The sequence below is a fragment of the Proteus columbae genome (assembly GCF_002777965.1).
GTDB lineage: Bacteria > Pseudomonadota > Gammaproteobacteria > Enterobacterales > Enterobacteriaceae > Proteus > Proteus columbae.
The window spans coordinates 57,672-173,014 of sequence record NZ_NGVR01000021.1 but is presented as its reverse complement, the minus strand read 5'-3'; the positions used below and the strand labels follow the sequence as shown (position 1 = coordinate 173,014).

Genomic DNA, 115,343 nt, shown 5'->3' with positions numbered 1-115,343 from the left:
TTTGGTGAAGAAACAACCTCTTGCGTTGACATTTGCTCAGGGTTTTGCGGACGCCACTGATACTCTTCTTTTTTCTTTTTTTCAGGTGCATTAGTTTGACGCTTCGCAACTTGTTGGCGTTTTTCACTCACGGCTGCTAGCCGCTCTAATGCACTAGCAGCCGGCTTAGCCCGATTAGGCGTCGCCGGTTCAGACTTTTTTGGCGGAGTTTGTTGTTCCGTCCCCTTTATTGCCTGCCTTGCTCTTAAAAGTTGTGCCGCGGGGCTATTACCTAATGAAGCACTATTTTCTATTGGTGAAGAAGATTGGTGAGCCATTTGAGGCGAATGAGTCTGCACAGTTTGCGGGGCATGATGTTCAGACATTCTATTCGTAGGCAATGATGCTGAAGGTAAAGTTTGTGCTAATGGCGCAGAAGGTATTTCATCAATCACTGTTTTAGGATGAAAAGCAAGCGCACGTAGCAGAGTCATTTCAACCCCCATGCGTCTATCTGGCGCATAAGCCAGTTCTTTTCGCCCTACTAATAAGGTTTGATAATAGAGTTGCAAATCTTGTGGAGAAACAGATTTAGCCAATAAACGTAGGCGTTCTTGAGTAAATTGCTCTTGAGGATTTTCTTCACTAGGCAATAACTGCAACATTGCAATTTGATGTAGTAATGAAAGTGTTTCAACCAAGAAATTTTCCCAGTCAGTACCTCTTGAAGCGACTTCATTAACCAGCGACATGACCTGTTGACCATCCGCTTTTACCAGTGCTTCAATCAATGCTAAAGGCTGAGCGTCATCAATAGTGCCAAGCATTTGGCTAACCACTTCCGCACTGACGACACCTTCGCCACTTGCGATAGCTTGGTCTGTTAAGCTTAATGCATCTCGCATACTGCCATCAGCGGCACGAGCAATAAGTTGACGCGCTCTTACATCATTTTCAATATGCTCTGCTGATAGCACTTTTTCGAGCTGTGTCGCAATTTGGTCAATATCTAATGCTCGCAGATGGAATTGCAAGCAACGCGATAAAATTGTGACAGGTAGTTTTTGTGGATCAGTTGTCGCTAATAAGAATTTAACGTGCTCTGGTGGTTCTTCTAATGTTTTTAGTAGCGCATTAAAACTATGACGAGAAAGCATGTGAACTTCATCAATCAAGTAAACCTTAAAGCGTCCACGCGCTGGCGCGTACTGCACATTATCCAGCAGTTCACGGGTATCTTCTACCTTAGTACGAGATGCAGCATCGATTTCAATTAAATCGACAAAACGCCCTTGTTCTATTTCAAGGCAATTCGCACATTGACCACAAGGTTTACTCGTAATACCTGTTTCACAATTGAGCCCTTTGGCAAATAATCGGGCAATAGTGGTTTTTCCGACACCTCTGGTGCCAGAAAAAAGATAGGCGTGATGAAGTCGCTGATGATCAAGACCATTAGCTAAAGCAGTCAACACATGACGTTGACCAACAACATCGTTAAAAGTTTGTGGGCGCCACTTACGGGCAAGTACCTGATAGCTCATTGATTCCGCTAAATTTGAACAAGATTTATCTCTATGCTAACACAGGGACGACCTATTGAGCGAGATCTGTAAGAAACAAATGAGATATTGGAGAAAGAACCAGCAGAAATTTAAGGTAAAGATAAGAGGTAACAATTGTGCGGGCAATATACATTTATAAAAATAAAAAAACTTATAAACGATATATAAACACCCGCACTCTTACTTGTGTTTATGATAAGAACTTAATTAGCTCTTCTCTAAACAGTGAAGATATTAATGTCCTGGGAAATCAACCAGAGTAAAGCTGTGAACACCTTGTTTTTCTAAGCGTTCGATACCGCCTAAATCAGGTAAGCAGATAATGAATGCAGCTTCTGTCACTGTACCACCTAAACGGCGGATCAGACGAGCAGTTGCTTCAATGGTGCCACCTGTTGCTAGTAAATCATCAACCATTAATACTTTGTCTTGATCCGTAATGCTATCTTTGTGGATCTCTAAAGTATCTGTGCCGTATTCCAGATCATAAGTTTCACTGAGCGTTTCGCGAGGCAATTTACCTTTTTTACGAACAGGAACAAAACCAACACCTAGGCGTAAAGCGACAGGAGCACCAAATAGGAAACCACGCGCTTCGGTACCCACAACTTTAGTGATACCCTGACCTTGATAGTGTTCTACCAATAAATCAATGGTTGCCTGATATGCAGCAGGATTATCCAATAATGTAGTGATATCACGGAATAATATCCCTTCTTTTGGATAATCAGGAATGGTTTCAATACTGTCTTTAATAAATTGCAGTTGTTGCGCGTTAGCAGTCATAATCAGTGCCATAATAAAAAACGAAACGATAGAATCTATGCAATATGCCGTCAAAATGCAACAGAAAGCCAATTAACAACTCTTTTTTGTTGCTTTAAGTCAATTCATGTTTTTATCAAAACAGGGACAAGAACCAGATGAATAAACCTGATCCTTTAAGCTTATTTAAAAAACAGATAGACAATCTAGCCGAAACAGTGGCGCCAATTGCAAACAAAAAAATTGCAGCACCTTGCTTCGACACGGCACTATTCCACCGCCGAAGTGATTCCCTTGGTGGCTACATGCAACAGATCCGCGATAATTTTATCCAGTTAATCGCTTGTGTTGAGGCACAACGAAGCCAGCAGGTTAAATTTCTGGCCACACAAATCCTACAACAAATTGAAGCATTAACTCGTGAATTATCGACACAAACACTAAGAAAGCAAGAGAACCAGCTTACTCAACGAAAAAAAAGTGTCGATTTATACCAAAAGCTTGCCCAACATCAGGATTATGAGCGCCGATTACAGGCAATGATCCAAGATAGAGAGCTTTCATTAGCGCAGGCACAGAGCTTTATGAAGCAACAAGAGTTACAAAAAGAGATTGCCGCTCTTGAAAATCGCCTTGCGCGCTGCAAAAACGCCCTGTTCTCTATCGAAAAGAGCATTGAGAAACAAGAAGATAAATTTTAAAGGAAGTGATAATGAGTTTAAAAGAAGCGCCAGAGTCTGTTCAATTGGCAGTCGATCTTATCTATTTACTCGAAAGCCATCATATTGATCCTAAAACGGCACTAGAAGCCCTTGAGATTGTGCGCCAAGATTATGAAAAAAAATTAGCGACACAATCTACTCATTCATCCCTTTAATTAAGCAAAAGGCGTATTGGCTTCAGGTGTTGAGCCATCAAGGGGACGTTTTATCTCTTGTACTTCATCACCTTGTTTATTATGCAAATAGACATCAAGTTGGTTAAACGCAATATTGATATTATTTTCATTACATAGCTTATCAATAGCACGGTTAACTTCATCTATTGCAATACTTCTATCACCTAATGTTCTGACATAAAAACGTAAATCATGATTCAGGGTGCTTGCTCCAAACTCCGTAAATAGCACCACGGGTTCTGGCTCAGTCATCACTCTGGCGTTATCTTTAGCGGCCTTCATTAAGATCTCTTTGACCTTATCGAGATCAGAGCCATAAGCAACACCCACTTGAATAATAATACGTGTCACCGTATCAGATAATGTCCAGTTAATAAGCCGTTCAGTGACAAACGCTTTATTTGGAATAATCACTTCTTTGCGATCAAAGTCAGTCACTGTCGTTGCCCTAATACGAATTCGGCTAACTGTACCGGAATAAGTACCAATAGTAACCGTATCGCCAATTCTGACTGGTCTTTCGAACAAAATAATTAAGCCAGACACAAAGTTTGCAAATATTTCTTGTAAACCAAACCCCAAACCAACCGTTAAAGCTGCGGCTAACCATTGCAGTTTTTCCCATGCTACACCTAATATTCCCAGTGATACGATGGTTCCAATAGCAATAATAATGTAGGTTAAAATAGTTGTGATCGCGTAAGAAGCACCTTGTTGCAGTTTTATACGCGATAAAATTAATACCTCTAATAAACCCGGTAAATTTCGCGTCATAAACCAAGAAATTGCCATAATAGAAACAGACAATAATAGATCTGCAACAGTAACTGCCTTAACAACATTACCTAGTTCTGTCGGTAAAGTGTAACTCCAGAGCGTTATTCCATCTAAATAGGTAAAGACCGTAATAAAATCAGACCAAATTCCATAGAAACTGGAAGCAAAGATGATAAATAAGATCATCGTTGTCAGTCTTAATGATTGTTGATTGATTTGATCCATATCCATTGGTGGCTCTTGAATAGGTTCAAGACTGTTATCTTCACCTTCTTTTTTCTCTTTTAACATAGCTTGTCTACGTTCAAGAGCTCGACGATATGCAAGCCTTCTAGCCGCAACGGTTAATCCGCGCAAACTGGCGTGATAAGCAATAAACCACAACATAAGCAGATATAAACTATCAATCCAGCGGTTTGCTAAACGTAACGCTGTATAGTAATAACCAAAAATCACTAAACCCATTAAAATTAAAGGTGAAAATGTTAATAAAGTAATCACAACGGTTCTAACAACATGGTTACCTTTTTCTTGCCACATTTCACGGCAAAATGGCAGAGCGAAGAAGCTAATACCAAATAATGAAATAATCGCAACCAACTGCCCAATAACATCGCCCACCAGCAATAATGGATTATTAATACCATAAGCAGAAAGCAGAATAATAGGCAACATAGGAAGAGAAAGCCGTAATAAACGTTTACGGTTTTGCTGGACTCGTTCTACGGGAATTTTAAAATGTTTTACAGCAACACCATTGTCAGACATTAAGCGATAAGACCATTCGAACATCAGCCAAAATACCGCAAATTGCCAAGCGAAAGACCAGATAAATTCTTGTTGTACATTAAAGCTATTTATTAGCCAATATCCTATCGCTAAGACAAAACAAGACAGAGGTAATGTTTTGAGAAAAACGATCCCCAGTGCGAGTGGTGTATGTAACTGAGAATCTTTATTGAGTTTATTTATATCCCCATTGAGTTTTTCAAACTGAATATCGAGTTTTCTACGTTGCCAAATCAGTATTGAACCGAACAAAATTAACGCAATAAGAACAGGAAGTGATTTCTTAGCCCCGATCAGCAGATTTTCATTTGACCAATTAAGTTTAAAACCTTGAAACTCGGTAACCGCCTGCGCGGGGAATGTTGAAAACCAATTAAGATTAATTGGCTTATTACTGCTTACCCAGAAAATTTGCTGAGCCAATGTGTTTTCGAGTGAACTTACCACACTGCGTAATTGCTGTTGATCCATTTGTAGGTTAATCGAACCTGAGATTTGATTACCTAATTGGTTGTTGAGCTTATCAAGTAATTCTCGTCTAGCGTCAACAAGTAATTCTAATGCATTACGTAACTCTTTTTGTGCATTAGGATCCGTGGCTTCAGGATGAGCGACTTGGTATTCATGCATCAACTGATCAATATACATACTAGGCTGTATTATCTGATCGCGTTGTTTGTTTATTTCAAACTGCTCTAAACGTAAGTCCGCAATTTTATCCGGCAAGTTATTAATGAAAATACCATCAGGCAAGTCAACTTGCTCTTCAAATAAGATACGAGAAAGCAATAAGCTTCCTTTGAGCACATCAATTTGTTCTTTTAAATTTCGTTCAGATTGAATGGCTCTATCTAAACGATTTTTGACCATTAAGCTATGGCGATTTAATTCATTATTATTTTGCGTTGTAACAATCAGCTTATCACTAAGGTATTTATTGATTTCTGTTTGCGCTAAATAAAAAGAATTACTGTTAATTGCCTGATTTTCAAGCCCTGCACTTTGCGCTTCTTTCGCCGTTTCTTCTGAACTATCTAAACGCTTATCACTAATCTCGTCTTGAATTAGTTGAGCATGTTCTTGGGAAAGATCGATGTAAGCAGAACTATAATCACGTTGGAGTTGTAATAGGCTTTGTAACTGCACATTAGATTGTAAGGTGCGCTTTTGATAATTATTCTGTTGTTGAAGATAATATTGCTCTAATTGCAATAATTGTACTGCTGACGGTCGCATTTGTGCTTTGTCTGCACTACTTTTATTCAATAATATTCTTATTTGTTGCAGTCTTTCTGAGTTATTAAATAAAACAGATTGCGCCCTTTCTGGTTGTGTTTGTAACACAATAAGTTCATTACTGTAATTTGCTAAATCGTCTTGAGCTTTTTGTAATGATTGTAAGACAGTCTCTAATTGTGACTCTAACGTTGCTAACGGCAATGCTTCTAGTGACTTTTGATAGTCTTCTGCTTCTTTATTAGCGACTTTTTGTTTTAACTGATTAAGTTGATATTGTGCATTACGCAGTTTCTCAGGTAATTGCTCTACGGTTTTATCATAACTTGCTAATTTTTTTTCTAGCTGTTGAATGTTATCAAGTAATAAAAGAGATTGTTCCAAATCAGCAATCGTTAATTTATCTTCTGCACTTAACTCGCTACGTTTGTTTAATAAATTAAGCTGGTTTTGAATACTTTCTTGGGTGGGTAAATTATTGGGTACCGCAGCTAAAACTGAGGTGATGGAGAAACTCCAAAAAATAAACATAATAATCGTGACGAAGATAGTCGTCATTATTCGATTACTGAACTGAGAAAAAAAAGTTTGAGTACACATGGTTAAGCAACTTGTTCAATTAATATTGAAAAACTGTTTATTAGTATAATCCAATTACTTTAAATTGGCAGTGTAAACAGAACAAGTTGCTTGGGTTGTTTCTCGCCTGAGAAAACGAAATAGTGATCAGAAAGTCAGGATTTTATCAGCATCTAGTGTCCACTGTGCTAAATCGACTAATGTGCCTAATTCTGCACCATCAACAAGTGGTAAATCACTGATACCACGCGTATCTGTACATGTTTTGCATAGTTTAACAGGAACATTTTGCGCCGTTAAAATTTCCAGCATTTGCTGTAAGTTGTAGCCTTCTTTAGGTTGTTGACGAGCTAAAGCCCCAGTCACAGCGTCTGACATTAAAAAAATATTTAATTCAGTTTCTGGATGTTGTTCTTTTAATGTTATTGATAAACGCAGTGCGTTAAATAATGATTCATTGCCATAAGCTGCACCATTAGCAATAACTAATACCTTACTCATAAACATCTTCCTCAAGTTTAATAATAAATTAAGATGACGCCGATATTCTCATATTTGCGCTATGCTTTATCATATCAATAAAGCTATCAACCAAATATTGACTTTCATCTTTGATAGAAAAACTTTCTGGTGAAAATAACCAATTTTCGGCAAGACCTGTCATCATGGCTCTTAACATAATGGCGGCTCTTCTTAAATTAAGGTTTGCAGGAAGCTGTTTTTTTTCAATACAACGAGATAAAGACTGTTCTATTCTAGAGTGATCCGCTGCACACAATTCTCTGCGAATTTCAACAATTGGTGTCATTTCACCGACAAATTCGCATTTATGGAAATATATTTCTAAAAGTGCATTATGTTTAGGATCTTCTACAATTGATGTCAATATGTAAATAAGCAATTCTCTTAATACAAATAGTGGATCATCTGGGTATTTTGTTTGATACTCTATTTCTAAAGATTCTATTTTTAAGTCGGTGAGTTCGCACGCTTCGGTAAATAAATCCACTTTGTTTTTAAAGTGCCAATATATTGCTCCACGGGTAACACCAGCAGCGGCCGCAATATCTGAAAGCGATGTGGCAGAAACGCCTTGCACAGTAAACAGCCTAAGTGCAGCATCAATAATCTGCTGTCTTGTCTCTTGTGCCTGTCGTTTAGTTTTTCGTGCCATTAATCCTCGATTTTGACTGAAGTTAATTTACATACATTCATGTATGTTTGTACTATACATCGCAATCAATCATCAACTTAATTATTTTTATCCCGGGAAACAACGTTTGAATAGAGGTTTTCTTATGCGAAAAAACAGAGGGGTTTTGCCTCTGGCTCTGTTAGTGCTATCAGGCAGCTTGGTTCTTGCTGGATGTGACGACAAAGCTAAACAGTCTGCTGGAGGTCCACCTCCTGCACCGGCTGTCGGTGTTGTGACTTTAGGAGCTGAAGCTCTGACAATCACCACTGATTTACCAGGTCGTACATCAGCCTTCCGTATTGCTGAAGTTCGCCCTCAAGTTGGCGGCATTATTTTAAAACGCAATTATACAGAAGGTAGCTATGTAGAAGCTGGTACATCTTTGTACCAAATCGACCCAGCTATTTTTGAAGCAACTTTAAATAGTGCGCAAGCTGAATTAGCGAAAGCTAAAGCTAATGCTGAAATAGCTCGTCTCACAGTGGAGCGTTATAAGCCTCTACTTGGTACAAACTATGTCAGTAAACAAGATTTTGATACTGCAACGTCTCAGTACGCACAAGCTGTTGCTGCTGTTAAAGCAGGCGAAGCTGCTGTAACGACTGCAAAAATTAATCTTGAATATACAAAAGTAACGGCACCTATTTCAGGTCGTTCAGGTAAATCTACGGTGACTGAAGGCGCACTTGTCGCTCAAGGTCAGCAAGTAGCACTTACCACTGTTCAGCAAATTGATCCGATTTACGTCAACGTGACTCAATCGAGTGAAGATTACCTGAAACTTAAAAATGAAATTGAAAGTGGCGTTATTCGTCAAGAGCAAGGTAAACCTGTTGTTCATTTAACATTGACTAATGGGCAAACTTACGCACAGAAAGGTCATTTAGAGTTTTCTGATGTGACTGTTGATGAAACAACAGGCTCAATTACGATGCGTGCAATCGTACCTAACCCAAATGGGGAATTATTACCAGGTATGTTTGTTCGCACCAAGTTAGAAAATGGTATTCGTCAAAATGCAGTTTTGATCCCACAACAAGCCGTTGTTCGTACAGCTCGTGGTGATGCAACAGCAATGGTTGTTAATAAAGACAATGTTGTTGAAGTTCGTACCATTGAAGTGTCACAAGCTGTTGGTAATAAATGGCTCGTTAATAGTGGTGTTCAGGCTGGTGAGCGCGTTATCGTTTCTGGATTGCAAAAAGCAAAACCAAAAATGACAGTAACGCCTCAAGAAGAGAATTTAGATGCGAAGCCATCACCTGAACAAACTGAGCCAGCTAAGAATCCTCAATAAGGAGTCGGTGATCCATGCCTAAGTTTTTTATAGATAGACCGATATTTGCGTGGGTAATTGCGATAATTACCATGCTCGCAGGTCTTCTGGCACTCATCAAACTGCCTGTTGCCCAGTATCCAACGATTGCACCGCCAGCAATTTCTATCTCTGCGGTTTATCCTGGTGCTGACGCCACCACTGTGCAGAACACCGTTACCCAAGTTATCGAACAGAATATGAATGGTATCGATAACATGGTGTATATGTCTGCAACCAGTGACTCAGCGGGTATGATGAATATCACTCTGACCTTTGAAGCAGGTACTGACCCTGATATCGCGCAAGTACAGGTGCAAAATAAACTGCAACTTGCTATGCCGTTATTACCTCAGGAAGTGCAACAACAAGGGATTAGTGTTGATAAATCCTCAAGTTCATTCTTGATGGTTGCAGGTTTTATCTCTGCTGACGGTTCAATGTCACAAGATGATATTGCAGACTATGTCGGTGCAACGATTAAAGACCCAATAAGCCGTGTTACCGGTGTGGGTGAAACCCAGTTATTTGGTACTCAATACGCGATGCGTATTTGGTTAGATCCCGATAAACTGGTGAAATACAACATGACCACACTTGATGTTATCGGTGCGATTAGAGCACAGAATAACCAAGTGGCAGCAGGTCAATTAGGGGGTACGCCTCCTGTTCCTGGTCAGCGTTTAAACGTATCTATTATTGCTCAAACTCGACTCAATACCGCAGAGCAATTTGGCGATATCCTGATGAAGGTTAACACCGATGGTTCACAGGTTAAGCTAAAAGATCTTGGTATAGTTGAAATGGGTGCTGAAAGCTACAGCACTATTGCTCGCTTTAATGGCCTACCAGCTTCTGGTATCGGTATTAAATTAGCAACAGGCGCTAACGCATTAGATACAGCAACCGCGGTACGTGCAGCATTGGCTGAAATGGAGCCATTCTTCCCAGCGGGATTAGAAGTTGTTTACCCTTACGATACAACGCCATTCGTTAAGATCTCTATTTTCGAAGTGGTAAAAACGCTGGTTGAAGCAATTATGCTGGTATTCGTAGTCATGTATCTGTTCTTACAGAACTTCCGTGCTACGTTAATCCCAACAATTGCAGTACCGGTTGTATTATTAGGAACCTTCGCCATACTTTCGGCATTTGGTTATTCGATAAATACCTTAACGATGTTCGCGATGGTACTTGCCATCGGGCTTCTGGTGGATGACGCCATCGTTGTGGTAGAAAACGTCGAACGTGTAATGCAAGAAGAAGGCTTATCGCCTAAAGAAGCAACACGTAAATCCATGGGACAAATCCAAAGTGCGCTAGTCGGTATCGCCCTAGTACTTTCTGCGGTATTTATTCCAATGGCATTCTTTGGTGGTTCAACAGGTGCAATCTATCGCCAGTTCTCTATCACCATCGTATCAGCAATGGTTCTATCTGTTTTCGTTGCGTTAATTTTAACACCTGCACTTTGTGCAACGATGTTAAAACCTGTACCGAAAGGCAGTCATGGTGTGCAAACTGGGTTCTTTGGTTGGTTTAACCGTACCTTTGAAAAGAGTAGCCATCACTATACTGACAGTGTATCCCGTACACTTCGTGGTACTGGCCGTTACTTATTAATTTACGTTTTATTAGTGGCAGGTATGGCGTTAATGTTTATTCGCTTACCAGCATCGTTCTTACCTGAGGAAGACCAAGGTGTATTACTGACAATGGTTCAGTTGCCTGCGGGTTCAACACAAGAACAAACACAAGACGTACTAGAAAGAGTAAACGACTACTTCAATACTGATGAGAAAGAGCTCGTTAAATCTGTCTTTACCGTAAGTGGCTTCGGCTTCGGTGGTCAAGGCCAAAATATGGGTCTGGTCTTCGTTGTATTGAATGATTGGGATGAACGTAAAGCAGATGAAGACAAAGTTCCAGCGATTGTGGGACGCGCCAATATGGCATTATCCCAAATTAAGGAAGCCTTTGTTTACTCATTTAACATTCCAGCGATTGTTGAGTTAGGCTCTGCGGGTGGTTTCGAATTCGAGTTAGTGGATAAAGCTAACCTCGGTCACGATAAACTCATGGAAGCTCGAAATCAATTACTCGGAATGGCTGCGCAACAACCTCAAATGTTAATGGGCGTGCGTCCTAATGGTCAGGAAGATACTTCACAGTATCGTCTGTATATCGACCTAGAAAAAGCACAAGCTCAAGGTGTTGCAATCAGTGATATCTATTCAACATTAGGTACGATGTTTGGTGGTAGCTATGTAAACGACTTTATCGACCGTGGTCGTGTTAAGAAAGTTTACGTTCAAGCTGAATCACAATTCCGTATGTTGCCACAAGATATCGGTAATCTTTATGTTCGTAACAATGTCGGTCAGATGGTTCCATTCTCATCGTTCATTGATACTAGTAAAGATCCTTGGTTATACGGCTCTCCTCGTTTAGAGCGTTATAACGGTTTACCAGCAGTTCAAATTCAAGGTAGTGCAACACCAGGTCAAAGTAGTGGTGATGCAATGCTTATGATGGAAGATCTCGCAAGTAAACTACCAAGCGGTATCGGTTATGAATGGACAGGAATGTCATATCAAGAACGTTTATCTGGTAACCAAGCGCCTGCGCTGTATACCATTTCCTTGATAGTTGTATTCCTTTGTCTTGCTGCTCTTTATGAAAGCTGGTCAGTACCATTCTCCGTTATGTTAGTCGTTCCACTGGGTGTTATTGGTGCTCTTGCATTAACATCAATGAGAGGCCTTGAAAACGACGTTTACTTTAAGGTTGGGCTCTTAACAACCATTGGGTTATCGGCGAAAAACGCAATCTTGATTGTTGAATTCGCCAAAGACTTGATGGAGAAAGAAGGTAAAGGACTCATAGAAGCAACGTTAGACTCTGTTAGAATGCGTCTACGTCCAATTCTAATGACTTCACTTGCCTTTATGTTAGGGGTTATACCACTAGTATTAAGTAACGGTGCAGGTTCTGGTGCTCAGAACTCAGTAGGTACAGGTGTATTCGGTGGTATGATTGCCGCAACCTCCCTTGCTATCTACTTCGTTCCTATTTTCTTCGTCGTGATCCGTAGACGATTTGCGAAGAAAAATGAAGATTTAGAGCATCCAAATCATTCTCACTAATTTGAATGAATTGGAGTGATAATGCTAAAAGGTCGCGAAAGCGACCTTTTTCTTTATCTATTGATGTATCATTTTAAATGAAAACTTATCTCATTATATTATTTTTAGGAAATATCTCTTTAATCAATAAATTCATTTTATTTTTTTTCTTATATGTGACTTTTTGTCAAAATTAAGCAGTTCTGTTATTTGTAAATAACAACGATAATTATGCTTCATTTACACGCTTAAATATTTAAAATATAATAAAAACAAAGATAATCATTACGTTAAGAGAAATGCTCTTTAATCAGGATTTCTTGATTTTTACGAAAATAGACAAATTTCTGTTGTTCAGATAGTGACTTATGCAATAATAGTGCTATATTAAGCAAAGAAATACTTATTGTATAAATTTTAAACTCATTCGTGTGCAATTGAGTGTTTAGTATTGTCTTTTGATATGCTATTACTTTGTTAGAAATAATAAATATAATTATTAAACTCTTTTAGCATACGAGTAAATATAAACACCCATTTTCAAGTTTATGTTTTTTATTAATCCATTAATGAATTATGTGATGTATCTCGTTAATAAGTTCAACTTTAAGTATTTATCATTATTAATGAATATTTTCTATTAATTCAATTACGATATGCTATGGACGAATATTCACCAGAAAAAGTAGATTTAGCCGAATTGTCGTTTTTGTGCGAAGAGCTATTACAGCAAGCTTTAGGCTCATTAGATAAAGGAAGCACAGTTTGGCACAACGATCTGAGTAGCACAAAAAGCGTTGACCTTAATGTACTAATTGAACACATTATGGACTTTAGTTGGAAATTTAAGATTAAACATCCAGATAAACATGTAATTAATACGCTTATAGAAGAGTACCTTGAAGAGACTTATCGTTTATTTGGTAATACATCAATTTCTTACTCAGATATCAATAATTGGAAAGAGTTAAACCAGTCACTTTTAACTCTCATTGCCCAAAACCCCAAAAGTTATATTAAGTAATTTTAATTATCTTTAGTTTTATTTTAATAATAGAGAAAAGACAACATGACTAAGACAGACTATCTAATGCGTTTAAGAAAATGTACTTCAATCGAAACATTAGAACGTGTGATTGAAAAAAACAAATATGAACTCTCTGATGATGAACTGGAGCTGTTTTATTCAGCAGCAGACCACCGTTTAGCAGAACTCACAATGAATAAGCTATATGATAAAATTCCAGCGTCTGTTTGGAAATTTGTAAGATAATCTAGTTCTATTTAATTGCCTTAGTTTTATTTTTGCTATTTTTATTTTTATAGTAGTAGGGTTATTAGTTCTTAATTTAGATATCGTTTTATTCACGTTTTCTTATCAGTAGAATGATTACACACCATCATGCCGTTGACTTATTACGGCATGACTGCACTGCTTTGCTCAAATATTCCTTTCATTTATAGACACTACTGTAAATTTTCTAATAATAAATTGATACATTAAGCATACTATTTTCTATTCAAGAATACTGACTCTTAAATCCAAGTAAAACAGCGCTCAAAAAACACATATGGAGAGTAAAAATACAAGGGGAAATAAAAATCTTAGAAGATAATAATGATAAGAGATTAGAAATTATGGAAGGCTAAAAATTGGGTGGGGCCTTGCCAGCGACATCCCGGCACACGCGACACTTGCCATGGCTGCTTCCTTCCGGACCTGACCGAGTTAACAAGTTAGCGTTGCGGGAGAACCAACAAGACCCCATAGATTGTCTTATTGCTAAGACGTCACGCATTATGTTTTAAACTGATCCAAATAGCAAGGAAAGCGAGCCTAAGTGATGATTAATTACCCAAATCTGCACTCATTGATTATTCAATTGCCTTTAACGCTCTTTTTGCCTCTCTTAAATTCATCAAAGAGTATTCAATAAGTAGATAAACAATAATCTCATCAATTCTGTTCATTTAACATTAGATTACTATCTAAGATAAAAAGGGAGATTATTTTTTTATCTTCTTAAGATTGTATATAATCAACTTTATAAAAAATAACCAGATCTAATGATACAGGTACACTATGAGTCAAGCATTGAAAGATCTCATCAATTTGATGGCACTTGAAAAAATAGAAGAAGGTCTATTTAGAGGTCAAAGCGAAGATCTAGGATTACCTCAAGTTTTTGGTGGACAAGTTGTAGGACAAGCACTATACGCTGCAAAACAGACAATTGCTGATAACCGCTATATCAACTCATTTCATAGCTACTTTTTACGTCCTGGTGATAGCCATAAGCCAATCGTTTATGATGTGGAATTTATTCGTGATGGCGGTTCATTTAGTACTCGTAGAGTCAGTGCTATTCAGCATGGTAAACCTATTTTTTATATGACGGTTTCTTTTCAAGAATTTGAAGAAGGTTTTGAACATCAAGATATAATGCCTGATGTTCCTTTTCCAAATGAACTTATCTCACAGCATGAGATTTTAAAAAAATTAGCACCTAAATTACCCGAGCCGATTAAATCTTTAGCACTACGAGAAACGCCTTTTGAAGCACGTCCAGTGCAATATTTTAGCCCTTTTGGCTACTCTAAAGCGCCCGCTGAACGTTATGTTTGGTATCGTAGTCGTGGTGAAATGCCATCAGATCCTTTCTTGCATCAATACTTGCTTGGTTATGTTTCTGATTTTGATTTTTTACCAACCGCTCTCCAACCTTATGGTTTAGGCTTTATGGATACAAGTCTACAGGTTGCTACAATTGACCATTCTATGTGGTTTCATCGCCCATTCCGTGTAGATGATTGGTTACTTTATGTAATTGAAAGCCCTTCAGCATCAGGCGGTAGAGGATTTGTTAGAGGTAAATTCTTTAATACAAATGGTCAACTAGTAGCGTCTTCTGTTCAAGAAGGGGTTATTCGCCAAAAACGTACTAAACATTCAAAATAATATCTTGGCATATTCCCCCCTCAAACGAGGGGGAATAGACAATTATTGTTGATAAGCTCTTTCACCATGAGTTGTTAAATCTAATCCATCATGCTCTTCCTCTTCTGAAACACGTAAACCCACCAGCTTATCTGCGATTTTAAAACTTGTATAAGCGACAACACCAGACCAAATCACGGTGATCGCAACACTCATTAATTGAATTAAAACTTGTTTACTAAGTGTCATACCATCGCTATATCCCACTCCCCCTAAAAATGAAGCCGTAAACACCCCTGTTAATAAGCAACCTGCAATACCACAAGTACCGTGAATACCGAAAACATCACAAACATCATCCGCTTTTAACCAGCGCTTTAAAACAACAACGCCCCAAAGTCCGATGATCCCTCCTATAACGCCGATAAATAAAGCCCCCATCACTCCAACCGTGCCAGCAGCAGGTGTAATTGCAACTAATCCTGCAATACAACCAGAACAACTGCCTAACATAGAAGGTTTACCTCTGGTGAGCCATTCTGATGCAGTCCAAGAAAGTACAGCTCCTGCAGTTGCAATTACTGTATTTAGAAATGCTAAAGCCGCAATCGCATTCGCACTACCAGCAGAGCCTGCATTAAAACCAAACCAACCAATATAGAGTACCGCTGTACCTGTAAAGACCATTGGTAAGTTATGAGGTTTAAGCGCTGTATGTTGGCTATCACGTCGCTTACCAAGTAAGTAAGCACCAACAAGAGCCGCAATGGCAGCATTAATATGTACGACAGTTCCCCCAGCAAAATCTAATGCACCATCATCAATTAACCAACCACCTTCTCCCCATACCATATGCGCAATAGGAATATAAGAAAATGTGAACCAAATAACTGTGAAAATAAACAGTGCGGAAAAACGGACTCGCTCACCTAATGCACCAACAATTAATGCAACAGTGATAACAGCAAAAGATCCTTGAAATGCAATATGTACATACTGATTAATTGAACCAGAGAGTGAATCTAGTGATACGTTATTCAAAAAAGTAAGTGACCACCCACCCCAGATTTTATTACCCGCAGTAAATGCCAAACTATAGCCAAACGTAACCCAAAGAATAACAACGACACTGAAGATCATCATCACTTGCGTGATCAAAGAAAGTACGTTTTTCCCTCTCAATAACCCGCCATAAAACAGTGCAATACCAGGTATCGTCATAAAAAAGACCAAAGCAGTGCATATCAACATAAAACCGTTATCAGCTTTATCAACAATCACTGTTTCAGTCGCAAATGCAGATGAAGAAAAGTGTGTAAGCACTAACATTAATAGCAAAGAAAGTAAGCGTTTCATCGAATATCTCCTTTAAAGTGCTTCATCACCAGACTCACCGGTACGAATACGGACTGCCTGCAATAATTCCAAAACAAAAATTTTTCCATCACCTACCTTCCCTGTATCCGTTGCTTGCATAATCACTTGCATAACTGGCTCAAGTTGCTCATCGCAAATAGCGAGTTCTATTTTTACTTTGGGGAGAAAATTAACTTCGTATTCTGCTCCTCTATACAACTCCGCATGTCCTTTTTGTCGCCCATATCCCTTTACTTCACTGATTGTCATTCCCTTTATACCTAACTCAGAGAGTGACTCTCGCACTTCTTCTAATTTAAACGGCTTAATAATGGCGATGATATATTTCATATAAACCTCGTCGATATTTGAAAGAACAAAGCCCATATAGAAAAGCAAAAGACATGCCATTATTTAACCAATTGATATTTAAATAAAAAATAAAATATTAAAATAGTTAAAAAGAAATGGCTCACCGAGTTGGTGCAAAAATATGGCTGCTATTTTGATAAAAGCGAGATAATGGGGAAATCAAAAAGGGCACATACATAAAGATGATGTGCCCTCTAAAGTTATATTTTTTATTTAAGGTTATTATTCTACTTTAACAGGGGTTTGTTCTTGTAAAGATTCTCTGACTTGCTGTAATTGATACATATTATAGTATCGGCCTTTTTGTGAGAGTAACTGAGCATGGTAGCCCTGTTCAACAATTGCACCACGATGAAGCACTACAATTTCATTGGCTTCAACAATAGTGGAAAGTCGATGAGCAATAACAATCAGTGTTGTTTTTTCTCTGACTACTTTTAGCGCCTTTTGTATGGCTTGCTCTGTTCCTGAGTCAATATTTGCTGTTGCCTCATCCAAAATAAGAATACGAGGAGGTATTAATAATACACGCGCCAATGCAAGTAATTGTTTTTGTCCAGCAGATAAACGACTACCTTGCTCACCTAATTCTGTTTGTAGTCCTTCAGGTAAGGCTTTAGCCCATTGATCAAGTTGAACTGTTTCTAATACCTGCCATAAATGTGACTCATCACATTCACGTCCTAACGTAATGTTGTCATGCAGTGAACCCGATAATAAAACGGGATCTTGCTGCACCATTGCAATACCACTACGTAATGTAGTATGAGAATAGGCTTCTAATGGTTGATTATCTAAAGAGATACTCCCTTTTTGCCAAGGATAATTTCCCATTAGCAAACTGGCTAAAGTACTCTTGCCACTTCCTGTATGCCCAACGAATGCGACAAAATGACGAGCAGGAATAGTTAAGTTGATATCTTTTAATACCCATTGCTCATCACGATACGCAAACCAAAGAGAGTTAACATCGATATTACCTTGAGTAATGGAATGTGATGATGAACCATAGTGTTGCAAAGGCGCATCCATCAGTTCAAAAACACGCTCACCAGAGACAACCGCCTGTTGTAAAATCGATTGCTGTGATGTCAATGTGATCAAAGGTTCATTTAATCGGCCTAAATAACTAATAAACGCATAAATAACCCCAACACCAATAACTTCAGTGCCCTGATACCCGAACAACATCAATAAGCCGCACAGAACCAACGCTGAGAGCATACTTAATAAAGGACGTAATAACAGACCATCAAGTTTTAACGCTTTCATACGAGCTTGGTAATGTTGCCAACTGTCATCTGACATTCTTTCACCAAATCGAGCTTGCTGCCTAAATTGCTGAATAACTGACATGCCATTGATAACTTCGTGGAAACCATCATTAATATTGGCAAGAAAATGACGCACATTACGTACAATAGGTGTGCTCAGTCGCTGATAAAGCATCATCACACCAATCACCGCAGGAAATATCATCATTGCAACAAGCGCCATTTGCCATTCTAATAAAAACATAGCTATCAACATTACAACCACTAAAGCAATCGCTCGGAATAATGTTGGTAAAACGTTTACGAACAAATCTTTAATCGTCTCGGTATCATTTGTTACACGAGAAATTAACTGCCCCACAGGCTGATTATCAAAAGCACTTAATGGTTGTTTTAGTGCCGCACTCATTACATCAGTACGTAATTGTTGTACAACTCCAACAGCAGCATGATTAAACACAATGGCCTGATAATAGTGAAGTGTAGCGGCGATCACCTGTAAAAGAATAAAAGCCAACGCTAGGCCTAGTGATGATATTAATTCCACATTATTCGTGGCAACTTTTGCATCAATAAAATAGCCAACAATTAATGGGCCACCCACTTCTGCAACGGCGGCTACCCACAACATAATGACACCCCATGTCATGGGTTTGCGATAGGTTTTACCATAAGTCAAAAGACGCTTTAATGCAGGCAATAGCGCTTTAACGGATTTATTTTTATTCATCGTCATCCAGCGCGGCCTCTAATTGCTGATAATGGTACATATCTTGATACCAACCTGGTATTGAAATTAATTGCTGATGTGTACCTTGCTTTATAATCTCACCTTGTTTTAAAACTAAGATATTCGTAGCACCAACTAATGCAGATAAGCGATGAGCACTGATAATTAATGTTCTATCTTTTCGCCATTGCGATAAGTTTTGCAGAATCTGATATTCAGTTTGTCCATCAACAGCAGATAATGCGTCATCTAATAATAAAATTTCAGCATCCAGTAATAGTGCTCTGGCAATAGAAATACGCTGTTTTTGTCCACCAGATAACATCACACCTTTTTCACCTACCTGTGTTTGATACCCATCAGGTAAACGTAAAATATCCTCGTGAATATTTGCCAATTTCGCAACAGACTCTATTTCTTCTTTTGTCGCATCAGGACGACCTAAGGCAATATTTCCCGCGATTGTATCTGAAAATAAGAAGGGTGTTTGATTAACAACAGCCAATCGTGCTCGCCATTCATCAAGTTTCAATTGATAAATAGGAACTGATTGAAAACAAATTTCGCCTTCGGTGACATCGTAAAGTCGTTGAATGGCACTAAGTAATGTACTTTTACCACTTCCTGTCACACCACAAATACCCAGCATTTCACCGGGTGATAATGTAAAATGAACGTTTTTCAGTGTTTGTGTCGTTTGTTCGGGATATTGGAAACGTTTGATATCAACGGATAATACTCCTCGCCCTTCCTTTGGTGATAATTCACCATCAACCATATCGAGTTTTTCATCCAATAAACTATTAATTCGACTATAAGCAGCACTGCCACGCTCAACAATATTGAACATCCATGCTAAAGCCAGCATTGGCCAGATCATTTGCCCCAAATACATCACAAAGCTGGTTAATTCACCCAATGTCATTCTGCCATTAATAACAAAATAGCTACCACCAGCAACAGCGAGTAAATTAGCAAAACCAATAGCCATAAAAATAGTAGGATCAAATAGCGCATCAATTCTTGCAACACGCATATTTTGTCGTCCAGTTTCTTTTGCCACATCATCAAAACGAGAAGCATGCTGTTGCTCTAGCCCGAATGATTTGATCATGCGAATGCTACTCAAGCTTTCTTGTGCTTGATTATTAAGTGAAGAGAAAAGTGCCTGTGCGGTTTTAAAGCGACTATGTAGTTTATCGCCATATCGCTTAATCAAAATTGCCATGATTGGCATTGGTAATAATGAAATCAGTGTCAGTTCCCAACTTAACTGAATACTCATCATAACAAGCACAGCAAGCCCCATAACCATAGAATCCACTAAGGTCAGTACACCTTCGCCTGCTGCAAAAACCACTTTATCGACATCGTTGGTAGTACGTGCAATTAAATCGCCAGTACGATAACGATGATAAAATGAAGAAGATTGTTGATTAAGTTGCTGATAAATTTGCATCCGCAATTTTACTGCTAATTGATAAGATGCACCAAATAACCAAAGACGCCAAAAATAACGCAAAAGATAAACCGCGAGGGCAATTAATACCATCACGCCAATCCAGTTGATCACTTGGCTAAATGTCAGACTATGGTTATCGACACCATCCACAATGATCCCAACAATCTTTGGAGGGATCACCTGTAATACTGCGATAACCATCAATAAGAAAATGGCACCAACATAACGACGCCATTCACTGAGAAAATACCAACTGAGCTGTGAAAATAGAGCCACGCCTTAAATCCTAAGGTTATACAAAAAATAAAAGTGCCAGTTGGTAAAGATGAACCTTATTCAGGTATCGGCATTGCCGTTGTGTATTTAATTTTTTCCATTGCGAAGTTAGAAGTCACATCAATAAGACCTGGTACGCCATTAACCATACGCTTATAAAATAGGTCGTAACTTTTCATGTCTACTACTTCAACATGCATTAGATAATCACACTCACCCGCCATTCGATAGAATGTCAGTACTTCTGGCATTTGCTTAACAAATGAAACAAACTGTTCGTACCATTCGCTATTATGTTGCTGTGTTCTAATCATAACAATAACTGTTAGACCTAGCCCGATTTTTTCACTATCAAGCAGCGCAACGCGCTTACGAATATACCCTTCATCCTCCAGTCTTTTCAATCGTTTCCAGCAAGGTGTTGAGGTTAGGTTAACCGCCTCAGCCAAAGTATTCAGTGAGAGGCTTGAATCTTCCTGTAATAGCGCTAATAGTTTACGGTCAATCTTATCTAACATAGATACTCCTTCAAAATATGCCCCTACAAAAAATAATGATAACCCGCCCCTTACTATAAGAGTAATCATCTAATGATAAATCGGTAATAAATTGCCATAATATATGTGCTTTTATGCGTACTAATCCTTATAGAAATTCAATATTCAGGAGTATTCTGATGAAAAAAACGGTCGTTGTCTTTAGCGGTGGACAAGATTCGACAACCTGCCTTATTCAAGCGTTGGAAAAGTACGATGAAGTACATTGCATTACATTTAATTATGGGCAACGCCATAAAGAAGAAATTGAGGTAGCACAAAAAGTTAGTCAATTACTGGGAGCAACTGCGCATAAAGTTTTAGATGTAAGTTTACTCAACGAACTCGCCATCAGTAGCTTAACTCGAGACAATATTCCTGTTCCTGATTTTAAAGAAAGTGAAGAAAGTGATATTCCTAGTACCTTCGTACCGGGTAGAAATATCCTTTTCCTTACTTTAGCTGCAATTTACGCTTATCAAATTGGCGCTGAGAGTGTCATCACAGGGGTTTGTGAAACAGATTTCTCTGGGTATCCTGATTGTCGTGATGAATTTGTAAAAGCACTGAATCATGCTGTCAGCTTAGGTATTGCACGCGATATTAAATTTATCACGCCATTAATGTGGCTAGATAAAGCCGAAACGTGGGCTCTTGCTGATTACTATAAAAAGTTAGATTTCGTTCGTCATGAAACTTTAACTTGCTATAACGGTATTCAAGGGGATGGCTGTGGTGAATGTGCGGCTTGTCATTTAAGACAACGCGGATTAAACACCTACTTAGCCGATAAAACACCAATTATGCAGACAATGAAACAGAAAGTGGGTCTTAAATAATCATCGGAATTACCTGACCAATTATCACTGCTACCTGCCATTCTATTCACTTATGCAGTGATAATTCATCAAACATTATCACTGCATTAAATCATCTTAGATTAGCTAGAGAGCATAAAGAGAGCAGTCTCTAATACTCTCTTTATGTATTAGGATGATTGACGTACATATTCAAGCTTCTCTCTTAACTGTTCTGTTAATGTCAGTGCTTTTTTTGTATTGATATCAACAAGAACAAAAGTAATTAATGCATCAGAGATAAGCGCACCATCTTTTTTTCTCACAATTTTTTGAGAAAGTACGCCACTTTTAATTCCCACTTCAGCAACATCACAATCAATAAGTAGCTCATCACCTAAACTTGCAGGTAAGCGATAATTAATATTGATATTAGCAACCACTAGTGCCAAGCCATTACGCTTAAACCAATCAAAATCTAAATGTTGCTCAATCCAATCCCATCGGGCTTGTTCTAAAAATTCAAGGTAACGTGCATTATTCACATGTTCAAAAACATCTAAATGAAAGCCATAAACTTTAATTAATGTACTCATATTAATTTATTACCTCTTGATTATTCTAATAAACTTTTTATAAAGTTTTTTTGCGATACCATAAATATAGCCAAGAAAATAAATTTAGTAATTTCTGATATAGGTTTATCTCGTTTTCTTTTAACAAAAAAATGCTAAGAAAACGTGTTTCTCTTATCAAAACAAAAATCAAAGAGAAACACGGGGATTTTCAATCAATATTCACGTTTCTGCTATCACTTATACTCAATATCGTATAAGAATAAATACCTTAATTAATAACGATAAAATCACGATTTTGATCAACTAACTTCATACCAATTCCAAAAACTTTTTCAAGTTCGTCGATAGTGGTAAAACGCCCTAACTGTTCGCGGTAATCAATAATGGCTTGTGCTTTCGCTTTTCCGATCCCTTTTAATCCCATTAATTCATCTACTGTTGCCGTGTTTAAATTAACTTTACCTTCTGTACTGGCTTTGTTCTCTTTTGCATCACGAGTAGCAGATGAGTGAGTTTCAATAGAAACCGTTGGTGTTGAAGCTGGAATTTCTTCTGCATAAGACAAAGGAGAAAGCCCTAATCCCAAAGCGAGGCAGATAGAAGCCATAAAACCTGACAACATTTTTTTATCCATTTTCATAATCATTATTTCCTTTTATTCAATAATTTTAAATTCAATAGCAAACAGAGATTTCCGAATGCAAAAAAAGAATGCCAATATATTGATAAATCATCAATTGTATAAAAAGAGAACTACGAGAAGGTAGGAAAAATAAAAATGAACAAAAGAAGCATTACAAGAAATTATCGGGCTTGCTCTCAAATATGAATTTTTTAAGAGGCAGCGTTATTTGTTTAAATTACCAAGGACAATAGCCATAAAAAAACCCAGCTTAATGCTGGGTTTTCAATATAATAACTCAAATTTAATTATTGATAATCTTTATCAAAAATTTCAATTTTAGCGTTGTTTTTTAGGTCACGTAACATGAGTTGTAATGCTTCTTCGCCCATCTGAGCACGATAGAGATTAGTCATAAACTCTAGCTGTTCAGATGTTGGTTTGCCATCTGTTACGCTATCTAATTGAATAAGGACGACTTTAGTACCAGGTACATTAGTCATACCATACTCTTTTTTGCCTTCAGCTGGTTTTGGCATAGAGAAAATAGCAGTTTGTACTACATCTGTTGCAGATGAGTGAACAATGCTTTCTTCACTACCAAACGAAATATTAGCCGCTTTCAGTGCTTCTTCGCCTTTGCCTTCTTTCAATGCAGCTAAAAGTTTTTGAGCTTCTGCATTCATTGCTTGTGATGCTTTTTGCTGTTTAACCAGCATAACAACTTGATCGCGCACTTTGTCTAATGGTTGGCTTGCTGAAGGCTTATAACCTTCTACACGCACGATAAATGCACTGTCATTACCTAACGTCACCATGTCTGAATTCATGCCTGTTGGGCCATTTTCATCCACTAATGAACCACCAAAAATTAACTGGGTGAGTTTTTCATTATTTAATGGTGCAGGAACCGTATTTTCATCAAACCAATCAGTGTTAACCACAGTCACGTTACCCGCTTTAGCGGCAGGAGCTAGTGTGTCGTTGTCATTAGATGCAGCTTGGCTCACTTTTTGTTGTAATGCGAAGAAATCATCAATCGCTTTGTTTTCACGCATTTTTGCCAGTAAATCTGTTTTTACTTCATCAAATGGTTTTACAACAGATTGTTTGACATCATCAAGGCGGAAAATTGCATAGCCATTGCTGATTTTAACAGGCTCAGAGATTTGGCCTTTTTCTGTCAAACTTGCATTAGCTAGCTCTGGTAACTCTTGTCCGATAGTTATCCAACCTAAAGAACCATTTTGTTTTTTAGAGAAACTATCAATAGATTTTTCTTTCACTAACGAAACAAAATCAGCGCCCTTTTTCAGCTCATCTTCTGCCGCTTTAGCTGCTGCTTCATCAGCTAATACTAAGATGCTGTACTGTTTCTGTCCTGCTGCCGTGAACTCATCAATATTACTATCGTAGTAAGCCTTCGCTTCTTCATCAGTAATGTTGATATTATTAAAATCTTTTTGAGCATTTAATTGGATATAGCTAATTTTAAATTGCTCTGGCGCGATGAACATTTGGTTATTTTGCTCATAAAACGCTTTCACTTCTTCATCAGATGCCGTTTCTTTTTCAAGGAATGGCTGAATGTCTAATGATGCTAAACGTACATTACGGCTTTGTAGCATTAATCCCGCAAATTCTTTAACTTCGCTATCTAAGGCAAAATCCGTACCTTGGATAGAAAATTTTAATTGCTGATTAATTAGGTTTTGACGAATACCTTCTGCAAAAGCATCCGCATCAATATTATTGCCTTTCAATAAATCGACATATTTTTTATTGTCAAATTTGCCGTCAGTTTGAAAGTAAGGAAGTGCAAAAATAGCATCTCTAATTTGCTGATCACCGGCTGAAATACCCAGATTTTGTGCAAATTGATCAAGTAATGCTTGGTTGATCAGTAAATCAAGCGCTTGTTGGCGAATAAGTTTCTGACCTTCTTCTGATGAAGCAAGAGCAGCAAAGTTTTCACCCATATCTTGTTGTAATTGAGCACGACGTTGCTGATAAGTTTGCTCTAATTGAGAACGGCTAATTTTATATCCGTTAACTTCAGCAGCATCATTAACGCCTGAACTAAAGAGATATCCGCCCACACCAGTTAGGACGAAGGAGAGGATTATCACAGCTAATAAAATCTTTATAAATGGATTATTAGCAGTGGAACGAATGTTGTCCATCATAACGAGACGAGGCTCCGTTTGGTGAAATAAAAATTATTTTTATGGGTGTTACACGACTATTTTGAGCACAGCGAAAAGATAATATGCCCATGCTGGCTTAATATCAAAATGTCGCGACACGCGACAATCATTAAAAACAGCCAGTCCCGTATTAATGCGCAGTCTTAACACGCACTTTCTATAACTAAGAAAAAACTAAACAGCATTATTTGATTCATTGATTACGATAACCATTTAACTCACCACTGAATCATTCATTGTTGTCTATTTCAGTTATAGAACAACGCGCCATTCTATCAAATGACTACTTCAGTTTCACGTCTTATCGCCAGAGAATACAAGGTTTAATCGTGATTTATAACCTAAAAAAAGAAAAGCGCATCTCAAAAAGATGCGCTTCATTTTTTAATTGAGTCGTTTTCTGTTTACCCATAACGTTAAGCTAATAACAAATTGGCAGAAAATAAGTTCAACTATTATTGATTAACTGCGTCTTTTAAGCCTTTACCTGCACGGAATGCAGGAACTTTTGCAGCTTCAATTTGAATTTCTTTACCTGTTTGTGGGTTACGGCCTGTACGAGCTGCACGATCACGTACAGTGAAAGTACCGAAACCTACTAATGCTACATCATCACCTTTTTGTAAAGATTCAGTGATAGAAGCAACCAGAGCATCTACAACACGACCCGCTGCCGCTTTTGAGATATCTGCATTTGCAGCAATTTTGTCGATCAGTTGAGTTTTATTCACGCTTTCATCCCCATAATTTTATGCGTTATTTTTCACCATTAATGGCAAATTTTGCAAACGTCGTTATATCAAGCCTTTTTAGATATAGCAAGACCGATAAAACAGCATTTTTAATTAAAATCCCCATTAAATTAGCGACACAAAAAAAGGCTGGCAAGCTTTTATTACTTATCCAGCCTTTTTTTTAGCTATTATTTATGACTAATATCACTCTTTAGTGTGATTTATCAGTCACAACTTCCATGCCAAACGGCGAATTTTGCAGGGCTAGCGATAAAACTTCCTCAATTGTTTTCACCGGGTGAATATCCAGATCAGCAACAATATTTTCAGGAATTTCTTCTAAATCACGTTTATTTTCATCAGGGATAAGAACTGTCTTAATTCCACCACGATGTGCAGCAAGTAACTTTTCTTTCAGTCCGCCAATTGGCAATACTTGTCCGCGTAACGTAATTTCGCCCGTCATTGCAACATCAGAACGAACAGGATTACCTGTTAGGCTTGATACCAATGCAGTACACATTGCGATACCTGCACTTGGACCATCTTTTGGTGTTGCGCCTTCAGGAACGTGTACGTGCATATCACGTTTTTCATAGAAATCGCCATTAATACCAAGTTTATCAGCACGAGCACGAACGACAGTCATTGCTGCTTGAATAGACTCTTGCATCACTTCACCTAAAGAGCCGGTGAATGTTAGCTTGCCTTTACCCGGTACACTCGCTGTTTCAATAGTCAGTAGATCACCACCAACTTCTGTCCATGCAAGGCCTGTAACCATACCTACTCGGTTTTCTGTGTCAGCACGACCGTAGTCAACTTTACGAACACCTAAGTAGTCTTTGAGATTATCTTCGTTAATCTCAATATGTTTGATTGTGCTATCCATTAGCAGCTGTTTTACGGCTTTACGGCATAATTTAGAAATTTCACGTTCTAAACTACGTACACCGGCTTCACGCGTGTAATAACGAATAATGCCCATAATTGCGCTGTCATGGATTGTCAGCTCACTTGGTTTTAACGCATTACGTTCAATCTGTTTTGGTAGCAAATGTTGCTTAGCAATATTCAGTTTTTCGTCTTCGGTATAACCGGATAAACGAATAACTTCCATACGATCTAACAACGGTGCCGGTATATTCATGGAGTTAGATGTCGCCACAAACATAACATCAGACAGATCGTAATCAACTTCCAGGTAATGGTCGTTAAATGCGATGTTTTGTTCTGGATCTAACACTTCTAACAGTGCAGAAGCTGGATCGCCTCGCATGTCTGATGACATTTTATCAATTTCATCTAACAGGAAAAGTGGGTTTTTAACGCCAATTTTCGCCATTTTCTGAATTAATTTACCTGGCATAGAACCGATGTAAGTACGACGGTGACCGCGGATTTCTGCTTCGTCACGCACACCACCTAACGCCATACGAACATATTTACGACCTGTTGCTTTAGCAATAGACTGACCCAGTGAGGTTTTACCTACACCTGGAGGCCCTACCAAGCACAGGATTGGCCCTTTAATTTTGCTAACACGAGACTGTACCGCGAGATATTCAAGGATACGCTCTTTAACACGTTCTAAACCGTAATGGTCAGTATCAAGAACTTCTTGCGCTTTCACTAAGTCTTTTTTAACTTTGCTACGGCTATTCCAAGGAACTTGAACCATCCAATCAATATAGCTACGTACAACCGTGGCTTCTGCTGACATTGGCGACATCATTTTTAATTTCTGAAGTTCCGCTTCTGTCTTTTCTTTTGCCTCTTTTGGCATTTTAGCAGCGTCGATTTTACGTTTCAGCGATTCCATTTCATCAGGTGCATCATCCATCTCACCTAATTCTTTTTGAATGGCTTTCATCTGTTCATTGAGATAATACTCACGCTGACTCTTTTCCATCTGCTTTTTAACGCGGTTACGAATGCGTTTTTCAACTTGTAGCAGATCGATTTCTGATTCCATCATCGCCATTAAATATTCAAGGCGTTCTGTGACATCAGACATTTCAAGTACAGCTTGCTTATCTTTTAATTTCAGCGGCATATGAGAAGCAATGGTGTCTGCTAATTTCGCTGATTCTTCGATAGCATGTAATGAAGTTAATACCTCTGGCGGAATTTTTTTATTCAGCTTGATATAACCTTCAAACTGATTAATCGTTGTACGATTTAAGACTTCCTGTTCGCGCTCATCAACGGCTGGCGTTTCAAGGTATTCTGCTTTCGCCTGAAAGTATTCACCATTGTCAGATAACGTCGTAATTTTGGCACGACGAATACCTTCAACAAGTACTTTCACTGTTCCATCAGGCAGTTTTAGCATCTGTAAAACAGACGCAACTGTACCAACAGAAAAAAGATCATTAACACCTGGTTCGTCAGTAGATGCATCTTTCTGCGCAACCAGCATAATTTGTTTGTTGTCGTTCATCGCAGCTTCTAAGCAATGAATAGATTTTTCACGACCAACGAACAACGGGATCACCATATGCGGATATACAACGACATCACGTAATGGCAATACAGGTATTTCAATACGTTCTGGACGCTCAGGATTCATAGAGCTCTCTCTTCGTTTTTAGCTTAACGCTTTTACAGGTAATTTTATTCGCATGTCACCAAATAAAATTAATTCCACGGATTGTCAAAATATATAAGGGCACTTTTCTGACATTCAATAGCCTTACCCATTAAAAAAACAAAATGAGGGAAAATTCCCTCATTTTTATTGCGTTGGCGCGCCTTATCTTAAATTTCCCTCTTATTTTGAGAGAAAACTAGATAATGTCAGACAAGAGACATTGCCAAATTACGATGCATTATTCACCAGACGCTTGGTTTTCTGGCTGACCATAAATAATCAGTGGCTCAGATTTTCCATTAATAACGCCTTCATCGATGACCACTTTTTCTGCATTTTCAAATGAAGGAAGGTCATACATCGTATCAAGTAATGCAGCTTCAACAATTGAACGTAAACCACGAGCACCCGTTTTACGTACCATGGCTTTTTTCGCAATCGCAGTCAGCGCTTCCTTACGGAATTCTAAATCTACACCTTCTAATTTAAATAATGCCTGATATTGCTTAGTCAATGCATTCTTAGGTTCTTGTAAGATTTGGATTAACGCTTCTTCGTTTAATTCGCCAAGTGTTGCAACAACTGGTAAACGACCAATAAATTCAGGGATAAGACCAAATTTAATCAGATCTTCTGGCTCAACTTGGGCTAATAATTCACCTTCGCTAGCTTTCTCTTTTTGGCTTTTAACTTCTGCACCAAAACCGATACCTGAATGTGTATTTAAACGTTGTGCAACAACTTTATCGAGCCCTGCAAATGCACCACCACAAATAAAGAGAATTTTAGAAGTATCAACTTGTAAAAACTCTTGTTGTGGGTGCTTACGCCCGCCTTGAGGAGGAACAGAAGCCACTGTGCCTTCAACTAATTTCAATAATGCTTGCTGTACACCTTCACCAGACACGTCACGAGTGATTGATGGGTTTTCAGATTTACGGGTGATCTTGTCAATTTCATCAATATAAACAATACCACGTTGTGCTTTTTGCACATCGTAATCGCATTTTTGTAGCAGTTTTTGAATGATGTTTTCAACATCTTCACCCACATAACCCGCTTCTGTCAGCGTTGTGGCATCTGCCATAGTAAAAGGAACATCAAGGTAGCGTGCTAATGTTTCTGCTAATAACGTTTTACCGCTACCAGTAGGACCAATCAGCAAAATATTACTTTTCCCTAGCTCAACACCATTGGCTTTATCGCCATTACGCAGACGTTTATAGTGGTTATAAACGGCAACAGCCAAAACTTTTTTAGCCAATTCCTGACCGATAACATAGTCATCAAGGTGCTTACGGATTTCATGTGGCGTTGGCAATTCACTGCGTTCATGATGAGGTGCCAGTTCTTTTATTTCCTCACGAATGATATCAACACAAAGATCGACACATTCATCACAGATATAAACCGACGGACCAGCGATCAATTTTTTTACTTCATGCTGGCTTTTACCGCAGAAAGAGCAATACAGAAGCTTCCCTGAGCTATCTTTGCGCTTATCTGTCATCAGTCAACCTCACTTAGTTATTCTTCTTATTCAATTTATAAGAAGAAGAAAGACTTTTTACATAGAGATATTAATAGCCGTTTCCTTTGCGCGCTTCTATGACAAAGGAAACGTGTTAATTCAATTGCTATTACAACGTGTAATGATTAGCTACGTTGAGTATAGACTTTATCCACTAATCCGTATTCTAACGCTTCGTTAGCGGATAAGAAACGATCACGCTCAGTGTCTCTTTCTATTTCTTCAATAGATTTACCTGTATGTTGAGCCATTAGCTCATTCATACGAGATTTTACTTTCAAAATTTCTTGAGCATGAATTTGAATATCTGTTGCTTGACCTTGGAAACCACCTAACGGTTGGTGGATCATCACACGAGAGTTAGGTAAGCAAATACGTTTACCTTTCGCACCAGCAGATAATAAGAAAGCGCCCATTGAACACGCTTGTCCCATACAAATGGTACTAACATCTGCTTTGATATACTGCATGGTGTCATAAATAGACATACCCGCAGTAATTACGCCACCTGGTGAGTTGATGTACAGGTTGATGTCTTTCTCTGGGTTTTCTGCTTCTAAAAATAGCATTTGAGCAACGATAAGATTAGCCATGTGATCTTCAACTTGGCCAGTCAGGAAAATAATACGTTCTTTTAATAAACGTGAGTAAATGTCGTAAGAACGCTCTCCTCGCGAAGTTTGCTCTATAACCATCGGCACCAGAGCCATATTAGGTGCGAATTGTTCCTGTGTGTCGTTAAATGACATGTCTGTCTCCTATTGCATTCTTATTGGTGCCAATGACAACAATTTTACTTGAGATAATTGATCATGACCATTTCTAATGATCTAATCTCTCACAAGACATTCAAGGCGCCTCGCGAGGAGTGATAAAGAGAATATAGAATTATCTGGAGATAATCGCTCAAATTTCAAGGCAAAATTTGATAAATATATACAAACTGAAAAAAACCCGTGGTAAAAACCACGGGTTTTTGCTTAAAACCGATATTCGCGGTTAAGAATTAACCCATTTGAACTTCGTTCATCAGTTCAGTGAAGTTAGTTTCTTTTTCAGTTACTTTAGCATTTGCTAAGATTTTTTCTACCGCTTGCTCTTCTAACGCAAGATTACGGATGTTGTTCATCAGTTGTTCGTTCTTGTTGTAGAACTCAACAACTTCTGATGGATCTTCATAAGCTGAAGCCATTTCGTCGATCAGTGCATTCACACGGTCGTCTTCTGCTTTCAGTTCATTACTATTGATCACTTCACCTAACAGTAATCCAACGATTACACGACGTTTAGCTTGTTCTTCGAACAGTTCGCGTGGTAATTGCAGAGCTTGTTTCTCGTCGCCACCAAAACGTTGAGCAGCTTGACGTTGCAGAACTTCAATTTCGCTGTCAACAGCGGCTGCTGGTACGTCAACTTCGTTTGCTTTAACTAAGCCATCAATAACTTGTGATTTAACACGAGTACGGATTGCATTTTTCAGTTCGCGTTCCATGTTTTTACGTACTTCAGCACGTAAACCATCAACAGAACCATCAGCAATACCAAAACGCTTGATGAACTCTTCAGTTAATTCTGGCAGTTCACGCTCTTCAACTTTTTTCAGGTTGATAGCGAATTGTGCTTTTTTACCTTTCAGGTTTTCAGCGTGGTAATCTTCTGGGAAAGTCACATCAATTGTGAATTCTTCACCAGCTTTATGACCAATAACGCCTTCTTCGAAACCTGGGATCATACGACCTTGACCCATTGCCAGTACGAAATCTTCAGCTTTTCCGCCTTCAAATTCTTCACCGTCAATAGAACCGTTGAAATCAACAGTTACGCGATCTTCCGCTGCAACTTCGCCGTCTTTGTCTTTCCACTCTGCTTGTTGCTTACGCAGTGTTTCTAACATGTTATCAACGTCTTCGTCTTTAACAGTGACAACAGGTTTTACAACTTCAATGCTTTCCAGATCTTTCAGTTCGATTTCTGGGAAAACTTCGAATTCTACAGAGTAAACAAAGTCTTCACCTTCTTTGTATTGCTCTGGTTTGTAGTCAGGCGCGCCAACTGGGTTTACTTTGTTTTCGATGATAGCGTTAATGAAATTACGCTGCATCAGGTCACCCAGAACATCATTCAGTACTGACATACCGTAACGCTGTTTAACCATTGACATTGGAACGTGACCTTTACGGAAACCATCAATGCGAACAGTTTTAGCAGCTTTTTTCAGTTCACTGTCTACAGCAGTTTGGATATCAGCGGCTGGTACGGTGATTGTGACACGACGCCCTAGGCCTTGAGTCGTTTCAACAGAAACTTGCATCTTGTTACCTCAAAATAAGTTTTAGTGCTCGGTCTACTTTAAAGGAAACTAACATGATATTGACATGTTTAGATTTATTTTCCTTTCAGAACCGGGGCCGCCACATTTAAAAAAACGAGGATCCCTGATATCAGAAGCATCCCGAAACCTTACTGAAAATTAGACGCGACATTATAACGATCTAGAGGGGTTGAGTCGAGAAAGAGCCGTTTTATTCCTCAATTTTTTCATAAAATCGAGCAACTCGCCCCTTTTTACCTCTATAAAGAACAAAAAATACGCATCTTAGGATCTATTTACTCACGATTAACGATAAGGTTGTTAATCTTCTTGGCTTCCGCCACGACACCCAGGAGAGCGTAATGCTTTATCCTGCTGTTCATTCCATTCACTCAAAGTAAAAGTGTGTAATGCTAATGCATGAACACCATTTTCCATTTCATGAGCTAATGTTTGGTACACATCACGATGGCGCGAAACACTACGTTTCTCATTAAAATCATCACTAACGATAATGACTTTAAAGTGGCTTTCAGAGCCTTCGGGCACATTATGGCGATGGCTTTCGTTTATTACTTGTAAAAAATGCGGTGAAAAGCGTGAAATCAGCTTATTCTCAATATCATCACGGATCATCTCTGCCCCTAATACTCTAGCCTTTATACCATGGCGAACAAAAAATAAGTCAACCAGACTATATTGATTTAGTCTTTATCAATACAAAATGATGAGCTTATTCTTTTTAATTTTGCTGATGATAATCGCTTATTTTTCATCTTGAGTAAAACCATTGACCGAATATTGTCAAATCAGTGAGCAAAAATGAGAGTAATTTGAAATAAAATCAATTGATAAAATCAGATAATTTCGTTCGTTAAGGGGATATTAGCAACCTGACAGCAGTGGTATGATAGGCTAAAGTTTGAAGCCTATTCTACTTGTTAACACAACAGACATATTTAACCGAGATTACCTCATGATTAAAAATTTACTCTGTGCTGTTTTTGCATTAACACTACTTTCAGGTTGTGCAACTCCTAGTAACAAATTATCTATTGAGCCTGTGATGTCAGTTCCTGCGGCCGATCCAACAATGCGCCCTATTTCACTGAATATTTCAAGCCAAGACAAACGTACATCAAAAAATCTAGCCGAAATTAACCGCAACGGTAAATTAGAAGTTCTTGTCCCAACTCGTGACATTGCATTTTTAATGCAAGAAGTTCTACAAAAACAAATGACAGCGCGTGGTTTTATGATGGGCTCTCCTGCCGCTGCTGATGTGATTATTGTTATCAATAAACTCAGTGCAGATGTGGGCGAAGGAAGTGTTCGTCATAATATCAGTGCAAAAGCAGATATTTCAGTTATCGTCACCTTACCGAATGGCAGTTCTAATACCAAAACATTCCGTACTAGCTACAATGTTCAAGGTCCATTTGGTGCAACTAATGAGAAAATTGCCGCCGCGATTAACAATGTCTTAAGTGAACTCGTTAGCGATATGGCAAAAGACGCTTCAGTCAGTCAATTTATCAAATCTAACGCCCGTTAATTTTATTAGAATAAACGACCTGTTATCTCAAACAGGTCGTTGAAAGGAATTTTTGCATGGTTCAGCCCGCCTTCAAACAAACCACTTGGTATAAATCATTTATTCTTCTATTACTTGGCTTTACTTCTGGCTTACCTTTAGCGTTAACAGCGGGGACATTACAAGCCTGGATGACAGTAGAAGATATCGATTTAAAAACCATTGGTTTTTTCTCATTGGTGGGACAAGCCTATGTTTTTAAATTCCTCTGGTCACCCTTTATGGATCGCTATACCCCCTCTTTTCTTGGTCGTCGCCGAGGATGGATGTTACTCACTCAAATAGGGTTAGTACTTGGTATTGCAGGAATGGGATTTTTAAATCCTAATGATCATTTATGGTGGCTTGCTTCTTTAGCTGTCATTGTTGCCTTTTGTTCTGCTTCACAAGACATTGTTTTTGACGCCTATAAAACAGATATATTAAAAGCAGATGAGCGTGGTACAGGTGCTGCGGTTTCTGTATTAGGCTATCGCATAGCAATGCTTGTTTCTGGGGGAATGGCGCTTTGGTTAGCTGATAAATATATTGGCTGGCAAAACATGTACTGGTTAATGGCTGCATTAATGGGTGTTGGTATTATTGCCACATTACTTGCCCAAGAGCCAGAAACCGCCGTAAAGCCACCACGTACACTCTATGAAGCTGTTATTGAACCTTTATATGAGTTCTTCTCTCGTAATAATGCTTGGTTAATTTTACTGCTTATTGTGCTGTATAAGATGGGTGATGCCTTTGCCCTAAGTTTAAGTACCACTTTTCTTATTCGCGGTGCTGGATTTGATGCTGGTGAAGTAGGATTAGTAAATAAAACACTTGGACTTGCAGCCACTATTATTGGGGCATTACTAGGTGGTTTATTAATGCGCCGTTGGAGTTTATTTAAAGCACTGATGATTTTTGGTATTTTGCAAGGTGGTTCAAATATCGGTTATTGGTATTTAGCTATTTCTGAGCAAAGTATTTATAGCATGGGTGCTGTAGTCGCATTTGAAAATATCTGTGGCGGTATGGGAACAGCCGCATTCGTTGCCCTCTTAATGACACTTTGTCATCTCTCATTTTCAGCAACACAATTTGCGTTGCTCTCAGCTCTCTCTGCAATTGGTCGTGTTTATGTTGGCCCAGTTGCAGGTTGGTATGTTGAAAGCCATGGTTGGGAAGCATTTTACCTTTTTTCTATTGTTGCTTCTGTACCTGGTCTTATCTTGCTGTTAATTTCGAAAAACACGCTTATTTATACGCAAAAAACCGGCGAATTCCTCAGAAGAACTTTATTTATTAGACAATACCGTTTTGCTATTTATGGTTTGATGCTGACTGTTCTTTTCTTTATTTGTAGCTTAATTCTTGTTGTTACAAATTCACTACCAACTTTAGAAATATTCCAGTCTGTCGATTTTATTCAATCAATAGATACTGATAGATTAAGTTCTTGGGCTTCAACACTCTTTTTATATGGTGTTATTGTTGGTGCGTTAAGCCTTATCTTTGGCACAATCCTAGATTATTTAGCCCTTAAGAAAACAACATATTAGTTTTATTGCCTTCTCAAGATAGGCACAATAAAAAGGACAGCTTAAGCTGTCCTTTTTATATTCTTAGTAAAGATAATTTATCTAAACAATCTTACTTTTACTGCTTTGCCTTTGATTTTACCTTGTTGCAGCTGTTTCCAGACTTGTTTTGCAATAGATTGTTTTACAGCAACATAAGCATGTGTTGGGTTAATCATAATTTTACCAATATCTGCACCATTGAACCCCATATCACCCGTTAATGCGCCTAAAATATCACCTGGGCGCATTTTGGCTTTTTTACCACCATCAATACATAATGTTGCCATTGTTGCTTCAAGAGGTGTAATTTGTAACCCAGTCGGTACTGGTAACCAATTTATCTTCATATGAAGCATCTCTTCTAAAGCGTTAGCACGCTGAATTTCTTCTGGTGCGCAAAAGCTAATCGCCAATCCACTTTCACCCGCTCTGGCTGTACGACCGATACGGTGAACATGCACTTCAGGATCCCACGACAATTCGTAGTTAATCACCATTTCTAATGCTTTAATATCAAGTCCACGAGCCGCAACATCTGTTGCGACTAATACACGACAGCTCCCATTAGCAAAACGAATAAGCGTTTGGTCACGCTCTCTTTGTTCCATATCGCCATGTAAAGCAAGCACGCTTTGGTTGCTTTCTGTCAATGTTTCATACACATCTTGGCAATCTCGTTTCGTGTTACAAAACACGACGCAAGAGGCAGGCTGCTCACGACTTAAAAGCTTTTGCAGCAATCCTATTTTTCCATGACGAGATATTTCATAAAACTGCTGTTCAACAGCTGGAAGTTCATCAACAGAGTTTATTTCAATAGTAACTGGATTTTGCTGGATTTTGCGGCTAATTGCTGCGATCTCATTTGGCCAAGTTGCAGAAAAGAGCAACGTTTGGCGTGCCGTTGGCATACGAGAAATAATATCGTTGATATCATCAAAAAATCCCATATCCAACATTCTGTCTGCTTCATCCAACACCAATGTTTTCACATCGTCTAAAGTGACAGTCTCTTTTTTTAAGTGATCAAGCAATCTGCCTGGTGTTGCAACAATAATATGTGCAGCATGTATTAATGAATCACGCTGGATACTAAATGGAACACCACCACACAGCGTTAATATTTTGATATTTGGAAGATAACGAGCAAGGCGGCGTAATTCATTTGCAACTTGATCAGCAAGCTCTCGCGTTGGACATAAAATAAGTGATTGAGTATTAAATTGTTTTGCATCAACGTGTTGCAAAAGCCCCAAACCAAAAGCAGCCGTTTTACCGCTGCCTGTTTTTGCCTGAGCGCGAACGTCTTTTCCTTCAAGAATAGCGGGCAAAGCGGCTTCTTGAACTGGAGTCATAGTGAGATAACCCAATTCATTAAGGTTAGCGAGTTGTTCAGCAGGAAGTGCGTTAAGTTCAGCAAATGAGGTCACAATGAAAATTCCAAGTAAGATAAAAACGAATATTGGTTAATGATACTATCCCTTTATTCCTGTGTCGTGAGGTATTTTTACGCAATCTTTACCACCTATTTTTCTTTCTTCTTTTACTTCCTTTTTTCCTTGCAAAAAAAACCAGCTACTAAGCACTTAATCCATTCAAAATGAATAAAATAATAAAAATAAACTAAACAATGCTAAAATTCCTACTTTTAATTATCAATTTAATATTCTAGAAATAGATCTTAATTTCAAAATTATGATCTACAAAATTGAATTTAATAGGTTATAGTTTCAAAGCATATTAAAAAACAAATTCACCGCGAAATTATTTCATTAAATTTAATTGAGATTATCCATGATAAAAAAAATATTTTTATTAACCATCGCAAGTACACTTTCTTTATCAGCTCAAGCTAGCTATTTAGGTGGCTTCGCTAATACCAGCATCAATTATCTTGATTGGACTTCTCATACAACACACAAAACAGGGCAATCTTCTCATAAAGATGATTTTGCCTATTTAGAGCTTGAAGGTGGTGCCAACTTTTCATGGGGTGAGTTTTATGGTTTTTTTGATCTAGAAAACCCATTTAATCCTCGAAAAACACAACCGGGAGATAATCAACGTTATACCGTTAAAGCAACCAGCCGTATTTATTTAGGTGAAAGTCATTTCAATTTATACGGGCACATTTACGGCACATGGTCACTTCCGGGAAAAGAAAACAATGGCAACTTCCATGAAGTTAATACGCTCTACGGTCTAGGCTATAACACACAAATTGATAATTTATGGTTTAAACCATTCGTTGCACTTCATTATGTCGAACAAACTTACTATTCAGGAAATAATGGCTACGTCGTTGGCTGGGTTGCTGGATATGATTTTTCTATTAGAGATCAAAAATTTAGCATTAGCAATTGGCATGAGATGGAATTTAATCGTCATAAGCGTTATGGCAATGGTGGACAAAATGGGTTTAATGGCGCTTTAGCTTTTTGGTGGCATCCAACAACTTCTATTACCACGGGTATTCAATATCGTTATGCTTATAAAAAGTTAGGTGAAGATTTTCTGCAAGACGGCATTGTATATAGCCTGAAATATAATTTTTGATCGCTAATTGTTAATTTTCATTACAGCGAAAGCATTTTTATTCGCTGTAACCTCTTTTTATCACTTAATGAAAAATTTTCTCATTGGATATAAACATTCATTAAATCACCATTTGTCCATATTAAAAATCACACAAGCATCAAATATAGATATTAAACATCAATATAAAAAGGATTTTACCTATCAACTCTCCTCCGACCTCTAATTTGTTACTTTTTAATCAGAATACGTTTTCTTACACTTTTTACTGCATTTTTATTTGTAAAAATATGTATTTATTTTAAAAACATGGTACTTTATGAAATTATAGTTAATACGCAATAATTAAATTAACATTTATTTAATAGTTTGATTACTTGTGATCACATTAACACAAAAGACTAACCAACCACTTACTTACCATTACAATTGTTTACACTGTCGCAACCTTACCGTAAAATGTCCTTACTGATACTGATGAAACAACAATAGAACCTTTGTCATTTGGGTCGTTGGATGAGACTTATGAAATACATAAAAAGTATTGGGACACTCTCGCTATTAGCAGCCGCTCTTTTATTAAGTGGCTGTGATATGGCGTTAATGAATCCCAAAGGCGCTATCGGCGCTGAGCAAAAAACATTAATCCTCATTGCGCTTGGTTTAATGTTAATTGTTGTGATACCGGTAATACTGATGGTGATTGTTTTCGCTTTTCGCTACCGTGAATCCAATACTAAAGCCACTTATCGCCCAAACTGGGCTCACTCAAATAAAATTGAACTCGTCGTTTGGACTGTGCCAATTATCATTATTGTGATTTTGGCGAGTATTACATGGAAAACAACCCATGAACTCGATCCTTATAAACCATTAGAGTCCACAGAAAAACCTGTCACCATTGAAGTTGTCTCAATGGATTGGAAATGGTTATTTATCTATCCAGAACAAGGTATTGCGACAGTTAATGAACTGGCTTTCCCTGCTAATGTTCCTGTTAATTTCAAAATCACTTCTGACTCTGTCATGAATTCATTCTTTATCCCTCGCTTAGGTGGACAAATCTATGCGATGGCAGGAATGCAGACTAAGTTGCACTTAATTGCCAATGAACCTGGTGAATATCAAGGTATGTCAGCAAGTTATAGTGGACATGGTTTCTCTGATATGAAATTTACAGCGATTGCGACACCTGATCGTGCTGGTTTCGACGCGTGGGTTGAAAAAGTCAAACAATCGTCAGATACGTTAAATACGACCGCTGCATTTAATGAACTTGCTAAACCAAGCCAGAAAAATCCAGTGACCTACTATTCAAGCGTGAAGCCAATGTTATTCCAAGAGACCATTTCTAAATTTGGTCACACAGGTCATGGCGCTCACACCAGTGGCAATCAGACAGCACATGCTGATGCAACAATGAATATGAACATGAGCCATGCGGCGCATGCAGGAGCAGAGGAATAAAGGCATGTTCGGAAAATTAACTCTTGATGCAATCCCGCTACATGAGCCAATTATCGTAGTTACTTTACTCGGTATTGTTCTTGGTGGGCTTGCTGTTGTTGGTGCACTAACTTATTTTCGTAAATGGAAATGGTTGTGGACAGAATGGTTAACCAGCGTTGACCATAAAAAAATTGGTATTATGTATATCCTCGTTGCAATGGTCATGATGTTCCGTGGCTTTGCCGATGCAATTATGATGAGAAGCCAACAAGCTCTCGCCTCTGCTGGCGAAGCGGGTTTCCTACCACCTCATCACTATGATCAGATTTTTACCGCACACGGCGTTATCATGATTTTCTTCATGGCAACACCTTTCGTTGTGGGTCTGATGAACCTTGTTGTACCTTTACAAATTGGTGCTCGTGATGTTGCCTTCCCTTTCCTTAACTCACTGAGCTTCTGGTTCTTTGTAGTTGGTGTGGTACTAATCAACCTTTCTTTAGGTATTGGTGAGTTCGCACAAACAGGTTGGTTAGCTTATCCACCACTTTCTGGCTTGGAATATAACCCAGGAGTTGGGGTCGATTATTGGATATGGAGTTTACAGATATCTGGTATTGGTACGCTTCTAACAGGGGTTAACTTCTTCGCGACTATCCTGCGTATGCGTGCGCCGGGTATGAGCATGATGAAAATGCCAGTATTCTCTTGGGCGGCTTTATGTACTAACGTTCTGATTATTGCTGCATTCCCAATTTTAACAGTCACTATTACACTGTTAACTTTAGACCGCTATCTTGGTACGCACTTCTTTACCAATGATATGGGCGGTAACATGATGATGTATATCAACCTTGTGTGGGCTTGGGGTCATCCAGAAGTTTATATCCTTGTTCTGCCTGTATTTGGTGTGTTCTCTGAAGTAACAGCAACATTCTCTAAAAAACGGTTATTCGGTTATACCTCTTTAGTTGGTGCAACTGTCGTTATTACCGTGTTGTCATTTATCGTTTGGTTACACCACTTCTTTACCATGGGCTCTGGCGCCAACGTCAATGCCTTCTTCGGTATCGCCACGATGATCATCGCTATACCAACAGGGGTTAAAATCTTTAACTGGCTGTTTACGATGTATCAAGGTCGTATCGAATATAAAAGCCCAATGCTGTGGACTATCGGTTTCCTTATCACCTTCTCTGTTGGGGGTATGACTGGGGTTCTGTTAGCCGTTCCGGGTGCAAACTTTGTTTTACATAACAGCTTATTCTTAATTGCTCACTTCCATAACGTTATTATCGGTGGTGTAGTATTTGGCTGTTTTGCAGGTATGACTTACTGGTTCCCGAAAGCATTCGGTTTCACACTGAATGAGAAATGGGGTATCCGTGCATTCTGGTTCTGGTTTATCGGCTTCTTTATGGCCTTTATGCCACTGTACATTCTTGGCTTTATGGGTATGACTCGTCGTATCAGCCAAAACATCAACCCAGAATTCCATCCAATGCTGATGGTTGCTGCGGGTGGTGCTGCACTGATTGCTATCGGTATCGCTTGTCAGGTTGTCCAAATCTACGTAAGTATCCGTGACCGTGATCAAAACCGTGATTTAACGGGAGATCCATGGGGCGGACGTACTCTGGAATGGTCAATTTCTTCGCCAGCACCTTTCTATAACTTTGCCGTTGAACCTAATGTTCAAACTCGTGATGAGTGGTGGGATCAGAAAGAAAAAGGCACAGCTTATCAGCGTCCAACCAAATACGAACCAATCCATATGCCTAAAAATACAGGCGCGGGTGTGATTATTTCAGCATTCAGCTTAGTACTTGGTTTTGCCATGATCTGGCATATCTGGTGGTTAGCTATCGTTGGTTTTGCCGGCATGATTGTCACTTGGATCGTGAAAAGCTTTGATACAGATGTGGATTACTATGTCCAAGTACCTGAAATTGAAGCTCTCGAGAATAAGCATTATGAAGAACTGAAAAAAGCAGGTGTGAAATAATGTCTACTCAAACTGTAAATAACACAAACGCCCATGAGCATCATGGGCACCACGATGCAGGAGCGACGAAAGTTTTCGGCTTCTGGATCTACCTAATGAGCGACCTTATCCTGTTTGCCAGCTTATTCGCCACTTATGCGGTGCTTGTTAACGGGATTGCGGATGGCCCTTCAGGTAAAGAGATTTTTAGCTTACCGTTTGTTTTAGTTGAAACCTTCTTACTGCTATTTAGTAGTATCACTTTTGGTTTCGCTATGCTGAGCATGAATAAAGGTAGCGTTAGCCAAGTTAATCTATGGTTATTTGTTACTTTCTTATTCGGCTTAGGTTTCGTCATCATGGAAGTTTACGAATTCCATGAGCTAATTGCCGAAGGTTATGGCCCAGATCGCAGTGCATTCTTATCTGCATTCTTTGCATTAGTTTCAACGCACGGTCTTCACGTAACTGCGGGTTTAATTTGGATTGTTATTATGATGATCCAAGTATCACGCCGTGGTTTAACTGAAGTTAACCGCACTCGTTTAAGCTGTTTAAGTCTGTTCTGGCACTTCCTTGACGTTGTCTGGATCTGTGTGTTCACCGTAGTTTATCTGATGGGAGCGATGTAATGAGTCATCCAAATACTTCTCCTTCAGGCGCAAGCCACGGCAGCATGAAGTCTTATCTGATCGGCTTTATTCTGTCTGTTATCCTCACCGTTATTCCATTTTGGATGGTGATGGAAGGAACAGCGACACCAGCAACAATTCTATGGACTGTTGTCGGTATGGCAGTTGTGCAGATTGTAGTTCACTTAGTCTGCTTCTTGCATATGAATACGTCATCAGAAGAGCGCTGGAACGTCGTCGCATTCCTGTTCACACTGCTTATTATCGGCATTGTTGTCGTAGGCTCGTTGTGGATTATGTACAACCTGAACATCAATATGATGATGGATTAAGAGTTGTCACTATGATTAAGCAATACCTACAAGTCACCAAACCAGGAATTATTTTCGGAAATCTAATTTCTGTAATAGGTGGTTTTCTACTCGCTTCTAAAGGTGAGATTGATTACTCCCTATTTTTCGCGACTCTACTTGGGGTGTCTCTGGTCGTTGCTTCTGGTTGTGTTTTTAACAACTACATTGACCGTGATATTGACCGTATCATGGAAAGAACGAAGAATCGTCCATTAGTTAAAGGATTAATTGACCCTCAAATTAGCCTGATTTATGCCTCAGTATTAGGTATTGCAGGTGTTGTGCTGCTCTATGTAGCAGCCAACCCACTTGCAATGTTTATCGCTGTATTCGGTTTTATTATTTATGTTGGGGTGTATAGCCTCTATATGAAGCGTAAATCTGTTTATGGCACACTGATTGGAAGCTTATCTGGCTCTGCACCTCCTGTTATCGGTTATTGTGCCGTTAGCGGTGAATTTGATGCGGGCGCGGCAATCCTATTACTTATCTTTAGTTTGTGGCAAATGCCTCACTCTTATGCCATTGCTATTTTCCGTTTTAAAGACTACCAAGCTGCAAATATCCCTGTATTACCTGTAATTAAAGGGATCTCAGTCGCTAAACGTCATATTATTCTCTATATTCTGGCGTTTATGATTGCAACCTTAATGCTGACATTAGTTGGTTACGCGGGCTATAAATACCTGATTGTGGCTTCAGCTGTCAGTATTTGGTGGTTAGGAATGGCTTTATCTGGTTATAAAGCAACCAATGATATTGTGTGGGCACGAAAATTATTTATTTTCTCTATTGTCGCAATCACGTCATTAAGCGTAATGATGTCTGTTGATCCAACAAGCTCAACAGAAGCGGTTCTTGCGTATCTAAGATAATGTATTTATTAAAGTAGCCCAAATACCAGTCAGCTTTCTGACTGGTATTTTTTTATCTCTTTTATGACTTCTCATGATATCAGTACAGTTTTGTCTTTTTTGTATCCCATTTATTGATTAACCTCACCAAGATTTGCCATTACAATGGGAGGTATCAGTAATACGAGGTAATCCATGAATGATAATAAAATGACCCCATTAGAGCGCAAAGCAACATGGGGACTAGGTACTGTTTTTTCTCTTCGCATGCTTGGCATGTTTATGGTACTCCCAGTTTTAACCACCTATGGGCTTCAGCTACAACACGCAACAGAATCTCTCATTGGATTAGCCATCGGTATTTATGGATTAACACAAGCTATATTCCAAATTCCTTTTGGTATTTTCTCTGATAAATTTGGTCGAAAACCTATGATTGTTTTTGGCTTAATTATTTTTATTATTGGTAGTTTGATTGCGGCTCTTAGTGACAATATCTACGGCATTATTATTGGTAGAGCATTACAAGGAGCGGGAGCTATCTCAGCAGCCGTAATGGCTTTATTGTCAGATTTAACACGAGAACAAAATAGAACAAAAGCAATGGCCTTTATTGGTATTAGCTTTGGGATAACGTTCGCTTTAGCCTTAGTTTTAGGGCCTATTTTAACGCATATCTTTGGCTTACATGGCTTGTTTTGGGGGATCGCCCTACTCGCCTTTGGTGGCATTATTATTACGCTTTTTACTGTGCCGAATAGCGAACATCATATTCTTAATAGAGAGTCAGGTTTTGTTCGTGGTAGCGTAAAAAAGGTTTTATTTGATGCACAACTTCTTAAACTTAATACAGGCATTTTCTCACTACATACTTTATTAATGGCTGCATTTGTTGCACTTCCTCTGGTTATGAGTAGTGCTGGTTTAGCGAAAGAGAAGCATTGGATTGTTTATTTAGTCACCATGCTTATTGCCTTTATTACTGTACTTCCTTTTATTATCTATGCAGAAAAGAAACGAAAGATGAAACAAGTTTTCTTATTCTGTATTTCCTTACTTATTATTGCTCAAGCCATTCTTATTATTTCAGGCTCTAGCTTATGGCTAATTATTGCGGGTGTTCAAGTTTTCTTTATTGGATTTAATATTATGGAAGCCCTTCTTCCTTCATTAATCAGTAAAGAAGCGCCAGCAGGTTATAAAGGTACAGCGATGGGAATTTATTCCACCAGCCAATTTTTAGGTGTGGCATTGGGCGGAATTTTAGGCGGATGGCTTTACCAGCATTATAGTGCACAAACTGTATTTTTAGGTTGTTTAGTGATTGGCATTATTTGGTTTTTCATTAGCCTAACGTTACGCCAACCCTCTTATGTCAGTAGCTTACGCGTTGAATTACCTGAAAATTTATCTTCAAGCCAACAACAGCAACTACAACAATTATTTAAACAACAACCGGGTGTTAATGAAGTTGTAATTATGGCGAATGAACAGAGTGCTTATATCAAGGTTGATACTAAACAGACGCCGAGAGCAACATTAGAGTCACTGATCCCTTTAGTTTAAAGATCAATAAATTTACTGGATAAAATAAAAAATGCGCTGTTAAACCAGCGCATTTTTGTATGACTAAAGGAATAAACAATTAGTCACGGAAATTGTTAAATTGGAATGGCTGCCCTAACTCACCTTCTCTTACTAATTTCATTACGGCTTGTAAGTCGTCACGCGATTTACCTGTAACTCGCACTTGCTCACCTTGAATTTGAGCCTGAACTTTTAATTTGCTGTCTTTGATCAACTTAACAATTTTTTTCGCTAAAGCTGTATCAATACCTTGTTTTAAGGTGGCTTCTACGCTGTACATTTTTCCGCTGTGAGTCATCTCTTCAGGGATATTTAATACCGCACCATCAATCCCTCTTTTTGCCATTTTCTCACGCAGAATATCTAATAATTGTTGAACCTGAAATTCAGATACACTGGTCGTTTTCACTGACTCTGCTTTTTCGTTTAATTCAAAGCTTGCTTCAACGTTACGAAAATCCCAGCGAGTAGTCAGTTCACGTTGTGCGTTTTCTACCGCATTACGCACTTCATGTAAGTCAACTTCAGATACGATATCAAAAGATGGCATTCTTTCTTCCTCAATAAATAAATACAACCCGAATAATAGCTTCTTTTAGGGTTGCAAAAAAGCATTGCACATTCAATAACAAATTTATCCCTTTAATTTCCGCTCAAACTAAAGCGCAAACATACTTTAAACAGAGCAGTGCAATCAATGTTATAATTTTAGCTAAATAGTCTAATGACCGTCAGTAGCCACCTTACGCTATTACGATTTGCAAAAAGAGGCACAATGAAAATTACCGTTTTAGGGTGTGGTTCGATTGGTAAACTTTGGATTGCAGCTTTAACACGTCAATCTCATGAAGTACAAGGTTGGCTAAGAGTACCTCAGCCTTTTTTAGACGTGAGTGTTGATAACATTAATGGCGAGCCTTTTTATCAACGTATTACTGCAAATCAACTTGAATGGTTAAAACAAAGCGAATTACTTGTTGTTTGCTTAAAATCTTGGCAAGTCTCAGATGCAGTTAATACGCTATTGCCCTATCTTTCTGCACAATGTCCTATTTTATTAATTCATAATGGTATGGGTACGGCTGATGAATTAACAGCAACACACCACTCAGTCAACAGACCTATTTTACAAGGTATTATTACTCATGGTGCTTATCAACAAGGACAAGATGTTATTCATACTGCAACAGGAATAACACATATAGGCCCATTAAATCATGCTGCTCAACAATATAGCTATTTAGCAGAAACCTTGCATCATGCTTTACCTGATGTCGCTTGGCATAATGATATTCATACAATTAGTTGGCTAAAACTTGCTGTTAATTGTGTTATTAACCCTCTTACCGTTTATTATCAATGCCGTAATGGGGATTTATTACGTTATCCTGAACATATTCAAAAAATATGCGATGAAGTTTATCTAGTAATGGAACGTGAAGGTGTTGTACCAACGTCCCAAGCCCATCTTCATGGCTATATTATTGATACGATAGAACAAACAGCAAATAATTATTCTTCTATGTATCAAGATGTGAAATATCAACGCCATACAGAGATTGACTATATTACGGGTTATTTATTACGTCGAGCTTCAGAACAAGGGCTTGTATTACCAGAAAATAACCACCTTTTCCAATTTATTAAACAACAGGAAGGCAATTATGACCATATCAGCGCTCATCTGCCTAGCTAATGGAAGTGAAGAAACCGAAGTCGTTACTACCGCAGATTTGCTGGTAAGGGCAGGTATTAATGTCGTGCTCGCAAGTGCAGAAGATGATGTTGATGAACTTATCATTACATGTTCACGAGGCATGAAACTTGTCGCAGATGCCCCTTTAGTTCGTGTTGTTGATCACCACTATGACGTTATTATTCTACCCGGTGGATTACAAGGCTCTGAAACCTTAAGAGATAGCCCTTTAGTCGTTGAAAAAGTACGTCGTATGCACAGTGAAAATAAACTTGTCGCAGCCATCTGTGCAGCACCTGCAATTATTCTTGAGTCTCACAATATTTTCCCCATCGGTAACATGACTGGCTTTCCTGCATTAAAAGATAAAATATCACCAAAAAAATGGGTTGATTATCGCGTCTATTTTGATGAAAGAGTTAATTTAATTACTAGCCAAGCGCCCGCAACATCTCTCGATTTTGCACTAAAAATTATCGAGCGTTTAAAAGGTAAAGAAGCTGCTGCAGATGTTGCCAAACAACTCGTATTGCCACCTGGTATTTATAATTACCAAGATGAGTTTACTGGTTTTGGGGATAAATAGATAAGCCGTACACACACTACAAAACATCCCCCACTTAATTCATTTATCTTATTAATAAATATATTATTTATTAGTTGGGGATTAATTTTTAAGACCTATTCCAGTCGTTATTTCTTCATATCAGATTTCAAAATAAATGTTGAGAGGTTAAAATAGAACCAACTTCTAAAGGATGTGGCAAAATGAAAACTCTTCAATACCGCAAGAACTTACCAAAACTTGTTACTTTGATTTCTATGGGATTAGCCACTGTTCCTGCTGAAAGCTTTAAACACAAACAATCATCATTAATCCCGAATGCTCAACATTCTTTGACTTCACCTATATCCAATCAACTTGTTGCTATTCCAATTGGCGATGCCACTGAAAGAATGTGTAAATTAGCTGAGTTACTCAGTAATGATTTAAATAACCTAAAAAAAGAATGGGAGAAATACCATCATTCATTTATTAGTCAACGCGCTTATAAATACATAAATAAAAATATAAAAGATATAGATAGCTCTTTAGTCGATATAAAAGCCATCCTTGCATCATATTCAAATAGTGATGTCCCTAAAAAAGAAAGCATACTCTTATTTGGTCGCTCTTTAGCCGTTTATAGAAGTATATTAACTGAAGTGATTTCATTTATAGAACAAACTCAACAGCCATTAAAAACAACAAATAAAAAACCCAATGTAACTGATGCTGATATGCGAAAACTAATACAAGCTGAACATATAAAATTAGGTCTTAATAAGCCTAAGTTTGATAGTAATTGATATTTTATGATTCAAATATCAATACATGCTGATATTGAACATAAAACTATCGCCAATGAATATGCTCACTTATTAAAACTTTGGAAAGAAGACAATATATTGTCCAATTATTTAGGCGCTAATGGTCGCTGGGAAAATAATGCTAAATTATGTCAATCACTTATTTCTAAAATACATATTAGAATGCCACTTGAACCTGAACGGAATAAAAAGACGCCACAAATACAAAGAAAATCGAATCACTACTTGGTTTACTGTCAACATTGGCTTTATCCAAACAGATATCAAATTATTGCTATTATGTCACCCAATGCTCATAAAATAGCAAAAACATCATTTCTGACCATATTAGAGAAAAGAGCAGAAGAATTTCAAAATAATTTCTGACAAGTTATTAATAGCACCCAAAAAGCCACTTTTCAGTGGCTTTTTTATTTTTAATATCAAATCATTACCATTTTATTTTTTACGATACACTTTAACGTTCTCAAAACCTTGTTCACGTAAATAAAGTGCTTGTAAGCGGCTCATCATTCCGCGATCGCAATAGAGCAAATAAGTTTTGGCTTTATCTAAATCACCAAACTGAGTGCTTAATTTATAGAAAGGTAACTCTTTAACATCAACACCGTCTATTTTTAATGGTGAAGTTTCTTGCTCTTCAGGTGAGCGGATATCCAAAATAACATCGTTAGCACCAAATTCAGATACCATCTCAACTTCAGTAACTTGCTGTACAGTTTCTTCTGCAATACGACGAATATCCATATTCTTGGCGTTTTCAACAACGCTATCAAGAATAGAAAAATCAAACTTCTCTTCTTCTGCTTCGATTTTCGCTTTGACCGCTTTCACTGTTGGGCTTTTTGAAATAACACCACAAAATTCTGGCATCGTGCGAGCAAAATCTTCTGTACCTATTTGGCGAGCAATATTGATAATGTTTTCTTTATCATGTGTGATAAGAGGGCGTAAAATTAACGTATCTGTCGCATTATCAATTAAACGTAAGTTCGTTAAGGTTTGACTAGAAACTTGGCCTAATGCTTCACCTGTTACAATAGCTTGAACACCATAACGCTCAGCAACACGAGATGCAGCACGTACCATCATACGTTTTAATACAACGCCCATTTGACCATCATCGACTTTTTCTAAGATTTCTGCGACAACAGGTTCAAAATCAACCGCAACGAAATGCACTTTATGAGAACGGCCAAAGCGATTCCATAAATAATGAGCAACTTGCTTAACACCAATTTCGTGCGCAGAGCCACCTAAGTTAAAGAAACAATAGTGAACACGGCTACCACGACGCATCAGCATATAACTTGATACGCCAGAGTCATACCCACCAGAAATCAACGACAATACATCTTCTTGCGTACCAATAGGGAAGCCACCAATACCTTCATAGCGCGCATTCACTAAAATAAGTTTATCATCTTCAATTTCTAAATTAATGGTGACATCTGGACGCGTTAATTTCACTTTTGCGCTTTCTACGTGCTGGTTAAAACCACCACCAACATAACGCTCAACTTCATTTGACGTAAAACTGTGCTTACCACGACGTTTGGCACGAACACAAAATGTTTTGTTTTCCACTAAATGCTTAAACGCAGCAAAAGTTTGCTCAAAAATATTGTGCAGATCAGTATACGGATGCTCTTCTACTTGTAAAAAGTGATGAATACCAGGAATACGTGTTAGTGCATCACATACCGCTTCACTTTTGCTTTCATCTTTACTAACAACAACAATGTTATCCCAATTGCGGACAACCGTAATTTCATCACCTAATGTATTAAGTACATTACGAATATTGCTAGTGAGAATTTTGATAAAACGTATACGAACTGATTGGCTTTTGATCGTAATTTCGGGGAATAATTTAATAATAAACTTCATAGTCAATGGTCATAGGTTATTAAGTAGAAACATAAACTACAGTGATGTTAATTGACTGGAGTTTATAAAAGTCACAAAGTATATCACCAATATTTAGGGCTCACCCGCAAAAATCATCGACTGAATAAGAAATTTTCTTCTTACTTGTAGTAAGATGATCGCTATTATTCAGCGCTAACATGCTTTATTATCAAAAATATTATGGCTAAGAAAACGACACCAATTAACGAAGACATCGCACAAGCACCAAGTTTCGAAGCATCTATGCAAGAACTTGAGCAAATCGTAAACCGTTTAGAATCCGGTGAACTCCCTTTAGAAGAAGCGCTTAATGAATTTGAACATGGCGTTCGTCTAGCCCGTGTTGGACAAAAAACATTACAAGACGCTGAACAGCGTGTTCGTATTCTTCTAAAAGAAGACGATAATGCAACTCCTGATGATTTAATCCAAGAGGCAGAATAATTGAGTAACGCAACTTCAAGTACGGATGCGTTCCGTCATAAATTAGATTCCGCCCACCAGCGTGTTGATGATGCATTAAACCAAGCACTATCAGCTTTACCATTCAATGACATGCCTCTAGGTAAAGCCATGCATTATGGTGCTCTTTTAGGTGGAAAGCGCTTACGTCCATTCCTTGTTTATGCAGTGGGTGAAATGTTTAAAGTCCCTGCACTTAACCTTGATGCACCTGCTGCTGCAGTAGAATGTATTCACGCTTATTCTCTTATTCATGACGATTTACCTGCGATGGATGATGATGATTTACGTCGTGGTAAACCGACATGTCATATTGAATTTGGTGAGGCCAACGCAATTTTAGCGGGTGATGCATTACAAACACTGGCCTTTGAGATCTTAGCAAATAATCCAATGCCTGATGTTGCAATGGCCGATCGCGTTGCAATGATTTCAGAATTAGCAACAGCCAGCGGGCTTGCAGGTATGTGTGGCGGTCAGGCTCTTGATCTTGAAGCCGAAGATAAATCGATTGACCTCGCATCTCTTGAAAAAATCCATTTACACAAAACAGGTGCATTAATTCGTGCAGCTGTTCGCTTAGGCGCATTTAGTGCTGGCTCCAAAGGCCATGACGTATTACCCGCACTAGATAAATATGCCCACTCTATTGGCCTTGCATTTCAAGTACAAGATGACATTTTAGATGTCATTGGCAGTACGGAAGAGACAGGAAAACGTCAAGGTAGCGACCAAGAGTCAGGAAAAAGCACATATCCGGCACTCCTTGGATTAGAGCAAGCTCAAAAGAAAGCACAGGAATTGTATAACGAAGCACTGGATGCCTTAGCGTTTCTTGAGCAATACGAGTACGATACGACCACGCTTAAACAATTAGCGAGTTTTATCGTCGAACGGAAAAACTAATAAAAAATAAAAAGAGCAGCTTACCTGTTCTTTCCCTATTACAAGTGATTAATTAATAGGCATCACATGAGCATTGATATCGAAAAATATCCCACATTGGCGTTGGTTGAAACGCCAGAAGATTTACGCCTATTACCAAAAGAGAGTTTACCTAAACTCTGTGATGAGCTAAGGCTATTTCTTCTTAACAGTGTCAGCCGCTCAAGTGGTCACTTCGCCTCAGGTTTAGGTGCTATTGAGTTAACAGTTGCTCTTCATTACGTCTATAAAACCCCTTTTGATAACCTGATTTGGGATGTTGGTCATCAGGCCTATCCTCATAAAATCTTAACGGGTCGCCGTGACCGCATTGATACTATCCGTCAAAAGAATGGGCTACATCCCTTCCCTTGGCGTGAAGAGAGTGAATACGACAAGCTTTGTGTCGGTCACTCTTCAACCTCTATCAGTGCGGGTCTTGGCATGGCTGTTGCCGCTGAGCAAGAAAAGCTGAACAGAAAAACAGTTTGTGTCATTGGTGATGGTGCAATTACTGCGGGTATGGCTTTTGAAGCAATGAACCACGCAGGGGATATTGAACCAGATATGCTCGTTGTACTTAATGACAATGAGATGTCAATTTCAGAAAACGTGGGTGCATTGAATAATCACCTTGCACAATTGTTGTCTGGCAAACTGTATACCACCTTGCGTGAAGGTGGAAAAAAAGTCTTTTCTGGTATTCCACCCATTAAAGAATTACTGAAAAAGACTGAAGAACATATTAAAGGCATGGTTGTTCCAGGCACCATGTTTGAAGAGTTGGGCTTCAACTATATCGGCCCAGTTGATGGTCATGATGTTATTGCGTTAGTACAAACACTCGCCAATATGCGTGATCTAAAAGGCCCTCAGCTTTTGCATATTATGACTAAAAAAGGTCGTGGTTATGCCCCTGCTGAGCGTGATCCTATTAGCTGGCACGCTGTACCTAAGTTTGATCCACAAGCAGGTACATTACCTAAAAGCCCGAATGCACGACCTACATTTTCCAAAATTTTTGGTGACTGGTTATGTGAAGAAGCCTCTACCGATCCAAAACTCATGGCAATTACCCCGGCTATGCGTGAAGGCTCTGGTATGGTGCGTTTTTCAAAAGAATATCCATCACAATACTTTGATGTTGCGATCGCAGAACAACATGCCGTTACCTTTGCTGCAGGTTTAGCCATTGGTGGTTATAAGCCGATTGTTGCTATCTACTCAACATTCTTACAACGCGCTTACGACCAAGTGATCCACGATATTGCCATTCAAAAACTCCCTGTTTTATTTGCTATTGATCGTGGTGGTATTGTGGGAGCAGACGGTCAAACTCACCAAGGTGCTTTTGATCTCTCATTTTTACGCTGCATTCCTAATATGGTTATTATGGCGCCAAGTGATGAAAATGAGTGTCGCCAAATGCTTCATACCGGTTATCACTATCAAGATGGTCCTGTTGCCGTGCGCTATCCAAGAGGCTCTAGTGTTGGTGCACAATTGCAACCACTTAGTTCACTACCTATGGGTAAAGGTATTATTCGTCGCCAAGGCAAAGGTATTGCGATCCTAAACTTTGGTACATTACTACCAGAAGCGTTAGAAGTCGCTGAGAAACTTGATGCTACTGTGGCTGATATGCGTTTTATCAAGCCTCTTGATAAATCACTTATCCTCTCTCTGGCTGAACAGCATGATATGTTAGTAACGCTAGAAGAGAATGCCATTATGGGTGGTGCTGGCAGTGGTGTTAATGAGTTACTCATGCAAGAACGTTGCTTAGTACCTGTCTTAAACTTAGGCATACCTGATCTGTTTGTACCACAAGGTGGACAAGAAGAGATCAGAGCTGACTTAGGATTAGATGCAGAAGGTATTGAGAAATCAATTAAAGCTTATCAAGCTAATTGATTGAATTAAAATGATTAAAAACCTCTCCTGATTAACTACAGGAGAGGTTAATGTATTTTCTAGGCTGTGATTTATCTATTTTTATATACTGATTTACGCCTTCACACCCCCATATTGTCGCCCCATTATAATTTTGTCCGTCATCACATTTTTATGTAATTCACTGAAAACAACCACTTCCAGCCTTGAATCCATTCAGCGTTAATTTATTCAATTAGTTAGATTTTTCTTTCTTTTTGTTTGTCAACGAAACGTTTCGATCATGCTCACAATATGAATAAATCAAACTTGTTTTCCCGCCTTTCTTTTCTACTATATATACAGCGAAACGTTTCGCTGAGGAGGAAACATGAAAAAAGGTGTATTACTTAATAGTCCTATTTCGAGTCTCATTTCACGTTTAGGACACACTGACAAAATCACTATTGCAGATGCCGGATTACCTATTCCCTCCTCTGTTGAACGTATTGATCTTGCTCTTACTCAGGGCATTCCAGACTTTATGTCTGTGTTGCAAACAATCACTCATGAGATGCAAGTCGAAGCCGTGATGCTGGCGGAAGAAATTAAAACCATCAATCCCTCTCTGTTTAATGAAATCATCTCTTATCTCTATTTATTAGAACAAGAGCAGAAGAAGTCTATTCAAATAATGTATGTTTCACATGAAGCATTTAAAAATCAACTCACTGAAAATAAAGCGGTTATTAGAACCGGTGAATGTACGCCTTATGCCAATATTGTGTTGTTTTCTGGTGTGACTTTTTGAGGACAATATGAAACCTTTACTTGAACTTAAAGATATTGATAAGTCATTCCCAGGTGTAAAAGCACTATCAGGCGCGACTTTGCGAATTTACCCCGGTCGAGTAATGGCTTTAGTCGGTGAAAATGGTGCAGGAAAATCAACACTGATGAAAGTACTCACTGGGATCTATAAAAAAGATGCCGGCGAGGTCATTTATCAAGGTGAAAGTTGTGCTTTCAATGGTCCCAAATCTTCCCAAGAAGCAGGGATAGGCATTATTCACCAAGAGCTTAACCTTATTCCAGAATTAACCATCGCAGAAAATATTTTCTTAGGTCGTGAGTTTACACGTACTTTTGGCGCTATCGATTGGAAGAAAATGTATGCAGAGGCTGATAAGTTGTTAGCCCGATTAAACCTTGCTTACAGTAGTCACCGTTTAGTATCTGAATTATCGATTGGTGATCAGCAAATGGTAGAAATCGCCAAAGTGCTTAGCTTTGGTTCCAAAGTGATTATTATGGATGAACCGACAGATGCATTAACTGATACTGAAACTGAATCACTATTTAGTGTTATTCGTGAACTAAGAGATCAAGGCTGTGGCATTGTTTATATCTCACATCGATTAAAAGAGATCTTTGAGATTTGTGATGATGTGACTGTACTGCGAGATGGTCAGTTTATTGGTGAAAAACCTGTCGCTTCATTAAAAGAAGACACTCTTATTGAAATGATGGTGGGTCGTAAGTTAGAAGACCAATACCCTCGTATTAATATCCCTCAAGGAAAAACCAAACTTAACGTCATTAACCTCAGTGGCGACGATGTTCACGATGTCAGTTTCTCATTACATGAAAGCGAAATTCTGGGTATTTCAGGATTAATGGGAGCTGGTCGTACTGAGTTAATGAAAATTATCTACGGCGCATTACCCAAAACTAATGGCACCGTTGAATTAGATGGTAAACCCTGCCAAATCAAAAAGCCTGTTGAAGGACTGGAACAAGGCATTGTTTACATCTCTGAAGATAGAAAGCGTGATGGTTTAGTGCTTGGCATGTCAGTAAAAGAAAATATGTCTCTGACTGCACTTCGCTATTTTAGCCGTGGTATGGGTGTGCTTAATCATAAAGAAGAGCAACTCACTGTCGGTGATTTTATTAAATTATTCAATATAAAAACCCCTTCAATGGATCAAACTATTGGCTTTTTATCTGGGGGAAATCAACAAAAAGTGGCTATCGCAAGAGGCCTAATGACTCGCCCTAAAGTACTTATTCTTGATGAACCCACTCGTGGCGTTGATGTGGGCGCTAAAAAAGAAATTTATCAGCTAATTAATAAATTTAAACAAGAAGGATTAAGCATCATTTTAATTTCTTCTGAAATGCCTGAGGTAATGGGAATGAGTGACCGTATTTTGGTTATGCATGAAGGTCGTATTAGTGGTGAGTTTTCTGCTCACAATGTCACACAAGAAATGCTAATGGCAGCGGCTGTTGGTAAACAATATGACGCTAAAGTAGGAGTTTGATATGAGCACAAATTCAATTCCAGCGTCAAAACGTTGGTTCTCAAAAGCTTGGCTATTAGAGCAAAAATCGCTGATTGCATTGCTACTTCTGATTGCGGTGGTTTCGACACTCAGTCCTAATTTCTTTACCTTAAATAATATTTTCAACATCCTACAACAAACCTCAGTTAACGCCATTATGGCGGTTGGAATGACGCTGGTTATTTTAACATCTGGTATCGACCTATCTGTTGGTTCATTGCTTGCACTAACAGGTGCTGTTGCTGCTTCTATGGTGGGTGCGGATGTTAATGCACTTGTTGCTGTTGTTGGCGCATTAGCATTAGGTGCCGCTATTGGTGGTGTAACAGGAATTATCGTTGCTAAAGGTAAAGTTCAAGCCTTTATTGCAACCTTAGTCATGATGTTATTGCTGCGCGGTGTTACTCGCGTTTATACCGACGGTAGCCCAATTAATACCGGATTTAGCGATAATGCCGATCTGTTTAGTTGGTTTGGTATTGGTCGCCCGTTTGGTATTCCAACCCCAATTTGGCTGATGATGATTGTCTTTTTGAGCGCATGGTATTTATTACATCACACTCGTTTAGGTCGCTATATCTATGCTCTAGGGGGTAATGAATCTGCCACTCGCTTATCGGGCATTAGCGTCGATAAAATCAAAATCATCGTTTATTCATTATGTGGTTTATTAGCTGCCCTTGCGAGTGTCATTGAAGTTGCTCGACTCTCATCAGCGCAACCAATGGCAGGTAATGGTTATGAGCTAGATGCGATTGCCGCCGTTGTTCTGGGTGGTACCAGTCTTGCAGGCGGTAAAGGTCGTATTATCGGTACATTAATTGGTGCTCTTATTCTAGGCTTCTTAAATAATGCACTGAATTTATTAGGAATATCATCAAACTATCAAATGATAGTAAAAGCGGTGGTCATCTTACTTGCTGTTTTGGTAGATAACAAAAAATAACTCTCTATTCTCTTAATCCGAACCCCGACAGGAACTTATATTATGAAACTCAAAAAAATGGCGACACTTCTTTCTGTTGTTGCATTAAGCGCCACAATCAGCGCCAACGCATTTGCAAAAGAGTCGATCGCGCTTGTTATCTCAACACTTAACAACCCTTTCTTTGTCACCATGAAAGACAGTGCACAGAAAGAGGCAAATAGATTAGGTTACGACCTTGTTGTTCTAGATTCTATGGATAACCCGGCTAAAGAGCTTGCTAATGTGCAAGATCTCACAGTGAAAGGCACACGTTTAATGCTTATTAACCCAACAGATTCAGATGCTGTGGGGAATGCCGTTATTTTAGCCAATAAAGCCAAAATCCCAGTTATCACCTTAGACCGTGTTGCAAACAAAGGTGAAGTTGTCAGCCACGTCGCTTCAGATAATCGCCTTGGTGGTAAAATGGCGGGTGATTATATTGCTGAAAAAGTAGCTAATGACGCCAAAGTCATTCAACTAGAAGGGATCACTGGCACATCTGCATCTCGTGAGCGTGGTGAGGGCTTTAAACAAGCAGTTGATGCCCATAAACTGAATGTACTTGCAAGCCAACCCGCTGATTTTGACCGCACAAAAGGTCTTAACGTGATGCAAAATCTGTTAACTGCGTATCCTGCGGTCCAAGCTGTTTTTGCACAAAATGATGAAATGGCATTAGGTGCATTACGCGCATTGCAAACTGCTGGTCGTACCGATGTATTAGTAATTGGTTTTGATGGTACAGATGATGGGATCAAAGCGGTAAACCGTGGCATGTTAGGTGCAACCATTGCTCAGCGTCCAGACCAAATTGGTATTATCGGTATCCAAACTGCAGATAAAATTCTCAAAGGCGAGAAAGTGGATCCAACAATTCCTGTTGAGCTTGAGTTAGTTATTAAAAAATAACAACAATAAATACCACGGAGTAATATTGCTCCGTGGTGGCTTTAATCATTAAAACACGTTTTCACAAGGATAAAGGCTATGACAACACCTCGCCTTGCTGTTCTAGGTAGCATCAATGTTGACCACATTATGAATATTTCACAATTTCCAAAACCCGGTGAAACCATTATTGGTCATCAATACAAAATAGCCTTTGGTGGTAAAGGTGCAAATCAAGCCGTTGCTTGTGGTCGCAGCGGTGCTGATATTACCTTTATTGCTTGTGTCGGTGATGATGCAATTGGCAGTGAAATAATCTCTCAGCTTAAAACAGATAATATTCATATCGATGCAATTAGTATTATTCCACAAACACCAACAGGTGTTGCGATGATCCTTGTTAATGAACAAGGTGAAAACGTAATTAGCATTGTTGCAGGTGCTAATGGCGCACTAACACCTACACATTTTCAGCAGTATCATCATGTTGTTGAGCATGCCGATGCCTTACTGATGCAATTAGAATCACCACTAGAGACTGTGTTTGAAGCTGCGAAACTGGCAAAATCACATCAAACCAAAGTCATTTTAAATCCCGCACCAGCACAACCTTTATCGGATGAATTTCTGAGTTTTATTGATGTTATCACTCCAAATGAGACGGAAGCCGAAATATTAACAGGCGTTTCTGTGCATGATGAAGCGGGTGCAGCAAAAGCTGCCGAAATTTTACATCGTAAAGGTATTAAACAAGTGCTTATCACTTTGGGTAGCCGTGGCGTATGGTTTAGTGAACAAGGAAAAGGCATGATAATTCCTGGATTTCGTGTCGATGCTGTTGATACCATTGCCGCAGGTGATACATTTAATGGTGCATTTGTCACTGCAATATTAGAAGGGAAACCTTCCGTTGAGGCTATCCGTTTTGCTCACGCAGCAGCTGCAATTGCAGTTACACGTCATGGTGCGCAATCTTCGGTTCCTTGGCGTCATGAAATCGAATCATTTTTAGCAGAGCGAGCATAGTACTTTGGCAACAATGAAAGATGTCGCCCGTTTGGCGGGCGTTTCGACATCAACTGTTTCTCACGTTATCAATAACAATCGTTATGTTAGCGAAGGTATTCGTAAAAAGGTTAACGATGCTATCGAAACCTTAAATTACGCGCCTTCTGCTTTAGCACGCAGTTTAAAAATGAACTGTACTCACACTATTGGAATGTTAGTCACAGCCAGTAGTAACCCGTTCTATGCAGAAGTTGTGCGCGGTGTTGAACGTAGCTGCTATGAAAAAGGTTATAGCCTTATTTTATGTAACACCGAAGGGGATTACGAGCGCATGGATAGCAGCCTTGAAACCTTGCTACAAAAACGTGTTGATGGCTTATTATTGATGTCAACAGAAGCCAGAGCCCCCTCTCATGAAGTACTAAATCGTTATCCTCGTTTACCTATGGTTATGATGGATTGGTCTCCGTTTGAATATGGGGGAGATATTATTCAAGATAACTCTCTGCTCGGGGGAGAAATCGCAACCAATTATCTGATTGAAAAAGGCTTTACTGAAATTGCATGTATTGCAGGCCCACAAGATAAGCTTCCTGCAAAACATCGTTTGCAAGGTTATTACAATGCGATGCAAAAAGCAGGATTAGCTATTCGAGAAGAGTTTGTGTTAACCAGTGATTTTGAATTTGCAGGTGGATTTAGCGCAATGCAAAAATTACTCTCACTTTCTGTCTTACCACAAGCTGTTTTTACTTGTAACGATGCAATGGCTGTTGGTGCTTATCAAGCTATTTATCAAAGAGGTTTGCGTGTACCTGATGATATTTCCGTCATGGGTTATGACGATATCGACCTCGCCTCTTATATGATCCCTCCTCTTTCTACGATCCACCAACCCAAGGATGAATTGGGAAAACTGGCTGTCAGCCAATTATTACATCGCATGGAAAATATTGATGCTGATGACAATGTTCTAGTGCTTACACCCAAACTTATAGAGCGTGGCTCGGTAATAAATAATAGAAAATAACCTATTACATTAATAGGTTACTAGGATGTGTATATATTTAATACAACAAGTTTGGTATCCTATAAAAACTGCTACATACTTATGCTATGTAGCAGTAATTGATAAGAGCTATTACTATGATCCAGCATGGCAAAGTATTTATGAGTAATAGAACACAAAACGTTCGTTTACCCGCTGAGACTCGCTTTCCTGATGATGTAAAAGAAGTTTTTGTTCGCATCAAAGGAAAAGAAAGAATAATCACACCAATACAAAATGCATGGGATAGCTTTTTCTTATCTGAAAAGTCTGTAACAGATGATTTTTTATCTGAAAGACCCGATCAAGTTACAAGTGAAAGAGAATCCTTTGATAATTAAATACCAGTTAGATACAAACATCGTTATATTTACCATTAAACGTAGACCTGAGTTTTTGCTACCGAAATTCAATAACATGCTGAGCAATTAGCTATTTCTACAATCACACTCGCTGAGCTCATTTTTGGTGCTGAAAAAAGTTTAAATTCAGCTAAAAACTTAGCTACAGTTAACGACTTTGTATCTAGACTCACTGTTTTATCTTACGATGAATTAGCTGCTTTTCATTATGGGGAAATCAGAGCAACACTTGAGAAATAAAGCAAACTCATTGGTGATAATGATTTACATATAGCAGCACATGCCAGAAGTAAAGGGCTTACAAATAATACTCGATAATTTGAAAGAGTTGATGGTTTAAGGATTGAGGATTGGACTCATCATTAACTCAAATACAAAACTTATAGAGTATGCCTCGGTAAGTAATCTTATAAAACAATAACAAGAAAATTAACACTATTATTGATAATACTCTCATTTAAGATGAGGGCATTTGTTTTTAGCTTTATTTGTAAAATTATTTCTTTAATATCATTAAGTTAATTAATAATTAAAACCACTTTTGTTTATCTTTATTTTCTATTTAACTCTCTATATCTAATCTACTTTTCCTCACTTGTTATGTCATCCCCTGTGAAAGATGCAAATTTCCATCAAATCTATTATACTATCGCCCTTTCACATTATCAGAAGCGGTACCATTTAGAGAATTGCTTAGAACTTTCACTCTTAAACGATAATGTGTCCTTTAATTTATGGGGCAAGTGTTATCCTCATTGTGACGATTAATCACTTCCCATTTTGATAAAATTTGAGAGTATTATTATGTCATTACCTTCTTGTCCTAAGTGCAATTCAGAATACACCTATGAAGATGGTGCAATGTATGTTTGCCCTGAATGTGCACACGAGTGGAACGATGCAGAACCAACCGTTGATAACGATGAATTAGTGGTTAAAGATGCTAACGGTAATTTATTAGCTGATGGTGATTCAGTGACTGTGATTAAAGATCTGAAAGTCAAAGGCAGCTCAACCATGCTAAAAATTGGTACTAAAGTAAAAGGTATTCGTTTAGTGGAAGGCGACCATAACATTGATTGTAAAATTGATGGCTTTGGGCCAATGAAGTTAAAATCTGAATTTGTGAAAAAGAACTAAGATAATTAATAATACCTTTATTAATTCATTCAGATATTTTCAGTATTATTAAAGGCGCTTAATCAGCGCCTTTTTATATAAATAGATATTTAAGTATTTAAGTATTTAAGTATTTAAGTATTTAAGTATTTAAGTATTTAAGTATTTAAGTATTTAAGTATTTAAGTATTTAAGTATTTAAGTATTTAAGTATTTAAGTATTTAAGTATTTAAGTATTTAAGTATTTAAGTATTTAANGTATTTAAGTATTTAAGTATTTAAGTATTTAAGTATTTAAGTATTTAAGTATTTAAGTATTTAAGTATTTAAACATCATAATTATTTTCACTTTTCTCTCTCAACACTATAGAATAATTAAATTCTCTTTTTAATTAAATCATACAATTACAACTAATGACAACGATTATTTCTCAGGATTTAACATTTGTAGCTGCCGATAGATTATGGACTGATTGTGATGATAATCCTGCGCCTCCTCCTTTTAAAAAGTTTTATATCCTTGATGATAGCATTATATTCTATTCAGGTTATATCAACGCAATATTAGCGATATTGGCATTTTATATTGGAGATAATATAGGAATAGATGAAGAATACGCTACATTAATAGGTATTCTTTCAAATATGGATGAAGATATCTGTGAATTTATTGAAGTAGATAGAACTAATGGGGAAGTTGTCTATTTTCAAGGTGCAATTACACAAGAAAACGGTAATTATATTTTTTATGGTGCAGGCTCCGGCTCTGAATATGCAATTGAATGTTATATTAATAGTATTCAAGTTATCACTATAAATGGTCAATATTATGATTTTATCAAATATGGTGATCATTTTATTAAAATAAGTATGGATTCAGCATCCACAAGAGATCGATGTTCAGGCGGTGGCTATGATTATATTAAGTGGCTAGAAAAAGATCTCATTATCGATAAACTTAATTGGTTAGATACGGGAACAATAGAGCAATATAATCAACAAATTCTCGACTTAATTAGAGAAAATTGTGGTAATAAAAAAGAACTGAGTGAACTAATATTAATGATGGATGATGAACGAGAAAGAGATCAAGAGGAATTAGAGAGAGAAATCAAATCTATTGACAGCTTATTTTCTCATGAGCATAATCCAACCAAGGATCCACAACTAAAAGGAGACTCTCGCATGAATGGCTCAACTAAACCCCAAACAAGAGTTGCAGTGAAAACATCAGGCGCAAACAGAGGTGTTGTACTCGATATAGCTTCAATAAAAAATCGTATAGCTAAACGTAAAGCTGCGAGAAGCTAATTAGCGATCTCTTCAAAATATTCTCAAAGGCGCTTATTAAGCGCCTTTTTGTTTAAGTAAACCTTACTCGTTACACTCACTAAAGTGATCAAAGCCTTTAAGATTAGGATAAACATCTTTACCATCACGTAAATAACGAATACCTTCAGCAATCGGCATAATTTGCCCTATACAATGAAAATCTGCGCCGGTATGCGCTAATGCAATTTCTAAAGCGCCACGGTTTATTTCAGGTACTGTAAAGCAAAGTTCGTAATCTTCACCGCCACTTAATGCCCAAACCTCCGCTTGTTCTTCGCTCACTTCTGCTTTCATCGCTGGCGAGTAAGGTAATGCATCTAAATTTAAGCGAGCACCACAACCACTTGCCGTGAGAATATGATTCAAGTCTGAAATCAAGCCATCAGAAATATCAATCGCAGATGTCGCTAAATGGCGTAATGCTTGACCTTGTAGTAAACGAGGTTGAGGGCGCAAATGCCGTGCAACAAAATAATCACTATTCTCTTTTTCTGTCGGCTGTAATCTATTTTGTAAGACAGCAAGCCCTGCTGCACTATCACCTAAAAAACCCGTAACATAGATCCAATCGCCAATTTTAGCTCCTGAACGTAATAATGCCGTTCCTTGTGGAACTAGCCCTTGTATTGTGATTGTTAAGCTTAAAGGGCCACGCGTGGTATCACCGCCGATTAGCTGGATTGCATAATAATCAGCTAATGCAAAGAAGGAGCGGCTAAATGCCTCAAGCCATTCACTGTTTGTATCAGGAAGTGTTAAAGCTAATGAAGCCCAAGAAGGATCTGCGCCAACGGCAGCTAAATCACTAATATTTACAGCAAGTGCTTTATAGGCTAAATCTTCAGGTGAGATAGAAGGAAGGAAATGAATGCCACTTACTAAAGTATCAGTACTAATAGCAACTTGTTGCTTTTCAGGCACAGTTAATATTGCGCAGTCATCGCCAATTCCTGTACTCACATCTTTTCGTTTTACAGGTTGTGAAGTGAAATATTGCTTAATAAGGGAGAATTCACCACAAGGCATTATCTATTTCCTATTGAGCTATGCATACTAGACTAGCTTTATTAAACAAAAGGCCGGAAATACCGGCCTTGAATTATTTACCATAGAGGAAACGTGAAAAACGTTATTTTTTACGTACAGTTGGTGCAGCTTTATCAAGCACGCCATTAACAAATTTATGGCTATCGTCAGCACCAAATACCTTAGCCAGTTCAATCGCTTCGTTAATCGCAACTTTGTAAGGAACATCTTCACGGAAGCTAAGTTCAAACATTGCTAAACGTAAAATTGCTTTTTCAACTTGACCTAACTCTTCAAGTTGGCGGGATAAATAAGGTTCCATCGCCTTATCTAAACGTGTTGCATTAATGGCAACACCCACTAAAAGCTCACGAAAATAAGCAATATCTACACCTTGGGTATCCTGCTCGGATAAAAACTCCAATTCCACATCCGCGATGTCATTTCCGGATAATTGCCATGAGTAGATAGCTTGAACAGCACACTCACGAGCACGACGACGAGCAGCAGGTTTCACAAAATTCCCCTTAAGTTAAAACAGATGATTAGCCTTTTATGGCTTTAAGTACATTGATCATTTCTAGTGCTGTCATTGCAGCTTCAGCACCTTTATTGCCCGCTTTAGTTCCAGCACGTTCAATAGCCTGTTCAATATTTTCAGTGGTTAATACACCAAAAGTCACAGGGATCTCACTTTGCATTGCAACTTGAGATAGGCCAGAACTACATTCGCCAGCAACGTATTCAAAATGTGCGGTTCCACCACGGATAACAGTACCTAATGCGATAACTGCATCGTATTTGTCGCTTTCTGCTAATGCTTTAACAGTTAATGGCAACTCATAAGCGCCAGGAACCCAAACGACGGTAATATTTTCAGAGGAAACTTGTCCAATACGTTCTAATGCATCAACGGCACCTTCTAATAGGTTATCGTTGATAAAGTTATTAAAACGGGCAATTGCAATTGCTACGCGTGCATTTGGCGCCGCGACAACACCTTTGATTACGTTCATAGGTTACCTTTTTCTCCTATCCGCGGGGCGCGGATTTTATCATATTCTTTCCTTTACTGCGCTCTGTTTTATTATTACACAGCAAAGGAGCCAAAAACCCTTGATAAATCAAGGCATTTAGTTGGCTGATAACGATGTCGTAACGACAGGAAATAACACACACAGCGCTATTTTACTACAAATAGCGCCGTAGACACACTTATTTGCGTCTATTAATAACGAGGTTTTAAGCAAACTCTGATATCAGAGCCAATTTTTTGGAGAGAATCTACTGTAAATTCAGGAGCTTCGGACAAGGATGAAAGTGGAGAAAGTGCAAATAATCCACGTGCATCATTCCCTAAAATTTTAGGTGCAATATAAATAATAAGCTCATCAACAAGCCCTGCTTCTAATAATGCGCCAGCAAAATGAGCGCCACTTTCAACCCATACAGTATTGATATTACGTTTACCCAATTGCATCATTAATAAAACTAAATCCACACCACTGTTTTTGCCATTCGTTGGTAATAGGATTTCTGATACATTGCCTTGCCAGTCACTTAGCTGCGATTTTGTACGCGCCAACCAACATTCACCTTCAATTTGAGTGATTTTATGATTTTCAGTCACTCTATTTTGACTATCCGTAATAATACGAATAGGTTGGCGTAGCGTCTCTTCAGGATAAAGCGCTTTAACTTCATCTGAAAGCTCATCCCAACGTACATTCATAGAAGGATTGTCAGCAAGCACAGTTGCACTTGTCGTTAAAATAGCGCTGGCTTGGGCTCGAAAATTTTGTACATCCCGACGAGATGCTTTAGAGGTTATCCATTGGCTTTCACCTGATGCTAATGCTGTTTTACCATCTAACGACGCACCTAATTTTAGCTGGATATAAGGGAAGCCTGTTCTCATGCGTTTAAAAAAGCCAACATTTAATTTCTCAGCTTCTTGCATCAAAACACCATGAGAAACATCAATTCCGGCTGATAATAACTTGTGTAATCCTCGTCCTGCAACCTGAGGATTGGGATCTTGCATCGCAGCAACAACGCGTTTTATTCCGGCATTAATCAAGGCATCAGCACAAGGTGGCGTTTTACCAAAGTGGCTACAAGGTTCAAGTGTGACATAAGCTGTCGCCCCTTTTGCTTTATCTCCTGCCATTTTTAATGCATTGACTTCAGCATGAGGGCCACCTGCGTGATGGTGATAACCTTCACCAATAATCTCCCCCTCTTTTACAATCACACACCCCACATTAGGATTAGGCGATGTTGTAAAGCGACCTAATGCAGCAAGCTCAATGGCTCGGCGCATATAGTGTTCATCATGCAGGCTTTCATTTTCACTTGGATTGTTGCTGTTGTTATTTATCATAATAATTACATGTAATTTTATTATTTATCGTTATTTTTCAAATCATTAAATAAAGCACAGTATTAATGTATTAATCCTGTAATTTTGCAATTTCTTCACCAAAATCACGGATATCTTCAAAACTACGATAAACAGAAGCAAAGCGAATATAAGCCACTTTATCGAGTTTCTTCAGTTGTTCCATAACAAAATTGCCAATCTCTTTTGAAGGGATTTCTCTTTCACCCGTCGCTCTTAATTGTGATTTGATATGGCTTATCGCAGCTTCAACATCATCTGAACTCACTGGACGCTTTTCTAATGCTTTAAGCATACCTCGACGAAGTTTTTCTTCATCAAAAGGCTCACGTATTTCATCACTTTTCACAACACGAGGCATCACTAACTCTGCTACTTCAAAGGTAGTAAAACGTTCATGACAAACAAGACATTGGCGACGACGGCGCACTTGTGAACCATCACCAACAAGTCTGGAATCAATTACCTTGGTATCTACGGCTCCACAAAATGGGCAATGCATAGTTATTCCTACTTTTGACAATACTCATAAACAGTGTACCTGTTCAGTGAACAAAAAACACCCTGTCAGTATACACTGGCAGGGTGTTTGCGATGTTTTATCAGAAAAACGCTCTATTATGGTAAGAGTGTAGTCTGATCGGCACCCTCTTTTTCCACTTTTTGTACAATCAAGTGTTCACGTTTCATTCCCATTTTCAGTGCTAATGCAGAAGCCACATAAATAGAAGAAATAGTACCGATTGAAACACCGATTAACATCACTAAAGAGAAGCCTTGAAGCATTGAACCACCAAAGATATACAGCATTAAAACAACCAGTAAAGTTGTTGCTGATGTCATGATGGTACGGCTTAATGTCTGAGTCAAAGATACGTTCATGATTTCATAAGACGTACCACGACGGATTTTACGGAAATTCTCACGAATACGGTCAGATACAACAATACTATCGTTCAGTGAGTAACCGATAACAGACATCAATGACGCTACAATGGTTAAATCAACTTCTATCTGGAAAAGTGCAAGCACACCCAGCGTGATCACTACGTCATGCGCAAGTGCAATAACCGCACCTAATGCCAAACGCCATTCAAAACGGAATCCAACATAGATAAGAATACAGATAAGGGCAGATAATAACGCCATTGCACCTGTTTGCGCCAATTCACTACCGACACTTGGCCCCACAAATTCAATACGTTTTACTACAGCGTCGTTATCAACTTTAGCATTGATAACATCAATGACTTGCTTACCTAATTCTTGGCCGGCCTGTCCTTCAACAGGAGGCATACGCACCATAATATCGCGACTGCTACCAAAGTTTTGTAACAGAGGATCTTTAAAGCCCGCTGCATCTAGGCTATCACGCATTTTATCAAGGTCGGCTGGTTGACTGAGATTGATCTCAATTACTGTACCACCTGTAAAATCCAGTCCCCAGTTAAATCCTTTCACGGAAATGATAGCAATTGATGCTATCAAAAGCAGAAACGAAATACTAAAGGCGACGTTGTCCCAACGCATAAAGTCAATGACTTTACGACCATGGTTTAATTGTTCAACAGTATAATCCTGTGCCACAACGTGCTCCTTAAATAGACAGTTTCTTAACGCGTTTACCACCATACAGCAGGTTTACAATCGCACGCGTACCCACAATAGCGGTAAACATGGAGGTTGCAACCCCGATTGCAGTTGTGATAGCAAAGCCTTTAATTGAGCCGGTACCGACTGCATAAAGGATCACGGCTGTAATCAGTGTGGTTAAGTTCGCATCAATAATACTGGAGAAGGCACCTTTATAACCTTCATGGATTGCTTGTTGTACTGATCGGCCGTTTCGTAACTCTTCTTTGATACGTTCGTTTATCAGTACGTTGGCATCGACGGCCACGGCAAGTGTTAATACGATACCTGCAATACCCGGCATGGTCAGTGTTGCGCCCGGTAATAGTGACATTACCCCAACGATTAACACTAAGTTAGCCATTAATGCAGTGCTCGCAATCACACCAAATTTACGATAATAAATTATCATAAAGGCAACAGACGCAATCAGACCCCATAAACACGCTTCTAAACCTTGGGTAATATTTTGCAGACCCAAAGTTGGACCAATCGTTCTTTCTTCAACGATTTGAATAGGTGCAATCAACGCACCAGCACGTAATAACAGAGATAACTGACGTGCTTCATTCGCATTTGAAATACCCGTAATACGGAAGCTATTTCCTAAACGACTTTGAATATTCGCAACGTTGATAACTTCTTCGCTTTTAACTAATACAGCACGGTCATTCTCATCGCGTTTACCGCTGTCTTTATACTCTACGAACAGTGTTGCCATCGGTTTACCGACGTTGTCTTTCGTAAAGTTAGACATGATAGAACCACCCGCACTATCAAGTGAAATATTCACTTGAGGTTGACCATATTCATCAGCTTGAGAAGTCGAGTCAGTAATGTGGTCACCCGTTAAAATAACGCGTTTATAAAGAATAGTTGGTCTACCTTCACGGGTATATTTCACTTCTGAATCGCCCGGAATACGACCTGTTTCTAAAGCAGAAGGATCAACAGTGGTATTGACTAAACGGAATTCTAATGTTGCTGTCGCACCTAAGATTTCTTTAGCACGAGCGGTATCTTGGATACCCGGTAATTCAACAACAATTCGGTCAGCACCTTGACGTTGAACTAATGGCTCTGCAACACCTAACTGGTTAACACGATTACGTAAGATGGTGATGTTTTGCTGTACTGCATAAGTACGCGCATCACGTAAACGTTCGTCAGTAAAAATAGCTCTTAATGAGTTATTTGCGCCATCTCTAAAAATGAGATCTTGATTACGACGAGTTAGGTAATCTGAAGCTTTAGAGCGATCATCCGAATTACGGAAACGAATTTCAACGCCATAGCTATCCGTTTTACGGATAGATGAATACGGAATGCCTTCGTCACGTAATAATGTACGTAGACTTTCAACATTTTGTTCCTGAAGTTTACCCAACGCGGTTTCCATATCGACTTCCATCAAGAAGTGAACACCACCACGTAAGTCTAACCCCAGTTTCATCGGCTCACCGCCAATGGCTTCTAACCATTTTGGTGTTGCCGGTGCTAGGTTAAGTGCAACAATGAACTGGTCGCCTAATGCAGGCAACAACACTTCGCGGGCACGTAACTGAATATCAGGGTTACCGAAACGAGCCAAAATCGCACCATTTTCAAGTGCAATAGATTTCGCTTCAATTTTTTCTTTATCTAATAAAGATCGAACTTGATCCAGTGTTTGCTCATTGGCGGCGGTTCCCCGCGCGCCAGTGATTTGAACAGCCGGATCCTCACCATATAGGTTAGGAAGTGCGTAAAGCAGACCGATGAGGATAGCGGCTATCAACATCAGGTACTTCCACAAAGGATAACGGTTTAGCACGGCAGTTCCCTTTTCCCTTTGGGGAAATGTTATTAAATAGCTTTCATTGTGCCTTTAGGTAATACAGCGGCAACAAAGTCACGTTTGATAGTTACTTCAGTTGTTTCATTCAGAGCAACAACGATATAGCCGTTATCTGAAACCTTAACAACACGACCAATTAAACCACCAGTCGTTAAAACTTCATCACCTTTACCAATAGAATCCATCAGTTTACGATGTTCTTTAGTACGTTTTTGCTGTGGACGTAGGATCATAAAATAGAAAATCAGAATAAAGATCACTAACATCGGTAAAATAGACATAAAGCTAGCTTCAGGTGCTGCTTGTCCAGCAGAAGCAACAGCATCAGAAATGAAAAAACTCATTCACTTTTCCTCATTGTTGTCGATATCGACGATATTCAAGTTATAAGCCCAATATCATACACAGAATTGGGCTTTCTCGTATACATTATTCACACTTAGTCGCACTGCCATTTAGCGGCGGGACGGGTTTTCCAATACGTTCGTAGAATTCGTGTACAAACTCTTCAAAACGAGAGTCTTCAATAGACTGACGAATTTCAGCCATCAAACGCTGATAATAACGCAAGTTGTGGATAGTGTTCAGCCTTGCACCTAAAATTTCGTTACAACGATCAAGATGATGTAAATAAGCACGGCTATAATTTTTACAGGTATAGCAGTCACAATGTTCATCAAGGGTTGATGTATCAGAGCGATGTTTCGCATTACGAATTTTAATCACACCATCGGTTACAAACAGGTGGCCATTTCGTGCATTTCGTGTTGGCATGACACAGTCAAACATATCAATACCACGACGAACACCTTCAACTAAATCTTCTGGTTTACCGACACCCATTAAATAACGCGGTTTATTCGCAGGAATTTGAGGGCAGACATGCTCTAAAATACGATGCATATCTTCTTTAGGTTCACCGACCGCAAGGCCGCCGACAGCGTAACCGTCAAAACCAATTTCGACTAGTCCTTTTACTGAGATATCACGTAAATCTTCGTAAACACCGCCTTGAATAATACCGAATAATGAATTTTTGTTATTGAGTTCATCAAAGCGCGCACGACTACGTTTAGCCCAACGTAATGACATCTCCATTGAGTTTTTCGCATAATCCCAATCTGAAGGATATGGCGTACACTCATCAAAAATCATCACAATGTCAGAACCCAAGTCGTATTGGATTTCCATTGATTTTTCTGGGCTTAAGAAAATCTTTTCGCCATTAATAGGGTTACGGAAATGAACACCCTCTTCTTTAATTTTACGCATCGCGCCTAAACTAAAGACTTGGAAACCACCTGAGTCCGTTAAAATAGGACCTTGCCATTGCATAAAATCATGTAAATCACCATGTAACTTCATGATTTCTTGACCAGGGCGTAACCATAAGTGGAAAGTGTTACCTAAAAGAATTTGCGCACCTGTTGCTTTTACTTCTTCAGGTGTCATTCCTTTTACTGTGCCGTAAGTACCCACTGGCATAAATGCAGGTGTCTCAACAACACCACGTTCAAAAATAAGGCGACCGCGGCGAGCATTACCGTCGGTTTTATCTAATTCGTATTTCACTCATCCTCCAAGCATCAGAAAAACAGTCCAATGCGCAATAAAAAACAGCACATTCTAATCATTTGTTAGACGGCTGTATATGTTACTTCAACAAAAACCCGTGCTTAGTCAAAGGGATTAAGCCATAAAATTGAAATAACAATTCATAAAACGAAGAAAAACGTTAAAAAGAATAATAAATCTTTATTCTTGTCCTACTTTTTCATTGATAGCTAAAGGATTACGAGTAATAAACATCGCATCACCATAACTGAAAAAACGATACTCTTGATCAACCGCTTCTTTATAAGCATTCATGGTATTTTTATACCCAGCAAAAGCAGAAACCAGCATGATTAAAGTCGATTCAGGCAAATGGAAATTCGTAATCAATGCATCAATAATTTGATATTGATAACCCGGATAAATAAAGATTTGGGTATCATCGAAGAAAGGTGCTATTAACGCATCGTTTGTTGCTTTTGCAGCACTTTCTAATGAACGAACAGAAGTTGTACCTACAGCAATTACGCGATTACCACGCGCTTTACACGCTAATACAGCATCAACCACTTCTTGTGGTACTTCTGCGTATTCAGAATGCATTGTGTGTTCTTCGATATTATCAACACGCACCGGTTGGAAAGTACCAGCGCCAACATGCAGTGTCACAAATGCCATTTCAACACCTTTTTCTTTTAAGGCTTGAAGTAATGGTTCGTCAAAGTGTAATCCCGCAGTAGGTGCTGCAACAGCGCCTGGACGCTCATTATAAACCGTTTGATAAAGCTCTTTATCAGACTCTTCATCAGGACGATCAATATAAGGAGGTAAAGGCATATGCCCAATGCTATTTAGGATGGTAAGAATATCTCTTTCATCATCAAAGCGAATTTCAAAAAGTGTATCATGACGCGCAACCATAGTTGCTTGTACACTTTCATCTTCACCTAGCACAAGTGCAGCGCCTTCTTTTGGCGATTTAGAGGCTCTTACATGGGCAAGAACGCGATGTTCATCAAGCATACGCTCAACTAACACTTCGATTTTACCACCTGACGCTTTACGACCATAAATACGCGCAGGGATCACGCGAGTATTATTAAAAACCAGCAGATCACCCGCATTTATTTTATCTAACACATCGGTAAAAATACCGTGTGATAAAGCCCCCGTCTCACCGTCTAAAGAAAGCAAACGACAACCACTGCGTTGAGGTTGCGGATAGTGAGCAATCAATGCCTCTGGCAATTCAAATGTAAAGTCTGATACACGCATAATTAAACGACTACTTTCATAAAAAACAGGCGGACTAGTCTAGTGCTGCCAGCTTATCAGTGCAAGAAAGAAGCCCTTTTTTATTCAAAAAGCGCTATGATGATGTGATGAATTATCTTGCTCACTTACATCTCGCCTTTAGGGCAAAAAGCTCTCTATTAGGCAATATGATGGCAGATTACGTTAAAGGCGCACCTAGCTCTGATTACAGCCAAGCTGTGATTGAGGGTATTCGTATGCATAGACGCATTGATGTGCTCACTGACACTCACCCATTAGTCAAACAAGCTCGCCTTTTATTTCCTGATGAATATCGCCGAGTTTCACCGATTACCTTAGATGTTTTTTGGGATCATTTTCTTTCTTTAAATTGGTCAAGATTCGAACCGGATATACCTTTAACTAAATTTGTCACCCAAACCCGAAATATTATTGAACCTGATTTATGGCAAACACCTGAAAAATTCCAAGAGCTTAATGAGTATCTATGGTCACAATCTTGGTTAATTCGTTATGCTGACAAAGCATATATTGCTCAAACATTGAAAGGAATGGCGAGAAGAAGACCACGCTTAAGTGCGCTCGCTGGCTCTTATATCGTACTTGAAACACATTACGATGAATTAAGTGAGATTTTTTGGCAGTTTTATCCACAATTGTTAGAAAGAGCACAGCATCACCAACTTGATGACTGATACATTTAACTACCATTTTGAGTTTCATCTTTTTGTCATATTGTAGAATTACATTTGATATATCAAAAAGATGCCAAGTCAATTTATCATATTATTCATAACGACTTGTTAACAAGCATAGTATTCATTTCCAAAGTTGATTAGAATGAATCGTTATACAAGGAGTCATAAATAATCCTACTTTATTGTATTAAATTGATAGCTATAATCTATCAAATAGATTGTTCTGTTTGACTTTATCAATAGCGATTGATTATTTATGCTGTATGCATCATTTAAAAACAGGGTATACACCCTGAATTTACTCTAAATAATTCGAGGTGTAGCTAGGCGACAAGTGAATGAGTCGCTAGGAGCATACAAAAGTATGTGACTAGTGCGAATGAACGCAGTCAACAACGCTACAACTTAAAATATGACGGGTATAAACAAGGTATACACCCTGAATTTACCCTAAATAGTTCGAAGTGTAGCTAGGCGACAAGTGAATGAGTCGCTAGGAGCATACAAAAGTATGTGACTAGTGCGAATGAACGCAGTCAACAACGCTACAACTTAAAATATGACGGGTATAAACAAGGTATACACCCTGAATTTACCCTAAATAGTTCGAAGTGTAGCTAGGCGACAAGTGAATGAGTCGCTAGGAGCATACAAAAGTATGTGACTAGTGCGAATGAACGCAGTCAACAACGCTACAACTTAAAATATGACGGGTATAAACAAGGTATACACCCTGAATTTACCCTAAATAGTTCGAAGTGTAGCTAGGCGACAAGTGAATGAGTCGCTAGGAGCATACAAAAGTATGTGACTAGTGCGAATGAACGCAGTCAACAACGCTACAACTTGAAATATGACGGGTATAAACTCTTTCAATTTACAGGAGTACATTATGGTTCTGGTTACTCGCAAAGCCCCTGATTTCACCGCAGCAGCCGTTTTAGGTAATGGTGAAATTGTTAATGATTTCAACCTGCATTCATTTATCAAAGGCAAACCTGCCGTTATTTTCTTCTGGCCAATGGATTTCACATTTGTTTGCCCTTCAGAGCTGATTGCATTTGATCACCGTTTTGAAGAATTCAAAAAACGTGGCGTAGAAATCATCGGTGTTTCTATGGACTCTGAATTTGTTCATAACGCATGGCGTAAAACGCCAATTGATGATGGCGGTATTGGTGAAGTTAAATATCCAATGGTTGCGGATATCAAACATGACATTATCAAAGCTTACGGTATCGAACACCCAGAAGCAGGCGTTGCTCTGCGTGGTTCATTCCTGATTGACAAAGAAGGCGTTGTTCGTCACCAAGTCGTTAACGATCTGCCATTAGGTCGTAACATTGATGAAATGATCCGTACCGTTGATGCACTGCAATTCCATGAAGAACACGGCGAAGTGTGCCCTGCACAGTGGGAAAAAGGTCAAGAAGGTATGGGCGCATCTCCAGACGGCGTTGCTAAATATCTGAAAGCAAACTCAAGCAAACTGTAATCGTTCAGTAAGCTAATGCATTTCTAAAAGCCTGTGAAAAAACAGGCTTTTTTTGTTTATTCAGCACTTATCTATTTATTTCTTATCAACTCTATTTATTACTGCAATAAGTTATACACAAGCGTATTGTTTACCTGCTTAAAGATAGTTTTGTGATCATCACATCAAAAAAAATTCTCATCACCAATAACCTCTCTCTATAATTATTGTTACGCAATTGTTAATTTCGTATTAATAACAGCGTAAAACTCTATATTTGTATTTATTAAATATAACTCCCTGTTATAGATGGAGATAATAATGATTACTATAAAAAAGACTCACCTGCTGTTACTCACCGCTCTTTTTTCACATTCACTTTATGCGGCCTATGAACCCGCTGTCGAAGCACAACATGGTATGGTTGTCTCTTCTCAACATTTAGCATCACAAGTCGGGAATGATATTTTACAAAAAGGGGGAAATGCGATAGATGCTGCCGTTGCAGTTGGTTATGCGCAAGCTGTCGTAAATGCCTGCTGCGGTAATATTGGTGGTGGTGGCTTCATGACAATACACCTTGCTGATGGCACAAATACTTTTATTAATTTTAGAGAAACCGCGCCTGCCGCAGCGTCTAAAAATATGTATTTAGATAAAGAAGGTAACTTAATTAAAGGTGCCAGTTTATATGGCTATCTCGCTTCAGGTGTACCTGGTACGGTAAAAGGGCTTGATGCTGCGTTGGAAAAATATGGCACTCTTTCACGCCAAGAAGTGATGGCGCCTGCGATTAAACTTGCAAGAGAAGGCTATATTTTAACGCGTGCTGATACTGATGTATTAGAAACAACAACAGAACGCTTTAAACAAGATCCTGAGTCGGCAAAAATTTTCTTAAAACCAGATGGAACAGCATGGCAACCCGGTGATCGCTTAATTCAGACTGATTTAGCCAATACGCTTGAGCTTATTGCAAAGCAAGGTGCTGAGGCTTTTTATCAAGGTGAAATTCCTAAAAAAGTAGAAGAGGCCTCAAAACAGCATAAGGGAATGCTAACCAAAGATGATTTCGCAAACTTCACTATCACCGAAACCAAACCTATCACCTGTACTTATCGGGGTTACGAATTTATTTCTGCACCACCGCCAAGTTCAGGCGGAGTCACTATCTGCCAAACCCTGAATATTTTGGAAGGTTATGATCTTAAATCGATGGGCTTTAATTCAGCTGAATATGTTCATACTCTAACGGAAGCAATGCGTCATGCTTATATGGACAGAAACACCTTTCTTGGTGATCCTCAATTTATTAACAATCCAACAGAAAAGTTACTCAGCAAAGCTTATGCCACAGATATTCGCCAACAAATACACCCCAACAAAGCAACGCCATCAGAAAATGTACAACCCGGTATCGCTCCTCATGAAAGCCCTGAAACAACACACTACTCAGTTATAGATAAAAATGGTAACGCAGTTTCAACCACTTATACTATAAATGGTCGTTTCGGTGCCGTTGTTATTGCACCAGGAACCGGTTTTTTCCTCAATAATGAAATGGATGATTTTACAACCAAAGTTGGCGAGAAAAACCTCTATGGTTTAGTACAAGGTGAACGTAATAGCATTGCCCCATTAAAACGCCCACTGTCGTCGATGAGCCCAACCATTGTGACAAAGGAAGGCAAACCTTTCTTAATTTTAGGATCACCGGGGGGTTCACGTATTATTTCAATTACCTTACAAACTGCACTGAATATTATTGAGTTCGGTATGCCACCACAAGAAGCGGTTAATAGCCCTCGTATTCATCATCAATGGCTACCTGATGAGGTTTATTATGAACAACGAGGATTATCAAAAGACACTTTAGAAAAACTCTCAGCTATGGGATATAAAATGGTAGAACAAACCCCGTGGGGAGCAGCTGAATTGATTATGGTTGGACTTCCCGGAGAAGAAGGTGTGATACCCGCATCATCAGGTAATGACTCAGCTGTTTCTGGTGCAGTGCGTGAAGGTTATCTTTATGGATCAAATGATGTTCGTCGCCCTGCGGGGAAAGCCGTGGGTTACTAACCATAAAAACAAATGATGAAACAAACAAAAGAAACCTTTTCTTAATTAGATAAGGTTTCTTTTTTTATAAAAATGATCTAGTCATGGTTTTACAATTTATTCATATTTGTAGCTATTAATAATAATCAAAACTCATATTTCATTTAATCGATAATTAATATCGAATATCAATTAATTATTAAAATAATAACATTAAATAAAATACAAGAACAAATCACCTTTAATTCAATTTCAATAATAGAATATATATAAATAGTAGTTATTCTCTTTCGTAATTACAGATAAAAATAATAATCATTTAATTAAACAAATTAAATAACACGAATTATTTTTATTTCTATGATAGTAATCACAGAATAAATTTTTTAATAACCACACTATCAGAAAGGATAATAAAAATACGTAAAAAATGGAGATAACACATTGTAAACACAAATATTTAACATTTTCTTACAACGTGTTTTTTAATCATAAAAAGAGTTGAAATCTATAATCTATCTGCTAACGATATCGTTATTATATTTTTTATATAACGATAAAGCAAGCGGGTAAATAAAGAATTTATCATCACAACTTATTTCTTAATAAAATTAGTTAAGCGGAGATAAATATTAATGTCTGATACACATCATCGTCCAATATTAGATATTGGGCTATCAAGACTAGAGTTTCTGCGAATATCCGGTAAAGGGCTTGCAGGGATCACAATAGCACCCGCATTGCTTTCTCTTTTAGGTTGTAAGCAAGAAGAAATAGACAGCGGAATAATTCAATTAACAACAACACCTAAAGGCGTTTTAGTCACAAATAGAGCGCGTTGCACAGGATGTCACCGTTGCGAAACAGCATGTACAACATGGAATGATGGAAGCGTTGGATCATTCTTCTCACGCACCAAAATCCATCGTCATTTTTATTTTGGTGATAAAGGTATTGGCTCCGGTGGTGGACTTTATGGCGATTTAAACTTTACAACAGATACATGTCGTCAATGTAAAGATCCTGAATGTATGAAGGTCTGCCCAGTCAAAGCTATCCGTTATCAAGAAGAGTTCGGCTGTATTGTCGTTGATACACGTCGTTGTATTGGTTGTGCCGCCTGTACAACAGCTTGTCCGTGGATGATGGCAACCGTCAACCCACAAACTAAAAAATCCGGCAAATGCAATTTATGTGGTGAGTGTGCATCAGCGTGCCCAACAGGCGCGTTGCAAATCATTGAATGGAAAGAAATTACTGTTTAATAAATCCAGACAATCACATCACTGAACCACATTTAGATTAGGAAGCAATATTATGACTAACGGCTGGACTGGAAATATTCTAAGAATCAATTTAACAACCGGTGCCATCACTCGTGAAAGCTCAAGCAAGTATAAATCCTTGATTGGTGGTATGGGTTTTGGCTACAAAATTATGTACGAAGAGGTTGCTCCCGGCGTTAAACCTTTTGATGAAGAAAACAAAGTTGTCTTTGCAGTAGGTCCTTTAACTGGATCTGGCGCACCTTGTAGCTCCCGCGTCAATATCACCTCTCTTTCCACCTTTACTCGTGGCAATCTCGTGGTTGATGCTCACATGGGTGGATTTTTCGCAGCATGGATGAAGTTTGCAGGCTATGACTCTCTGATTATTGAAGGTAAATCAGATAAACCTGTTTGGATCCATATTGATGATGACCAAGTTTCTATTGAAGATGCCTCTTTCTTATGGGGTAAAGGTGTTCGTCAAACCACAGAAGAGTTATGTGCTCAAACAAGCCCTGAAGCTTGTGTCGCCGCAATTGGTCCTGCGGGTGAAAACCTTGTGCCTTTATCTGGCATTATTAATAGCCGTAATCACAGTGGTGGTGCGGGTGTTGGTGCCGTGTTAGGGGCTAAAAAATTAAAAGCAATTGTTGTCGAAGGCAGCCGAGGCGTTAACGTTGCTGATCGTAAAGCGTTAAAAGAACTTAACGACTACATGATGACGCAATTAATTGGTTCTAATAATAACCACGTTGTACCAAGTACACCGCAATCTTGGGCAGAGTATTCACACCCAGGCTCTCGTTGGAATGCTCGCAAAGGACTCTATTGGGGAGCTGCTGAAGGTGGCCCAATTGAAACAGGTGAAATCCCTCCTGGTGATATCAATACTGTTGGTTTCAGAACCATGAAATCGACCTTTGACTTAGGACCAGAAGCAGAAGAATACACTGTAAAAATGGGTGGTTGTCACTCTTGCCCTATCCGTTGTATGGCTCAACTCAATGTTCCACAAGCGAAAAAATTTGGTGTACCGCAAACAGGTGGTAACACTTGTGTCGCTAACTTCGTTCACACAACTATTTTCCCTAATGGTCCTAAAGATGTTGAGAAAAAAGGAGATGGTAACGTTGTAGGTAACCTCGTGGGTCTTAATATTTTTGATGATATGGGACTTTGGTGTAACTACGGTCAACTTCATCGTGACTTCACTTATTGCTATACCCATGGTGTCTTTAAACGCGTATTACCTGAAGCTGAATACAATGAAATTCCATGGGATAAACTGGAAGAAGGTAACCCTGAATTTATCAAAGAATTCTACTATCGTTTAGCTCATCGCAAAGGTGAATTTAGCCACCTTGCTGATGGTTCTTATCTAATTGCACAGCGCTGGAATTTAGGTGAAGAGTATTGGGCTGACAAGAAAAACAAACTTTGGTCGCCAATGGGCTTCCCTATTCACCACGCGAATGAAGCATCGGCTCAAGTTGGTTCTATCGTTAACTGTATGTTTAACCGTGATGCGATGACACATACACATATCAACTATATCGGCAGTGGTTTACCACTGAAACTACAAAAAGAGATTGCAGGAGAGCTATTTGGCTCTGGTGATGCTTTTGATGAAACTAAAAACTATACACCAATCAATAAAGCCAAAATTGCTTATACCAAGTGGACAATTTTACGTAGTTGCTTACACGATGCAGTTACCTTATGTAACTGGGTATGGCCAATGACAGTTTCTCCTCATAAGAGCCGTAATTATCGTGGTGACTTAGAAATGGAAGCTAAATTCTTTACCGCGATCACCGGTGAACCAACGACTTCTAAAGATCTGGATTTAGCCTCAGAGCGTATCTTCACTCTACACCGCGCCTATACCGTTAAATTAATGAACACCATGGATATGCGTAATGAGCATGACCAAATCTGTTCATGGGTATTTGATAAAGATCCTGATATTCCAGTCTTTACTGAAGGTACAGACAAAATGGACAGAGCAGATATGCAGCTTTCTCTCACCATGTTCTATGAAGAAATGGGCTGGGATCCTAAATTAGGTTGCCCAACAAAAGAAACTTTAGTTCGCCTTGGATTACAAGATGTTGCAGACGATTTAGCGTCTCGTGGTTTATTACCAAGTTAATAGGTAAAAGAAGGAGATCATGATGATAGAACAAAGTGCATCGGCTTCTATACCACAAGATATCGCTGATGATGCAGATATTGCTTTAGAGCAACCTGATATTTCTCGTCGCCGTTGGTTACTGCCACTATCAGAAACAGGTGTTGGACGTAGTGCTAACACCTCAACGGATATCGTAGAAGAACCCGTTGCAGAGATAGCAGAATTATCTGCCGAACAACATCTAGCGAATGCGATACGTCAATGTTCAAAAGAAGGTGAACTGTTAGCTATTTCAACGCTGTATGATGCACCCTATTCTCTGACTGAAGAGGATATTGCACAGTTAGAAATCGCGTTAAAGAGCGACGAGTTTATTGATATCGCCCATTTAAGTCTCAATGGCGAGGATTATTTCTACTCTGATGAATTTATGTCAGATAATTTCGCACAACTGCAATTATTAAACCGCCATGCGGATATTTGTACAGCAATTGCAGGTGTCGTTCGTTTTGAATGCGAAACTTATCCTCGACCATTGAAACAAAGCATGTTGATGTCTGAACCTTTTCAGTACACGGCTTCAGAGATTGAAGATGCACTGACACTGATGAAAACTCACCCTGATTTTCAGGATATTCAGCAAGTTTTAGCGTCCAACGATGCCCCTTATCTCTTTAGCAATACGTTAATGAGTTACGGCAAAGCACGAGGCTTAACTGAATGGATTGAGGTAGAACAACATGAAAACCCTTAACGTTCTGCCTTATCAACGAAATTCGATGTGGGTATTACAACATCATCAGACTGAGGAGCAAAAATAATGCGTGTTTCTCGCCGTAAATTTGTAGCAGGTATGGGATCGGTCATTTTTTTCAGCGCGCCACTAGGAAGTGCGCTTGCAGCGACAGCAGAAAAAAAACCTATCCGCTATGCCATGATCCACGATGAGACGCTCTGTAATGGCTGTAATATCTGTGCCACTGCATGTCGTCGATTAAATAAAGTACCCAATGGAATGGCTCGAATGGATATTGCTCATATTCCATTAAGCCTCAAAGAAGATAACGATAAATACCATTTCTTTAGACACTCTTGCCAACAATGTGAAGATGCCCCTTGTATCTCGGTTTGTCCTACGGGTGCTTCTTGGCGTGATGAAACCAATGGCATTGTTCGTGTTAATAAAGAGAAATGTATTGGTTGTAGTTATTGTATATCGGCATGTCCATACCAAGTCCGTTATCTTAACCCGGTGACACATGTTGCTGATAAATGTGATTTTTGTCTTGAGTCTCGATTACAAAAAGGTTTCCCACCGATTTGTGTGAGCGCTTGTCCACAAAATGCCTTGTTATTTGGCAGAGAAGACAGCCCTCAAATTCAAGAATGGCTCAAAACACACGATTACTATATTTATCAACTTGATGGTGTAGGAAAACCACATCTTTATCGCCGTGTAGGGCCTCATGTTCAAGAGGAGGGTAAAGTATGAGTATCGTCAATACAATGCCAGACAGCGCTCAGTTCCAAGCCGCACTAAAAGAGTATGTTTTAATCTATACGCCTGACTATTTTCCCCTTTGGCTAATTGTTGCAGGTGTACTCTTAGTGGGAATGTTGCTTGTTCTTGCACTGCATGGCTTCTTGCGTTATCGCTTTGCCACACCACACGGTGAGTCGCATAAAGAAGAGAAGCTCTATCTTTACTCTAAAGCAGTGCGTTTGTGGCACTGGAGTAATGCCTCTTTATTTATCCTGTTACTTCTCAGTGGTGGCATTAACCATTTTGCCCTACTTTCTGCACACGATACCGCGTTATTAGTTAGCGTACATGAGATCTGTGGTTATCTGCTCTTAGTGTGCTGGTTATCCTTTGTCCTGATTAACCTTGTGGGTGGTAATGGCAAGTTTTACCGTATTGATGGTAAAAATTGGTTACAACGCGCCTTAATGCAGGTTCGTTTTTACCTCTACGGTATTATCAAAGGCGAAGATCACCCCTTCCCAGCAACACCCAATGTTAAATTTAATCCACTGCAACAAATGGCTTATTTAGGTGTGATGTATGCATTAGTTCCACTGCTTTTGATAACGGGTGTTTTACTGCAAAACCCAGCATTTATTCCTGCTGATGCCGTAATATTTAAAGCATGGTTATTAATTGCACACCAAATATTAGCTGTATGTAGTGTCTTTTTTATCATTGGTCACCTTTATCTGTGTACAACAGGAAAAACACCATTCCAAACATTTCGCAGTATGGTTGATGGTTACCATAGACACTAATTAATACATGGATTAAGGAGCTTATATGTCAGTCCCTTCAAAGGAAAATATTAGATTAACAAAAAAAGACTTACGACAGCTGCATGTTTCAACTTCGCTTTATCGTTGGTTTTTGCGTTATTTTCCTGATGGAGGCACTTACAGTGCTATCCATAGTGAGTTAATAAAACAGCGCCGTACACAGTGGATAGAAAGCTTTATTCAATATATTTATTTACGTCATTTTAGTGAAGCATCCTTTGCCAAACAGGAACAAGAAGTCATGGAAAACATCTTGTTCCTGCTCGGCAATGAACAACAGCAAGGTGTGACATTACAACGCCTGCCATATCACAGCACTTTGCCAACATCTGAAAATATTCAATTTTCTACCGAATGGCATCAATTGATCTTAAAAAGTCAGCAATTAAGCACCGATCTTGCTTTGTGTGGGAGTAATAATATTGTGGCTTTTTCTGGCGATGAAAACAGCATTGCCAACACAGGTTATAACAATCAATTGATAAATACTGGTTTTGCAGGAAAAGTATGTAATACGGGTAATCAATGTCGCATTGGCAGCTTAGGCGGACGCTCCCGCATTTGTAATAGTGGTAATGATGTCAAAATTTATGCCTCAGGTAATGGTGTTCATATCGCAAATAGTGGTACGCGTAATTTCATTACTGCCTCTCAAGATCGAGCCAAAATCACTAACACAGGTGATTTAGCGCAAATCAATGTTAGTGGAAAAAACGCCGTAGCAATTAACACCGGCGATAACTGTAAAGTCACGGTATCTGGTGATAACAGTATTTGTATATCAACAGGTAATCTCCATCAATTCTGTTTAGGAAAAGGTGGCAGTGCTGTAATTGCTTATCATGATGGCAAGCGCACTCGCTTTAATATTTTCTATGAAGGAGAAGACGGCATTGAAGCAGGTGTTCATTACTATTTAGATGAAAAACAACGTCCAGTAGCAATGGATAATTTTACTAAAACTCATAATTAATAGAAAATTCCCACTGAATCTACTTTCCTTAAATGGATACTATAATGTCTAAAATGGCCATTTTATGCTATAATTAGACATTATAGTATCCATTTTATATTTAGAGCTAACAATGAAACTCTCATTACTTACTGATCTCGATGTAAGTCGAGCCTTTGCTACTCATTTACGAAAACTGCGTGAAAAAGAAAAATGGTCACGCGAACAACTTGCTGAGCGCAGTACCGTCCCAGCATCAACGATCAAAAAATTTGAACTACAAGGTAAAATTTCACTACGTCAGTTATTGTTACTTTGGCAATGCCTTGATGATTTAAATAATCTTTATGCCGTTGTTGACCCTAAAAAAGTCAATAAGCCTCGTATACCAAGAACGATTGAGGAGGTATTGCAAGATGAGTTTTAAGCCAATAAAACAATTAAATGTAATACGGACATTGTCTACAGGCGATCCCGTTTTAATGGGGGCATTAGTACAAAATAATAATGATGTGTTTTTTCAATACGATGCACACTATTTAACACAATATGGTAATAGCTCTCCTTTTAATCTAAAAAATAATACAGATTTACAAATTGCACCTAAAAAACCTCATGGTAATTTGCATGGGATTTTCTCTGATAGTTTACCTGATGGGTGGGGACGATTATTACAAGATAGAATTTTTCGCCAACACGGCATACAACCACATGAAATTACAGCAATGGACAGGCTAGCCTTTGTTAGTAATAAAGGTATGGGGGGATTATCTTATTTACCTATCTCTGACTATCAAACAGATGAACATTTTGAAGTTGACTTGATTAATTTAGGGTTAGAAGCACAAGCTGTATTTGACGGGCAAACAGAAACCGTTTTATCTGAGCTTGCTATTGTTGGTAGCTCTGGAGGGGCGAGACCTAAAGCGTTACTTTATTTTAATCAGGACGATTTTAATCAATGTAAAACATATGAAGAAGAAGGTGATGAATCGTGGTTGATCAAATTTACGTCCAAAAACTTACCTCTTGGTCACGATGAAGGACTATGTGAAGCCATCTATCTCACTCTAGCAAAAGAGCTAGAGCTTAATCCTCCACAATGGCGACTTATTGACGTTCCTAAAAACAGTAATGGAAAATCTTGGCTAGCATTAAAACGTTTTGATCGTATCACAAATAGTTCTGGTAAATCAGGGCGTTTAATCATGCACAGCGCATGCGGATTACTAGATGCTGATTTTAGGTTACCTTCTTTAGATTATGAAGATTTAATCAAAGTAAATCGTGTACTATGCAAATCAGTTTCAGCTGGGCAACTCCAATTTAAACGAGCCATTTTTAATCTATTCGCTTCTAATCAAGATGATCACAGTAAAAATTGGTCATTTCTACAATATGATGATGGACATTGGGAGCCAGCCCCTTTTTATGATGTGACTTATAATCCCAATCCTAGAAATGAACATATCACTTCATTTGCTGGATATGGTAAAAAGCCACCATTAAATACAATAAAGCAACTTGCTGAAATAGCTGGTTTTGAAAGTTGGCAACAAGCACAAGCGTATATTCATCATACCGTTGATGTTATTGCTCGATTCTCATCACTTGCCAAAGAATATGATGTTTCCAAATTAATACGAGCAGATATAGAAAAAACACTTGCTGATCGTTTAAAAGAAAATCGACACTTACTGTAATTCCAACAAAAAGGGAAACTTTCGTTTCCCTTTTTACGTTTAAATCCATATGTTTTCAATGCATTTTATTGCTTATTGATGGCTTCAGTATGGATCACTTTTTTATGGTGTGAACCGACAACTTTGTCATAAATACCACAAACCACAATAGTAATGAGAACAGGAATTAACCACGCTAAACCTTGCTCACTTAATGGCAATTTAGTTGCCCACTCTGGTAATAAATGTTTCAGATAGTCAGAGGCTTTTATCGCATCAAAAATACCGAAAAATAAGCTAACAGCCATTGCTGGCGCGATAATACGGCTTGGGTTATTCCACAGACGTAATGTGAAACTCATTAAAATAATCACAATACAAGGCGGATAAATCATAATCAGTACAGGAATAGAAAACTCAATCAGCTTACTTAATCCTAAGTTTGATACAACGGCTGAGAATATCGCCAGAATCAACACTAATACACGATAAGAGATAGGTAAATAACGACTAAAGAACTCAGCACATGCACAAGTTAAACCAACGGCAGTCACCATACAGGCTAAGAAAATCAGTACGGCTAAGAAGAAGCTACCAAAATTACCGAAAGTGTACTGAACATAGGCATGTAAAATATCAGCGCCATCTTGAGCACCCGGAATAATACTGCCACTACTAGAGCCTAATTTAAATAAACTCAAATAGATTGCAGTTAACAATACACCCGCAATAATTCCCGCCCACATAGTATAACGTGTTAACAGTGATGAGTTATCAATACCCCGAGAGCGAGCCGCATTAACAATAACAATACCAAAAACCATAGCGCCCAATGTATCCATGGTGAGGTAACCGTTAATAAAGCCCTGAGTCAACGCCATATCTCGATAAGCATCAGTAGCAGGAATAGCGCCACCAGCAGGCCAAAATACCGCAGCCACGCCTAATGCAGCGAGCGCTAAGATTTTAATAGGAGCAAGAATATGGCCAACGCTATCTAATAATTTACCGGGGTAAAGTGAAATGCCAATTACAATTAAGAAATAGACAATGCTATAAATCAGCAATGACATTTCCGTATCACCCACTAAAGGGGCTATACCCACTTTAAAAGAAACCGTTGCAGTGCGAGGAGTTGCAAAAAGAGGACCAACGGCAAGGTAAGCCACGATGGCTAATAATAATCCCATTGATTTACCAATAGGAGTGCTTAATGCCTCAATACCACCACCGACTTTTGCCAATGCAACAACCGTTAAAACAGGTAAACCTACACCAGTGATCAAAAAGCCAATTGCGGCTGTCCAAACAAATTCACCTGATTGCAAACCCACCATTGGAGGAAAAATAATGTTGCCTGCGCCAACAAATAGGGCGAATGTCATAAACCCTAATGCCAGAATATCTCTGGAAGCTAATCTATGTGCCATAAGTTTTGTTAATATGTAGTTACAATAATAGTTAAAATACGCCAATGTAGCGCAACATAAAATCAACAATATCTATTTAAGCTCATACCAACATTATTCAGGATAATATCCATATATAATCATTTCATGTAGAGCAATTAGGTACTAAATAGAAAAAATTGCCGATAACGGGTCACAAGTAAAACTTTTATAATGAAAAAAGGCAATAGCCAATCCAAAAACCAGAATAATTATCTAAACTATTTTTCAGCACTAGTTATAACTGTCATATATCATCGAATATACATGATATGATTTGTGCATTTCATCACCAATAATATTGAATATTGGTATCATTTAAAGTTACCATTAATTAATAATATTAAAATTTAACGCTACGATATTAGTTTTTATTGATATTAAAAAGATGGAAAAAGGGCAAAAAAACCTTTATCACTGCATGAATACAAGTGATAAAGGCTTTAAAAAAGACATACTTCTAGTGTGTTTTTTTCGCGGTAAGCAATGTTTGAGGAAGGATAAAAGAGAACGTACTCCCGACACCCACTTTACTTTCAATATTCAATTGAGAATGATGATGAAGCAACGATTTTTTCACAATCGCCAAACCTAACCCAGTACCACCAGAATGACGAGAGCGAGCTTTATCAACGCGATAAAAACGTTCGGTTAAACGTGTTAAGTGTTCTGCGCTGATCCCCGCCCCATTATCTGAAACACTAAATAACATGCCTTGGGGGATTTTCTTCCAACTAACTTTGATTGTTGTGCCTTCTTCAGTGTGATTAATCGCGTTATACACTAAGTTAGAAACTGCACTACGCAGTTGTTCTTCATTACCACGAACAGCCCACTGTTCATCAACATCAAAAATAATCTGATGTTGGCCTTGGCTTAGTGAGTTAGCTTCTTGTTGTAATAAAGCCAAAATGGCTGGAATATCAACAATCTTGTTTAAATCAATATGAGGAGCAGACTCGATACGAGAAAGCTGTAAGAGTTGCTGAACAAGCGTATCCATACGTTTAGCTTGCTCTTGCATCGTGACTATCGCCTTATGCTCTGCGGGTTTTGCTACACTATTTTCTTCCATCATTTCAAGATAACCTTGAATAACGGTTAATGGTGTCCTTAACTCATGACTGACATTAGCAAAAAAATCACGTCGTGAGTTTTCTAGTTTATTTTTTTCTGTCACATCACGCGCCACCATCAAGCGCTGATCTTCGCTATATGGCATCACACGAAACTCAACAATAGAGCCATTATTGAGTGAAATGGTTAAAGGGCGACTAAAATCACCTGCGGTAAAATAGTGCAAAAAATCAGGATAACGTAATAAGTTAAAAATATTTTGCCCGTTATCTTCAGGCCAGCGAAAACCTAATAAATGTTGAGCAAGGCTATTACACCAAAAAATATTCCCTTCATTTGTCATCATCACAACAGCATCGGGTAAGCTTTCAGCCCCACTTCTAAAACGCTTAATTAAATCGCCTAATTCTCTGCGTCGTTTACGATTACGTTGTTGAGTCTGTCGAATACCATAAAAAATAGGCTCCCATCCTCCTCTTCCTTCAGGGGGCAATACAGAGCGATCTAACCATAACCATTTAGATAATTTCAGCAAATTATAGGCATGCCACACAAGGGCACAGAGAAGCGATGCCACCAGCAACCAAGGAAGATGCCCGATAAAAAGCGATAATATAAAGGCAGGCAAGCAAAATAGACATAGCCCCCAAACGAGGGCTTTCCACGATAGTCGTTCTAACACCTGACGATTACTCCCATATTGACTTAGAAACGGGCAGAGAAACGATATCCCGTTCCACGTACTGTCTGTATCATTCTGTCATGGCCATCTTCTTCAATGGCTTTACGTAAACGACGAATATGCACATCAACAGTACGGTCTTCGACATAAACATTGGTTCCCCAAACATAGTTTAGCAGTTGTTCTCTGCTATACACGCGTTCAGGATGTGTCATAAAAAAGTGCAGGAGTTTAAATTCGGTAGGCCCCATATCGATAGGTTTATCTTGACTTGTGACTCGATGAGAAACAGGATCAAGGCCGAGTCCATTGAATTCAATAATATCTTCTGCGGACATCGGTGATAAACGTCGTAAAATCGCCTTCACTCGGGCAACAAGCTCTTTAGGTGAAAACGGTTTGATAACATAATCATCCGCACCCGTTTCTAACCCTTGGACTTTATCTTCTTCTTCCCCTTTTGCCGTTAGCATAATAATGGGTATATCGCGGGTGTTGCTTTCCCGCTTCATCTGTTTTATTACTTGCAAGCCTGATCCACCGGGGATCATCCAATCTAATAAAACCAGATCAGGGTAAGGATCAATAAGAAAGCTCAATGCAGAATCATAATCTTCTGCTTCTATAGGTTGAAAACCATTTTGTTCTAAAACAAAACAGATCATCTCTCGAATTGCGGTTTCATCTTCAACAACAAGAATACGCCTTGCCATACTCTATCCTGTGTAATGTATATATACTCTAAATCATTCGAGTTGCAGATAGGCGGCAAGCAAAGATATCCCGATGAGCATACTCATGTATATGATTCGGGTAGCTGAGCGTAGCCAACACCCCTGCAACTTGAAGGATGACGAGTATAGAGGGTCAAAATGATTATGATGTAATTTTATGACAGATTTATGACTAGCCTTAACATTACTGAAATAGATCCCTGTTGTTAAGGTAAATAAATCATTTTTTGGTGAAATATCACTCAAAAAGAGGGCTTATTCTTGAGTTTTCACTAAAAAAGTAAGGTGCGCTATACTCTTCGTCAGATAAAAAAGAGGAATAGCAATGCGGATTATTCACACATCAGACTGGCATTTAGGGCAATATTTTTTTACTAAGACTCGAGCTAAAGAACATCAACAGTTTCTTGATTGGTTGTTAGCACAAATCAAAAATTATCAAGTTGATGCCTTGATTGTTGCCGGTGATATTTTTGATACAGGCTCACCGCCAAGTTATGCCAGAGAGCTTTATAACCGCTTTGTTGTCGCAATCAGAGACACACAATGTCAGCTCGTTATTCTAGGTGGTAATCACGACTCTGTGGCGACACTAAATGAATCAAAATCACTATTGGCGTGTTTAAATACAACAGTTATTGCTAATGTTCATGCTGAAACACCACAAGCCCCGCTAATTCTTCCTCAAAAAGACAACACTCCGGGAGCATTACTTTGTGCGATCCCTTATCTACGTCCTAGAGACATGATCAGCAGTAAGAGTGGGCAATCAGGAGCTGAAAAACAAATCGCATTAAAAGACGCGATTGCTGAATATTATCAAGCTCAATATCAAGTAGCTCTCGATTTACGAAAGCAACTAAATGCCAAGATCCCTATTATTGCAACGGGTCACCTCACCACAATTGGTGCGAGTGTGACAGATTCCGTCCGTGAAATTTACATCGGTACCTTAGAAGCCTTTTCGGCAAACCTTTTTCCTGATTTTGACTATATTGCGCTTGGCCATATTCATCGTCCCCAAGTAGTAAATAAGTCTGGTCATATTCGTTATAGTGGCTCCCCTATCCCTTTAAGTTTTGATGAGAGCGGACAACAGAAAAGTGTCTGCCTTATCGATTTTGAGCAAGAGAAATTAACTAACTTCACACTATTACCTATTCCTGAGTTTCAGTTACTACGCACTATCAGTGGTTCATTAAAAGAGATAGCGATACAACTTGAGGATTTAAAAAAACAATACGGTCAAATAGATACCGCTATTTGGTTGGATATCGAAGTTTCAACACAAGATTATCTCAGTGATATACAAACCCGTATTCAAGAGCTAACTAACGATCCACTTTTTGATGTGATCTTATTAAGAAGAGCCAGAAAACAACGCCAAGCGTTCACTCAAAATGAGAACGAAACACTGACTGAATTGACCGTTTATGATGTTTTTGAAAGACGCTTAGAACAGAATGAGTTTGATTCACAAGAAACTAAAACTCGTTTAACAACATTGTTTAAACAAGCAGTTGAAATGGCAGAGAAAGAGGATAACGAAGCATAATGAAAATCTTAAGTCTGCGATTTAAAAATATTAACTCCTTAAAAGGTGAGTGGAAGATTAACTTTAACCAAGAGCCTTTTATCAGCAATGGGTTATTTGCAATTACAGGCCCCACGGGTGCAGGAAAAACCACCCTGTTAGATGCGATTAGTTTAGCGCTTTATCATAGAACTCCACGATTAGATAAAGTCACGCAATCACAAAATGAATTAATGACGCGTCATACCGCAGAGTGTTTGAGCGAAGTTGAATTTGAAGTCAAAGGTGTAGCTTATCGAGCATTCTGGGAACAACGCCGAGCTAATTATAAAGAAGATGGCAACCTTCAAGCACCACAGGCTGAACTTGTTAAAATAAATACAACTGGAGGCGAAGACAAAATATTAGCAAGCAAGATAAGCCAAGTGAAAGAGATGATCATTAATATTACTGGTCTTGATTTTGATCGTTTCACTAAATCTATGTTGCTTTCTCAAGGACAATTTGCGGCTTTTTTAAATGCAGATGATAAATCTCGCGCTGAATTACTCGAAGAACTCACTGGTACAGATATTTATCGCCATATCTCCCAATCCATATTTAAACATTGGCGTGAAGAAGAACAAGCATTAAAAACACTAAAACAGCAAGCCGAAATGATGGCGTTATTAGATGAAAATGCTCGACAAGCTTTATTAACTGAACAAACCGATCTTTTTGCCAAAGAGAGCCTATTACAAAAAGAAAAACAGGAATATCAAGCAGCAAAACAGTGGCAAGAAAAAGAAATTGAGCTCAATAAAAACAAAGTATTAGCACAAACTGAGGTTAACTTAGCACAAGAAGCATTAGTTGCTGCCAAACCCGATATTCAGCGACTTGAAAATAGCGAACCAGCAGAAAAAATCCGTCCGATTTATGATGAAAAGGATCGTCTATTAAAAGAACAAACCTATATTGAGTCACAACTCTCAACACTAAAAGCAGAAAAGCAACTTATTGAACAACAGAGCCAACCTATTAATCAGCATTTAATCGAGGCTCGTGACACATTTAAACAACACGATGAGAAAAAACAGCAAATATTGCAGCTTATACGTGAAAAAGTAGCACCATTAGATAATCAGTTAATCTTGCTACAACAAGATATTTCAGTAAAAACACAGCAAAAAAATACGTTAGAAAAAACACAATCAGAATATCTGGAAAAAATACAGTTAACAGAAGCCAAATTAGTTGGATCACAAAAGCAATTTAATGAATTAAATGAATATTTAAATCAGCATACAGCTCATGCTCAACTTGCTGAAAACTTACCGTTATGGCAACGCTATTTTGAGCAATATGATGAAGTTACAGAGAAATATCTAATTAGTCAGAAAAGTGAAAAAGCAGAACAAGAAAAAGAGTGCTTACTTAAACTCGAATTAGAAAAAGCGACTAAAACACTAGAAGAACAACAGCACAATCTTAACTTACAGCAACAACAATTAAGTGAATTACAAACACAACTTGAGCAACAAAATAAAGCTGATGCTATAGCGGATATCCCTTATCGTTCGCAACAAATTTCACAGCAAAGGAATGCACTCGCTAAACTAATGGGATTACAGGCTCAATTGCAACGCAATATAAAAGCTGAACATCAGCAGCAAAAAAGCCATTCAGAAAACCTGCAAAAAATAGCCGTACTGACTGAAAACATCAGTAAAAACAGCATCATTTTAAAAGAAAAAGAGCAACATCTTAATGATTTAAATGACAATTATACTTTAATACGAAAATTAGCAGAATACGAAGAAGAGAGACAACATTTAGTTAAAGACACCCCATGTCCTGTTTGTGGTTCAACTGAACATCCTTATGTTGAAAAATATAAAGAAATTAAACCCGACGAAACCAAAACACGATTAGATATTTTAACGCAGCAAGTTCATACATTAACAATAGAACTAGTAGAACAAAAAACACAATATGCTAACTATCAAGCTCAAAACGAAAAATTAAGTAACGATCTTGAGCAACTAACACAGGATATTGTGTCATTAAAACAACAATGGCGAGCTTTAGCTCAAACTTATGCATTACCGGATGTGGACTGCGAAGAAACTGCTTTAACTCAATTAGATTCAGAACTTGAGAAAGAAGATAATTTACTGACACAAAAACGGATTAGCTATCAACTATTAGAAGCCCAAATTCAGCAAAAGTACAAGCTGTTATCTGATAATAAAGAGCAATTTAATCAACAACAGCAAGCTATTCTTCATCAACAAAATGAATTTACTCAGCAACAGAAAGAAGTTTTCAATAAACAACAACAAACAGAGCAATATCTTCAACAACAAACTCAGTTAGCGCAAGATCTTCAATCTCTTGTTAAACAGCAAGGTTATGAATTAGAGGAATTTGAGGATAAAATTCAATGGCTTATTGCACGTAAAAAAGAGAGCCAACAATATCAATCAACCTTAAAAACACATCACGAATTACAACAAATAATCCGCGAATTGTTATTAACGCAGGAAGAGAGAAAACGCTATTTATCTGAAAATCAAAAAGAACTTGATACCGCTTTAATCCATTTACAACAACTACATCAGCAACAAGAACAGCTAAAAGCACAACGCCAAGCTTTCTTCGGGACACAGACCACTGAAGATGCGCGTAATGAATTAGATAAGCAGAGTCAGTTATTACAAAAACAAATTGAGCAATATAGCGAAGAAAAAAACCGACTCGAAATCCGTTTAAATCAGCTTATTGGTCAATATCAGGAAAATGAAAAATCGCTACAACGGTTACAAACGCGTTTACAAGACATTATTGAACAATATCAACATGCGTTAAAAAACAGTCCGTTTACTGACGAAAATACATTTTTAGCCTCTCTGTTATCAGTTGAGGAAAGAAACCGTTTACAAGAACAGCAAAAACAAAGACTTGATAGATTATTGCAAGAAAAAACACGCTTAGACACTCAAGAAAAGGCATATCAACAGCACTTGTTACAACCACCTTTGTTATCGACTGAGCAAAATATTGAACAAATCACCACACATATATTGGCACTAGAAACACAGTTGGCTCATCTACAAGAAACCAAGTTCCGTATTCAAGAGCAACTGCGCACTGATGAAGAAAAACGTAAAGAACAACAAGCCCTACTCGACAGAATAACGAAACAGCAATCTCACTTTGATGATTGGAGCTACTTAAACGAATTGGTCGGATCTGCATCAGGAGATAAGTTCAGCCGTTTTGCCCAAGGCTTAACGCTTGATCATCTAATTTATTTGGCTAACCGTCGTTTAGAAAAGCTTCATGGACGTTATTTCTTGCAACGCAAAACGCCAGCAAGCCTTGAACTACAAATTGCAGATACGTGGCAAGCAGATGCACTGCGAGATACTCGCACGCTCTCTGGTGGCGAAAGTTTCTTGGTCAGTTTATCGCTCGCCTTAGCGCTTTCAGATTTGGTCAGTAACAAAACTCAAATCGAATCACTATTTCTAGATGAAGGCTTTGGCACATTAGATCCTGATACCTTAGATATTGCATTAGATGCTCTCGATAGCCTTAATGCATCCGGTAAAATTATTGGCGTAATTAGTCACGTAGAAGCCATGAAAGAGCGCATTCCTGTACAAATTAAAGTGAAGAAAGCCGGAGGATTAGGTATTAGCCAGCTTGCTCCTGAGTTTAGATATGTAAATAAACAGAATCTAAATCAGGTAGTTAAACACTAGGTCGAATATTTTGACGTAGCTGATTAAATTTTTTATATATCAATAAATCACTACTAAGACCTATAGTATGTCCATAGATTAGCTCAAGCTAAGACACGCTTTAAGCGCTTAAATTTATCAAGGAGACAGTCATGTCTAACGCATTTACTGATTTAATGAAAAAACGTAGAACAATTTATCATTTAGGTAATCAACTTCCAATTAGCGAAGACAGAGTCACTGAGGTTATCAAAGAAGCGGTTAAAGAAAGCCCAACAGCATTTAACTCACAAACATCTCGCGTTGTTATTCTGTTTGGTGAACAACATCAAAAACTGTGGGATATCGTTAAAAATACACTGAAAAAATTAGTACCCGCAGAAGCATTTAGTGCAACTGAAGCCAAAATTGATAGCTTCGCCGCAGGTGCAGGCTCAATTCTGTATTTTGAAGACACAGATATCGTAAAAGGTCTTCAAGAGCAATTTCCACTGTATGCGGATAACTTCCCTGTATGGTCAGAACAAGCAAGTGGTATGGCGCAACTCTCTGTTTGGACTGCATTAGCAGCAGAGAACGTAGGTGCTTCATTACAACACTACAACCCAATTATTGATGACGAAGTTCATGCAACTTGGGATCTGCCAAAAACATGGAAATTAAGAGCTCAAATGGTCTTTGGTTCGATTGAACAAGAGGCTGGTGAGAAGAATTATATGGAAGATGATGCACGCTTTAAAATCTTCAAATAAGTGTTAGAACAGACATCTGACAAAGACCCTAGCAATAAGTAATACCCTCTTTTCTTTACTTTCATCCTTGCCCACAGCCACTGTGGGCTTTTTTTATTTATATGCCCACAAAACAAGAGTGATGGCCTTATGCCACCACTCTTTTATGATTTAATCAGTTTCAGATCGGTCTTTCGCTGTTTTTTCTGAGCATCATAGAAATTTTCATGGGAACCTATATGCAGTAGATACAGTTCAACTTTGTTGGCTACCCATGAATAACCTAATAAAACAATCAACTCATTAAGCCTAAATTTGTGTACTCTAAGATAAGCAAGATCGCCTTTTTTCTGCTCACCAATCAATGGATTATCGATTATTTGATCAATTTCATCTTCAATGATCTTCACATCTGATACAGGCAATTTTTTCATTGCCTTTTCAAATCGAGCTGACTGATAAACATCAATCTCTTTTTGTGGTTCGGACATATCGAGAAACCTTTTTGTTTTCGACTTCCGCCTGTGCCAGTAACAATTCTTCGATAAAGCTATATGGCAGATCAGGGTTATCTTCAGCTATACGCCCTATTTTAGCCCAGTGTTCGATTTGTTTAGGAACACTTCTGCTTTTCGCTTCCGCATGAATTTTAGCATCAGACACAAAGTCTTCATCTAATCTTACGGAAATAGCCATTACTTACACTCCAAGCCTCACGGCAGTTATAACTTTAGAACTTGATAACATTAAAATGTTATAAGTTTAGATCTTTATAATAACGACAAAATGCAATCTTTTGTCGCAAAAATACACAATACACCACAAATTATTCCTTGTAAAGGCGTTGACTCTTATGTTTATTCCCCACATTTGCGAATAAAAAACATAAAAAAAGAGCAAAGTGCGTAATGAATACAAAGGTAGGGATGGACCCTTTGTGTTCAACACTTTGCTCTCTTTATTTATTTACGCACCTCTCGTAAGAGGTGCGATTTTCACAAGGCGTATGAAAATACGTTATTTACGTGTGATGTTATTCGCTTTTGGTTGAGCAATTGGAGACTGCTCAGCAAAGTATTTCACGACTGCATCAACATCTGGCACGCTGTAAACTGGATCTTTACCTTCTTTCAGTACAGAGAAGTTACTACCACCTGTTGCTAAGTATTCGTTAGCCACAACACGGTAGTTCGCTTTCATATCGACTGGTTTACCGTCAATTTTCATTGATTCAACGATAACACGGTTACCATTAGAGGCTTTGCTATCCCATGTGTACTGGAAGTTACCTGAAATCGCTAACACTTGTGGACGTGAGCGATCCCATTGTTGTTCTAACAGACGTTTGATTTGCTCACCTGTTAACGTTTGAGTTAACAGTACGTTAGAGAATGGCTGTACCGTGTAGATTGCGTTATAAGAAACGTCACCACCCGTCATATCAGCACGAATACCACCGCTGTTCATAAATGCGATTTGTGCGCCACCCGCATCTTTTGGTTTTGCAGTGTATAAATGCGCATCAGCAATCACTTGACCCAGTGCAGATTCACCCGCGTCGTTAGTTTGCTTCGTTAAATTACCTTCTAACTTACCAATGATACGGTTAGCTAATGGGGTTGCGATTTTTTCGTAAGCTTCTAACAGTTTGGTAACAGCTGGATCTTTTTCATATTTGCGGTTATCAACCCAAATATTACGTGCTTCAACATCAACAACATCTTTTGTTGTTTTGTCTAATTTCAGGTCGATACGCGTTAACATTGCACCGTTAGATTGCGCTGATGTCACTGAACGTCCGTTAATTGTACAGTTGTAAGCTTGGTGAGTGTGACCTGTTACAACGAAATCAATCGCTGGATCTAATTGCTCAACAACACCCAGAACTTTACCCGTAATACCATTACATGCGTTGATATTCACAGGACCACCGTCACGACGCTGTGCAGCACCTTCGTGGATTAACACACCAATCGCTTGAACACCTTGCGCTTTTAACTGAGGCACTAATGCGTTGATTGTTTTCGCTTCGTTATGGAAGCTTAAACCTTCGGTTCCTTTAGGAGTTACGATTGCAGCTGTACCTTCTAAAGTGACACCAATAAAGGCAACAGGAATACCGTTAAATTCTTTGATAACATATTCAGGGAATAACGTTTTGCCTGTTTCATTAACAGTTACGTTTGCTGATAAGTATTGGAAATCAGCCCCTTTAAATTCAGTTGGACCTTGGCAACCCGTAACTGGGTGACAGCCACCGTTTTGCTTACGCAGTAACTCGCCCATACCTTTATCAAATTCGTGGTTACCCACCGATGTTGCTTCTAAACCAGCTAATGATAATGCTTCGATAGAAGGTTCATCATGGAACATTGAAGATAACAGAGGGCTTGCACCCACCATATCACCCGCAGCAACAACGATGTTGTTCGGGTTATCTTTCTTCATTTCTTTGATTAATGTTGCCATGTGCTCAATGCCACCAGGTTTGTTAGGACCTGGCGCTTTTAGTGCACCATGGAAGTCGTTCATTGCGATAACACGCACATCAACAACATTAGCTTCGTCGTAGTTCTTTGCACAACCAGCTAATAAGACTGAGCTTACTGCCAGTGCAACGAGTTTATATTTATGGTTCATTTAAAATTTATCCCTAAGATCAAAATTCACGTTTCGGACAATCAATGACTTCGAAATCTTTGCTATAACAGATATAGAATTCATCTCGATTAATTTGAATTTCCTTATCCTTCAATGATGGATTGTGTTCTTTTAAGAACTTAATCAATGCACTGTTTGAAGGACGGCCTTCTGGTAATACTAACGCTTCATACAACTCTTTTTGTTTACCAAAGAATGCATCTGGTGTATCAAACGCACACACACCATGTTTTTCCCACTCACCTTGTAGTAAGTCGATACCCGGAGAATCACACAGATATGGTTTGATAGCAGAGTATTCTAAAGGTGCTAAATCACCTTTACATAAACGAGGATGCTTGCGTATGTCTTTCCAATCGCGGCACTCTTCCCATGATTTACCATCACAAGTTTCAGCCCACAGCCCATGAACAATCCAACCAAATTTATTATCTGAGAAGCATTGGATTTCAAATTTATCATACTCACGTTTTGCACGATCTTTTTCATTGTCGTTATTTAAACGCTTAATATTATTACTTTTATAATCACAAAAAGCCGGTGAGTAGTTAATCGCTAACTTAAAGTAATCTGTTGATGCCGTGCTGTTTTGACCATAGCGATCATTAGAAGCAATGTAGTCGTAAGGTGCTGTTGGTGCATCAGGTAAAATACAAGATACGCCTTCAACTAATTTAGCTTGAGGTTTTAATGGTTCTGTAATTTCAGGTGCTTGCGTTGCACATCCTGCTAACACTAAAGCAAAAGCAGCAGGTAATAGCTTCATAAAGCGCATAAAATCCCCTTAAAGAGCAATAAGTTTTACTCTTTTGGTTCAAAAAGGTAAGAGAAGCCTGCCCAGAATGGACAGGCTTTAATGGCTTATTTCTTCTCTGTTAAATCAATTTTGTAAATTGCAAAACCGATTTCATCATTTTCCACAAAGGTCATTGGATATTGAGAGAAATCTTTAATAAATGCAGCCGCTTTTTCACTTGGCGACGTTTCAAAACGTACATCTAACGCTTTGTCAGTCTTAATAGGTAAGAATGACCAGTTGTTAGCGGCTTTAGTTGCAACTTCGCCTTTTTCTTTCGTTTGTTTAGCAATGTAAGAAGCTAAGATTGCACGGTTTTCATCTGGAGATGCGAACGCAATATTTGCTTCACCAGTACCAGCAAACTTACCGCCGTATCCACGGTAGTTATTGGTTGCGATCAGGAATGTTGCTTTAGGATCAATTGGCTTGCCTTCATAAGTCACTTCTTTGATACGATTCGCATCTTTATTAACGACTTGGCAATCAACGTCATATTTAGCAGGTTGAGTTAAGTCAACTTTATAGTTCACACCACTAATGGTGTCGAAGTTATAAGTACGGAAACCATCCCAGTTGATCAGTTCTTGTGGTTTAGTGGAATTAGGATCAACTTGGTTCCACATACCTGCTGAACATTCTAACCACTCAACAACATCAGCACCGGTCGCTTTAACAACCACTAATGTGTTTGGATACAGGTATAAGTCTGCAGCGTTACGGAATGTTAAGTCACCTTTTTCAACTTCTACGAAGTCTGCTGGTGCATTTTTACGACCACCCGCTTTAAATGGCGCAGCAGCACCTAATACTGGTAAACCGTCTAAGTTCGGATCACCTTGAATAAAGTGTTTGGTGTAATCAACTTGCGCATCATTAACGATTTGTACAGTTGGATCACTTTGTACTAAAGCTAAGAAGCTGTACATATTGGCAGACGCTTTACCAATGTGTTTACCCACGAAATCACGGGTACCTTGGTGTGCTTTTTCAATGATTTGCGCTAATTCAGCATCACGTTCAACTAATGCTTTTTTGTTTGCTTTATCAAAGATAGGACGTGCTTCACCGGTTGCTTCAGTCATCACCCATTTACCGCTGTCGTTATTGATAACCATATCAACGACACCTAAGTGATCACCCCATTGACCAGGCATAACAGCAGGAACACCGTTTACAGTACCTTTCGCTGTATCTACACCTTTAATGCCTTCAAATTCTTTGCTTGGGAATACGCCATGAGCGTGACCAAACATGATTGCATTGATACCTTCAACTTCGCTTAAATAATAAACAGAGTTTTCAGCCATTGCTTTGTACGGCTCTGACGCGAAACCAGAGTGAGGAATAGCCACAATCAGATCAGCACCCTCTTTTTTCATTTGAGGGACGAATTTTCTCGCTGTTTCTGTAATATCGTTTACAACGACCTTACCATCCAGATTGGCTTTATCCCAGATTAAAATCTGTGGTGGTACGAAGCCGATATAACCAATCTTGATAGTGTGTTCTTTACCATCACGATCTTTTACTGGTGTATCAACAATGATATAAGGTGTGAAATAGTTTTTGCCTGTTTTCGCATCCATCACGTTGGCGTTGATGTAAGGGAATTTAGCACCAGCAATGGCTTTTTTCAGGTAATCTAAACCATAGTTAAATTCATGGTTACCAAAGTTACCTACTGTGTAGCCCATGGTGTTCATCAGCTGGTGAGCTGGATGAGATTCGCCTTTTTCTAAGCCTTTAGCTGCTTGATAGTCAGCCAGTGGGCTACCTTGGATCAAGTCGCCGTTATCAACTAAAATCGCATTGGTTGCTTCAGCTTTTGCTGCTTTAATTAAATTAGCAGTACGGACATAACCAAACTGTTCTGTTGGTTTGTCTTTGAAGTAGTCAAAGTCGATTAAGTTACTGTGAACATCAGACGTCTCCATAATACGAAGATCGACTGTCGCAGCATTCACGTTGAATGCGACAAACATTGCTAATGTTGAAATTTTCAACACATTCTTAACCATTACACACCCCTTATATATTGGTTAACAGGAGAGCGAAATCGCTCTCCTTTGGTTACTTCTATCAAACGGTAATGCTTTTGTCAGGACTAGAAGTACAGACGCATACCAGTTTCGAAGATATATTGTTTTTTATCTTCATATTTTGGGTTTTCGCTACGTGCATCATCATATGCAACTTCTGCGAATAAACGTAAGTTGTTGTATTTAGATACCGCAAAACGTTTATCTACACCCATAGTATAGGTTTCTTTTTTGTAGTTGAATGTATTGGCATCGCCATCACGCAGGTAGTAACCCGCATACATACCACTTTCAATACGATCCCAGTGCCATTTTACACCAACACCATATAAATCTGCTTTCCAGTCGCCTTTCACTGAGTTCCAGCCACGTGGAGCTTGGTTTGAATACAGTGCTAAACCTGGGTTTTTAGCACGAGATTGACCATAGTCTAAACCGATAGAGAATTCACGTCCTGGGAAGAAGTATTCCGCACCAAAAGCTAAGATACTGTTTTCAGGTGTTTTGTCTTTATTTGGACCTGAATTATTTGCTTCACCTTTAGCCGCTGAGTAACCTGCGTCAAACTCTAAACCGAAAGTTGATTTATAAAAACCGACTAATGAGTAAGCACGAGTGATATCACCTGCAACACGACGACCATCTTCACCAGATTTACCAGTTACAGTACCCGCTAATTTAAAGCCTTCATAACGGTTAGTTTCTAAGAAAATGGTTTGTGGTAAACGGGTCATAAAGTTGTTTTTACCAACACCGTTATAGTTTACATATTTACCATTAACGCTAGTTTCACCGCCAGAATAACCCACTGAACGACCTAATACATCGCTAAAGTAGAATACACCCGTGTTACCATAGCCGTAGCTTGATTTTTTTACCCAGTCGATTGGGATATAAGTACGACCAAACTGGATTTGACCATAATCACGGTGAGAGAAGCCGACATAACCCACACGGTTGTACATTTCAAAGTTTGATTTAGGGTTTTCACTGTTAGTTTTTTGAGTGTCTGAACCCCACTCTAATTTACCAAATACTTTGATATCGTTAGTCAGTTCGTGTGAACCGAAGAAACCGATACGGCTACCATCATCATTCATTTTCATTTCATGATTTTGGCTGGTCACTTGTGTTTTTAAACGGAACTGACCATTTACATCAAAACGTGTACCTTTATCGTTATACACGTTTACCGCGTTTGCTGATCCAGAAAGAACCAACAAACCAACCAGTGCTGCTAGAGGCTTCAAGCTTTTCATGATTAAAATACCCATCTATTTTCTATAGTTTTATGATTTTCTTTAAGGTCAAAAATAATACCGCCGTATATAGTTGACCTGAGATTCAGACAAAAGATCTCTGCCACGAATTTCGAAAAAGAAAATCGCTCTCACAATTGATAATTTTTATAGCTACTAATTATGACTCTACAAAATCTTCTTAAAGGTTTTAATTTCCTTGACACAGACGTAATCACCAATAAGACACAAAAATAATATCCTCATTATATTTAAATAAGGGTATTGCTTTTATTTCTGTCAGGAAAAGAAATCAATCATTGAGTTTTCGATGGCATGTTACTCAAAAAAAAGCCCTACTTTCGTGATGTAGCCCACAATTACACCAATGTGCATTTTCATGGTTACATACCCAAGTGATAGGTATCACAATTAAAGGTAAAGATACGTGTTTTTTGAACTTAATCAACTTTTTAAAAATAGCATTTTTGGATTTTTCTTTTATATTTCATTTCTTTATAAGACTCTTTTTTTTGCTAATAAAAAATTTATCCCCCTATTTAATATATTTAAAAGGAAGTATTAATTTTAACCACTAAATAAATAACACTAAAGATTTAAATATTTTTATTCCTAATTAATAATTTTTTATCTTTATATTTATTTCTTATTTAAATAAAGGCAAAGTCGAATTTAAATACAATTTAACTGGTGGTAACGAGTAACACTCCATCATAAAAAGAATAATTATCTGTAAATATTAAAAAGAGAAGCATAAGAATGCCATTCAATCACAATATCTAATCAATACGTACAAGTAACAACAAAACCCAATGAAACATTACAAAATCTAAATTATTACAATGGTTAATATAAAAAGCCCAATCGTGCTCTTTTAACGATATTTGAAAAAAAAAGATCAATATTTGTGATCTTAATCACCTTGTTAATTATGAAAAAGCCCCCCTTACATTTTCCTGATTTTGTGATAATAATCACATATGAGAGTCAAGAATATTTTTGTTTTGTAAATTAATGCAGAGATAAATCTGAAAGTGATTTCAGTTTGTAAACAAAAAAGAGTATAAAAATAAAATCTTGTGATTATTATCACATAATGGCTTATGCTAAAAATCATGTTATTTCATCATTAATATTCTTAATCAATTCACTACAAATAAGAATAACACTCATTATCATAGATTGGATTTACTAATTATTCGTTTCAGCTTTTTTTATCTTTTTATTAAATAACACTATATAGATTTTCTTTTAAGGGATATTACCTTTTAGATACCCTAAACATTCAGTATCATATTGCGGTAAATAATGATTAAGGGGAATGTCAGATGCTGTGGTTTAAAAATATTTTGGTCTATCGCTTAAATAAAGAGATAGCACTGTCAATGGATGAGTTAGAACAACAGCTTACCTCATTGGCATTCACACCTTGTAGTAGCCAAGATATGACTCGAACAGGTTGGGTTTCGCCGATGGGTGATCGTGGTGAAGCGCTTATCCATGTTGCTGGCAAACAAGTCATGATGTGTGCACGAAAAGAAGACAAAATTTTACCTGCGACAGTCATTAAACAAGCACTGCAAGACAAAGTTGAAAAACTTGAAGGTGAGCAAGGTCGTAAACTAAAAAAAACAGAGAAAGCCACCTTAAAAGATGAAGTGGTGCATACTCTGCTTCCTCGTGCATTTAGTAAATTTTCACAAACATTTATTTGGCTAGATTTAGAAAAACAACTCGTTATTGTTGATTCAGGCAGTGCAAAACGTGCCGAAGACAATTTAGCATTGTTACGTAAAACCTTGGGTTCATTACCTGTAGTTCCACTAAACTTTAATGAATCCGTTGAATTAAAAATGACAGAGTGGGTACGATCTGGAGAACTCCCAGCCGGTTTTACCTTGATGGATGAAGCAGAACTAAAAGCTGTGCTAGATGAAGGTGGCGTTATTCGTTGTAAAAAACAAGAATTAGTTTCTGACGAAATTGCGACACATATTGAAGCAGGTAAATTTGTCACCAAACTTTCTGTAGATTGGGAAGATCGCCTTCAGTTTATGCTTTGTGATGATGGTTCAATCAAACGCATTAAATTCAGTGAAACTTTACGTGAGCAAAATGATGATATTGATAAAGCCGATTTTGCCCAACGTTTTGATGCCGACTTTATTTTAATGACGGGTGAACTCAGCGCTTTAATTCAACGAGTCACCGAAGTCCTAGGCGGCGAAGCAGAGTAATAATATTATTCAAGAAAACAGCCTATCATTCTCTATGTATAGGCTGTTTTTTTATTTAATGAAAAATAAAGATTATTTTTGAATTAAATAACGGATCGTCGGACCATCTTGTTGAATATCTAACACGGTATAACCGTAATTTTTCGCATCAAGTGGAATATTGTTGATTGATTGAGGGCAATCACTCACAACTTCCAAAATCTCGCCTTTTTTCAATGATGGCATAGCTTCCAATGTCGCGACTGCTGGATACGGACAAGGTTCGCCAACCATATCTAAACGATAATCAGGAATAATGGTATCTTTCTGGCTCATGCGATTTCCTTATTAATCTGGGTTGAAATAGAGTGTGCTTGCTGTGCTTTTTTACGGAAGAAATGTTTTTCCCACCAAAGCAACAACACAAATGACAGACCCAACATCAGATATGTCACGCCTAATCCACCTACTGGCCCAAAAGTATCAAGTAAATTAATTTTGTCATAATCGGTTGCTAAGATGGCTGAAAAGTCATCCCAATAATAAGCCAGTAACGTCGAACCAATCACATTACCTAATCCTACCCACCAAAAATGAATTTGACCTTCAACAGCGCGATACATCCAGCCAGTTTCACACCCACCAGCAAGCACAATACCAAAACCAAACAACAAACCACCGACAACCGCATTAGGTCCTGCCCACATAATTTTAGGTGCTGCACCTAATTGGACATAGCTAAAGATCCCAATGGCACTCACCGCCATACCGATGATAATCGCTTTTGCCATATGGGTTCTGCCTGTTATCCATAAGTCACGGAAAGCAGACGTAAAACAGATTTGCGCACGTTCAATTAAAATACCAAAACCAATACCGCCTAGCATGGCGAAGCCCAATTTTGGTGAATCAAAGAGAATAATTAAAGACCACGCAATCATGGCAAAAAAGATAACCATTCCCAATCTAAAGCGACGTTTCGCACGTTGTTTATCTTGAGTGATAGGTGAAGCTTGGCTGACTTTTTGCAGTTTTACTGGAATACGAAACAAAGGCATCAATGATAACTTGGCGCCAAAGTAAGAACCAACTGCCGTTGCAACCGCAAAAAACCACGCATGCAAAGAGAACTGAGGAATACCAGTAAAGAAGGCAGCAAGGTTACAACCCATTGCTAGACGAGCACCAAAGCCTGCAATGATCCCACCTAGAACAGCCTGAAGAATACGAATTTTATGTTGAGGATGACGAAGTTTGACGTTATTGGCCCAAAGAGCTGCCATAATACAACCGCCAAACATCCCGATAATCATCACACCATCAATACGCGTTAATGGCGTACCTTCAAGACCGATGATTTTAAAATACCCCCATTCTTCAGGATGAGCGCCAAACCATTGCATAACGTGACCACCCCAGCGAGTAAACTCACCAGTGACAGCCCAAAAAGTGCCGGTTAAACCAAAATAGTAAGTTGATAAGATACCTGCCGCAATTACTGCTGGAAGAGGCTTCCAAAAACGGATCAGGTATTGAGATTTAAATTCTGACCAAGACATGTTTTTTCCTAGAGCTTACCTCTACGAGAGACACTCTCCACGCAGTAGGATGAGGCGAACATGTTACTCCGATAATTTTTTTATCAAAGAGTCAGAATTCAGATAAATGAGAGAAATTTGCGTTATAACAATTTTTTTGTAACAAACGGGCAACGTCTTCCACTTATCAATCTCTTTATTTTTTGATTGGTAAGTGGAAGATAAAAACTTAGCAGATACGAGGTAATGGCTCGTTATAAGGTAGGTCGAGGATACGGCTAGTACCGAAAATCCCCGTTAAACGAATATAATTATCTTCTGTAACTTCACCAATTGTACAAGCTTCTTTCCCTAAAGCATGTTGATGTAATGCTTCAAGCACTTGTGCTTCCGCTTCTGGTGATACCACTAAAACAATTTTTCCTTCGTTAGCAAAATTCAGTGCTTCAAGACCTAATAATTCACATACACCACGAACAGCTTGTTTCATGGGTAATTTGCTTTCATGTATGTTCATGCCACAACCACTGGCTTGTGCAAATTCATGTAAAATTGCAGTCACTCCGCCTCGTGTTGCATCACGTAATGCGCGAATACCTTTAATTTGACGTAAAGGTGCGATCATTGGCTCAAGAACAGCGCAGTCACTTTGTAGATCTGCTTCTAATCCTAAATTTTCACGAAGGTTCAGGATTGTTGCACCGTGATCGCCAATAGTACCGCTGACTAAGATCTTATCGCCGGCTTTGATATTCGATGCCGCCCAATGAATTTTGGTTGGGATCACACCAATACCCGCGGTGTTAATAAAAATCTTATCCGCAGCACCTCGAGGAACAACTTTAGTATCCCCCGTAACAATTTGTATTCCTGCTTGTGCGGCTGCTTTCGCCATCGCCATGACAAGGGTTTCGAGGGTTTCAAAAGGAAGCCCTTCTTCAAGAATAAAACCACATGAAAGGTAACGAGGAACCGCACCACCCACAGAAAGATCGTTAGCCGTACCGCAGACCGATAATTTACCAATATTTCCGCCGGGGAAAATAATGGGATCGATAACATAGCTATCTGTACTAAAAGCAAGACGATCGCCAAGAGTGGTTAATTCATTTAACGCGATCCGTGCTTGGTCTTCTTTTTCATTTAATAATGGATTATCGAACGCTTTTAAAAACAGTCCTTCGATAAGTTGTTGCATACCTTGCCCACCATTTCCTTGGGCTAAGGTGATTTCATCAGGTTGTTTCATATATTACCTTCACGGCGATACTGATAATAAGCCGCACATGCACCTTCAGATGATACCATCAAAGCTCCCAATGCCGTTTCTGGTGTACAACTTTTACCAAAGAGTGGGCAATCAGAAGGTTTGCATCGTCCTGTTAATACATCGCCACAGCGAGATTGTGGATTATCTGCCACTTTCTGCGGTGCGGGAGTAAAACGCAATTCAGCATCAAACTCAGAATAAGCAGGTGTTAATTGAATACCTGACATTGGGATCTCACCCAATCCACGCCATTCACTGGTTTCTTTTAACATAAACACTTCGCTAAGTGCTTTTTGAGCCAACTTATTACCTTCATTCGGTACAATGCGACTATATTGGTTTTCAATACTTAAAACATAATCTGTATTTTCTGCTTTTGCTTTAAGTTGTTTAATGACCATCAGTATAGCTTGCAATAAGTCTAATGGTTCAAATCCTGTCACCACAAAAGGCTTTTCAAATTCGTCACATAGCGGTTGATATGGCGTACAGCCAATCACCATACTCACATGCCCCGGTGCAATAAAGCCATCAATGCGAACATCATCTTGTTCTAATAGGCAACGCAAAGTAGGCACGATAGTAATATGCTGACAAAACAGAGAGAAGTTTTTAAGTCCGCGCAATTTCGCTTGTTGTAGCGTCATTGCGGTACTTGGCATCGTAGTTTCAAAACCTAAACCAAAGAAGACAACTTGTTTATCTGGGTTATCTTGTGCAATTTTAAGTGAATCGAGCGGTGAATAAACAATACGAATATCACTGCCACGACGACGCGCATCAAGCATTGAGCCATTACGACCTGGTACACGCATTGCATCACCAAAAGTACAGAAAATTACATCAGGACGAGCTGCGATTTCTAAACATGCATCAATTCGCCCCATTGGTAATACGCAAACAGGACAACCCGGCCCATGAACAAATTCAATTTCTTCGGGTAATAAGCGATCTAGACCAAATTTAAAAATGGCATGAGTATGCCCACCACACACTTCCATAATTTGTAATGGGCGTTTAATAGGATGAGGCCATTGTGAAATAGTTTCACGAATTTGGGCTAGTAAGGCTTTCGCAAGTTCGGGATCACGAAATTCATCAACGTACTGCATCATCAGCCTCTTCGAGAGTCACACCATATACATGCTGTAATGCATCAAGAGTATCTTGTGCTTCTTGCTCATCAAGAATACTCATGGCAAATCCCACATGAATAAGTACCCATTTGCCTAATAATTCACTCGGTTCGCCTTCACATACCATCGAAATATTAACAGCACGTTTGACGCCACTGACTTCGGCATAAGCGATCTGGTGGACGTCTTCACCCACCTCAACAATCTTAGCTGGAACACCTAAACACATAAACGACTCTCCAACCAAGCTAACCACTCTTCCATGCCTTCACCCGTTGTTGCTGATAACGCAATGATTTCGATATTTGGGTTAACACGGCGAGCGGATTCAATGCAGGCTTGAACATCAATATTCAGATGTGGCACCAAATCAATTTTGTTGATAATCATTAAATCAGCCGCAGCAAACATATGCGGATATTTCAGTGGCTTATCTTCACCTTCAGTGACAGAAAGAATAGCAACTTTATGCTTTTCACCCAGATCAAAACTGGCAGGGCAAACTAAGTTACCCACGTTTTCAATAAAGAGAACACTGTTATCTTGTAAGCCTAATTGATGTGTCGCATCATGCACCATTTGTGCATCAAGGTGACAGCCTTTACCTGTATTCACTTGGATAGCTGGCACACCTGTTTCACGGATACGATCCGCATCATTAGTGGTTTGCTGATCCCCTTCGATCACAGCGCAAGGCACACGTTGGGCTAACTGTTTTAATGTTTGTGTTAACAGTGTTGTTTTACCAGAACCAGGGCTTGAAACTAAATTCAATGCCAGCACATTTTGCTGTTCAAAATGTTCGCGGTTATGAACGGCAATACGGTTATTTTTATCCAACACGTCCATTTCAATTTTCAGCATACGCTTTTGGCTAATACCGGGAGCATGTGTTCCTGCTTCACCTTGGCCATAATGCATATTCTGATTTTCAATCACAGGGCTAAATTGCTCTTCGTGATCATGGTCATGACCATGTGCATGATCGTGATCGTGGCTGTGAGAATGATGATGTGAATGCTCATGGCTATGATCATGAGCATGGTCGTGGTCGTGACTGTGAGAATGGTCATGATTGTGTGAATGATCATGCTCATGATGATCGTCATGTCCATGATGATGTTCATGGAAAACAGGAGTTTCGTTTAGCTGTGCATCGTTATGAAAATGGAGATGAACATCGCCACTGTTATGGTAATAGTGGTGATGAACAATGATAGGCTGACCATGTGTTTCGTAGTTATGCTTATGCTTTTGTTCAGACTTATCAATGTATTTATGAACAGTATTCGCTGGAGTAGCATTGTGTTCATGATGGTGATCATGCCCATGATGGCCGTGATCATGATGATGACCGTGGTCGTGATGATCATGGTCATGAGAGTGATGATGGTGGTGCTCATGTGAATGAGGCTCTACGCCTTCAATTCTGACATTGCCTTCGCCACAACCGCAAGTGCTACACATATTCTGACTCCTGTACTATTCAATAAGAAGAATGTGACTCTGTGTCGCGTAAAATTTCTACACTATGATCTTAACTGACCACGGAAGAGAGAACGACGACTTAAATCAACTTCTGCTACGGATTGTGTCTGAACAGGAAGAGAAAGTGCCATTTTTACACTATTTTCCACCAACTCAACAGCATGTTCACCTGAAAGGTGTCTATCAAGTGGCGACATTAATGAACACGCGAGATATTGCATATCACCTGCAAGCTCACCCACAACAAACTTAATCTGACCACAAGGCAATTCTAACCCAATGCGATCACCTACTTTTCGATGTGGCCATTCTTGTGACGGCCCCGGAAAAACGACAAGCTCTAGCATCCAAGGTGTTAGAACAGCCCCAATCCACTGATTTTCAAATAAGGTAAAGCCTCCTGCTTTTACAGGAACACCTTCGCGATAAAAAGGAAGCCCTTTCATCTCTTTTTCAGCAATTTCGCTAAAACGTGCTTCAAGTTGCTCAACAGGCGGTTCATCGTATCCTACGATATCCCAGCTTATTTCACTCATGCTGTTACCTCTTTGGGTGTGACAGGAATGCCATATTCACGCAAAATATTGACGACATGTTCTAATGCAACTTCCATTGATTTTTGACCAATTTCAGACAGCGACATGCTAGGTTCTAATGATGCAGGCTCGATGCCGACTAAAATGAGTTTACGAGGAAATTCATCTGTCATGCGCAGTGCCATTAATACATCAGATAAACCTAGCTGATGAGGTGAGATCTTCTGCGTGAAAAGTGCGGGAACATCATCATCATGTAACACAAAAATACTGCCCGGCTCATGATTGCTTCTTACCGCATCGGCAACAATCAGGAGATCTCTGGCGGCGATATCTTGCAAAATTTCCATGCCAGATGTGCCACCATCAATAACATCGACGTTCTCTGGTAAAGAGAAGCGCTCTTCGAGCGCTTCTACTATACGAACACCAATGCCTTCATCGCTTAGTAATAAATTACCAATACCTAAGACGAGAGTTCGCATTATAATACCTTCACCTTACTTAGTTCTTTACCTGTTAAATCAACCATATGCACAGCACACGCCATACATGGGTCAAAGGAGTGGATTGTTCTTACCACTTCTAATGGTTTTTTCGGATCAGCAACAGGTGTACCAACAAGTGATAGCTCATAAGGACCCGGTTCATCATTAAAGTTACGAGGACCCGCATTCCATGTTGATGGAACAACCGCCTGATAGTTAGTGATTTTACCGTCTTTAAACACGATCCAGTGAGATAACATACCGCGAGAAGCTTCTTCAAAGCCCACGCCACGGTATTCTTTACCTGGTTCAAACTCAGGTTTAATAAAGGCAGCCGTGTCGCCACGACCAATATTATCAACCAGTGATTGCCATAAGAAGTTCAGAGAATCTTGTAATACGCAAGCATGAACAGTACGTCCAATAATGCGTCCCCAAGTTGACTCTAACTGCTCATTAACCAGTGTTTCACCTGTTAATTTAGTATAGATTCCATTAATTTCGTTATAGTGTTTAACAGTACCTTCATGCTTACCTGCTAAACCACACACTAACCATGCTAATGTACCCACTTCAACAGGTTTACCATAGAATGTTGGTGACTTAACCCATGAGTATTTTTCGTTCTCATCCCAACCTGTATATTTAGGTCGGGTCAAACCTTCCCATGGTTTTAATGGTTCATCATCTTCATACCATGCGTGTTTACCACTTTCTTCAATACCGTCTTTCAGGTTTTCATCTTTCCAGTCTTTAATTGGACGATACGTTGAGAAATCAACGCCTTCCATATAACCACCAGACAATAAAAACTCAGTGTTATTACCGTTAATAGGTAATTCAGGTACAGATAAATAGTAGTTCGCGCCTTTCCCAATTTTTAACCACTCTGGATAATAAGCAGCAAAAATCGCAGTATCGACTTTATAAACTTGTTCAATAAAATCGCCAAGATTATCGATAAAGTGCTTCACATACATTAGACGTTCTAAGTTAAGAACACTTGGTGCATCAAGGTTAATTGGGTTAGCAACACCACCTACAGCCAAGTTTTGAATGTGTGGTGTTTTACCCCCCAGAACCGCAACGATACGGTTGGCATCACGCTGACATTCAAGTGCTTGCAGATAGTGAGCAACAGCAATCAGGTTAACTTCTGGTGGTAATTTCATGGCTGAGTGACCCCAGTAGCCATTAGCGAAAATACCTAACTGACCGCTGTCAACCAGACCTTGAATTTTCTTCTGAACTTTTCTGAACTCTTCAGCAGAGTTCAATTGCCACTGAGAAACGCCTTTTAACATCGCTGACGCTTTTTCAGGATCAGCTTGTAACGCTGAAGTAATATCAACCCAGTCCATCGCAGAAAGCTGATAGAAGTGGACGATATGGTCATGAAGAATATGAGAAGCCAAAATAATGTTACGGATATACTGCGCATTGACAGGAATATCCATACCTAAGGCATCTTCAACAGCACGTACTGAGGCAATTGCGTGAACTGTCGTACAAACCCCACAAATACGTTGCACGATAATCCATGCATCACGAGGATCGCTTCCTTTTAGGATCTCCTCCATTCCGCGCCACATGGTACCGGAAGACCAAGCCTTAACAACTTTTCCGTTATCAATTTCACAATCGACGCGTAAATGCCCTTCAATACGGGTAATAGGATCAATAGTAATGCGTTGGCTCATGATTTAACCTCAGCCTTTTTTAATTGTATATTTGAGTCTGTTTGTGCAGGTAAAACCGGCAGTAAACGGATAATAAGAATGTAAGCAGTTACTTCAAATGCAACAAAACCAATAGAAATCAGCAATTCACTTGCTGTTGGGAAATAGTGGTAACCATTGCCTGGATTGTAAGCAACTAAAGAGTAGTTCATACGCCACATTGCTGCGCCAATTAAGATAAATACAGCACAGACAAACAACATTTTTGGACTACGGCGGTTATTATTTAAATGCATCAAAATAAGAGGAAGTAACAATAATGCACTTTCAGCAATGAATAACCACGAGAACATATCCCCATTTCCGATATAACTCAGTTTACCGTTCCAAATAATTTCGCCCCAGCGACATACCAAGAAAGCAATCAATAACACTTCGATCACTTTAGTTAACTTGGTAAATAGCGGTGTTTCATCATCGTTCATGGTGCGGCTTGCCTTTAACAGCGAACCTTCAAAAATAACGATAGTGAAACCAAGGAGAAACGCAGTTAACAGAGAAAAAACAGGTAACATCTCATAAGATTGCCACAATGGATGCACTTTCCAACCCGCTGAAATCATTAATGATCCCATTGAAGATTGGTGCATGGTTGGCAGTAAAGCACCAAGACCAATAATAAAGAACATCGCTTTATTAAGACGTTTCAACGACACTTTCCAACCTAAACGTTCTAATAACGCAGGTAAGAATTCTAATGCCATCACCATAATATAGATGGTCATACAGGTCGCTGTTTCAAACAACACTGAGTTAACGTTAAAGTATTGCGGCATAAAGAAGTGAGGCATGTTCCAATAACGACCGATATCAATGGCGATAGATAAACCACCTAATGAATAGCCGAACAAGCTCGCTAACAATGCAGGGCGCACTAATGGGTGAAATTCCCCTTTATTAAAGACATAAACAGCCCATGCAAGTGCCCAACCACCACATGCAAAGCCTGTTCCTATCAATAAGTCAAAGGCAATCCAAATACCCCAAGGATATCCCCCATTCAGATCAGAGACATCGCCCAGACCTAATACCAAACGCTTACCAATAAGAATAAAACCGAGCACAGCAAGCGGTAAAAATACTCTTACTGCTAGAGTAAATAACTTACCGCCAAGTGGACGAGGATCATGACTCGACATCGTTATCCTCCTTGTGGTGTTCCTGCTCTTGTTTTTTACTATTACGGTTAACCAAATAGGTGATCCCTGCAAGGGCTGCTATTGGTAATACCATGCCTTTGTACAGCGTATGTTGAATATGTTCAGAACGTGCACCCGTTGATAATGGTGCCACTTCTGGCATTCCTAAGTTGTCGAAAGGAACAGCAGAAAGTACCATGACCTGCGTACCGCCACCTTCAAACTCACCATAGATATGATCTTGATATTCAGGAATTTTATGTAGATAAGTATCGCCACCACTAATGGTTTGACGTGGGTAATGATACTCTTCACCCGCTTTTTTCGCTAAACGACGTTTGGCTTCTTCCAACAACTCTTCGCGTGTACCGAAAATAACTGCACCAGTAGGACAAACTTCAACACAGCCTGGTAATAAACCTTTATCTAAGCGCTCAACCCCTTTTTGGTTACAAAGCTCACATTTATAGAGCTTACCAAATGGATCATCATAATCGTATTTTGGAATGTTATAAGGGCATCCCACCATACAGTAACGACAACCTGTACAGATATCCGCATGATAATGGACAATACCGGTTTTTGGATCTTTGGTTAACGCAGAAACAGGACAAACAGAAACGCAGTTTGCATCAACACAATGCATACATTGTTTCTTAATAAAGGCATAACCGTTTTCCAGTTGGTCTTTATTTTCACCAGTACCATCACGCCAAATTTGAATAATGTTATTTGTGTAAGGACTTAATTTGTCATTGTTTGACCAAATCGGATCACCATTAGCGTAAGTATCACCACGCTCCATTGGCTCCGGGTGATTAATTTCCTGACATTTTGTGACACATGCTTGACAGCCTACACACAGTGTAGAGTCGTAGAGCATACCGAGAGACCCAGGAATTGGGGGACGGTTCTGCGCCGCAGCATGACTCGCAGTGGGAGCCATTCCCGCAAGGAGAACCCCACCTGATGCCAGCTTAAAGAAATGACGCCTATTCACCGTTTATCCTCCTGTGAGGCTCCTGTGGCATTCTTGTCACGGCCTAATTGACGCACAGCCATCACACTGACACCCGCAACTGCACCCACGACAGCACCCAGTAAGCCAGCAGCACCATAAGAGACACCACCACCTTCTTTTGCATTAACATCAGGCACTTGTGCTTTTGGTGTTGGCTGATAAACGTTCGCTAATTGGAAAATACCTTTAGTAAAGCCGATACCTTCTTCGTTACAACCATAGCAAGGGTGACCGATACCGACTGGCCAAATCCCACCACCGACATCGCAGAATTCTAATGTTGGGCAGTTACCATAAGTTTCAGGGCCTTTACAGCCTAAATGGTATAAACACCAGCCTTGACGATGACCTTCATCACCAAATTCTTTAGCAAAACGACCCGCATCAAAATGAGGGCGACGTTCACAGTTTTCGTGAATTAAACGCTCATAAGCAAAAAGCGGTCTGTTTTTGCTATCTAACTTAGGCAATTTGTTGAAAGTAATAATATGTGCAACAGTAGCTAAGAAGTTATGTGGGTTTGGTGGACATCCTGGAATATTGATAACGGTTTTACCCGGTAAAATCGCTTCCAGTGATTTAGCACCTGTTGGGTTACCCCCAGTAGCAGGTACACCACCCCATGCAGAACATGAACCAATAGCAATAATCGCAGCAGCCCCTTCAGCGGCTTCTTTGATATGCTCAAGAATTGGTTTTCCTGCAACCATACAGTAAACACCGCCATCTTTGTCTGGGATTGAACCGTCAACAACGAGGACGTACTTACCTTTGTATTTCTCCATCGCATTGTGTTTATTTTCTTCAGCTTGCTCACCAAAAGCAGAAGAAAGCACTTCGTGGTATTCGAGTGCGATAACATCAAGCACAAGGTTTTCCAGAGTCGGGTGAGTTGCTCGTAATAAAGACTCCGTACACCCAGTACATTCCTGAGCACCAATCCAGATAACAGGTGGGCGCTCAGATGACGCCATTGCTTCTGACATTTCTGCGGCAGCTTTGCCGCTTAATCCCATGGTAGCTGACAATGCAGCACACAATTTCATAAAATCGCGTCGGTTAATACCATGATGGGAAAAAACATTATTCCCCAAGGCCATATATCTCTCCTGATATGATGATTTTTAATTGGAATAATTTTAAAACACCGCCTTTTTAACACTCCGACACAATAATGACTTGATCATTATCAAGCGATAATTCATTAAAAAATAAATTATTCTTTTATGTGAGTAAAAACGTTTCAGCAATATAAGGTTTAATATCTAATTTTTATATATTCCGTCATTTTAAATTTATTAAAACTCTATTTAATAATGATAAAGGAAATAGAAATAATTATCATTATCCAAACATTGCAGGGGAAGCATGAATTTAAAC

At 38.8% G+C, this 115,343-nt stretch carries 101 protein-coding genes, 1 other RNA gene and 1 pseudogene (1 of these 103 only partly in view); 49 read left to right on the top strand and 54 right to left on the bottom strand.

The features are described 5' to 3' along the window. Both dnaX and apt read right to left on the bottom strand, forming a co-directional pair. Nucleotides 1-1,523, bottom strand: partial view of a DNA polymerase III subunit gamma/tau gene (dnaX, locus tag CBE70_RS10230; protein ID WP_100159265.1) — the 5' portion only. The gene continues 451 nt to the left of window position 1, outside the view; the window shows 1,523 of its 1,974 coding nt (coding positions 1-1,523); it begins with the start codon at nucleotides 1,521-1,523; its stop codon lies beyond the left edge, outside the window. A 255-nt stretch (nucleotides 1,524-1,778) separates the two neighbouring features. Continuing rightward, nucleotides 1,779-2,330 (bottom strand): adenine phosphoribosyltransferase, encoded by a 552-nt coding sequence (apt, locus tag CBE70_RS10225; RefSeq protein ID WP_036911661.1) that lies wholly within the window; start codon nucleotides 2,328-2,330, stop codon nucleotides 1,779-1,781. Nucleotides 2,331-2,467: 137 nt separating this feature from the next. On the opposite strand from apt, the gene priC reads away from it, so the two are divergent. Further along, entirely contained in the window at nucleotides 2,468-3,010 is a 543-nt protein-coding gene (gene priC / locus CBE70_RS10220; RefSeq protein WP_100159264.1) for a primosomal replication protein PriC, read from the top strand. Between the two features lie 11 nt (nucleotides 3,011-3,021). After that, on the top strand, nucleotides 3,022-3,186 hold the full coding sequence (gene rsmS, locus CBE70_RS10215) for a pleiotropic regulatory protein RsmS (RefSeq protein WP_099074235.1): 165 nt from the start codon (nucleotides 3,022-3,024) through the stop codon (nucleotides 3,184-3,186). Here rsmS and mscK read toward each other — a convergent pair whose 3' ends face one another. From mscK to acrR, 3 genes are all read right to left on the bottom strand, one after another. Further along, nucleotides 3,187-6,567 (bottom strand): mechanosensitive channel MscK, encoded by a 3,381-nt coding sequence (mscK, locus tag CBE70_RS10210; protein WP_232797389.1) that lies wholly within the window; start codon nucleotides 6,565-6,567, stop codon nucleotides 3,187-3,189. Nucleotides 6,568-6,735: 168 nt separating this feature from the next. Further along, complete coding sequence (locus CBE70_RS10205) at nucleotides 6,736-7,089, bottom strand: DsrE/DsrF/TusD sulfur relay family protein (protein WP_023580846.1); 354 nt, start codon at nucleotides 7,087-7,089, stop codon at nucleotides 6,736-6,738. 28 nt (nucleotides 7,090-7,117) lie between these two features. Then, nucleotides 7,118-7,762, bottom strand: a complete 645-nt coding sequence (gene acrR, locus CBE70_RS10200) for a multidrug efflux transporter transcriptional repressor AcrR (RefSeq protein WP_100159262.1) — start codon at nucleotides 7,760-7,762, stop codon at nucleotides 7,118-7,120. Nucleotides 7,763-7,886: 124 nt separating this feature from the next. Between acrR and CBE70_RS10195 the strand changes: the two genes are divergently transcribed. The 4 genes from CBE70_RS10195 to CBE70_RS10180 all read left to right on the top strand — a co-directional run bounded on the left by CBE70_RS10195 (nucleotide 7,887) and on the right by CBE70_RS10180 (nucleotide 13,496). Then, complete coding sequence (locus CBE70_RS10195; protein WP_100159261.1) at nucleotides 7,887-9,080, top strand: efflux RND transporter periplasmic adaptor subunit; 1,194 nt, start codon at nucleotides 7,887-7,889, stop codon at nucleotides 9,078-9,080. Nucleotides 9,081-9,094: 14 nt separating this feature from the next. After that, nucleotides 9,095-12,244: an efflux RND transporter permease subunit gene (locus CBE70_RS10190; protein ID WP_100159260.1), complete on the top strand. Its 3,150-nt coding sequence runs from the start codon at nucleotides 9,095-9,097 to the stop codon at nucleotides 12,242-12,244. A gap of 640 nt (nucleotides 12,245-12,884) precedes the next feature. After that, nucleotides 12,885-13,247 (top strand): Hha toxicity modulator TomB, encoded by a 363-nt coding sequence (gene tomB / locus CBE70_RS10185; RefSeq protein ID WP_100159259.1) that lies wholly within the window; start codon nucleotides 12,885-12,887, stop codon nucleotides 13,245-13,247. Between the two features lie 45 nt (nucleotides 13,248-13,292). Further along, nucleotides 13,293-13,496 (top strand): HHA domain-containing protein, encoded by a 204-nt coding sequence (locus CBE70_RS10180; RefSeq protein WP_006535062.1) that lies wholly within the window; start codon nucleotides 13,293-13,295, stop codon nucleotides 13,494-13,496. Nucleotides 13,497-13,886: 390 nt separating this feature from the next. Here the strand turns inward: CBE70_RS10180 and ffs are convergent. Continuing rightward, an RNA gene (gene ffs / locus CBE70_RS10175) (signal recognition particle sRNA small type) lies at nucleotides 13,887-13,983 on the bottom strand. Between the two features lie 323 nt (nucleotides 13,984-14,306). On the opposite strand from ffs, the gene tesB reads away from it, so the two are divergent. Next, nucleotides 14,307-15,182, top strand: a complete 876-nt coding sequence (tesB, locus tag CBE70_RS10170; protein WP_100159258.1) for an acyl-CoA thioesterase II — start codon at nucleotides 14,307-14,309, stop codon at nucleotides 15,180-15,182. A 42-nt stretch (nucleotides 15,183-15,224) separates the two neighbouring features. Here tesB and amtB read toward each other — a convergent pair whose 3' ends face one another. From amtB to CBE70_RS10145, 5 genes are all read right to left on the bottom strand, one after another. Then, complete coding sequence (gene amtB, locus CBE70_RS10165) at nucleotides 15,225-16,517, bottom strand: ammonium transporter AmtB (RefSeq protein WP_100159257.1); 1,293 nt, start codon at nucleotides 16,515-16,517, stop codon at nucleotides 15,225-15,227. 12 nt (nucleotides 16,518-16,529) lie between these two features. Beyond that, nucleotides 16,530-16,868 (bottom strand): P-II family nitrogen regulator, encoded by a 339-nt coding sequence (glnK, locus tag CBE70_RS10160; protein ID WP_098941103.1) that lies wholly within the window; start codon nucleotides 16,866-16,868, stop codon nucleotides 16,530-16,532. Nucleotides 16,869-17,111: 243 nt separating this feature from the next. Next, the gene (locus CBE70_RS10155; RefSeq protein ID WP_100159256.1) at nucleotides 17,112-18,899 is read right to left on the bottom strand and encodes a SmdB family multidrug efflux ABC transporter permease/ATP-binding protein; all 1,788 of its coding nucleotides are present in this window, start codon (nucleotides 18,897-18,899) and stop codon (nucleotides 17,112-17,114) included. Continuing rightward, complete coding sequence (locus tag CBE70_RS10150; protein WP_100159255.1) at nucleotides 18,886-20,631, bottom strand: SmdA family multidrug ABC transporter permease/ATP-binding protein; 1,746 nt, start codon at nucleotides 20,629-20,631, stop codon at nucleotides 18,886-18,888. Before CBE70_RS10150 ends, CBE70_RS10155 begins: the two co-directional genes overlap by 14 nt. A 56-nt stretch (nucleotides 20,632-20,687) precedes the next feature. Then, entirely contained in the window at nucleotides 20,688-21,149 is a 462-nt protein-coding gene (locus CBE70_RS10145; RefSeq protein WP_036911686.1) for an Lrp/AsnC family transcriptional regulator, read from the bottom strand. Nucleotides 21,150-21,307: 158 nt separating this feature from the next. Here CBE70_RS10145 and queC point away from each other — a divergent pair, with 158 nt between their 5' ends. Beyond that, complete coding sequence (gene queC, locus CBE70_RS10140; protein WP_100159254.1) at nucleotides 21,308-22,006, top strand: 7-cyano-7-deazaguanine synthase QueC; 699 nt, start codon at nucleotides 21,308-21,310, stop codon at nucleotides 22,004-22,006. A 149-nt stretch (nucleotides 22,007-22,155) separates the two neighbouring features. Here the strand turns inward: queC and CBE70_RS10135 are convergent, their stop codons facing one another. From CBE70_RS10135 to bolA, 9 genes are all read right to left on the bottom strand, one after another. Continuing rightward, nucleotides 22,156-22,560 (bottom strand): acyl-CoA thioesterase, encoded by a 405-nt coding sequence (locus CBE70_RS10135; protein WP_099074223.1) that lies wholly within the window; start codon nucleotides 22,558-22,560, stop codon nucleotides 22,156-22,158. 250 nt (nucleotides 22,561-22,810) lie between these two features. Continuing rightward, entirely contained in the window at nucleotides 22,811-23,182 is a 372-nt protein-coding gene (locus CBE70_RS10130) for a ComEA family DNA-binding protein (protein ID WP_232797388.1), read from the bottom strand. A 290-nt stretch (nucleotides 23,183-23,472) separates the two neighbouring features. Next, entirely contained in the window at nucleotides 23,473-25,350 is a 1,878-nt protein-coding gene (gene ppiD / locus CBE70_RS10125; protein ID WP_100159253.1) for a peptidylprolyl isomerase, read from the bottom strand. Between the two features lie 476 nt (nucleotides 25,351-25,826). Next, nucleotides 25,827-26,102, bottom strand: a complete 276-nt coding sequence (gene hupB / locus CBE70_RS10120; protein WP_036911695.1) for a nucleoid-associated protein HU-beta — start codon at nucleotides 26,100-26,102, stop codon at nucleotides 25,827-25,829. Between the two features lie 214 nt (nucleotides 26,103-26,316). After that, nucleotides 26,317-28,677, bottom strand: coding sequence for an endopeptidase La (gene lon / locus CBE70_RS10115; RefSeq protein WP_098941108.1), 2,361 nt, complete (start codon nucleotides 28,675-28,677; stop codon nucleotides 26,317-26,319). Nucleotides 28,678-28,936: 259 nt separating this feature from the next. After that, nucleotides 28,937-30,208: an ATP-dependent protease ATP-binding subunit ClpX gene (gene clpX / locus CBE70_RS10110; RefSeq protein WP_100159252.1), complete on the bottom strand. Its 1,272-nt coding sequence runs from the start codon at nucleotides 30,206-30,208 to the stop codon at nucleotides 28,937-28,939. Between the two features lie 146 nt (nucleotides 30,209-30,354). After that, the gene (clpP, locus tag CBE70_RS10105; RefSeq protein ID WP_100159251.1) at nucleotides 30,355-30,978 is read right to left on the bottom strand and encodes an ATP-dependent Clp endopeptidase proteolytic subunit ClpP; all 624 of its coding nucleotides are present in this window, start codon (nucleotides 30,976-30,978) and stop codon (nucleotides 30,355-30,357) included. A 257-nt stretch (nucleotides 30,979-31,235) separates the two neighbouring features. After that, nucleotides 31,236-32,540 carry a trigger factor gene (gene tig, locus CBE70_RS10100; RefSeq protein WP_023580863.1) on the bottom strand — a complete coding sequence of 435 codons (1,305 nt, stop codon included), beginning with the start codon at nucleotides 32,538-32,540 and terminating at the stop codon, nucleotides 31,236-31,238. Between the two features lie 321 nt (nucleotides 32,541-32,861). Next, a complete protein-coding gene (gene bolA, locus CBE70_RS10095; RefSeq protein WP_075671985.1) occupies nucleotides 32,862-33,176 on the bottom strand; it encodes a transcriptional regulator BolA in 315 nt (104 codons plus the stop codon). A gap of 340 nt (nucleotides 33,177-33,516) precedes the next feature. Here bolA and CBE70_RS10090 point away from each other — a divergent pair, with 340 nt between their 5' ends. Both CBE70_RS10090 and ampG read left to right on the top strand, forming a co-directional pair. Continuing rightward, nucleotides 33,517-34,095 (top strand): YajG family lipoprotein, encoded by a 579-nt coding sequence (locus tag CBE70_RS10090; protein WP_100159250.1) that lies wholly within the window; start codon nucleotides 33,517-33,519, stop codon nucleotides 34,093-34,095. Between the two features lie 56 nt (nucleotides 34,096-34,151). After that, on the top strand, nucleotides 34,152-35,672 hold the full coding sequence (ampG, locus tag CBE70_RS10085) for a muropeptide MFS transporter AmpG (RefSeq protein WP_100159249.1): 1,521 nt from the start codon (nucleotides 34,152-34,154) through the stop codon (nucleotides 35,670-35,672). A 77-nt stretch (nucleotides 35,673-35,749) separates the two neighbouring features. Here the strand turns inward: ampG and dbpA are convergent, their stop codons facing one another. Further along, entirely contained in the window at nucleotides 35,750-37,123 is a 1,374-nt protein-coding gene (dbpA, locus tag CBE70_RS10080; RefSeq protein ID WP_100159248.1) for an ATP-dependent RNA helicase DbpA, read from the bottom strand. Between the two features lie 364 nt (nucleotides 37,124-37,487). Here dbpA and CBE70_RS10075 point away from each other — a divergent pair, with 364 nt between their 5' ends. The 7 genes from CBE70_RS10075 to CBE70_RS10045 all read left to right on the top strand — a co-directional run bounded on the left by CBE70_RS10075 (nucleotide 37,488) and on the right by CBE70_RS10045 (nucleotide 45,066). Next, nucleotides 37,488-38,249, top strand: a complete 762-nt coding sequence (locus CBE70_RS10075; protein WP_100159247.1) for a nucleoside-specific channel-forming Tsx family protein — start codon at nucleotides 37,488-37,490, stop codon at nucleotides 38,247-38,249. Nucleotides 38,250-38,744: 495 nt separating this feature from the next. Next, on the top strand, nucleotides 38,745-39,695 hold the full coding sequence (cyoA, locus tag CBE70_RS10070; RefSeq protein ID WP_100159246.1) for a cytochrome o ubiquinol oxidase subunit II: 951 nt from the start codon (nucleotides 38,745-38,747) through the stop codon (nucleotides 39,693-39,695). A gap of 4 nt (nucleotides 39,696-39,699) precedes the next feature. Continuing rightward, nucleotides 39,700-41,682 (top strand): cytochrome o ubiquinol oxidase subunit I, encoded by a 1,983-nt coding sequence (gene cyoB / locus CBE70_RS10065; protein WP_088493686.1) that lies wholly within the window; start codon nucleotides 39,700-39,702, stop codon nucleotides 41,680-41,682. After that, on the top strand, nucleotides 41,682-42,293 hold the full coding sequence (locus CBE70_RS10060) for a cytochrome o ubiquinol oxidase subunit III (protein WP_036932890.1): 612 nt from the start codon (nucleotides 41,682-41,684) through the stop codon (nucleotides 42,291-42,293). Before cyoB ends, CBE70_RS10060 begins: the two co-directional genes overlap by 1 nt. Continuing rightward, a complete protein-coding gene (locus CBE70_RS10055; protein ID WP_006535101.1) occupies nucleotides 42,293-42,625 on the top strand; it encodes a cytochrome o ubiquinol oxidase subunit IV in 333 nt (110 codons plus the stop codon). Before CBE70_RS10060 ends, CBE70_RS10055 begins: the two co-directional genes overlap by 1 nt. Nucleotides 42,626-42,636: 11 nt before the next feature. After that, a complete protein-coding gene (cyoE, locus tag CBE70_RS10050) occupies nucleotides 42,637-43,521 on the top strand; it encodes a heme o synthase (RefSeq protein WP_100159245.1) in 885 nt (294 codons plus the stop codon). A 174-nt stretch (nucleotides 43,522-43,695) separates the two neighbouring features. Continuing rightward, a complete protein-coding gene (locus CBE70_RS10045; protein WP_100159244.1) occupies nucleotides 43,696-45,066 on the top strand; it encodes an MFS transporter in 1,371 nt (456 codons plus the stop codon). A gap of 79 nt (nucleotides 45,067-45,145) precedes the next feature. Here CBE70_RS10045 and CBE70_RS10040 read toward each other — a convergent pair whose 3' ends face one another. Next, nucleotides 45,146-45,637, bottom strand: a complete 492-nt coding sequence (locus CBE70_RS10040; protein ID WP_072063676.1) for a YajQ family cyclic di-GMP-binding protein — start codon at nucleotides 45,635-45,637, stop codon at nucleotides 45,146-45,148. Nucleotides 45,638-45,862: 225 nt separating this feature from the next. Here CBE70_RS10040 and panE point away from each other — a divergent pair, with 225 nt between their 5' ends. The 4 genes from panE (at nucleotide 45,863) to CBE70_RS10020 (ending at nucleotide 48,520) form a co-directional block, all read left to right on the top strand. Next, the gene (gene panE / locus CBE70_RS10035) at nucleotides 45,863-46,783 is read left to right on the top strand and encodes a 2-dehydropantoate 2-reductase (protein WP_100159243.1); all 921 of its coding nucleotides are present in this window, start codon (nucleotides 45,863-45,865) and stop codon (nucleotides 46,781-46,783) included. Then, nucleotides 46,752-47,369: a protein deglycase YajL gene (yajL, locus tag CBE70_RS10030; protein ID WP_100159242.1), complete on the top strand. Its 618-nt coding sequence runs from the start codon at nucleotides 46,752-46,754 to the stop codon at nucleotides 47,367-47,369. Before panE ends, yajL begins: the two co-directional genes overlap by 32 nt. 182 nt (nucleotides 47,370-47,551) lie before the next feature. Then, a complete protein-coding gene (locus CBE70_RS10025) occupies nucleotides 47,552-48,133 on the top strand; it encodes a hypothetical protein (RefSeq protein ID WP_100159241.1) in 582 nt (193 codons plus the stop codon). A gap of 6 nt (nucleotides 48,134-48,139) precedes the next feature. Beyond that, nucleotides 48,140-48,520, top strand: a complete 381-nt coding sequence (locus tag CBE70_RS10020) for a type II toxin-antitoxin system YafO family toxin (RefSeq protein ID WP_100159240.1) — start codon at nucleotides 48,140-48,142, stop codon at nucleotides 48,518-48,520. 72 nt (nucleotides 48,521-48,592) lie between these two features. Here CBE70_RS10020 and thiI read toward each other — a convergent pair whose 3' ends face one another. Beyond that, nucleotides 48,593-50,044 (bottom strand): tRNA uracil 4-sulfurtransferase ThiI, encoded by a 1,452-nt coding sequence (thiI, locus tag CBE70_RS10015; RefSeq protein WP_100159239.1) that lies wholly within the window; start codon nucleotides 50,042-50,044, stop codon nucleotides 48,593-48,595. A 201-nt stretch (nucleotides 50,045-50,245) separates the two neighbouring features. Here thiI and xseB point away from each other — a divergent pair, with 201 nt between their 5' ends. The 13 genes and pseudogenes from xseB (at nucleotide 50,246) to CBE70_RS09950 (ending at nucleotide 62,378) form a co-directional block, all read left to right on the top strand. After that, complete coding sequence (gene xseB / locus CBE70_RS10010) at nucleotides 50,246-50,509, top strand: exodeoxyribonuclease VII small subunit (RefSeq protein ID WP_100159238.1); 264 nt, start codon at nucleotides 50,246-50,248, stop codon at nucleotides 50,507-50,509. Then, entirely contained in the window at nucleotides 50,510-51,433 is a 924-nt protein-coding gene (gene ispA / locus CBE70_RS10005; protein ID WP_100159237.1) for a (2E,6E)-farnesyl diphosphate synthase, read from the top strand. Nucleotides 51,434-51,499: 66 nt separating this feature from the next. After that, nucleotides 51,500-53,365, top strand: coding sequence for a 1-deoxy-D-xylulose-5-phosphate synthase (dxs, locus tag CBE70_RS10000; protein WP_100159236.1), 1,866 nt, complete (start codon nucleotides 51,500-51,502; stop codon nucleotides 53,363-53,365). Between the two features lie 349 nt (nucleotides 53,366-53,714). Further along, on the top strand, nucleotides 53,715-54,134 hold the full coding sequence (gene rbsD, locus CBE70_RS09995) for a D-ribose pyranase (RefSeq protein WP_100159235.1): 420 nt from the start codon (nucleotides 53,715-53,717) through the stop codon (nucleotides 54,132-54,134). Between the two features lie 7 nt (nucleotides 54,135-54,141). Then, on the top strand, nucleotides 54,142-55,650 hold the full coding sequence (rbsA, locus tag CBE70_RS09990) for a ribose ABC transporter ATP-binding protein RbsA (RefSeq protein WP_100159234.1): 1,509 nt from the start codon (nucleotides 54,142-54,144) through the stop codon (nucleotides 55,648-55,650). A 1-nt stretch (nucleotide 55,651) separates the two neighbouring features. Next, nucleotides 55,652-56,617 carry a ribose ABC transporter permease gene (gene rbsC, locus CBE70_RS09985; RefSeq protein WP_100159233.1) on the top strand — a complete coding sequence of 322 codons (966 nt, stop codon included), beginning with the start codon at nucleotides 55,652-55,654 and terminating at the stop codon, nucleotides 56,615-56,617. A 42-nt stretch (nucleotides 56,618-56,659) separates the two neighbouring features. Next, nucleotides 56,660-57,550 (top strand): ribose ABC transporter substrate-binding protein RbsB, encoded by an 891-nt coding sequence (gene rbsB / locus CBE70_RS09980; RefSeq protein ID WP_100159232.1) that lies wholly within the window; start codon nucleotides 56,660-56,662, stop codon nucleotides 57,548-57,550. A gap of 78 nt (nucleotides 57,551-57,628) precedes the next feature. Next, complete coding sequence (gene rbsK / locus CBE70_RS09975; RefSeq protein WP_100159231.1) at nucleotides 57,629-58,555, top strand: ribokinase; 927 nt, start codon at nucleotides 57,629-57,631, stop codon at nucleotides 58,553-58,555. A 4-nt stretch (nucleotides 58,556-58,559) separates the two neighbouring features. Continuing rightward, nucleotides 58,560-59,567 carry a ribose operon transcriptional repressor RbsR gene (gene rbsR, locus CBE70_RS09970; RefSeq protein ID WP_198585712.1) on the top strand — a complete coding sequence of 336 codons (1,008 nt, stop codon included), beginning with the start codon at nucleotides 58,560-58,562 and terminating at the stop codon, nucleotides 59,565-59,567. Between the two features lie 116 nt (nucleotides 59,568-59,683). Continuing rightward, nucleotides 59,684-59,926: a type II toxin-antitoxin system VapB family antitoxin gene (gene vapB, locus CBE70_RS09965; protein WP_100159229.1), complete on the top strand. Its 243-nt coding sequence runs from the start codon at nucleotides 59,684-59,686 to the stop codon at nucleotides 59,924-59,926. Continuing rightward, nucleotides 59,919-60,265, top strand: a pseudogene (locus CBE70_RS09960) (PIN domain-containing protein). The gene vapB and the pseudogene CBE70_RS09960 overlap by 8 nt, the downstream one beginning before the upstream one ends. Before the next feature lie 486 nt (nucleotides 60,266-60,751). Continuing rightward, on the top strand, nucleotides 60,752-61,087 hold the full coding sequence (locus CBE70_RS09955) for a zinc ribbon domain-containing protein YjdM (RefSeq protein WP_088493703.1): 336 nt from the start codon (nucleotides 60,752-60,754) through the stop codon (nucleotides 61,085-61,087). A 394-nt stretch (nucleotides 61,088-61,481) separates the two neighbouring features. Next, the gene (locus CBE70_RS09950) at nucleotides 61,482-62,378 is read left to right on the top strand and encodes a hypothetical protein (RefSeq protein WP_100159228.1); all 897 of its coding nucleotides are present in this window, start codon (nucleotides 61,482-61,484) and stop codon (nucleotides 62,376-62,378) included. Nucleotides 62,379-62,441: 63 nt separating this feature from the next. Here CBE70_RS09950 and thiL read toward each other — a convergent pair whose 3' ends face one another. The 10 genes from thiL to queA all read right to left on the bottom strand — a co-directional run bounded on the left by thiL (nucleotide 62,442) and on the right by queA (nucleotide 72,124). Next, complete coding sequence (gene thiL / locus CBE70_RS09945) at nucleotides 62,442-63,425, bottom strand: thiamine-phosphate kinase (protein ID WP_100159227.1); 984 nt, start codon at nucleotides 63,423-63,425, stop codon at nucleotides 62,442-62,444. Nucleotides 63,426-63,528: 103 nt separating this feature from the next. Next, a complete protein-coding gene (nusB, locus tag CBE70_RS09940; protein WP_006535124.1) occupies nucleotides 63,529-63,942 on the bottom strand; it encodes a transcription antitermination factor NusB in 414 nt (137 codons plus the stop codon). Between the two features lie 28 nt (nucleotides 63,943-63,970). Continuing rightward, on the bottom strand, nucleotides 63,971-64,441 hold the full coding sequence (gene ribH / locus CBE70_RS09935; RefSeq protein ID WP_100159226.1) for a 6,7-dimethyl-8-ribityllumazine synthase: 471 nt from the start codon (nucleotides 64,439-64,441) through the stop codon (nucleotides 63,971-63,973). Nucleotides 64,442-64,653: 212 nt separating this feature from the next. Next, entirely contained in the window at nucleotides 64,654-65,808 is a 1,155-nt protein-coding gene (gene ribD, locus CBE70_RS09930; protein WP_198585711.1) for a bifunctional diaminohydroxyphosphoribosylaminopyrimidine deaminase/5-amino-6-(5-phosphoribosylamino)uracil reductase RibD, read from the bottom strand. A gap of 70 nt (nucleotides 65,809-65,878) precedes the next feature. Continuing rightward, nucleotides 65,879-66,328, bottom strand: coding sequence for a transcriptional regulator NrdR (nrdR, locus tag CBE70_RS09925; protein ID WP_006535128.1), 450 nt, complete (start codon nucleotides 66,326-66,328; stop codon nucleotides 65,879-65,881). 116 nt (nucleotides 66,329-66,444) lie between these two features. Continuing rightward, nucleotides 66,445-67,413 (bottom strand): protein translocase subunit SecF, encoded by a 969-nt coding sequence (gene secF / locus CBE70_RS09920; RefSeq protein WP_100159224.1) that lies wholly within the window; start codon nucleotides 67,411-67,413, stop codon nucleotides 66,445-66,447. 10 nt (nucleotides 67,414-67,423) lie between these two features. Next, nucleotides 67,424-69,271, bottom strand: a complete 1,848-nt coding sequence (gene secD, locus CBE70_RS09915; protein ID WP_100159223.1) for a protein translocase subunit SecD — start codon at nucleotides 69,269-69,271, stop codon at nucleotides 67,424-67,426. A 32-nt stretch (nucleotides 69,272-69,303) separates the two neighbouring features. After that, nucleotides 69,304-69,639 carry a preprotein translocase subunit YajC gene (gene yajC / locus CBE70_RS09910; protein WP_006535133.1) on the bottom strand — a complete coding sequence of 112 codons (336 nt, stop codon included), beginning with the start codon at nucleotides 69,637-69,639 and terminating at the stop codon, nucleotides 69,304-69,306. An 85-nt stretch (nucleotides 69,640-69,724) separates the two neighbouring features. Beyond that, a complete protein-coding gene (gene tgt / locus CBE70_RS09905; protein WP_036911729.1) occupies nucleotides 69,725-70,867 on the bottom strand; it encodes a tRNA guanosine(34) transglycosylase Tgt in 1,143 nt (380 codons plus the stop codon). A gap of 183 nt (nucleotides 70,868-71,050) precedes the next feature. Then, complete coding sequence (gene queA / locus CBE70_RS09900; RefSeq protein ID WP_100159222.1) at nucleotides 71,051-72,124, bottom strand: tRNA preQ1(34) S-adenosylmethionine ribosyltransferase-isomerase QueA; 1,074 nt, start codon at nucleotides 72,122-72,124, stop codon at nucleotides 71,051-71,053. 107 nt (nucleotides 72,125-72,231) lie between these two features. On the opposite strand from queA, the gene CBE70_RS09895 reads away from it, so the two are divergent. The 11 genes from CBE70_RS09895 to CBE70_RS09845 all read left to right on the top strand — a co-directional run bounded on the left by CBE70_RS09895 (nucleotide 72,232) and on the right by CBE70_RS09845 (nucleotide 84,721). Then, entirely contained in the window at nucleotides 72,232-72,819 is a 588-nt protein-coding gene (locus tag CBE70_RS09895) for an acyl carrier protein phosphodiesterase (RefSeq protein ID WP_100159343.1), read from the top strand. A gap of 895 nt (nucleotides 72,820-73,714) precedes the next feature. Continuing rightward, nucleotides 73,715-74,317, top strand: a complete 603-nt coding sequence (locus CBE70_RS09890) for a peroxiredoxin C (RefSeq protein WP_100159221.1) — start codon at nucleotides 73,715-73,717, stop codon at nucleotides 74,315-74,317. Between the two features lie 300 nt (nucleotides 74,318-74,617). Then, on the top strand, nucleotides 74,618-76,378 hold the full coding sequence (gene ggt, locus CBE70_RS09885; protein ID WP_100159220.1) for a gamma-glutamyltransferase: 1,761 nt from the start codon (nucleotides 74,618-74,620) through the stop codon (nucleotides 76,376-76,378). A 614-nt stretch (nucleotides 76,379-76,992) separates the two neighbouring features. Further along, the gene (locus tag CBE70_RS09880) at nucleotides 76,993-77,622 is read left to right on the top strand and encodes a ferredoxin-like protein (protein WP_006535141.1); all 630 of its coding nucleotides are present in this window, start codon (nucleotides 76,993-76,995) and stop codon (nucleotides 77,620-77,622) included. A gap of 52 nt (nucleotides 77,623-77,674) precedes the next feature. Continuing rightward, nucleotides 77,675-79,777: an aldehyde ferredoxin oxidoreductase gene (locus tag CBE70_RS09875; RefSeq protein WP_100159219.1), complete on the top strand. Its 2,103-nt coding sequence runs from the start codon at nucleotides 77,675-77,677 to the stop codon at nucleotides 79,775-79,777. Between the two features lie 22 nt (nucleotides 79,778-79,799). After that, nucleotides 79,800-80,513 (top strand): YdhW family putative oxidoreductase system protein, encoded by a 714-nt coding sequence (locus CBE70_RS09870; protein ID WP_232797387.1) that lies wholly within the window; start codon nucleotides 79,800-79,802, stop codon nucleotides 80,511-80,513. A 66-nt stretch (nucleotides 80,514-80,579) separates the two neighbouring features. Then, a complete protein-coding gene (locus CBE70_RS09865; protein WP_100159217.1) occupies nucleotides 80,580-81,251 on the top strand; it encodes a 4Fe-4S dicluster domain-containing protein in 672 nt (223 codons plus the stop codon). Continuing rightward, a complete protein-coding gene (phsC, locus tag CBE70_RS09860) occupies nucleotides 81,248-82,045 on the top strand; it encodes a thiosulfate reductase cytochrome B subunit (RefSeq protein WP_100159216.1) in 798 nt (265 codons plus the stop codon). Before CBE70_RS09865 ends, phsC begins: the two co-directional genes overlap by 4 nt. Before the next feature lie 25 nt (nucleotides 82,046-82,070). After that, complete coding sequence (gene ydhT / locus CBE70_RS09855) at nucleotides 82,071-83,039, top strand: protein YdhT (protein WP_100159215.1); 969 nt, start codon at nucleotides 82,071-82,073, stop codon at nucleotides 83,037-83,039. A 112-nt stretch (nucleotides 83,040-83,151) separates the two neighbouring features. Further along, nucleotides 83,152-83,445 (top strand): helix-turn-helix domain-containing protein, encoded by a 294-nt coding sequence (locus CBE70_RS09850; RefSeq protein WP_100159214.1) that lies wholly within the window; start codon nucleotides 83,152-83,154, stop codon nucleotides 83,443-83,445. After that, nucleotides 83,435-84,721, top strand: a complete 1,287-nt coding sequence (locus tag CBE70_RS09845) for a type II toxin-antitoxin system HipA family toxin (protein WP_100159213.1) — start codon at nucleotides 83,435-83,437, stop codon at nucleotides 84,719-84,721. Before CBE70_RS09850 ends, CBE70_RS09845 begins: the two co-directional genes overlap by 11 nt. A gap of 65 nt (nucleotides 84,722-84,786) precedes the next feature. Here CBE70_RS09845 and brnQ read toward each other — a convergent pair whose 3' ends face one another. The 3 genes from brnQ to phoB form a co-directional block, all read right to left on the bottom strand. Then, entirely contained in the window at nucleotides 84,787-86,130 is a 1,344-nt protein-coding gene (gene brnQ, locus CBE70_RS09840) for a branched-chain amino acid transport system II carrier protein (protein ID WP_100159212.1), read from the bottom strand. Between the two features lie 478 nt (nucleotides 86,131-86,608). Then, nucleotides 86,609-87,907: a phosphate regulon sensor histidine kinase PhoR gene (gene phoR / locus CBE70_RS09835; protein WP_100159211.1), complete on the bottom strand. Its 1,299-nt coding sequence runs from the start codon at nucleotides 87,905-87,907 to the stop codon at nucleotides 86,609-86,611. A 23-nt stretch (nucleotides 87,908-87,930) separates the two neighbouring features. After that, nucleotides 87,931-88,620, bottom strand: coding sequence for a phosphate regulon transcriptional regulator PhoB (gene phoB, locus CBE70_RS09830; RefSeq protein ID WP_023580900.1), 690 nt, complete (start codon nucleotides 88,618-88,620; stop codon nucleotides 87,931-87,933). A gap of 346 nt (nucleotides 88,621-88,966) precedes the next feature. Between phoB and sbcD the strand changes: the two genes are divergently transcribed. From sbcD to CBE70_RS09810, 3 genes are all read left to right on the top strand, one after another. After that, the gene (gene sbcD / locus CBE70_RS09820) at nucleotides 88,967-90,196 is read left to right on the top strand and encodes an exonuclease subunit SbcD (protein ID WP_100159209.1); all 1,230 of its coding nucleotides are present in this window, start codon (nucleotides 88,967-88,969) and stop codon (nucleotides 90,194-90,196) included. After that, complete coding sequence (locus tag CBE70_RS09815; RefSeq protein ID WP_100159208.1) at nucleotides 90,196-93,924, top strand: AAA family ATPase; 3,729 nt, start codon at nucleotides 90,196-90,198, stop codon at nucleotides 93,922-93,924. The genes sbcD and CBE70_RS09815 overlap by 1 nt, the downstream gene beginning before the upstream one ends. 131 nt (nucleotides 93,925-94,055) lie before the next feature. Next, nucleotides 94,056-94,655 (top strand): nitroreductase family protein, encoded by a 600-nt coding sequence (locus CBE70_RS09810; RefSeq protein WP_100159207.1) that lies wholly within the window; start codon nucleotides 94,056-94,058, stop codon nucleotides 94,653-94,655. Between the two features lie 143 nt (nucleotides 94,656-94,798). Here CBE70_RS09810 and CBE70_RS09805 read toward each other — a convergent pair whose 3' ends face one another. The 6 genes from CBE70_RS09805 to CBE70_RS09780 form a co-directional block, all read right to left on the bottom strand. After that, nucleotides 94,799-95,125: a type II toxin-antitoxin system RelE/ParE family toxin gene (locus CBE70_RS09805; protein WP_100159206.1), complete on the bottom strand. Its 327-nt coding sequence runs from the start codon at nucleotides 95,123-95,125 to the stop codon at nucleotides 94,799-94,801. After that, complete coding sequence (locus CBE70_RS09800) at nucleotides 95,100-95,330, bottom strand: ParD-like family protein (RefSeq protein WP_004245167.1); 231 nt, start codon at nucleotides 95,328-95,330, stop codon at nucleotides 95,100-95,102. Before CBE70_RS09800 ends, CBE70_RS09805 begins: the two co-directional genes overlap by 26 nt. 321 nt (nucleotides 95,331-95,651) lie before the next feature. Beyond that, nucleotides 95,652-97,274, bottom strand: coding sequence for a bifunctional metallophosphatase/5'-nucleotidase (locus tag CBE70_RS09795; protein ID WP_100159205.1), 1,623 nt, complete (start codon nucleotides 97,272-97,274; stop codon nucleotides 95,652-95,654). 19 nt (nucleotides 97,275-97,293) lie between these two features. Further along, nucleotides 97,294-98,070, bottom strand: a complete 777-nt coding sequence (locus tag CBE70_RS09790) for a ribonuclease T2 family protein (protein WP_100159204.1) — start codon at nucleotides 98,068-98,070, stop codon at nucleotides 97,294-97,296. Between the two features lie 86 nt (nucleotides 98,071-98,156). Beyond that, on the bottom strand, nucleotides 98,157-100,112 hold the full coding sequence (locus CBE70_RS09785; protein ID WP_100159203.1) for a bifunctional 2',3'-cyclic-nucleotide 2'-phosphodiesterase/3'-nucleotidase: 1,956 nt from the start codon (nucleotides 100,110-100,112) through the stop codon (nucleotides 98,157-98,159). A gap of 86 nt (nucleotides 100,113-100,198) precedes the next feature. After that, nucleotides 100,199-101,392, bottom strand: a complete 1,194-nt coding sequence (locus CBE70_RS09780) for a porin (protein ID WP_232797386.1) — start codon at nucleotides 101,390-101,392, stop codon at nucleotides 100,199-100,201. A gap of 1,328 nt (nucleotides 101,393-102,720) precedes the next feature. Here CBE70_RS09780 and rdgC point away from each other — a divergent pair. After that, nucleotides 102,721-103,629, top strand: a complete 909-nt coding sequence (rdgC, locus tag CBE70_RS09775) for a recombination-associated protein RdgC (protein WP_100159201.1) — start codon at nucleotides 102,721-102,723, stop codon at nucleotides 103,627-103,629. 72 nt (nucleotides 103,630-103,701) lie between these two features. Here rdgC and yedF read toward each other — a convergent pair whose 3' ends face one another. The 12 genes from yedF to hybO form a co-directional block, all read right to left on the bottom strand. Beyond that, nucleotides 103,702-103,944: a sulfurtransferase-like selenium metabolism protein YedF gene (gene yedF / locus CBE70_RS09770; protein WP_006535172.1), complete on the bottom strand. Its 243-nt coding sequence runs from the start codon at nucleotides 103,942-103,944 to the stop codon at nucleotides 103,702-103,704. Beyond that, complete coding sequence (yedE, locus tag CBE70_RS09765; RefSeq protein WP_100159200.1) at nucleotides 103,941-105,167, bottom strand: selenium metabolism membrane protein YedE/FdhT; 1,227 nt, start codon at nucleotides 105,165-105,167, stop codon at nucleotides 103,941-103,943. The genes yedF and yedE overlap by 4 nt, the downstream gene beginning before the upstream one ends. Before the next feature lie 208 nt (nucleotides 105,168-105,375). Then, entirely contained in the window at nucleotides 105,376-106,395 is a 1,020-nt protein-coding gene (gene hypE, locus CBE70_RS09760; RefSeq protein WP_100159199.1) for a hydrogenase expression/formation protein HypE, read from the bottom strand. Beyond that, nucleotides 106,392-107,528 carry a hydrogenase formation protein HypD gene (gene hypD, locus CBE70_RS09755; RefSeq protein ID WP_075674243.1) on the bottom strand — a complete coding sequence of 379 codons (1,137 nt, stop codon included), beginning with the start codon at nucleotides 107,526-107,528 and terminating at the stop codon, nucleotides 106,392-106,394. The genes hypE and hypD overlap by 4 nt, the downstream gene beginning before the upstream one ends. Continuing rightward, nucleotides 107,515-107,781 carry a hydrogenase maturation factor HybG gene (gene hybG, locus CBE70_RS09750; RefSeq protein ID WP_100159198.1) on the bottom strand — a complete coding sequence of 89 codons (267 nt, stop codon included), beginning with the start codon at nucleotides 107,779-107,781 and terminating at the stop codon, nucleotides 107,515-107,517. Before hybG ends, hypD begins: the two co-directional genes overlap by 14 nt. Continuing rightward, nucleotides 107,772-109,019: a hydrogenase nickel incorporation protein HypB gene (gene hypB, locus CBE70_RS09745; protein WP_100159197.1), complete on the bottom strand. Its 1,248-nt coding sequence runs from the start codon at nucleotides 109,017-109,019 to the stop codon at nucleotides 107,772-107,774. The genes hybG and hypB overlap by 10 nt, the downstream gene beginning before the upstream one ends. 62 nt (nucleotides 109,020-109,081) lie before the next feature. After that, nucleotides 109,082-109,576, bottom strand: coding sequence for a hydrogenase-2 assembly chaperone (hybE, locus tag CBE70_RS09740; protein WP_099074172.1), 495 nt, complete (start codon nucleotides 109,574-109,576; stop codon nucleotides 109,082-109,084). Continuing rightward, nucleotides 109,573-110,061, bottom strand: a complete 489-nt coding sequence (locus tag CBE70_RS09735) for a HyaD/HybD family hydrogenase maturation endopeptidase (protein ID WP_100159196.1) — start codon at nucleotides 110,059-110,061, stop codon at nucleotides 109,573-109,575. Before CBE70_RS09735 ends, hybE begins: the two co-directional genes overlap by 4 nt. Beyond that, nucleotides 110,061-111,764 carry a hydrogenase 2 large subunit gene (hybC, locus tag CBE70_RS09730; RefSeq protein WP_064718974.1) on the bottom strand — a complete coding sequence of 568 codons (1,704 nt, stop codon included), beginning with the start codon at nucleotides 111,762-111,764 and terminating at the stop codon, nucleotides 110,061-110,063. Before hybC ends, CBE70_RS09735 begins: the two co-directional genes overlap by 1 nt. After that, on the bottom strand, nucleotides 111,761-112,942 hold the full coding sequence (gene hybB / locus CBE70_RS09725; protein ID WP_072069442.1) for a Ni/Fe-hydrogenase cytochrome b subunit: 1,182 nt from the start codon (nucleotides 112,940-112,942) through the stop codon (nucleotides 111,761-111,763). The genes hybC and hybB overlap by 4 nt, the downstream gene beginning before the upstream one ends. Beyond that, nucleotides 112,929-113,942, bottom strand: coding sequence for a hydrogenase 2 operon protein HybA (gene hybA / locus CBE70_RS09720; RefSeq protein WP_036911746.1), 1,014 nt, complete (start codon nucleotides 113,940-113,942; stop codon nucleotides 112,929-112,931). The genes hybB and hybA overlap by 14 nt, the downstream gene beginning before the upstream one ends. Continuing rightward, on the bottom strand, nucleotides 113,939-115,063 hold the full coding sequence (gene hybO, locus CBE70_RS09715; RefSeq protein WP_100159195.1) for a hydrogenase 2 small subunit: 1,125 nt from the start codon (nucleotides 115,061-115,063) through the stop codon (nucleotides 113,939-113,941). Before hybO ends, hybA begins: the two co-directional genes overlap by 4 nt. Nucleotides 115,064-115,343 lie beyond the last annotated feature (280 nt).

Bases quoted from the DNA above. Each gene is read 5' to 3' on its own strand.
- CBE70_RS10145 (WP_036911686.1), bottom strand. From the start codon at position 21,149: ATGTTAGATAAGATTGACCGTAAACTATTAGCGCTATTACAGGAAGAT.
- CBE70_RS10040 (WP_072063676.1), bottom strand. From the start codon at position 45,637: ATGCCATCTTTTGATATCGTATCTGAAGTTGACTTACATGAAGTGCGT.
- lon (WP_098941108.1), bottom strand. From the start codon at position 28,677: ATGAATCCTGAGCGTCCAGAACGTATTGAAATACCTGTATTGCCATTA.
- rbsD (WP_100159235.1), top strand. From the start codon at position 53,715: ATGAAAAAAGGTGTATTACTTAATAGTCCTATTTCGAGTCTCATTTCA.
- CBE70_RS09880 (WP_006535141.1), top strand. From the start codon at position 76,993: ATGTCTGATACACATCATCGTCCAATATTAGATATTGGGCTATCAAGA.
- tesB (WP_100159258.1), top strand. From the start codon at position 14,307: ATGAGTCAAGCATTGAAAGATCTCATCAATTTGATGGCACTTGAAAAA.
- CBE70_RS09865 (WP_100159217.1), top strand. From the start codon at position 80,580: ATGCGTGTTTCTCGCCGTAAATTTGTAGCAGGTATGGGATCGGTCATT.
- thiI (WP_100159239.1), bottom strand. From the start codon at position 50,044: ATGAAGTTTATTATTAAATTATTCCCCGAAATTACGATCAAAAGCCAA.
- CBE70_RS09955 (WP_088493703.1), top strand. From the start codon at position 60,752: ATGTCATTACCTTCTTGTCCTAAGTGCAATTCAGAATACACCTATGAA.
- CBE70_RS09795 (WP_100159205.1), bottom strand. From the start codon at position 97,274: ATGAACCATAAATATAAACTCGTTGCACTGGCAGTAAGCTCAGTCTTA.
- CBE70_RS09780 (WP_232797386.1), bottom strand. From the start codon at position 101,392: ATGAAAAGCTTGAAGCCTCTAGCAGCACTGGTTGGTTTGTTGGTTCTT.
- vapB (WP_100159229.1), top strand. From the start codon at position 59,684: ATGATCCAGCATGGCAAAGTATTTATGAGTAATAGAACACAAAACGTT.
- CBE70_RS09735 (WP_100159196.1), bottom strand. From the start codon at position 110,061: ATGCGAACTCTCGTCTTAGGTATTGGTAATTTATTACTAAGCGATGAA.
- rsmS (WP_099074235.1), top strand. From the start codon at position 3,022: ATGAGTTTAAAAGAAGCGCCAGAGTCTGTTCAATTGGCAGTCGATCTT.
- CBE70_RS09850 (WP_100159214.1), top strand. From the start codon at position 83,152: ATGAAACTCTCATTACTTACTGATCTCGATGTAAGTCGAGCCTTTGCT.
- CBE70_RS10090 (WP_100159250.1), top strand. From the start codon at position 33,517: ATGATTAAAAATTTACTCTGTGCTGTTTTTGCATTAACACTACTTTCA.
- CBE70_RS09785 (WP_100159203.1), bottom strand. From the start codon at position 100,112: ATGGTTAAGAATGTGTTGAAAATTTCAACATTAGCAATGTTTGTCGCA.
- queA (WP_100159222.1), bottom strand. From the start codon at position 72,124: ATGCGTGTATCAGACTTTACATTTGAATTGCCAGAGGCATTGATTGCT.
- amtB (WP_100159257.1), bottom strand. From the start codon at position 16,517: ATGAAACGCTTACTTTCTTTGCTATTAATGTTAGTGCTTACACACTTT.
- ydhT (WP_100159215.1), top strand. From the start codon at position 82,071: ATGTCAGTCCCTTCAAAGGAAAATATTAGATTAACAAAAAAAGACTTA.
- panE (WP_100159243.1), top strand. From the start codon at position 45,863: ATGAAAATTACCGTTTTAGGGTGTGGTTCGATTGGTAAACTTTGGATT.
- yajC (WP_006535133.1), bottom strand. From the start codon at position 69,639: ATGAGTTTTTTCATTTCTGATGCTGTTGCTTCTGCTGGACAAGCAGCA.
- cyoE (WP_100159245.1), top strand. From the start codon at position 42,637: ATGATTAAGCAATACCTACAAGTCACCAAACCAGGAATTATTTTCGGA.
- hybE (WP_099074172.1), bottom strand. From the start codon at position 109,576: ATGAGTGAAATAAGCTGGGATATCGTAGGATACGATGAACCGCCTGTT.
- dxs (WP_100159236.1), top strand. From the start codon at position 51,500: ATGAGCATTGATATCGAAAAATATCCCACATTGGCGTTGGTTGAAACG.
- acrR (WP_100159262.1), bottom strand. From the start codon at position 7,762: ATGGCACGAAAAACTAAACGACAGGCACAAGAGACAAGACAGCAGATT.
- CBE70_RS09790 (WP_100159204.1), bottom strand. From the start codon at position 98,070: ATGCGCTTTATGAAGCTATTACCTGCTGCTTTTGCTTTAGTGTTAGCA.
- hypD (WP_075674243.1), bottom strand. From the start codon at position 107,528: ATGCAGTACGTTGATGAATTTCGTGATCCCGAACTTGCGAAAGCCTTA.
- CBE70_RS10045 (WP_100159244.1), top strand. From the start codon at position 43,696: ATGAATGATAATAAAATGACCCCATTAGAGCGCAAAGCAACATGGGGA.
- CBE70_RS10155 (WP_100159256.1), bottom strand. From the start codon at position 18,899: ATGACGATGAATAAAAATAAATCCGTTAAAGCGCTATTGCCTGCATTA.
- CBE70_RS09950 (WP_100159228.1), top strand. From the start codon at position 61,482: ATGACAACGATTATTTCTCAGGATTTAACATTTGTAGCTGCCGATAGA.
- CBE70_RS09815 (WP_100159208.1), top strand. From the start codon at position 90,196: ATGAAAATCTTAAGTCTGCGATTTAAAAATATTAACTCCTTAAAAGGT.
- tomB (WP_100159259.1), top strand. From the start codon at position 12,885: ATGGACGAATATTCACCAGAAAAAGTAGATTTAGCCGAATTGTCGTTT.
- CBE70_RS09875 (WP_100159219.1), top strand. From the start codon at position 77,675: ATGACTAACGGCTGGACTGGAAATATTCTAAGAATCAATTTAACAACC.
- CBE70_RS09895 (WP_100159343.1), top strand. From the start codon at position 72,232: ATGAATTATCTTGCTCACTTACATCTCGCCTTTAGGGCAAAAAGCTCT.
- brnQ (WP_100159212.1), bottom strand. From the start codon at position 86,130: ATGGCACATAGATTAGCTTCCAGAGATATTCTGGCATTAGGGTTTATG.
- CBE70_RS09805 (WP_100159206.1), bottom strand. From the start codon at position 95,125: ATGTCCGAACCACAAAAAGAGATTGATGTTTATCAGTCAGCTCGATTT.
- cyoB (WP_088493686.1), top strand. From the start codon at position 39,700: ATGTTCGGAAAATTAACTCTTGATGCAATCCCGCTACATGAGCCAATT.
- ribD (WP_198585711.1), bottom strand. From the start codon at position 65,808: ATGATAAATAACAACAGCAACAATCCAAGTGAAAATGAAAGCCTGCAT.
- hybO (WP_100159195.1), bottom strand. From the start codon at position 115,063: ATGGCCTTGGGGAATAATGTTTTTTCCCATCATGGTATTAACCGACGC.
- CBE70_RS10205 (WP_023580846.1), bottom strand. From the start codon at position 7,089: ATGAGTAAGGTATTAGTTATTGCTAATGGTGCAGCTTATGGCAATGAA.
- CBE70_RS10130 (WP_232797388.1), bottom strand. From the start codon at position 23,182: ATGAAAATGGATAAAAAAATGTTGTCAGGTTTTATGGCTTCTATCTGC.
- hypB (WP_100159197.1), bottom strand. From the start codon at position 109,019: ATGTGTAGCACTTGCGGTTGTGGCGAAGGCAATGTCAGAATTGAAGGC.
- ampG (WP_100159249.1), top strand. From the start codon at position 34,152: ATGGTTCAGCCCGCCTTCAAACAAACCACTTGGTATAAATCATTTATT.
- ribH (WP_100159226.1), bottom strand. From the start codon at position 64,441: ATGAACGTAATCAAAGGTGTTGTCGCGGCGCCAAATGCACGCGTAGCA.
- thiL (WP_100159227.1), bottom strand. From the start codon at position 63,425: ATGCCTTGTGGTGAATTCTCCCTTATTAAGCAATATTTCACTTCACAA.
- rbsA (WP_100159234.1), top strand. From the start codon at position 54,142: ATGAAACCTTTACTTGAACTTAAAGATATTGATAAGTCATTCCCAGGT.
- ppiD (WP_100159253.1), bottom strand. From the start codon at position 25,350: ATGATGGACAACATTCGTTCCACTGCTAATAATCCATTTATAAAGATT.
- queC (WP_100159254.1), top strand. From the start codon at position 21,308: ATGAAAAAAACGGTCGTTGTCTTTAGCGGTGGACAAGATTCGACAACC.
- yedF (WP_006535172.1), bottom strand. From the start codon at position 103,944: ATGAGCCAGAAAGATACCATTATTCCTGATTATCGTTTAGATATGGTT.
- CBE70_RS10020 (WP_100159240.1), top strand. From the start codon at position 48,140: ATGATTCAAATATCAATACATGCTGATATTGAACATAAAACTATCGCC.
- ggt (WP_100159220.1), top strand. From the start codon at position 74,618: ATGATTACTATAAAAAAGACTCACCTGCTGTTACTCACCGCTCTTTTT.
- priC (WP_100159264.1), top strand. From the start codon at position 2,468: ATGAATAAACCTGATCCTTTAAGCTTATTTAAAAAACAGATAGACAAT.
- hybB (WP_072069442.1), bottom strand. From the start codon at position 112,942: ATGTCGAGTCATGATCCTCGTCCACTTGGCGGTAAGTTATTTACTCTA.
- bolA (WP_075671985.1), bottom strand. From the start codon at position 33,176: ATGATCCGTGATGATATTGAGAATAAGCTGATTTCACGCTTTTCACCG.
- rdgC (WP_100159201.1), top strand. From the start codon at position 102,721: ATGCTGTGGTTTAAAAATATTTTGGTCTATCGCTTAAATAAAGAGATA.
- CBE70_RS10055 (WP_006535101.1), top strand. From the start codon at position 42,293: ATGAGTCATCCAAATACTTCTCCTTCAGGCGCAAGCCACGGCAGCATG.
- CBE70_RS10190 (WP_100159260.1), top strand. From the start codon at position 9,095: ATGCCTAAGTTTTTTATAGATAGACCGATATTTGCGTGGGTAATTGCG.
- rbsB (WP_100159232.1), top strand. From the start codon at position 56,660: ATGAAACTCAAAAAAATGGCGACACTTCTTTCTGTTGTTGCATTAAGC.
- cyoA (WP_100159246.1), top strand. From the start codon at position 38,745: ATGAGACTTATGAAATACATAAAAAGTATTGGGACACTCTCGCTATTA.
- clpX (WP_100159252.1), bottom strand. From the start codon at position 30,208: ATGACAGATAAGCGCAAAGATAGCTCAGGGAAGCTTCTGTATTGCTCT.
- tig (WP_023580863.1), bottom strand. From the start codon at position 32,540: ATGCAAGTTTCTGTTGAAACGACTCAAGGCCTAGGGCGTCGTGTCACA.
- CBE70_RS10025 (WP_100159241.1), top strand. From the start codon at position 47,552: ATGAAAACTCTTCAATACCGCAAGAACTTACCAAAACTTGTTACTTTG.
- nrdR (WP_006535128.1), bottom strand. From the start codon at position 66,328: ATGCATTGCCCATTTTGTGGAGCCGTAGATACCAAGGTAATTGATTCC.
- apt (WP_036911661.1), bottom strand. From the start codon at position 2,330: ATGACTGCTAACGCGCAACAACTGCAATTTATTAAAGACAGTATTGAA.
- hybG (WP_100159198.1), bottom strand. From the start codon at position 107,781: ATGTGTTTAGGTGTTCCAGCTAAGATTGTTGAGGTGGGTGAAGACGTC.
- CBE70_RS09810 (WP_100159207.1), top strand. From the start codon at position 94,056: ATGTCTAACGCATTTACTGATTTAATGAAAAAACGTAGAACAATTTAT.
- hybC (WP_064718974.1), bottom strand. From the start codon at position 111,764: ATGAGCCAACGCATTACTATTGATCCTATTACCCGTATTGAAGGGCAT.
- CBE70_RS10180 (WP_006535062.1), top strand. From the start codon at position 13,293: ATGACTAAGACAGACTATCTAATGCGTTTAAGAAAATGTACTTCAATC.
- xseB (WP_100159238.1), top strand. From the start codon at position 50,246: ATGGCTAAGAAAACGACACCAATTAACGAAGACATCGCACAAGCACCA.
- rbsC (WP_100159233.1), top strand. From the start codon at position 55,652: ATGAGCACAAATTCAATTCCAGCGTCAAAACGTTGGTTCTCAAAAGCT.
- phsC (WP_100159216.1), top strand. From the start codon at position 81,248: ATGAGTATCGTCAATACAATGCCAGACAGCGCTCAGTTCCAAGCCGCA.
- sbcD (WP_100159209.1), top strand. From the start codon at position 88,967: ATGCGGATTATTCACACATCAGACTGGCATTTAGGGCAATATTTTTTT.
- mscK (WP_232797389.1), bottom strand. From the start codon at position 6,567: ATGACGACTATCTTCGTCACGATTATTATGTTTATTTTTTGGAGTTTC.
- CBE70_RS09845 (WP_100159213.1), top strand. From the start codon at position 83,435: ATGAGTTTTAAGCCAATAAAACAATTAAATGTAATACGGACATTGTCT.
- clpP (WP_100159251.1), bottom strand. From the start codon at position 30,978: ATGTCATTTAACGACACACAGGAACAATTCGCACCTAATATGGCTCTG.
- CBE70_RS10135 (WP_099074223.1), bottom strand. From the start codon at position 22,560: ATGAGTACATTAATTAAAGTTTATGGCTTTCATTTAGATGTTTTTGAA.
- hypE (WP_100159199.1), bottom strand. From the start codon at position 106,395: ATGAAACAACCTGATGAAATCACCTTAGCCCAAGGAAATGGTGGGCAA.
- yedE (WP_100159200.1), bottom strand. From the start codon at position 105,167: ATGTCTTGGTCAGAATTTAAATCTCAATACCTGATCCGTTTTTGGAAG.
- CBE70_RS10060 (WP_036932890.1), top strand. From the start codon at position 41,682: ATGTCTACTCAAACTGTAAATAACACAAACGCCCATGAGCATCATGGG.
- CBE70_RS09800 (WP_004245167.1), bottom strand. From the start codon at position 95,330: ATGGCTATTTCCGTAAGATTAGATGAAGACTTTGTGTCTGATGCTAAA.
- rbsK (WP_100159231.1), top strand. From the start codon at position 57,629: ATGACAACACCTCGCCTTGCTGTTCTAGGTAGCATCAATGTTGACCAC.
- CBE70_RS10075 (WP_100159247.1), top strand. From the start codon at position 37,488: ATGATAAAAAAAATATTTTTATTAACCATCGCAAGTACACTTTCTTTA.
- glnK (WP_098941103.1), bottom strand. From the start codon at position 16,868: ATGAAATATATCATCGCCATTATTAAGCCGTTTAAATTAGAAGAAGTG.
- CBE70_RS09890 (WP_100159221.1), top strand. From the start codon at position 73,715: ATGGTTCTGGTTACTCGCAAAGCCCCTGATTTCACCGCAGCAGCCGTT.
- CBE70_RS10195 (WP_100159261.1), top strand. From the start codon at position 7,887: ATGCGAAAAAACAGAGGGGTTTTGCCTCTGGCTCTGTTAGTGCTATCA.
- phoB (WP_023580900.1), bottom strand. From the start codon at position 88,620: ATGGCAAGGCGTATTCTTGTTGTTGAAGATGAAACCGCAATTCGAGAG.
- yajL (WP_100159242.1), top strand. From the start codon at position 46,752: ATGACCATATCAGCGCTCATCTGCCTAGCTAATGGAAGTGAAGAAACC.
- CBE70_RS09870 (WP_232797387.1), top strand. From the start codon at position 79,800: ATGATAGAACAAAGTGCATCGGCTTCTATACCACAAGATATCGCTGAT.